This window comes from Streptomyces galbus, from assembly GCF_005280195.1.
Taxonomy (GTDB): domain Bacteria; phylum Actinomycetota; class Actinomycetes; order Streptomycetales; family Streptomycetaceae; genus Streptomyces; species Streptomyces galbus.
The window spans coordinates 624,050-739,204 of the sequence record NZ_SZPR01000008.1 but is presented as its reverse complement, the minus strand read 5'-3'; the positions used below and the strand labels follow the sequence as shown (position 1 = coordinate 739,204).

The following is a 115,155-nucleotide window of genomic DNA, read 5'->3' as shown; positions in this document are numbered from 1 at the left end:
TGCCGGTGCGCCGTTCGGCCACCGTGGGTGCCGACCCGCGTTTCGCCGCCGCGGTCCGGGACCTGGTCGTGGAGCGCTCGGCCGTCGAACGCGGCCAGGACGCCACCCCCTGCGCCCTGGGCGCTCTGGGGGCCAGCCACCAGGTCTGTCCCGTCGGCTGCTGCCCCGCCCGTGCCGCCCGGCCCGCCGCCGCGGGCGCCGACAGCCCCTACGCGTGAGGACCCCCGTGACCGACCCCCTGCACACCGAGCTGCTGGAGATCGCCCAGGAGGCCGCCCGCAGGGCCGGTGCCCTGCTGCGCGACGGCCGGCCCGCCGACCTCGCCGTCGCCGCGACCAAGTCCAGCCCCATCGACGTGGTCACCGAGATGGACATCGCCGCCGAGAAGCTGATCACCACACTGATCGCCGAGCGGCGCCCCGACGACGGCTTCCTCGGCGAGGAGGGCGCCTCCGGCGACGGCACCAGCGGAGTCCGCTGGGTGATCGACCCGCTCGACGGCACCGTGAACTACCTGTACGGCCTGCCCACCTGGGCCGTCTCCATCGCCGCCGAGCAGGACGGCGAGACCGTCGCCGGCGTCGTGGAGATCCCGATGCGCGGCGAGTCGTACCACGCGGTGCGCGGGGGCGGGGCGTGGGCCACCGGCGCCTGGGACGGCACCCGCGCGCTCGCTTGCCGGCCGGCTCCGCCGCTGGAGCAGGCCCTGGTGTCCACCGGCTTCAACTACGTCACCGAGGTCCGCACCCGCCAGGCCGAGGTCGCCGCCCGGCTCGTCCCGCTGCTGCGGGACATCCGGCGCGGCGGCTCCGCCGCGGTCGACCTGTGCGACGTGGCCGCCGGCCGCCTGGACGGCTACTACGAGCGCGGACTGCACCCCTGGGACGTCGCGGCGGGGGACCTCATCGCCCGGGAAGCGGGCGCCCTGACCGGTGGACGGCCCGGAGAGCGCCCCTCGCACGCCCTGACGATCGCGGCCGCCCCGGGCGTCTTCGAGCCCCTCCAGCGGCTCCTGGAGGACTTCGACGCCTGGCGCTAGCCGCCGGGAACGCCGACGGGCCCCCGGTGCTGGATTCACCGGAGGCCCGTCGGTCCACGAACTGGTCAGACGCTCGTGGCGCCGACCTCCACACCGTGCTCGGCCGCGAGGCGGCGCAGGTCGTCGAGCTCGCCCTGCTCCACCTCGACGAGGAAGTCGTCGCCTTCGTCCCTAGCCCGCGTCAGGTCGGACTCGGTCGTCTTTATGCGCTGCAGAAGTCCCGTAGTGAATGCGTCCATGCTGCGCCCCCTCGTCCTGGGTCGTGGGTCGATGGCACGGGGGTGTGCCGTTCGGAAGGGGCGATCACGTCTCCAACAGGGTGCCCAGCGCTGCCCTGCCGGGCGGCGACGGTGCCGGACACCCACGCCCGCTCTGCGGAGCAGCGGAGGAGATGCACCGCATGGTGCTGCGGTACGTGCAGAGCGTGATCGCGGGGTGTAAAGCGTCCTCCCCCCGCTCCCTTCCACGGAAACCTCAACCCACGGAGAAAATCCGGCATTCCCGGGGCCCGCACCCGGCGCCGGAGCGGCCCCCTCCCGCCTTACTGCCGACTTATGGCCGAAAAGGGCAGGATGGAGGTCACACCCCCGGCAGACGCTGCCCGCGAGCGCCCCACGCGCTACGCGGGTGGACACAGGAAGGACAAGCGACGTGCGCGTACTCGTCGTCGAGGACGAGCAGCTGCTCGCCGATGCGGTGGCCACCGGACTGCGCCGGGAGGCCATGGCCGTCGACGTCGTGTACGACGGTGCGGCCGCCCTGGAGCGCATCGGCGTCAACGACTACGACGTGGTCGTCCTCGACCGCGACCTCCCGCTCGTGCACGGCGACGACGTGTGCCGCAAGATCGTCGAGCTCGGCATGCCCACGCGCGTGCTGATGCTCACGGCCTCCGGCGACGTCAGCGACCGGGTCGAGGGACTGGAGATCGGCGCCGACGACTACCTCCCCAAGCCCTTCGCCTTCAGCGAGCTGATCGCCCGCGTGCGTGCCCTCGGCCGGCGCACCAGCGTGCCGCTGCCGCCCGTGCTCGAGCGCGCCGGCATCAAGCTCGACCCCAACCGCCGCGAGGTCTTCCGCGACGGCAAGGAGGTCCAGCTCGCGCCGAAGGAGTTCGCCGTCCTGGAGGTGCTGATGCGCTCGGAGGGCGCCGTCGTCTCCGCGGAGCAACTGCTGGAGAAGGCCTGGGACGAGAACACAGACCCCTTCACCAACGTCGTACGGGTCACCGTGATGACCCTGCGCCGCAAGCTCGGCGAGCCCCCGGTGATCGTCACCGTGCCCGGTTCCGGCTACCGGATCTGATCCCGTGGCCGCGACACCCGCGCCCCCGCAGGCGCCACCGAAGCCCACCTGGGACCCCCGGCGAGCGGAGCCCCCGTTCCCGTGGCTGCGCCCGACCATCCGCATACGGCTCACCCTGCTGTACGGCGGCATGTTCCTGATCGCCGGCATCCTGCTGCTGTCGATCATCTACCTGCTGGCCGCGCAGGCCCTGAACACGGGCAACGAACCCCTGTTCAAGATCGCGGGCGGCACGGACATCAAGGTCAGCAGCGACAACTGCCCCGCCGTCACCTCCGGCAACCTGACGCTGCCCGAGTTCAACTCCGCGATCAGCGCCTGCATCGACAGCCAGCGCCAGGTCGCCCTGGACCACCTGCTCAGCCGCTCGCTGCTGGCCCTGCTCGGCCTCGCGGTCATAGCGTTCGCGTTCGGCTACGCCATGGCCGGCCGGGTGCTCTCCCCGCTCGGGCGCATCACGCGCACGGCGCGCGCGGTGGCGGGCTCGGACCTGTCCCGGCGCATCGAGCTGGACGGCCCGGACGACGAGCTCAAGGAGCTGGCCGACACCTTCGACGAGATGCTGGAGCGCCTCCAGCGGGCCTTCACCGCCCAGCAGCGCTTCGTCGGCAACGCCTCGCACGAGCTGCGCACGCCCCTGGCGATCAACCGCACGCTGCTGGAGGTGCACCTGTCCGACCCGCACGCGCCCGTGGAGCTCCAGCAGCTCGGCAAGACGCTGCTGGCCACCAACGAGCGCAGCGAACAGCTCGTGGAGGGGCTGCTGCTGCTCGCCCGTAGCGACAACCAGATCGTCGAGCGCAAGCCCGTCGACCTCGCCGAGGTCGCGGGACAGGCCATCGACCAGGTGCACGGCGAGGCGGAGGCCAAGGGCGTCGACATCCGCGGCAAGCGGGAGACCGCCGTCGTCCAGGGCAACGGCGTCCTGCTGGAGCGCATCGCCCTGAACCTGGTGCAGAACGCGGTGCGCTACAACGTCCCCGAGGGCGGCTGGGTCGAGGTCACCACGGAGGTGCAGCACGGCCAGGCGGTGCTGGTCGTGTCCAACACGGGGCCGGTCGTGCCGGCGTACGAGATCGACAATCTGTTTGAGCCCTTCCGGCGTTTGCGCACGGAGCGGACGGGCAGCGACAAGGGAGTCGGACTCGGCCTGTCGATCGTCCGGTCCGTGGCACGCGCCCACGGCGGTCACATCGCGGCACAGCCGAGGGAAGGGGGAGGTCTTGTGATGCGGGTCACGCTGCCCCTCTGAAAAGCTCGCGTCGGCATCCACGGAACTGTTCGCTTCGAGCGGAATTCTCACGGCCTCCGCTCGAGCGCTCCGTGTGTGATCGATCACAAGCGCGAATTTCCGGCCATCTACTCTCCGTGATCATGTGGGCTGCCCGAAAGCCGGGAAAGTCCCTGTTTTCGGGGGTGCATATCACGGGAAGTACACGGTGAGACGCCTTTGAAGTGCGGCATGGGAACCGTGTACGGTCCGCTTCGCCATCCAAGCCGATCACTCTTGAGGAGTCCGGTTGGGTGTCGATTGAGTAACAGACCTTGATGTGAGGCAAAATCTCCGCCTCGGGTCGGGCACAAGTCCGGCCTCTCACGCGTTACGTGCGCTGGAGACACCGCAGACACCCAGAGGGGGAGAGCGACATGGCTACCGACTACGACACTCCACGCAAGACCGACGACGACGTCGACTCCGACAGCCTCGAAGAGCTGAAGGCCCGGCGGAACGACAAGTCGGCGTCCTCCGTCGACGTCGACGAGTTCGAGGCCGCCGAAGGCCTCGAGCTGCCCGGAGCCGACCTCTCGAACGAGGAGTTGGCCGTCCGAGTGCTGCCCAAGCAGCAGGACGAGTTCACGTGCATGAGCTGCTTCCTGGTGCACCACCGCAGCCAGCTGGCCAGGGAGAAGAACGGCCAGCCGATCTGCCGCGACTGCGACTGAGGGCGGGTCGGCCGTGACTGGCTCGACCCCTCCTCGGAAGCGCCGCTTCCACCTTCGGGGAGCGGACAAGGGGGCCGTGGAAGGCCCCCACGGCGTGCGTGACGACGAGCGAGGCCCCGCCGGCAAGGGAATCGTCCCTGCGGGAGCGGCCTCGCTCGAACCGGCGGACGACCGGGACGGCGTCCCGGCGCCGACGGCGAGCCCCGCGCCCGTCGCACGGCGACGGGCCGTGGCGATCCGGGAGAAGGCCCGGGACCTGGCCCGCGAAGGCGCCCGCAAGGGCGGCAACCGCGCCAGGGCGGCCCTGGGACACCTCGCCGACCGGATCATCGACATAGCCCCCCGGATCCCCGTACGGGACCTCCAGACGCTGCGCAAGCAGTTCCCGGGCCTGGGGCCCGAACAGCTCGCCGACAAGCTCGTGGCGGGCGCCGCGGCCGCCAGCGCCACCGTGGGAGCCGGCGTCGGGGCGGCGGCGATGCTTCCCGTGCCCCCGGCCATGCCCACCGAGCTGGCCGCGGAGATCACCGGCGTGGCCGCGATCGAGCTCAAGCTCATCGCCGAACTCCACGAGGTCTACGGCGTACGACCGCCGGGCGGTCTGAAGGACCGCAGCACCGCCTACCTGCGTTCCTGGTCGGGCGAGCGCGGCGTCGACGTGCTCAAGCCCGCCTCTTTCAATGCCGCGCTCGGCGGCCCCATGAAGCGCGAACTGCGCCAGCAGATCATGAAGCGCATGGTGCGTGACCTGCCCAACCTGATGCCGTTCATGGTGGGCGCCGCCGTCGGCGCCGTGATGAACCGGCGGGACACCAGGAAACTCGCCGCCAAGGTCCGCGCCGACCTGCGCCGGTTCCAGGTGCCCTGGGACGCCCTGCCAGCCCTGCCGCCGCTGGAGAAGCCGGCGGACCCGGTGACCCTGGACGAGGTCACCAGGGAACTCGGCGGCGGAAAGCCCGGAGGCGGAAAGTCTTCGTAAAGGCGCACACCGTACCCACGCGCGCGAGGGAACGACCTAGGCGGCGGCCTTGCGCGCCGCCTCCAGCGCCTGCGCCAGCCCCTGCGGGTCCCGGGTCGACAGGTACAGGTACGGCGTCGGGTCCTCGGGGTCGGTGACCTCGACCTTCAGTGCCGTGGGGATGTAGGAGCGCAGCAGCAGGAAGGCACGCGTGTCGGCCTTGTACGTGCGCCAGGCGCGCGCCTCCTCCGCGTCCAGCACCTGCGTCGCGCCCAGCGCCGTGACCGGGATCTTCGCCTCGCCGGCGATCAGTGAGTCCCCCACCACGCGGATGCGCAGCGAGCCGTAGGAGCTGGCCATGACGGCCGCCACGGCGGTGCCGCCGACCAGGCCGCCCAGCAGCGGCAGGGTCCCGAACGGCAGCAGGATCAGGGCCATCGCGAGGCCCACGAGGAACGAGATCAGCCACCACGAGCGCGGTGCGGTGAGACGTTCTTCGTACGGGGTGCCGGAGAGCTGCATGAAACCAAGCTTGGCACGGTGTCCGGGGAGGCCCGACGCGCGGGTAAGGTCTGCGCCTGTGAGTGGTACTTCCCCAGCTCTTCAGCCCCCGGCCGACGCCGTTGCCCCGGTACGGCACCCCGACGCCCCCGCGCCCGGGGAACTCCTCGGTGCCCACTACGAACACTGTTTCGGATGCGGTGGCAGTCAGCCGCACGGGCTGCACCTGGAGGCACGGGCCGGTGAGGGCGTGACCATCGCCGCCGAGTTCACCGTGCGGCCCGCCCACCAGGGGGCGCCCGGTCTCGCGCACGGCGGTGTGCTCGCCTCCGCGCTGGACGAGACGCTCGGCTCGCTGAACTGGCTGCTGCGCACGATCGCCGTGACCGGACGGCTGGAGACCGACTTCGTGCGCCCCGTGCCGGTCGGGACCACGCTCCACCTGCAGGCCGAGGTCACCGCGGTGGCCGGACGCAAGATCTACGCCACGGCGACCGGGCGGATCGGGGCCCCCGACGGACCGGTCGCCGTCCGGGCCGACGCCCTGTTCGTCGAGGTGAAGGTCGACCACTTCGTGCAGCACGGGCGCGACGAGGAGATCCAGGCCGCCATGAGCGACCCGGACCAGGTCAGGCGGGCCCGCGCCTTCGAGGTGAACCCGTGAGCCGCGCCCCCCTGGAGGTGCTGGTCCGGCGCGTCGACCCCGACGTACCGCTTCCGGCGTACGCGCACCCCGGGGACGCGGGGGCCGATCTGCGCACCACCGAGGCGTGTGAGCTGGCGCCGGGCGAGAGGGCCGTCCTGCCCACGGGGGTGTCGATCGCCCTGCCCGAGGGGTACGCGGCCTTCGTGCACCCGCGGTCCGGGCTCGCCGCCCGGTGCGGCGTCGCCCTCGTGAATGCCCCGGGGACGGTTGATGCCGGGTACCGTGGGGAGATCAAGGTGATCGTGGTGAATCTCGACCCGCGCGAGACCGTGCGGTTCGAGCGCTTCGACCGGATCGCCCAACTGGTCGTCCAGCAGGTCGAGAGGGTCCGCTTCCTCCAGGTCGCGGAGCTTCCCGATTCGGCGCGGGCCGAGGGGGGCTTCGGGTCCACCGGCGGTCATGCCGCCGTGGCCGGCACGAACAGCACAAGCGGTGACGCCGCCGAGGGCGGCACGACGGGTGGGTATCGATACGCTTCGGTCGTATCCGACCGGGAAGGACAGTGACGTGTTCGGACGTCGCAAGAAGAAGGGTGCCGCCGAGGACGCGGCCGGCGAGGCCGAGCAGGTCGTCGACAGTGTCGACACTGAGGCGGACGACGTGGAGGCCGAGCGCGAGCGCGTACGGCTCGAGCCCGAGCCGCGGCCGGACGGGCCCTGGGACAGCACCGAGGTGCGCGACCCCGCCGAGGGGCGCGTCGACCTGGGCGGACTGTTCGTGCCGGGTGTCGACGGCATGGAGCTGCGGGTCGAGGTGGCGGGCGACGCCATCGTCGCGGCGACCGTCGTCCTGCGCGACAGCGCCGTCCAGCTCCAGGCGTTCGCCGCGCCCAAGCGCGAGGGCATCTGGGGCGAGGTGCGCGAGGAGATCGCCGCCGGCATCACCCAGCAGGGCGGCATCGTCGACGAGGTCGAGGGGCCGCTGGGCTGGGAGCTGCGCGCCCAGGTGCCGGTGCAGCTGCCGGACGGCACGGGCGGCTTCCAGGTCGTGCGGTTCGTCGGCGTGGACGGCCCGCGCTGGTTCCTGCGCGGGGTGATCTCCGGCCAGGGCGCGGTCCAGCCGCAGGCGGCCGGGCTGCTCGAACAGATCTTCAGGGACACGGTCGTGGTCCGCGGCGAGGGCCCGATGGCGCCCCGCGACCCGATCGTGCTGAAGCTGCCCAACGACGCCCAGATGGTGCCGGAGGGCGTCCAGCAGCAGGACGAGGGCTCCCGCTTCGCCGGGGGCATGGGTCAGTTGCAGCGCGGACCGGAGATCACCGAGGTCCGCTGACCGCGAGCGACATGGAGGGCCGCACCCCCACGGGGTGCGGCCCTCCGGCGTGTCCCGCCGCTCCCGAAACTTGTCATGCGCGCATCCTTGACGGTGTTCTGGTCCGTACCTATGGTCTCCGCTCAACGCAGCGTTCATAAGAGCGAGCTGCGTTCACATATGAGAACGGAGTCGCCATGCGTCGGACCGCACTGCTCGTCGGCACCGTCAGCGCCCTGGCCCTCGGCCTCCTCGCCCAGCCCGTCACCGCGCCGCGCGCCGAGGCCGCCCCCACCACGTTCGCCCACCCCGGAGTCACCGTCTCCCGGGCCCAACTCGACTTCGCCCGCGGCAAGGTCGACGCCGGCGCCCAGCCCTGGAAGAGCGCCTTCGACCAGCTCCTGGCGAGCAAGTACGCCGACCTGAACCGCACGCCCAAACCCCGCGCGGTCGTGGAGTGCGGCTCGTACTCCAACCCCAACTACGGCTGCACCGACGAGCGGGAGGACGCGATCGCCGCGTACACCGACGCCCTCGCCTGGTACCTCACGCGCGACGACCGGTACGCCAAGAAGGCCATCCAGCTCATGGACGCCTGGTCCGCCGTGATCCAGGACCACACCAACAGCAACGCGCCCCTGCAGACCGGCTGGGCCGGCTCGACCTGGCCCCGGGCCGCCGAGATCATCAAGTACACGTACACCGGCGGCTGGGCCAACTCGGGCCGCTTCGCGACCATGCTGCGCACCGTCTACCTGCCCGAGGTGATCAACGGCTCGAACTCCAACGGCAACTGGGAGCTGTCCATGATGGAGGCCGCCGTCGGCATCTCCGTCTTCCTCGAGGACAAGGCGTCCTACGACAAGGCCATGGCGACGTTCCGCACGCGCACCGCCGCCTACGTCTACCTCGCCTCGGACGGCGACCTGCCGAAGACCGTGCCGAGCCAGAACCTCACCACCCGGGACAAGATCGTCGCCTACTGGCAGGGGCAGTCGACCTTCGTCACCGGCCTCACCCAGGAGACCTGCCGCGACTTCACGCACACCGGGTACGGCATCTCCGCCATCTCGCACATCGCCGAGACCAGCCGCATCCAGGGCCAGGACCTGTACGGCACGGACGTCGGCGAACGGCTCCGGCAGGCCCTCGGCTTCCAGGCCAAGTACGAACTCGGCGCGGCCGTCCCCAGCTGGCTGTGCGGCGGCTCCCTGAACCTCGGCCTGGGACCGGTCACCGAGGTCGGCTACAACGCCCTGCACAACCGGCTGGGCATCGCCATGACGAACACCCAGACACTCACCCAGCGCAACCGGCCCGCGGGCAGCAACAACCTGTTCGTGGCCTGGGAGACGCTGACCCACGGCGACAATCCGGCGTGACCTCCCCACAGGGTCCGGCGGTCCCGTGAACCGATCCGGGGTCCTCGTCCGATGAAGAGGTGAAGGCGGGCACGGCCGTCGAGGGCCGGGCGGACGTCGCGATACCGACGCCCGGCCCGCGGGGCCACGGGGGACCGACGGGGAGGACACATGAGCGGGACCGCCACCGGCACCATGGTGCGCATCGAGCACGTCCATAAGTCCGGAGGGGACGGCCTGCTCGCCCCGCGCCGCGACCGCGTCGGCTTCGTCTTCCAGTCCGTCGGGCTGGTTCCGATCCTGTCGGCTGCGGAGAACATGGGCGTGCCGCTGCGGATGCGCCGGCCGACCCGCGCGAGCGCGAGGAGCGCCGGGGCGTCAGAGTTGCGTCAAGGCCGCCCCGCGAGGACGGCCCGTGTCCCGTCCGCCGGGGTCCGTGGCCGTAAGGTCGACGCTGCGTGGGCGGGAAGCACGGGAAGACAATGGGGCCATGGCACGCGGCAAGCTTCGGATCTACCTCGGTGCGGCACCGGGCGTCGGCAAGACGTACGCCATGCTGTCGGAGGCGCACCGCCGGGTGGAGCGGGGCACGGACTGCGTGGTGGCCTTCGTCGAGCACCACGGCCGGCCGCGCACCGAGGTGATGCTGAGCGGTCTGGAGCAGGTGCCCCGCCGGGAGCTGGCGTACCGGGACACGGCCTTCACCGAGATGGACGTGGACGCGGTGCTGGCGCGCCGCCCCCGGGTGGCCCTGGTGGACGAACTGGCCCACACGAACGTCCCCGGCTCCCGCAACGCCAAGCGGTGGCAGGACGTCGAGGAGCTGCTGGCAGCGGGGATCGACGTGGTCTCCACCGTGAACATCCAGCACCTGGAGTCCCTGGGTGACGTCGTCGAGTCGATCACGGGCGTACGGCAGCAGGAGACCGTGCCCGACGAGGTGGTGCGCCGCGCCGACCAGATCGAGCTGGTCGACATGTCGCCCGAGGCCCTGCGGCGGCGGATGGCGCACGGGAACGTCTACCAGCCGGACAAGGTCGACGCCGCGCTGTCGAACTACTTCCGGCCCGGCAACCTCACCGCGCTGCGGGAGCTCGCGCTGCTGTGGGTGGCCGACCGGGTCGACGAGTACCTCCAGCGCTACCGCAGCGAGCACCGGGTCTCGAAGATCTGGGGGTCGCGCGAGCGGATCGTCGTCGGGCTGACCGGGGGCCCCGAGGGGCGCACGCTGATCCGGCGGGCGGTGCGGCTGGCGGAGAAGGGGGCCGGCGGCGAGGTCCTGGCCGTGTACGTCGCCAGCAGCGACGGCCTGACGTCCGCCTCGCCGAAGGAACTCGCCGTGCAGCGCACCCTGGTCGAGGACCTGGGCGGCAGCTTCCACCACGTGGTGGGCGACGACGTCCCGGCCGCGCTGCTGGACTTCGCCCGCGGGGTGAACGCCACGCAGATCGTGCTCGGCTCCTCGCGCCGCAAGACCTGGCAGTACGTCTTCGGGCCCGGCGTCGGCACCACGGTGGCGCGGGACTCGGGACCCGACCTGGACGTGCACATCGTCACCCACGACGAGGTGGCCAGGGGGCGCGGGCTGCCGGTGGCGCGCGGGGCGCGGCTCGGGCGGGCGCGCGTGGTGTGGGGCTGGCTGATCGGTCTGGGCGGGCCGGTGGCCCTGGCGTTCGGGCTGAACGCCGTGGACCTCGGGCTCGCCAACGACATGCTGCTGTTCCTGACGGTGACCGTGGCGGCGGCGCTGCTCGGCGGGCTGCTGCCCGCGCTGACCTCCGCGGCGCTCGGCTGTCTGCTGCTGAACTACTTCTACACACCCCCGCTGCACCGCTGGACGGTCGCCGACCCCAAGAACATCGTCGCCATAACGATCTTCGTCGGGGTGGGGGTGTCCGTGGCGTCCGTGGTGGACCTCGCGGCCCGGCGTACGCACCAGGCGGCGCGGCTGCGGGCCGAGTCGGAGATCCTGTCCTACCTCGCGGGCAACGTGCTGCGCGGTGAGACCAGCCTGGAGGCGTTGCTGGAGCGGGTGCGGGAGACGTTCGGGATGGAGTCGGCGGCGCTGCTGGAGCGCGCCGACGACCTGGCGCCGTGGACCTGCGCGGGGCGCGCGGGGGTCGGGGGCCCGGTCGAGCGGCCCGAGGACGCGGACGTCGACGTGCCGGTCGGGGACCACATGGCGCTGGCGCTGACCGGGCGGGTGCTGCCCGCGGAGGACCGCCGGGTGCTGGCCGCGTTCGCCGCGCAGGCCGCGGTCGTGCTGGACCGGCGGCGGCTGCGGGAGGAGGCCCACCGGGCGCGGGCGCTGGCCGAGGGCAACCGGATCCGCACGGCGCTGCTCGCGGCCGTCAGCCACGACCTGCGCACCCCGCTGGCGGGCATCAAGGCGGCCGTGTCGAGCCTGCGCTCGGACGACGTGGCCTGGTCCGAGGAGGACCAGGCGGAGCTGCTGGAGGGCATCGAGGCGGGCGCGGACCGGCTCGACCACCTCGTGGGCAACCTGCTGGACATGTCCCGGCTCCAGACCGGCACGGTCACCGCGCTGGTCCGGGAGATCGACCTGGACGAGGTGGTGCCGATGGCGCTCGGCGGGGTGGCCGAGGACAGCGTGGAACTGGACATCCCGGAGACGCTGCCCATGGTCGCGGTGGACGCCGGGCTGCTGGAGCGGTCGGTGGCCAACCTGGTGGAGAACGCCGTGAAGTACAGCCCGCCCGGCCGGCCCGTCCTGGTCGCCGCCAGTGCCCTCGCCGACCGGGTGGAGGTGCGGATCGTCGACCGGGGGCCCGGGGTGCCGGACGAGGCCAAGGAGCGGATATTCGAGCCGTTCCAGCGCTACGGCGACGCCCCGCGCGGGGCCGGGGTCGGGCTCGGCCTCGCGGTGGCCCGCGGCTTCGCCGAGGCGATGGGGGGCACGCTCAGGGCGGAGGACACGCCCGGCGGAGGACTCACCATGGTGCTGACCCTGCGCGCGGCGGGCGGGGCGGAGAGTGGTGCGGAGCCGGAGGTTCCCGCCGACCGGGCGGACGACCCGACCGGCCCCTTCGCCCCCGGCGGGCCCCACCCCCCCGGCGGGCCCCAGGGGTCGGGCGGCCCCCAGGGAGCGGGCGGGTCCCACGCACCCGACCGTGCCGGTCGCGCCGGTCCCTCCGACCGTCCGGAGCGGCGTCATGCGTCCGGGCGGACCCCGGCTCCTTCGGAAAGGCAGGCTTCATGACCCGGGTGCTCGTGATCGACGACGAGCCGCAGATCGTGCGCGCCCTCGTGATCAATCTCAAGGCCCGCAAGTACGAGGTCGACGCCGCCCACGACGGCGCCACCGCCCTGCGGCTCGCGGCCGCCCGTCACCCGGACGTGGTCGTCCTGGACCTGGGACTGCCCGACATGGACGGCGTGGAGGTGATCAAGGGACTGCGCGGCTGGACCCGGGTGCCGATCCTGGTGCTGTCCGCGCGGCACTCCTCCGACGAGAAGGTCGAGGCGCTGGACGCGGGCGCCGACGACTACGTCACCAAGCCCTTCGGGATGGACGAGCTGCTGGCCCGGCTGCGGGCCGCCGTGCGGCGTGCCGAGCCGGCCGGGGGCGAGGAGGAGGACGTGCTGGTGGAGACGGCCGAGTTCACCGTCGACCTGGCCGCCAAGAAGGTCAACCGGGGCGGGCGGGACGTCCGGCTCACACCGACCGAGTGGCACCTGCTGGAGGTGCTGGTGCGCAACACCGGCCGGCTGGTCGGCCAGCGGCAGCTCCTGCAGGAGGTGTGGGGACCGTCGTACGGGACGGAGACCAACTACCTGCGGGTCTACATGGCCCAGCTGCGCAGGAAGCTGGAGGCCGATCCGTCGCACCCGAAGCACTTCATCACCGAGCCGGGGATGGGGTACCGGTTCGAGCGGTAGCACCGGGGCTACGGGCGGGTCGGCCGCCCCCGGTACGCTTCAGATATGAGTGCTGTTCCTCGTTCCGAAAAGCCGGTGGGCCGGTTCCGGCGCATGCTAGACCGGCTCTCCTCGTCGCAGGAGGACCTGGAGTCCGAGGAGCTGCGGGAGGATGCCGCGACGGCCGGTTGCACCCGTATCGGGGACTGCCAGGACCGCCAGATAGTGACGGTTACTGGTACCTTGCGCACGGTCACCCTGCGGCCGCGCGCCGGAGTCCCGGCCCTGGAGGCCGAGCTGTTCGACGGCTCCGCCGCGTTGGACGTGGTGTGGCTGGGCAGGCGTTCGATAGTCGGCATAGAGCCGGGGCGCAAGCTGCTCGCATCGGGCCGGATCTCGATGAGCCGGGGCCGCCGGGTGCTGTTCAACCCGAAGTACGAACTGAGACCCCTCGGTAGGGAGTAGCCGGTGACGTCGCTCGACAAGCCGACCGACAACACATCCGCGGACGACGCCCGGGCGGTGACGGAGGCCGCGCTGTTCGAGGCGTTCGGCGGCGTGCGGGGCATGGTCGAGACGGTGCTGCCCGGCCTCCTCTTCGTCACCATCTTCACGATCAACAAGGACCTGCACTGGTCGGCGATCGCCGCCCTGGCCGTGTCGCTGGTGCTGGTGGTCGTGCGGCTCGCGATGAAGGACACCGTCAAGCACGCGTTCAGCGGGGTCTTCGGGGTCGTCTTCGGTGTGGTGTTCGCCATGTTCACCGGCAACGCGAAGGACTTCTACCTGCCGGGCATGCTCTACACGCTGGGGCTGGCGCTCGCGTACATCGTCACCACGCTGGCCGGGGTGCCGTTGATCGGGCTGATCCTCGGGCCGGTGTTCAAGGAGAACCTCTCCTGGCGCAAGCGCAACCCCGGGCGCAAGAAGGCGTACGCCAAGGCGAGCTGGGCCTGGGGACTGATCCTGCTGGCCAAGTGCGCGGTCCTCTTCCCGCTGTACTGGTGGGCGGACACCACGCAACTGGGCTGGGTGCTGGTGGCGCTGAAGATCCCGCCGTTCCTGCTGGCGGTGTGGCTGACGTGGGTGTTCCTGGCGAAGGCGCCCGCGCCGATCGACGTGTTCGCGGAGATGGAGGCGGCGGAGAACGCCGCGCGGGCCGAGGAGGGCGAGCAGGCGTCCCCCGCCGGTGGCCGGCACCGTCGGGACGGCTGAGCCTTGCCGGGGGCTCCGCCCCCAGCCCCCCGGCCTGTGCCCACCCACCACCCGACTCGGTGGGGCGTGAGGCCGAGCACGCAAAGGGCGCCCCGCGACTCGCGGGGCGCCCTTCTCGTCGTGTCATGCCTCCGGCGTGTCCTCCCGGCGCACCGACAGCAGGTCCTCCAGTTGTTCCTCGCGGGCCTGGGCCGCGACGAAGAGGAGTTCGTCGCCCGGCTCCAGGGAGTCCTCGCGGGACGGGGTCAGCACACGCGTGCCGCGGATGATGGTGACCAGGGACGTGTCCTCGGGCCACTCCACGTCACCAACCTGCGTGCCGGCCAGGGCCGACTCCTCGGGCAGGGTCAGCTCGACCAGGTTGGCGTCGCCGTGGCTGAAGCGGAGCAGGCGGACCAGGTCGCCGACGCTCACCGCCTCCTCGACCAGGGCGGACATCAGGCGGGGGGTCGACACGGCGACGTCCACGCCCCAGGACTCGTTGAAGAGCCACTCGTTCTTCGGGTTGTTCACGCGGGCGACGACGCGCGGGACGCCGTACTCCGTCTTGGCCAGGAGCGAGACGACGAGGTTGACCTTGTCGTCGCCCGTGGCGGCGATCACGACGTTGCAGCGCTGGAGCGCGGCCTCGTCGAGGGAGGTGATCTCGCAGGCGTCGGCGAGCAGCCACTCCGCCTGCGGGACGCGCTCGACCGAGATGGCCGTCGGCGCCTTGTCGACCAGCAGGACCTCGTGGCCGTTCTCCAGCAGCTCGCCCGCGATCGATCGGCCCACGGCGCCGGCTCCGGCGATGGCGACCCTCATCACTGACCGCCTTCCTCGGGACCCTTGGCGAACGCCGCCTCGACCTTCGCGACCTCGTCGGTCCGCATCATCACGTGCACCAGGTCCCCCTCCTGCAACACCGTCTGCGAGGTGGGCAGGATCGCTTCCCCGAGGCGGGTGAGGAACGCCACGCGCACGCCCGTCTCCTCCTGGAGCCTGCTGATCTTGTGGCCGACCCAGGCCGGCGAGGTGTGCACCTCGGCGAGCTGGACTCCGCCCGTCGGGTCCCTCCACAGCGGCTCGGCCCCGGACGGCAGCAGCCGGCGCAGCATCTGGTCGGCGGTCCAGCGGACCGTGGCCACTGTCGGGATGCCCAGGCGCTGGTAGACCTCGGCGCGCCGGGGGTCGTAGATGCGCGCGGCGACGTTCTCGATGCCGAACATCTCGCGGGCCACCCGGGCGGCGATGATGTTGGAGTTGTCGCCGCTGGACACGGCGGCGAAGGCCCCGGCCTCCTCGATGCCGGCCTCGCGCAGGGTGTCCTGGTCGAAGCCGACCCCGGTGACCCTGCGGCCGCCGAACGAGGAGCCGAGGCGCCGGAAGGCGGTGGGGTCCTGGTCGATCACGGCGACCGTGTGCCCCTGTTGCTCCAGGGTCTGGGCGAGAGCGGAACCCACTCTGCCGCAGCCCATGATGACGATGTGCACGACCGTCCTTCCGGTGTCAAAGGTTGTTGACGTGGCTTTGACCAGGGTCTCAGACCGGCGACAAAGCTACACACGTGCGGTGCGCGTGGGCACCCCCGTGGAGGGTTACCCGGGGTCCGGGACCGTCCGGGCGGTCCTCGCCCGCACGCGGGCGCAGGTTATGGGGGTGGCCGGTGGGCGGCCTCCAGTTCGAAGGCTTACGATCCTCTGTTGTGTCCAAACTGACCGACGTGCCCAAACGGATCCTGATCGGGCGCGCACTGCGCAGTGACCGGCTGGGTGAGACCCTCCTGCCGAAGCGCATCGCCCTCCCCGTCTTCGCTTCCGACCCGCTGTCCTCCGTGGCGTACGCGCCCGGGGAGGTGCTGCTGGTCCTGTCCATCGCGGGCGTGTCGGCGTACCACTTCAGCCCCTGGATCGCCGTCGCGGTGGTCGTGCTGATGTTCACCGTGGTCGCCTCCTACCGGCAGAACGTGCACGCCTACCCCAGCGGCGGCGGCGACTACGAGGTGGCGACGACCAACCTCGGTCCCCGGGCCGGCCTGACGGTGGCGAGCGCACTGCTCGTCGACTACGTCCTCACGGTCGCCGTCTCGATCGCCTCGGGCATCGAGAACCTCGGCTCGGCGATCCCGTTCGTCGTCGAGCACAAGACCGCGTGCGCCGTCGCCGTGATCGTGCTGCTGACGCTGATGAACCTGCGCGGCGTGCGGGAGTCCGGCAAGCTCTTCGCGATCCCGACGTACGTCTTCGTCTCGGGCGTCTTCATCATGATCGTGTGGGGCGCGTTCCGGGGGCTGGTGCTCGGGGACACCATGCGGGCGCCGACCGCGCAGTTCCACATCGAGGCCGAGCACCAGGGGCTGGCCGGGTTCGCGCTGGTGTTCCTGCTGCTGCGGGCCTTCTCCTCCGGCTGTGCCGCGCTCACCGGTGTGGAGGCCATCTCCAACGGCGTCCCGGCCTTCCGCAAGCCCAAGTCGAGGAACGCGGCGACCACGCTCGCCATGATGGGCCTGCTCGCCGTCACCATGTTCTGCGGCATCATCGTGCTCGCCCTGGTCACGGACGTGCGGATGGCCGAGAACCCGGCGACGGACCTGCTGCGGAACGGGACCCCGGTCGGGTCCGGCTACGTCCAGAACCCGGTGATCACGCAGGTCGCCGAGGCCGTCTTCGGCAAGGGCAGCTTCCTGTTCATCGTGCTCGCGGCGGCCACCGCGCTGGTGCTGTTCCTCGCCGCGAACACCGCGTACAACGGCTTCCCGGTGCTCGGCTCGATCCTCGCCCAGGACCGCTACCTGCCCCGCCAGCTCCACACCCGCGGCGACCGCCTCGCCTTCTCCAACGGCATCGTGCTGCTGGCCGGCGCCGCCACCTTCCTGGTGTGGATCTACGGCGCCGACTCCACCCGGCTGATCCAGCTCTACATCGTCGGCGTGTTCGTGTCCTTCACGCTCAGCCAGACCGGCATGGTCCGGCACTGGAACCGCCACCTGGCCACCGAGACCGACCCCGCCAAGCGCCGCCACATGATCCGCTCCCGCGCGATCAACGCCTTCGGCGCCTTCTTCACCGGCCTGGTCCTGGTCGTCGTCCTCGCGACCAAGTTCACGCACGGCGCCTGGGTCGCCCTGCTCGGCATGATGATCTTCTACGCCACGATGACCGCGATCCGCCGGCACTACGACCGGGTCGCGGCCGAGATCGCCGCGCCCGAGGGCCCCAGCGACGACAGCGTGCGTCCCTCCCGGGTCCACTCCGTACTGCTGATCTCCAAGATCCACCGGCCGACGCTGCGCGCGCTCGCCTACGCCAAGCTGATGCGCTCGGACACGCTGGAGGCGCTCACCGTCAACGTGGACCCGGCCGAGACGAAGGCGCTGCGCGAGGAGTGGGAGCGGCGCGGCATCGACGTACCGCTGAAGGTGCTGGACTCCCCGTACCGCGAGGTCACCCGGCCGGTGATCGAGTACGTCAAGAGCCTGCGCCGGGAGTCGCCGCGCGACGCGGTGTCGGTGATCATCCCGGAGTACGTGGTCGGCCACTGGTACGAGCACCTGCTGCACAACCAGAGCGCGCTGCGCCTGAAGGGCCGGCTGCTGTTCACGCCCGGCGTGATGGTGACGTCGGTGCCGTACCAGCTCCAGTCCTCGGAGGCCGCCAAGCAGCGGGCCCGCAAGCGGCAGGAGTGGAGCGCCCCGGGTTCGGTGCGGCGCGGCCCGGCGACGGAGCGCGCCAAGGAGCACAGCGGGCGGGAGTGAGGCGGCCCGGGCGGGGGGCACGGGGCAGGGGGCGCGGCCACGTAGACTGGTGGGCTGTTGTCGGCGGTCGTGGTCGACGGTCGGCGGCCCCCGCGCAGGGCGTGCCGCCTTCCCCGTCCCCCTCCGCCCCGAGCGACCCTCGTCCAGCCCCACCCGCCCCCTTTCGTCATCTGGAGTCACCCCACCATGCAGGCAGAACCGAAGACGTCGCTGGTGGGGGAGGAGTACGAGGTCGAGATCGGCCCCGTCGCCCACGGCGGCCACTGCATCGCCCGTACGTCCGAGGGGCAGGTGCTGTTCGTCCGGCACGCCCTGCCCGGTGAGCGGGTGGTGGCCCGGGTGACCGAGGGCGAGGAGGGCGCCCGGTTCCTGCGCGCGGACGCGGTGCGGGTGCTGGAGGCGTCCAAGGACCGGGTCGAGCCGCCCTGCCCCTTCGCCGGGCCCGGCCGCTGCGGCGGCTGCGACTGGCAGCACGCCAAGCCGGGCGCCCAGCGGCGGCTCAAGGGCGAGGTGATCGCCGAGCAGCTCCAGCGGCTCGCGGGGCTGACCCCCGAGGAGGCCGGCTGGGACGGCACGGTGATGCCCGCCGAGGGCGACAAGGTGCCCGTCGGGCAGGTCCCGCAGTGGCGCACGCGCGTGCAGTACGCCGTCGACGCCTCCGGCCACGCCGGGCTGCGCCGGCACCGCTCGCACGAGGTGGAGCCGATCGACCGCTGCCTGATCGCGGCCGAGGGCGTCAGCGAACTGGGCGTCGAGCAGCGCGACTGGTCCGGCATGGAGTCGGTCGAGGCGATCGCGGCGACCGGTTCCCAGGACCGTCAGGTCATCCTCACCCCGAAGCCGGGCGCCCGCCTGCCGATCGTCGAACTGGACCGGCCGGTGTCGGTCATGCGGGTCGGCGAGAAGGACGGCGGCGTGCACCGGGTCCACGGGCGCCCCTTCGTCCGCGAACGGGCGGACGGGCGGACCTACCGGGTCGGCAGCGGCGGTTTCTGGCAGGTGCACACGAAGGCCGCGGACACCCTGGTGACCGCCGTCATGCAGGGCCTGCTGCCCCGCAAGGGCGAGACGGCCCTCGACCTGTACTGCGGCGCCGGCCTCTTCGCGGGCGCCCTCGCCGACCGGCTGGGCGAACAGGGCGCGGTCCTCGGCATCGAGTCCGGCAAGCGGGCCGTCGAGGACGCCCGGCACAACCTCGCCGACTTCCCCCGGGTGCGCATCGAGCAGGGCAAGGTCGAGTCGGTCCTGCCGCGCACCGGTATCACCGAGGTCGACCTCGTCGTCCTCGACCCGCCCCGCGCGGGCGCGGGCCGCAAGACCGTGGAGCACCTGTCCTCCCTCGGCGCCCGCCGCATCGCGTACGTCGCCTGCGACCCGGCCGCGCTGGCCCGGGACCTGGCGTACTTCCGCGCGGGCGGGTACCGGGTGCGGACGCTGCGGGCGTTCGACTTGTTCCCGATGACGCATCACGTCGAGTGCGTCGCGATCCTGGAACCGGCCGCGAAGGGCTCCTGACCCACGGCTCCTCGTGCGTGCCCGCGTGCAGGCCGCGGGCACGCACGCGCCCGTCACTTGTGCCGGGCGGCCTCCATGACGCTGCGGGCGACGGGTGGCCTGGTCGGTCACGGAGCCGCCAAGACGGGCCGGTCCCAGCCGGGTCACTCGCCCGTGGTCCTGACCAGCGACAGCAACCCGCCAAACACGGCGAACAGGCCCAGCAGCAGGGCCGTGGCCGCGGTGCCGTGGGCGTCCTCGACCGCCCGGCCGCCGAGGAACCACCACGCCGCCAGGCCTCCCGGCACGAGCAGGTGGACGCCCCGTTCGCCCAGCACCCGCATGCCCGCCCACAACAGCAGCGGCATCGACAGCAGGCCGACCAGTCCCGCCACCGCGCTCTCGAGCCAGCCGGCGCCCATGGCCCCCTGCCCGGCCCCGGAGGCGTTCTCCGCCCAGCCGCGCAGGGCCTTCCACAGCCCGTAGCAGGCGCACGCCGCCACCGCCGCGACGATCGTCCCCTTCACCCCACGGGCGACGCTGCTTGTCGTCATGCCCTCACTGTCCCCCGGACCGACGGCGGGGACCTGAGTACGGCTGCTCAGGTTTCCGCCCTCACGGCGTGCCGGACCGGCCGGAGCCGGATGCCGCGGCCGGTACGTCAGGTGCCCGCGAGCGTGTGCTCAGGGAGCGGGTGTACGGCCTCGCACCCGCGAGGACGGGCGCGACTGCGCGGACACGACCTGCGACGTCTCCACCGCCAGCGGTGCCGCGTACCGGCACGCCGGGGCCTGCATGAACGTGAACAGGTCCATGGCCGCCGTGCGGTGGGCGGAGGCCGCGGCGGGGTCACCCAGGGCCTCCGCCGCGGTGGCCATGCCGGCCAGGGCGCGGGCCTGTTCCGCGCGGTAGCGGATCGACGTGGCGAGTCCGTGGGCGTGGGTGTGCAGGGCCAGGGCCTGGTCGTACTCGCCGCGGCGCAGGTGGAGGCGGCCGATGAGGTTCTCGACCTGGGCCTGGCGGGTGGGGCTGTCGCCGGCGTGGGCGAGGCGGAGGGCGGGGCCCGCGCAGGTCTCCGCCTCGGCGAGGTGCCCCAGACACTGGGCGACCTCGGCGGAGAGCGCCAGGACCAGGGCGAAGTCACCGGGCGGGCTGAAGTCGTCGCAGCGCTCCCGGGCGCGCTCCAGACAGTCGCGGGCGTCCTCGTACTGGCCGAGGCCGACGTGCGCGAAGGCCAGGTCGGTGAGGGCCATGACCTCGTTGTTGCGGTCCTCGACGTCACGGTGGATCGCCAGTGCCTGGCGGGCGGCGGCCGCCGCCTCCTCGTAGCGGCCCTGCTGCTCGTGCAGGGTGCTGAGGATGGTCAGCGTCTCGGCCTCGGCCCGGCGGATGCCCAGTTCGCGGTCGAGGGCGATCGCGCGCTGCAGGTGGGGCAGGGCCTCGGTGTACTGGCCGAGCACGGTCAGCAGCAGGCCGATGGTGGACTCGCTGTGCGCCTCGGTCTGCTTGTCGCCGAGCCGCCGGGCGATGTCGCGGCCCTCGGTGACGACCTCGATGCCCTCGTCGAAGTGGCCGAGCTTCCAGCAGGCGATACCGAGGTTGGAGAGACTGACGCCGAGCAGCGCGAGATCCTCGATGCGGCGGGCGGCGACCACCGCGACCTGGCTGAGGTCGCGGAAGTCCTCGAACCGTCCACGCGCGTTGAGCTGGAACACGATGTTCCGGGTGAGCCCCACGGTGTGCCGGTCGAAGCCGTGCCGGTCGGCCAGGGTGACCGCGAACAGCAGGCTGCTGTGCTCCCGCTCGAACCACTGGGCGGCGCACTCCTGGTCCCGCAGCGGCGGCAGTTCACCGGAGAACTCGGGGATGCCGGTGACACTGCGCTTGCGGCCGGGGAAGAGGAGCCGGCAGGCCTCCTCGGAGGCGGAGAGGTAGTAGTCCAGGAGGCGTTCGACGGCCTGGGTGTCGTCCCGCTCGGTGGCCGGGCCACGCTGGCTCTGCGCGAAGTTCCGCACCAGATCGTGGAACCGGTAGAGCCCCATGTCCGGCTGCTGCAGGAGGTGGACGTCCAGGAGGCGTTCCAGGATCGCCTCGGAGCCGTGCGGGTCCAGGCCGAACAGCGCGGCGGCGGAGTGGGCGTCGAGGTCGGAGCCGGGATGCAGGCTCAACATCCGGAACGCGGTGCGGTGTTCGTCGTCCATGGCCTGGTACGACAGGCGCAGGGACGCGGCGACACTGCGCTCGCCGACGCTGAGCTCCTCCAGACGGCGGGTCTCGTCGTGCAGCCGGTCGGCGAGGTAACGGACCGTCCAGCGGGGCCGGTTGCGCAGCCGGGCGGCGACGATGCGCAGGGCGAGCGGGAGCCGGCCGCACAGCTCGACGAGTTCGGCCGTCGCCTCCGGCTCGGCCGCGACCCGGGCCGGGCCGAGCATCTCGGTCAGGAGCTGCTCGCCGTCCTCGTGGGACATGGGGCCGATGGAGATCCACTCGGCGCCGTCCAGGTCGAACAGCCGGGACCGGCTGGTGACCAGGACCAGGCAACCGTGCGCGGGCGGGAGGAGCGGGAGGATCTGCGCGGCGTCGTGCGCGTTGTCCAGGAGCAGCAGGACGCGGCGGTCGGCGAGCGCGGACCGCCAGAGCGCGGCGCGCCCCTCGGCGTCGTCGGGGATGCGTTCGGCGGGCGTGCCGACCGCGCGCAGCAGGGTGTCGAGGGCGGCGGCCGGGGTCACCGAGCGCCCGCCGGGGGTGAAGCCCTGCAGGTCGATGTGGAGCTGGCCGTCGGGGAAGAGGTGCGCGACCTGGCGGGCGGCGCGCACGGCGAGGGAGGTCTTGCCGCTGCCGCCCATGCCGTCGATGGCGACCATCGTGGTCGACGTGTTTGCAGGATCGTTCTTGCGGTGGATGCAGGCAAGAAGTGCGGCGAGGTCCTCCCGGCGGCCCGTGAAGTCGGACAGGTCGTACGGGAGGGTGCAGGGGGCCGGGGCGGTGGTGGCCGCCGTGGGCCCGCCGCCCGGCGCCCCGGGTGCCGAGGGGGCCGTGACGGGAGCAGCCGGCGGGGAAACCCCCGCCGCGGCCGTCGTCGGTGCGGCGCCGGGAACCGGGCCGTCCGCGGGTACGGCGGCTTCCGGGGCCCCGCTGCCCGGGGGCGGCACCGGGGCGAGGGCGTGGGCCGGCGCGGGCCCGGGCTGCCGGGGCGGCCCGGAGTGCCGGGCGGGGGGCGCGGGGCGTTCGGGGGCGGCGAGTTCCGGGGCCTCGCGCAGGATGCCCTCGTAGAGGCGGGTCAGCGGGCGGCCGGGGTCGATGCCCAGCTCCTCGGCGAGGAGTGCGCGGACCTTGCCGTACTCCTCCAGCGCCTCGGCCTGGCGGCCGCTGCGGTAGAGAGCCAGCATCAGATGTCCGCGCAGCGTCTCGCGCAGCGGGTGCTCGCAGACCAACCGGCGCAGGTCGGCGACGAGTTCGGCGGCCTCCCCGAGGCCGAGGCGGAGCTCAACGAGCTGCTCGGCGGCGGCGAGGTGGCGCTCGTTGAGGGTGGTCGCGGCGGCCTCGATCACCGGGCCGTCCATGCCGGAGAGCACCGGTCCGCGCCACAGCGCCAGGGCGCGCCGCAGTTCGGCGACGGCGTCGGCGGGGCGGCCCTCGGCGACGGCGCGGCCCGCGGCGGCCGTACCGGCGGTGAACTCGAGCAGGTCGAGCTGGGTGCCCTCGACCGACACCCGGTACCCGGGGCCGTCGGTGAGGATCAGTCCGTTGCCGTCGGGAACCCGCCGGCGCAGGTGCGCGACGGCCTTGCGGACCTGGTGCGAGGCGGTCGTCGGGGGCGTCTCGCTCCAGACGGCCTCGACCAGGCGGCTGACCGGCACCAGTCTGTCCGGTTCCAGCAGCAAGGTGGCCAGAACGCGCTCCTGGACCGCGCCGCCCAGATGGAGCCGGGATCTGCCGGACCAACCCTCCAGGGGGCCGAGGACGTTGAACCGGACCGGTTGTCGCAGCAGCTTGCCTTCCTCGTTCTCCACATGTCCCCCCTGGCCGGCGGCCGCGGTGGATCACACCGCTTCACCGGTTCACGCCTTCCCCTGTCGCTACCCCTGCCGTTCGCGAGATCATAGGCGGTCGTCCTGTGGGGCGACACCCTGTGTCACCGGGTGGGCGCGGAGGGCGCCAGGAACGGCGCGAACCCTGCGTTCCCGCTGCGGAGGGAACGGCGGTATCGGGGGCGGGAACGGGAGGGGACCGGTTCGGGAAGGGGCCCTTCGAGTATCGGTGCAGCCGAGCGAGAACACACCGACTCAACGGGGAGCACACCATGCGGAACACGCCGAGCGGCTTCAAGGCGATCACCGGTTTCGTCGCGGCCCTGGCCCTGTCCCTGGGGCTGGCGGCGGGCGTTGCGGGGGAGACGACGGCGGCCGCGGGCGGGAGCACCCCCCACACCGTCACCCTCGCGGACAACAAGGGGCCGACGAACGTCACCCCGTGAGGCTGCGGCCGGACCGTACGCGGACGAGTCACTCTCGCCGGTCACCCTCCACCGAACCAGCCTGGGAGTCACCCTTGGACATCCGTCAGTTGACGACCTTCCACAAGGTCGCCACACTCCTCAGCTTCACCCGTGCCGCCACCGAGCTCAAATACGCCCAGTCCAGCGTGACGGCGCAGATCAAGAGCCTGGAGACCTCACTGGGGGTCGAGCTCTTCGAGCGGCTCTCGGGCAAGATCCAGCTCACCCCGGCCGGCCGGCGGCTGCTGCCCTACGCCGAGCAGATGCTGTCGCTCGCCGGCGAGGCCCGCGGGGTCGCGCTCGGTGAGGGGGAGCCCTCCGGTGTCCTCACCATCGGCACGATGGAGAGCGTCACCTCCTACCGCATGCCGCCGGTGCTGGAGTTCTTCCTGCACCGCTACCCGCTGGTCCACCTGGTCCTGCGGCCCAGCCTGTGCGCCGAGACCCTGCACTCGCTGCGCCAGGGCACCTTCGACATGGGCTTCCTCATGGAGGCCGAGACCCGCCACTCGGGCGTGGAGAGCGAGGTGCTGGGCCGGGAACCGCTGGTCCTGGTGGCCTCGCCCGGCCATCCGCTGGCCGGGGAGGAGAAGGTCACCCTGGAGCAGTTGCGCGAGGTGCAGGTGCTCGCCCCGGAGGCCGGCTGCGCCTACCGGGAACTGTTCGAGGCCGAACTCAACGACGGTACGGGCGAACCGGTGCCGTTCCTGGAGTTCGGCAACATCGAGTCCATCAAGCGCGGCCTGTCGGTAGGACTGGGCGTGAGCCTGCTGCCCCGGATGACCGTGGCCGACGACCTCGCCTCGGGCTCGCTCAGCGAGCTGGCCTGGGACGCGCCCTTCGAGGTCTACACCCAGCTCGCCTGGCGGCGCGGCCGGCACCTCACTCGGGAGATGCGGCTGTTCATCGACCGGACGATGGAGTGCATGGCCGGGGAGTACGCCACCGTGGCCGAGAGCTGAGAACGCGCTGTCGGATCGGACCGGGTGATCCCCCGCATCGCGTATTCCGGGGGATCTTCCCTGGACGCCCTCACTCACGCCCGGACAGGATCTTCGGTGTCCGCTGGTCATGCTTCGGAGGGGGAAATTCGTGCCGAGCAATATCGTGCGCAAAGGTCGGAAGTTCGTGGTGTCGAGCGTATCCTCCGACGCGCACATGTGGAACCTGGTGTTTCTCCAGCTCCTGCTGGAGGAGCGCGGCGGAGTAGTGCGGAATCTGGGCGCCTGCGTACCCGACGAGCTCATCATCGAGGAATGCCGGAACGAGCGGCCGGACGTCCTGGTCATCAGTACGGTCAACGGACACGGGCACCTCGACGGCATCCGGCTCATCCGGAAGATCCGCCAGGACGCCGAACTCGCGGACCTGCGTGTGGTCATCGGCGGGAAACTCGGCGTCCGGGGGGCGGAGAACGTCGCATTCGTCGAGGAACTCGTGACGGGCGGATTCGACGCGGTGTTCGAGTCCGAGGCCGGGCTGCAGGATTTCCAGGAATTCCTCTTCGGGGTGGAGTCCTCCGACCGGCCGGCGCTCTCCACCGTGGGCGCCGGGGACGGAGCCGACGGCACCGGCACCGAAGTGCCCGCGCTCTCCGGGCTGAGGGCCGCCGCATGAGCGCCGCCACCACGCCGGAGCGCCGCGACCGCACGGCCGCCGAGGGGCGTACGACCGCTCCCGGGCCGAGCCGCAGCCGCTTCTCCGCATTCGTCCGCGGCGCCGCCGAGGCAGGCCGGCTCGTCGTGCAGCCGCGCATGGGCTTCGCCGAACTCCCCGTCATGCGGGAGGGGTTGAGCGGGGTGCGGGGCGCGAGGGCTACCGCCGTCGGCACCATCACCCTGGACAGCTACACCCGCGTCAACGACCACGACTCCGCACGTCAGGCGCTGCGGACCGGCGCCGAGCTCAACGGGTTCCCGCTGGTCGCGCACGGCCCGCGGGCCACCCGGCGGATGCTGGAGGGGCTGGCCGGAGCGGACTTCCCGGTCCAGGTCAGGCACGGCTCGGCGCTGCCCTACCCGCTGTTCGAGGCGATGGTGGAGGCCGGGATCGACGCCACCGAGGGCGGCCCGGTCTCGTACTGCCTGCCCTACAGCCGGGTGCCGCTGGCCGAGGCCACCGACGCGTGGGCGCGCTGCTGCGAGCTGCTCGCCGCGCAGGACGAGCAGATGCACCTGGAGAGCTTCGGCGGCTGCATGCTCGGGCAGTTGTGCCCGCCCAGCCTGCTGGTGGCGCTCAGTGTGCTGGAGGCCCTGTTCTTCCGGGAGCACGGACTCGCCAGCATCTCCCTGAGCTACGCCCAGCAGACCAACCAGGCGCAGGACCTGGAGGCGCTGGCCGCGCTGCGCCGGCTGGCGGGGGAGCGGCTGGGGGCCACCGACTGGCACGTCGTCCTCTACACGTACATGGGCGTCTACCCGCGCACCCCGATGGGCTCCTACCGGATCCTGGAGGACAGCGCGCGGCTGGCGATGCTGAGCGGCACCGAGCGGCTGATCGTGAAGACCCCGGCGGAGGCGTTCCGCATCCCGACGGTCGCCGAGAACGTCGACGCGCTGGAGTTCGCGGCGGCCGTCGCCGCGGAGCACACCGAACCGGTGGCGGCGACCGACACGGGCCTGTACGAGGAGGCCCGGATGCTGGTCGACAGCACCCTCGACCTGGCCCCGACCGTGGGCGGCGCGCTGGTGCGGGCCTTCGCCCGCGGCCACCTCGACGTGCCGTTCTGCCTGCACCAGGACAACGCCAACCTCTCCCGCGCCTACGTCGACCCGCACGGCCTGCTGCGCTGGGCGCGGCCCGGCTCCATGCCCCTGGCACCCGGGGACACCGAGTCCGCCCGGCCGCTGTCCGCCCAGAGCCTGATCGACATGCTCGCCTACAACGAGCGCCGTTTCGACCGTGAACAACTCGTCCGCGTCCGCCAGTGGAGCCTGACATGAGTACGGCGACCCGAACCGCCACCACGGCCCGCAGCAGAACCGATTCGCCGGTGGCCGCGGCCACCGAGACCGCCCCCGCCCGCTTCCCGACCCTCGACGAGGTCCGCGGCCGCAACGCCCTGCGGGCCGTGGTCAGCCGCGGCATCGTCGGACTGTCGCTGTGCGGGCCGGACGGGCGGTGGACGGGCCTCGACGCCGACGTGGCGCGGGCCGTGGCGGCCGCGGTGCTCGGGGACGCGGAGGCCGTCGAGTGGGTGGCCTCCGACCCGGCCGAGCGGCTGGAGCGGCTGGTGGCGCGCGAGGCGGAGCTGACCGTGTGCAACCTGACCTGGACACTGGGGCGCGAGGCCGGGTGGCCGGTTCTGTTCGCCGGGGTCACCTGCTACGACGGCGAGGGCTTCCTGGTCCGCGGGGACAGCCAGATCGCCGATCCGGCGCAGCTCGCCGGGGCCCGGCTGGCCGTGCAGGCCGGCACCACCAGCGCCGCCAACCTGGCCTCCTGGTACGGCCGCAGGGGCCTCGCCCCCGTCGAGGCCGTCGCCTTCGCCACGCCCGCCCGGACCCTGGCCGCGTACGCGAGCGGCGAGTGCGCCGCCTACGTGCTGGACCGCACCGCACTGGCCGGGGAGCGGGCCGCGCTGCCGGACCCGTGGAACCACCGCGTGCTGGACACCTCGATCTCCCGGGAGCCGATGGGCGCCGCCGTCCGTGACGACGACCCGCACTGGTACCGGCTGTGCCGCTGGGTGCTGCAACTGCTCACGGCCGCCGAGCACCAGGTCGACGAGGCCGGCTCCGGACACCGCGCCGAGGCGCTCGCCGAGGCCGCCCGGCTCGCCGGACCGCACGGCCCCGCGGTGGGCCTGGACGAGCAGTGGGCGGCCCGCGTCCTGGCCGCGGTCGGCACCTACGCCGACTGCTACGAACGCAATCTGGGCGGCGCCTCCGGGCTCGGCGTGCCGCGCGGACTCAACGAGCTGTGGACCCGGGGCGGCCTGCACTACGCCGTTCCCCTGCACTGACCGGCGGTCGGCCGGCCGCCCGCCGGCCCGCCCCGCGACCACCCCCGAAGTCTCCGAGGAGGGACCGTCCATGAGTACGGACCAACGTTCGAACGGCACCGAACTGAAAGGAACAGTGGAACTGACGATCGCGATGGTGCTCTCGGGCACCATCGGCATCTTCGTCGTCGAGTCCGGGGCATCCCCGTTCAACGTCGTCTTCTTCCGCTGTGTCTTCGGGGCGGTCGCACTGGGCCTCTACTGCCTGGTGCGCGGCTTCTTCACCGACCACAACTTCACCCCGCGCAAGCTGGGCCTGGCTGCGCTCGGCGGCGTCTTCATCGTCTTCAACTGGGTCCTGCTGTTCTCGTCGTACAAGAACACCTCGATCTCGGTGGCCACCGTCGTCTACCACACCCAGCCGTTCTACGTGGCCCTGCTCGGCGTGCTGCTGTTCCGGGACAGGCTGACCCCCGCCAAGTTCGGCTGGCTGGTCGTCGCCTTCGGCGGACTGGTCCTCACCGCCGGGGTCTCGCTCTCCGACTTCCGCAGCGGCGGCCACTCGGCCTACCTGGTCGGGCTCGGCCAGGCGCTGCTCGCGGCCCTCTTCTACGCGCTGTCCACCGTCATCACCAAGCGCGTCACCGGCGTCAGGCCGCACCTGGTCGCGCTGGTCCAGGTGACGCTCGGCATCCCGCTGCTGCTGCCCTTCGCCTCCTTCGGCGCGATGAAGGACACGGGCACCGACTGGGGCTGGCTGGTGGGCCTCGGACTGATCCACACCTGCCTCATGTACGTCCTCATGTACTCCGCGTACCAGAAGCTGCCCACCCCGAAGATCGCCGTCCTCGCCTTCGTCTACCCGGCGGTCGCGATGATCTGCGACTGGGCGGTCTACGGCCACCGCGTCAGCCTCGTCCAGGCGCTCGGCATCCCGCTGATCGTCGCCGCCAGCCTCGGCGTGAACCTGGGCTGGAGCTTCCCGCGCCGCCCGGCCAGGTCCGAGGACACCTCCGGGGCCGAGGCGGTCTCCGCCGCCCCGCGGACCGTCCCCGCGCCCGCCGGCCTCCCCGGGTCCGCGCCGGCCGACGCCCCCCGCGCCGAGAAGCTCACGATCGGAGAGTCCCGATGACCACCGCAAGGGCCACTGCCGCCTCCGCCCGCGCCGACGGGCCCGGTCCGTCCCCCGCGCCCCGGGTGGCGATCGTCGGTGCCACCGGCGCCGTGGGCACCACCCTGATCGAGCTGATCGAGCAGCGCGGACTGCCCTACCGCGAGCTGCACCTGGTCGCCTCCTCCCGGTCCGCGGGCCGCACGCTCACCGTCGGCGGCGAGGAGTACGAGGTCCAGGCCATCGAGGAGTTCGACTTCGCGCAGGCCGATGTGGCCTTCTTCTCCGCCGGCACCTCGGTGAGCGAGAAGTGGGTGCCGGTCGCCACCGCGGCGGGCGCCGTCGTGATCGACAACACCATCGCCTTCCGCATGGACCCGGACTCGCCGCTCGTCGTACCCCAGGTCAACGCGCACGAACTGGACCGGCTCCCGAAGAGCGGCGTGATCGCCAACCCCAACTGCTCCACCATCCCCCTGGTCCGGCTGCTGCGCGGTATCGAGGACCGCTGGGGCGTGCGGCACGCGGTGGTCAGCACCTACCAGGCCGCCTCCGGGCTCGGCTACTCCGGCATGGACGAGCTGCACGAGTCCAGCCGGGCCGCCCTGCAGGGTGCGGGCGCCGAGTTCGAACCGCGCAACTTCCGGCCCTCGCTGGCCTTCAACGTGATCCCGAAGATCGACCGCTTCCTGGACTCCGGGTTCACCCTGGAGGAGCAGAAGATGCTCCAGGAGTCCCGGAAGATACTCGGCCTGCCGCACCTGGACGTCACCACGACCTGCGTGCGCGTCCCGGTCGCCAACTGCCACTCCGAGGCCGTCTACGTCGAGTGCCACGAGCCGGTGGACCGGGCCGAGCTGATCGAGGTCCTCGGGTCCCTGCCCGAGGTCGTGGTCGACGACGCCCACGACCCGGCCGCGTTCCCGACGCCGGCCGTCGTGGGCAGCTCGGACCTCGTGCACGTCGGGCGGGTCCGCATCACCCAGAGCAACCCGCGCGCGTTCTGGCTCTGGCTGGTCGCCGACAACCTCCGCATCGGCGCCGCCCTCAACGCCGTGCAGATCGCCGAGGAGCTGGTGGAACGGGGCACGTTGTGACTGTCCCCTCCGTACTGAAGTTCGGCGGCTCCAGCTTCCGCACCCTGGCCGCGTACGGCACGCTGGCCGAGGCGCTGGGCCGCCGGGTCGACGAGGACGGCCGCAAGCTGGTCGTGGTGGTCAGCGGGCAGCCGGGCGAGACCGAGCAGTTCCGGGACCGGCTCAGCCGGGTCAACCCGCACCCGGAGGACGAGACGGTGGCCGGCCTGCTCACCCTCGCGGACACCGTCGGCGCCCAACTGCTGGCCACCGCCCTGCACCGGGCGGGCCGCAGCGCCACCGTGCTCGCCGGGCACCAGCTCGGACTGGTCACCGACTCGGCGTTCATGTGGGCGCGCCTGGAGCACTCCGACCCGGAGCCGATCCGGACCGCGCTGCGCGAGCACGACGTCGTGGTCGTGCCGGGAGGCCAGGCCGCGGACGCCCAGGGCCGGCCGACCTGGCTCGGCAAGAACAGCTCGGACCTGTCCGCGGTGGCGCTGGCCGCCGCGCTCGGCGCCCCGCAGTGCGAGATCCACTCGGACGTGGACGGCATCTACAGCACCGACCCGCACCTGGTCAGCGGCACCCGGCTGCTGAAGGAGGTGTCGTACGACATCGCCGCGATGATGTCGCTGTACGGGGCGAAGGTGCTGCACCGCCGGTCCGTGCGGCTGGCGCAGAAGAGCAAGGTGGAGATCGTCTGCCGGCTCAACCGGGCGCCGTTCCGGGTGGGTTCGGTGATCGGCAGGCGGGGCGCCTCGGCCGCCGCGGTCGTCCTCAACCAGCGCTCCACGGCCCTGCGCTACGCCTCCGACCAGGACGCCGACCGGGCCTACGCCGCCTTCCACAGCGCCAACATCGACACCGTCCGGCTCACCACCGGGCCCCTCGTCGCGGTGATCGGCGGCTTCGTCGACCTGGACGAGTTCCAGCGCCGCAAGGGCCTGACCCCGGGCGCCGTGGCGGGGGTCCCGGTGACCGCGCTGCGCGGCAGCAAGGCGGCCACCCATGTCGCCGCGGGCGAGGACGAGGCGCTGCACCTCGCGCAGCGCCTGCACGACGTACTGCAGGACGCCGACGCGGAGTTCCCCGAGGCGTCCCCCGAATCCGAACGCCAACTGCTGGGAGTGTGAGAAGAGATGAGCATCCTCGCCGACCACGCGGAGGCGGCGCCGGCCGCCGTGCCGCGGACCTTCGCCCGGATCACGCTGCCGGACCGGGCGCGGGACCGCCTCGGCGCCCAGCTCGCCGAGGCGGGCGAACCCGGCCCCGACATCGACCGGTCGATGACCCGCTACCTGCAGATCTTCGCGGGCCTGCCGACCGACACCCTCCAGCAGATCCTCGACTTCGGCCGGCACGTCGACACGGCGGGCGTCGCACTGGTCGAGAACCTGCCGGTGGACGAGCACCTGCCCGACACACCCGCGGACGGCGGCCCCAGCCGTGACAAGCGGTCCTTCGTCGCCGAGGGCGTGCTCCTCGGGCTGAGCGGACTGATCGGCGAGCCGATGGGCGTGCGCACCGAGAAGGCCGGGCAGCTCGTCCACGACGTGATCCCCGTCCAGGGCGGCGCGCGGACCCAGACCAACGAGGGTTCGGAAGTCTTCCTCAACTTCCACAGCGACATCATGCACGACGAGATCGGCCGCTACGACATCGCCAACCCCGACTTCCTGGTGCTCAGTTGCCTGCGCGCGGACCACGAGGGCGTGGCCGCGACGCACTACGCCGACGCCCGGGACATCTCGGCCGCCCTCGCCCCCGAGACCCTGCAGACCCTGCGCTCGCCGCTGTTCCGGCTCAACGCGCCCGGCAGCTACACCCGCCGGGTGACGGGCGGCCAGGACGCGCTCTCCGAGCCGGTGCCGCTGATCAGCGGCAGCGACGACTACCCGGAGATCGCCGTCTCGGCCAACGGCGTCCGCCCGCTGACCAGCGGCGCCCAGGCCGCCCTCGAACAGCTCCAGGAGGTCTGCGGGGCGGTGGCGCACGGGGTGCGGCTGCGCCCGGGACAGGCGCTGCTCATCAACAACCGCAAGGGGGTCCACGCCCGCACCTCCTTCACCGCCCGCTACGACGGACGCGACCGCTGGCTGCAGCGCACCTACGTGCGGCGCAGCCTGTGGAGCATCCGCTACCGGGTGACGCCGGAGAACCGCCGGGTGCACTACTGACGCACGGCCGGCGCGGAGGGGACCCGCCGGGCCGCTACGGAACAACCGCACGGGGGAGAGGTGAGTCGTGTCAGGCAGTCAGGTGCGAGAGGCAGCACGGGCACGGAGGACGAGGGAGGTACGGGAGCACGGACCGGGCCCCGGCCACGCGCCCCTGGCGGCCCTGCTCGGCCAGGACGAGACCTGCGTGGACGTGTACCGGCTGGTGATCGCGGAGCCCGGCTGGCCGGCGGACCGGATCGCCGGGCGGCTCGGCCTCACGGAGGGGGAGGTGCGCTCCGCGCTCGACCGGCTCGCCGGACTCTCCATGCTCTACCGGGCGGGGTCCCGCGACATCGCCGCCGTCAGCCCGGAGGTGGGCCTCGCCGCCCACATCCGGCGGCGCGAGTCCGAGATCCTGGCCCAGCAACGGGAGTTGGCGGCCGTGGAGGCGTGCGCCGCCGAACTCACCGCGGTCTACGCCGCCCAGCGGGCCCGCCACGGCAACCAGGGCATGGAACTCCTGGAGGGCGTGGGTGAGGTCCGGGCGTACCTGTCCGAGGTGGCCCGCAACGTCGACGGCGAACTCAGGGCGTTCCTGCCCGGCGGCCCGCAGAGCCCCGAGGACCTGGCCGCGAGCCGCCCGCTGGACGAGTGGATGCTGCGCGCCGGGGTCCGGCTGCGCACCGTCTACCTGGACAGTGTCCGCAACGACCGCAGCAGCACCGAGTACGCCCAGTGGCTCGCCCGGCTCGGCGGTGAGATACGGACGATCCCCTCGCTGCCGCTGCGCATGCTGATCGCCGACCGGTCCACCGCCCTGCTGCCGCTCGACCCGGAGGACAGCGGGGCCGGCGCGGTGGTCCTGCGCGCGCCCGGGGTGATCGACGCGCTGCTCGCGCTCTTCGACTTCGTCTGGGAACAGGCCGTGCCGTTCGAGACGGGCCGCCCGCCGGCCACCGAAGGGCCCTCACAACAGGAACTGGAGCTGCTGCGATTGCTCGAACGCGGCCTCACCGACGAGGTGGCCGGCCGCAAACTGGGCCTCTCGCTGCGCACCACGCGCCGCATGATGTCCGGCATTTGCTCCCGCCTGGGCGCCCGCAGCCGTTTCGAGGTGGGAGTTCTCGCGGAACGGGCGGGATGGCTGTGAACGGAATTCCCGAACCGCTCCGCGGAAATGGACACTTGGCGCCATTGCAGCTTCGTGCCAAACGGTTTCCCTTGAAAGGGTCCGGACGCCCCTGAGACCGTTCCACAAGGTTTCCGGGGAGGTCGGGCGAAACCACCTTCCGCACTTTCGTACCCGTGTTGTGCACCATGACCGGAAAGGGCCCATGTCCGTGAATCCTGGCGCGATCTCCAGCGAATCCCAGAATCGGCAGGCACCGCTCGACGAATCGCTCACCCTGCACGCGAACTTCGAGCGCGTCGCCCGGGCGCATCCGGAATCGGTCGCCGTCACCGACGCCCGCGGCGACCTCACCTACCGGGAGCTCGACGCCCGGGCCGACCGGCTCGCCGCCGTCCTGCGCGCGGCCGGTGCCGGCCGGGACCAGCGGGTCGGCCTGTGCGTGGAGCGGGGCCGCGACCTGATCGTGGGCCTGCTCGGCATCCTCAAGGCCGGTGCGGGCTACGTCCCCGTCGACCCGGCCTACCCGGCCGAGCGCCGGGACTTCGTCTTCGCCCGGTGCGACTCCGGCCTCGTGGTGACCGGCACGGACACCGCGGACCTGGTCACCGGCGCGCGGGCCGTCCCGGTCGACGCCGAACCGGGCGAGGACGTCGCGCCGCCGGCCCCGGACACCCGTCCCGAGGACCTCGCGTACGTGATCTTCACCTCCGGTTCCTCCGGCACCCCCAAGGGCGTGCAGATCGAACACCGCAACGTGGTCCGGCTGTTCACCGCCACCGCGGAGGTCTTCGGCTTCGACGGGAACGACGTGTGGGCCGGGTTCCACTCGGCCGCCTTCGACTTCTCCGTGTGGGAGATCTGGGGCGCCCTGCTGCACGGCGGCCGGCTCGTCGTCGTCTCCCGGGACACCGCCCGCGACCCGCGCGCCTTCCACGAGCTGCTGCGCCGCGAGCGGGTCACCGTCCTCAACCAGACGCCGTCCGCCTTCCGCAACTTCTCCCACGCCGACGCCGAGGCCGGTCCCGCCGCAGCCGGACTCGCCCTGCGCCACGTCGTGTTCGGCGGCGAGAAGCTGGACCACCGGATGCTCGCGCCCTGGGCCGAGCGGCACGGACTGGACAGCCCGGCCCTGATCAACATGTACGGCATCACCGAGACCACCGTCCATGTCACCTGGCGCCGTGTCCAGGAGGCCGACCTCACCGCCGAGGGCCCCAGCCCGATCGGCGCGCCCCTCTCCGACCTGCGCATCGACGTCGTCGGCCCGGACGGGCGGTCCCTGCCGCCCGGCGAGGAGGGCGTCCTGCACGTCGCCGGCGCCGGACTCGCCCGCGGCTACCTCGACCACCCCGACCTCACCGCCGAGCGCTTCTTCGAGCGCACCGCCGCCGACGGCACCACCGAGCGCTGGTACGACTCCGGCGACCTGGGTGTGCAGACCGGCCCCGGGGAGTACGCCTACGTCGGCCGCGCCGACCGCCAGCTGAAGATCCGCGGCTACCGCATCGAACCCGGCGAGATCGAGGCCCGCCTCAGGCAGCACCCGGCGGTCCGCGACGCGGTCGTCACCGCGGCCGACTTCGGCAGCGGCGACCCCCGCCTGGTCGCCTACCCGGTCACCGACGCCGAACCGGATGCCCTGGTCGCCGAGTTGCGCGCCGAGGTGGCCCGCTCGCTGCCGTTCTACATGGCCCCGTCGGCGTACCTGTGCATCGAGGAGGTCCCGGTCACCGTCAACGGCAAGCTCGACCAGGCCGTCCTCGCCAAGCTGCTGGACGCCCGGCTCGCCGAGACCCGCGACGCCACCGGCGAGCACGCGGCCGGTGCCGCGGACCCGGCGACGCGGACGCTGCGGGCGATCTGGTCCGAGGTCCTCGGCGTGGAGGCGGTGCGGGACACCGACGAGTTCTTCGACCTCGGCGGCACCTCCTTCTCGCTCATCCACATGCTGCAGCTCGTCAACAAGGAGTTCGGGCTCTCGCTGAACATCTCGACCCTCAGCAAGGGCGCCAACATCGGCGTCCTCAGCGCCGCAGTCAACCGCCAGCTCACCACCGCTTCCCGCTAGGAGCCCGAGGATGACCTCCACCCTGCCCGAGACAGGCCAGCAGTTCGCGCTCTCCGAGGAGGAGCTCCGCCGCTTCCACCGGCAGGGCTTCATCGGCCCGTTCACCCTCTACGAGCCCGACGAGATGCGGGAGATCTGGCGCCGTACCCGCCTGGAGCTGCTCGACCGCTCGGACGCCGTCTACCCCACCGAGGACGCCGTCTCCGGCGCCACCAACATCGCCAACTACGACCGCCACCTGGACCACGACTTCCTCGCCTCGCACATCGGCCGGCGCGAGATCGTCGACCGGGTGGCGAGCATCCTCGGCCCGGACGTCATCTGCTGGCGCACCGAGTTCTTCCCCAAGCACCCCGGCGACGAGGGCACCGACTGGCACCAGGCCGACACCTTCGCCAACGCCTCCGGCAAGCCGCAGATCCTGTGGCCCGAGGACTCCGACTTCGGCGGCACCATCACCGTCTGGTCCGCGTTCACCGAGGCCACCACGGAGAACGGCTGCCTGCAGTTCATCCCCGGCACCCACCGGACGATGTTCTACGACGAGACGAAGAAGATGCACTACGACCCCGAGAAGATCAACTCGGTGGACAAGGACGGCGTCCGGCGCGGCTTCTTCGGCTACGACTACCGGGAACTGCAGAAGGACCCGGACTGGACGCCCGACGAGGACGCGGCCGTCGCGCAGATCATGGAGCCGGGCCAGTTCATCATCTTCTGGTCGACCCTGATGCACGCCTCCTACCCGCACCTGGGCCGGACCAACGACATGCGGATGGGCTTCGCCACCCGCTACGTCCCCTCCACCGTGCACGTCTACCCGGACAGCGACCACATCGAGGAGTACGGCGGCCGGATCAGCCTGGAGAAGTACGGCTCCGTCCTGGTCAGCGGCGACAACCACCGCCCCGACAACCGCATGGTCACCGAGACCACGCGCGGGAAGACCTTCTGACGTGGCCGGCGCCGAGCACACGGGCGGCGGCCCCGGGCCACAGGCACTGGCCGGGCTGCTGACCGTCCTCGACCTGGCCCAGCCGCTGCTGCGCGCGGCGGGCACCGTGCTGCGGGTCTTCCCCGCCGACGAGGCGGAGGCCGCCGCCTACGACGCCGGCGCGGTGGCCCGCTGCAACGAGGCGCTGGCCCACCTCGGCGCCGCCCACGGGCTCACCGTGCCCCGTTTCACGGCGCCGGTCCCGGACGGCCCGTCCAGCCTGGAGGTCGCCCTCAGCAACCTCTGCGAGCTGGAGTTCGGCTCCTGGCGGCCGCTGGCGGAGAGCGCCGGGCCGTGGCCGGACGAGCCGGCCGGACACCCTCGCTCCGGCAGCGCGGCCCTGCCGGCCGCCCGCCGGGTGACGGCCGAGGGGCTGCCCCCGTTCGACGCCTTCGCGGCCGGCGAGCCCGGCGCGGAGACCGTCGTCCTGGTGCCGCCCTGCGGGGTGCCGGCCGGCCTGTTCGCGCCGTGGCTGGACCGCCTCTGCGCCCGCCACCGGGTCATCACCTACGAGAATCCGTACCTGTTCGGCGACTGGGCCGCCCGGCCCGCCCCGAGCGGCGACTTCCGTGAGGAGACCGCCCAGGCCACCGCCGTGGCGCAGGCGTACGGGGCGGAGCGGGTGCACCTGATCGGGGTCTGCGGCGGAGCCCCCGTCGCCCTGGCGGCGGCGGCCCGGCTCGGTGCCCGCACCGCCTCGCTGACGATGCTCCACCCCGACCTCAACTTCGGCCCCGGCGTGACCCGCACCCCCTTCCAGACCCAGTTCCAGGGCCTGCTCGCGGGCGCGGGGAGGAGCCAGGACCGGGCCGACGAGGTGCTCTCCCTGTTCCTCGACCCCAACATGCTCTTCGGCGTACCGCCCCGCCTGGCCCCCTTCGTGCTCTACCCCTACGGCGACCGCGAACTGTTCCACCGCTACGCCAGGCTGAACGACGCGCTCATGGCCCACGACGCCCGGCAGGCCGCGTCGGCCGCCCCGGCCCGCACGCTGATCGTCACCAGCCGCACCGACCGCATGACCCACCCGGACACCGCTCGCCACCTGCACGAGCTGGTGCCGGGCAGCACCCTGGTGGAGCGGCCCACGGGCAGCCACCACGACATCCTCGTCCCGGACGAGGAGATGTTCGCCAGGATCCAGGGCTTCCTCGACTCGGCGACCGGCCTGCCCGGCACCGCGGCCCGCGAGCCGGTGGCCGCCGGGAGCAGGCCGTGAGCCCCCCGACGGCCGACCCGCCGCCCGCCGAACGCGTCGTCGTGGTCACCCACGCCACCCTCTACGCCGGCCCCGGCGCGGTCCCCGCGCTGGGCGCCGCCGGGTTCACCGTGGTCTGTCACGACGAGAGCTTCACCGACGACGAGGCACGGGCCAAGTTCGAGGCCGGCCACGGACCCGCGGTGGTGGCCTGCCCGGCCAGGACCCCCTCCGGCGCGGTGACCTGGGCGATCCGCCGCCACGGCCGGCTGGACGCGGTGATCAGCAACGACGTCTACCCCGGCAAGTACCTGCCGGTGGAGCAGGCGGACGTGACCGAGCTGCGGGCCGCCGCCGAGGCGCTCCTGGTCGCCCCGGTCGCCGTGGTCGCCAAGGCGGCCGCCCAGATGAAACGGCAGGGCCACGGCCGTATCGTCCTGGTCACCTCGGCCGCCCCGGTCCGCCCCGAGCACGGCTTCTCCTACTACAGCTCGCTGCGCGCCGCGGCCTCCGCCTTCGCGCGCGCCGCGGCCCGTGAACTCGCCGCCGAGCACGTCACGGTGAACGCCGTCGCGCCCAACTTCCTGGAGAGCGAGACCTACTACCCCGAAGAGGCCTGGGGCACCGAGGACGGACAGGAGCGGCTGCGCGGCCTGCTGCCCATCGGCCGCCTCGGCACCGCACGCGAGATCGGCAACCTGATCGTCTTCCTCACCTCCGGCCGCGCCGACTTCGTCACCGGCGAGGTCGTCGGGTTCACCGGCGGCTGGGCCTGACCGCGCCGCACCCCCGTATCCGTACCGCTCCTGTCGCCGAGCTCATCGGCGCCCGACCAGACACGAAAGGAAGTCGCGCTGTGAGTACGCGGCAGACGCCCCTCCTGGAGCCGGTGACCACCTCGGAGCCCAGCCTGGTGCAGCAGATCCTGCTGGACATCTGGCGCACCACGCTGGACCGAGACGTCACCGTCGCCGACGACTTCTTCGAGACCGGCGGCGACTCGCTGCTCGCCCTGGTCACCATCGAGCAGATCAACCAGCGGCTGGGCTGGACCCTCAACATGGGCGACCTGCTGCGCTTCCGCAGCATCGAGGGGCTGACCTCCCACAAGGCGCAGCCCCAGGCGGCCAACGGCGAACGCGCCGTCATCCGGATGAGCAACCAGGGCTCGCGCACCCCCCTCGTCTTCCTGCACGCCGGCATCGGCACGGTGGACGGCTACGCGCGCCTGGTCCGCCTGCTGGGCGCCGACCGAGGCTGCTACGGCCTGCAGTCGCCGCTGCTGCTGTCCTCCGGCAACCGTGCCGTGCCCGACACCATGGAGGGCGTCGCCGAGCTGTACGCCGACCTGCTGGAGGACGAGTTCGGCGAGGACGAGTTCCACCTGGTCGGCGCCTGCGCCGGCGGGGCGATCGCCCTCGAACTGACCCGGCTGGCCGAGGAGCGCGGGCTCGGACTGCGCCGCACCGTCGCCATCGACGGCTACCTCGACGTGCACTCCACCGGCGAACCCGACGCGCGCGAACTCCTCTTCCAGTTCCGCGACGACATCATCCGCCTCTCGGGGACCTCCGGCGCCTTCCCCGACATCGCCCCCGCCGACCTCGACGAGGACACCGCGATCCGCGACGCCTCGGCGGCGATCTTCGGCGCGGCCCGGGCCGACGACCCGGCCGCCAACGCCTTCGCCCGCCGCATCTACGCGGCGCACTGCCTGTACGCCCGTGCCCTGTCCGCGTACCGCCCCGAACCCGTCGACACCGACCTGCTGCTCCTGCTGGCCAAGGACAACTTCACGGTGGACGACTGGCGTGCCGCGGTGCGCGGTGAACTGACCGCCGAGGTCATGGAGTCCGACTCCTACGGCCTCAGGCTGTGCCAGACCGACGCCGAGACCCTCGCGGCGCGGATCGAAGACTTCGTGGGCGAGGAGTGACGTCATGAGCCGCAGCAGCACCCATCCGTTCGAGGACGAGTCGGCCCGGTACCGCGTCCTGCTCAACGCCCGCGGCCAGTACTCGCTGTGGCCCGCCCGCCTCGCCGTGCCCGCCGGCTGGGACTGCGTGCACGGCCCCGACGCGCGGGCCGCCTGCGTGGCCCACATCGACGCGCACTGGACCGACCTGGCGCCGACGGGCCCGGCCCGAACGGCACCGGAGGGGGAAACCGTCTCATGACCGTCCAGCTCGAACACACCGGCCACGACCCGGGCGACGAGGCCGAGCCGGCGGTGCCCTGGCCGGGCGGCCTCGTCGCCCGGTTCGAGGAGCAGGCCGCCACCACCCCCGACGCCCCCGCGCTGGCGGCGGGCGAGGCCACGCTCAGCTACCGGGAGGTCAACGAGCGGGCCAACCGGATCGCGCACCGGCTCATCGACCTGGGCATCGGCCCCGGCGACACCGTCGCCGTCGCCCTGCCCTCCTCGCCCGCGCTGGTGTGCGGGCTGCTCGGCACGCTCAAGTCCGGTGCCGCCTACCTGCCGTTGGACCCCGGCTACCCGGCCGACCGGCTCGCCTACATGGTCGCCGACGCGGGCCCCCGCGCCCTGGTCGCCACCGCGGAGACCGACGCGGGGCTGGAGGGCGTCGACGCCTCCCTGACCCGGCTCCACGTGTCGGACGCGGGAGCCGTCGCACCGTACGGCCAGGACCCGTCGGTGCCGTCCGTGCCGTCCGAGGGGCCCGCGCCCGCCGACCCGGTGGGCCGTCTCACCGGACTCGACCAGGCCGCGTACACGATCTACACCTCCGGCTCCACCGGCCGCCCCAAGGGCGTGGTCGTCACCCACCGCTCGCTCGCGAACTTCCTCGCCTTCATGGCCTCGCTGTGCGAAGTCGGGCCCGGTGACGTGGTGCTGTCCACCACCCCGGTCTCCTTCGACATCGCGGGCCTCGAGCTGCACCTGCCGCTGGCGGGCGGGGCCCTGCTGCACCTGGTGGAGCGGGACGTCACCCTGGACGGCGTCGCGCTGCGCGCCCGGCTCGCGGCCGCCCGGCCCACTCTGGTCCAAGGGACCCCCGCCCTGTGGCAGTTGCTGCGCGAGGCCGGCTGGGACCCGCGGGAGGCGCCGGCCGGGACCCGGCTGCTGTGCGGCGGCGAGGCGCTGCCGCAGGACCTCGCCGACTTCCTGGCCGTCGACGGACACGCCGAGGTGTGGAACCTCTACGGCCCCACCGAGACCACCATCTGGTCGCTGCTCTCCCCGGTGCGCCCCGGCGAACCCGTCTCCATCGGAACCCCCCTGTGGAACACGGGCGTCCACGTCCTCGACGAGCTGCTCGCGCCCGCCGCCCCGGGCGAGACCGGGGAGCTGTACCTGTCCGGCGCCGGCCTGGCCCGCGGCTACCACCGCCGGCCCGCCCTCACCGCCGAGCGGTTCGTCGCCTGCCCGTTCGGCGCCCCGGGCGACCGCATGTACCGCACCGGCGACCTCGTCCGCCAACGGGTCGACGGCGCACTGGAGTTCGTCGGGCGGGCCGACGAACAGGTCAAGATCCGCGGCCACCGCGTCGAACTCGGCGAGATCGAGGAGGCGCTGCGCCGGCTCCCCGAGGTCGCGCAGGCCCGCGTGGTGGCCAGGGAGGAGACCCCCGGGGTGGCGTACCTCGCGGGATACGTCGTACCCGCCGCCGGCCACACGCCCGAACCGGCCGCGCTGCGCGACGCGCTGGGGGAGTGGCTGCCCGCGTACATGCTCCCCGCCGGGGTCATGGTGCTCGACCGCTTCCCGCTCACCCCCGCCGGCAAGGTCGACCGCAGGGCCCTGCCGCCCCTCGACTTCTCCCGCCCCCCGTCCTCGGGGCGCGCCCCGCGGACCGAACGGGAACGGGTCGTGGCCGGGCTCTTCCGCGAGGTGCTCGGCCTCGACGGCGTGGACGTCGACAGCAGCTTCTTCGACCTCGGCGGCAACTCCCTGCTCGCCACCCGCCTGGTGGCCCGCATCCGCGCCGAACTCGCCGCCGAACTCCCCATCCGCACCGTCTTCGAGGACCGCACGGTCGCCGCCCTCGCCCGCCGCCTCGACGGCGCCGGCACGGCCCGGCCCGCCCCGCGCCGCATGGCCCGGCCCGAGCACGTCCCGCTCTCCTACGCCCAGCAGCGCCTGTGGTTCCTGCACCGCCTGGAGGGCCCCAGCGCCACCTACAACCTGCCCATAGCCGTCCGCCTCACCGGCGAACCCGACCTTCCCGCGCTGCGCGCGGCCGTGCGGCACCTGGTCGCCCGGCACGAGAGCCTGCGCACGTACTTCGCCGACGGGCCGCACGGTGCCGAGCAGGTCGTGGTGCCCGCCGGGCAGGCGCCCGTCGACCTCACCGTCCACGAGGTGAGCCCCGAGGACCTGCCCGCCGCCCTGGACCGTGCCGCGGGCCACCTCTTCGACCTGGCCGCCGAGATCCCGGCCCGCTTCACGCTGTTCCGCACCGGAGAGGACACCCACGTCCTGCTCCTGTGCATCCACCACATCGCCAGCGACGGCTGGTCCCTGGCCCCCCTGGTCCGGGACCTGTGCGCCTCCTACACCGCCCACCTCGCGGGCGAGGAGCCCGACCGCCCCGCTCCGGACGTGGGCTACGTCGACTACACGCTCTGGCAGCGCGACGTGCTCGGCTCGCCGGACGACCCGGGCAGTGCCATGGCACGGCAGCTCGCCTACTGGCGGGAGCGGCTCGCGGGTGCGCCCGAGCTGCTCGACCTGCCCGTCGACCGGCCCCGGCCGGCCGAGGCCGGGTACCGGGGCGACGTCGTGCCCTTCGAGGTGCCGGCCGAGCTGACCGACCGGCTGCTCGACCTCGCCCGACGGGAGCGGGTCAGCCTCTTCATGGTCCTGCAGGCCGCCCTCGCCACCCTGCTGACCAAGCTCGGCGCGGGCACCGACATCCCGCTCGGCAGCCCGCTGGCCGGCCGCGCCGACAGTGCCCTCGACGACCTCGTCGGCTTCTTCGTCAACACCCTCGTGCTGCGCACCGACACCTCGGGCAACCCTTCCTTCACCGGCCTCCTGGACCGCGTCAAGGCAGGCAACCTCGCCGCCTACGACCACCAGGACCTGCCCTTCGAGTACCTGGTGGAGGTCCTCAACCCGGCCCGCACGACCAGCCACCACCCGCTCTTCCAGGTGATGCTGGTGCTGCAGAACAACGTGGCCCCCGACTGGCGTCTGCCCGGCCTCACCGCCGAGCACGAGACGGTGCCCACGCACACCTCCAAGTTCGACCTGACCTTCGAACTCACCGAGCGGTTCGACGCGTCGGGCCGGCCCGACGGCCTGCGCGGCGAGGTCGAGTACGCCACCGACCTGTTCGACCCGGCCACCGCCGCCCTGTTCGCCGAACGGCTGCTGCGCGTCCTGGAGGCCGTCGCCGACGACCCGCGCCGGACCCTGGACTCCGTGGACGTGCTCGGCGAGCACGAGCGCGCCGTGATCCTCGGCGACTGGAACGACACCGCCGTCGACCTCCCCGACGCCACCTACCCCGACCTGCTCGCCGCGCAGGTCGCCCGCACCCCCGACGCCGTGGCCCTGGTCCACGAGGACACCGAGCTCACCTTCGCCGAACTCGACCGCCGCTCCAGCCGCATCGCCCACTGGCTGATCGCCCGGGGCGTGGGCCGGGACGACGTCGTCGGGCTCTCGCTGCGCCGCTCCCCGGAGCTGCTCTGCGCCCTCCTCGGCATCCTCAAGGCCGGCGGCGTCTACCTCCCGCTCGACCCGGACTACCCGCCCGAGCGGCTCGGCTTCATGATCGCGGACACCCGCCCCGTCCTCCTGATCACCACGGCCGAGGTCGCCGCCCGGCTGCCCGAGGACGCCCGCACGGTCCCCCGTCTGGAGTGCGACGACCCGGCCGCCCGCGCCGCCCTCGCCCGGATGCCCGCCACCGCCCCCACGGACGCCGACCGCCGCGCCCCGCTCCGCCTGGACGACCTGGCCTACGTCATCTACACCTCCGGCTCGACCGGCCGCCCCAAGGGCGTCGCCGTCACCCACCGGGGCATCCCCAACCTTGCCCGCGGTTACCTGGACCGCTTCCGCCTCGACGGCTCCTCGCGCTTCCTGCAGTTCTCCTCGATCAACTTCGACCCCACGTTCTGCGAGATGTGCTGCACCCTGCTCGCCGGCGCGACGGTGATCCTCACCTCGCCCGACGAACTGCTCTCCGCGGACCGGCAGCGCGCGCTCGTCGCCCGTCACCGGCCCACCCACATCACCTTCTCGCCGACCATCCTCGGCGGCATGGCCGAGGACGCCCTCGCCTCCGTGGGCCACCTGATGGTCGCCGGCGAGGCCTGCCCGCCCGCGCTCGCCGCCAAGTGGTCCCGCGGCCGCCGCATGATCAACGCGTACGGGCCCACCGAGGCCACCGTCGACGCCCTGTACTGGGAGTGCGGCAGCGCCGGCGCCGGCTACGAGGACGACTCCGTCCCGGTCGGCCGTCCGCTGCCCAACACCCGCGTGCACATCCTGGACGCGGACCTCGGCCCGGTCGCCCCCGGCGTCGTGGGCGAGCTGTACCTCAGCGGTGCCGGACTCGCGCGCGGTTACCTCAACCGGCCCGCACTGACCGCGGAACGCTTCGTGGCCTGCCCGTTCGGCCCCGAGGGCGCCCGGATGTACCGCACCGGCGACCTCGCCCGCTGGCGGCCCGGCGGAGTCGTCGACTTCGTGGGCCGCGCCGACGACCAGGTCAAGATCCGCGGGATGCGCGTCGAGCCCGGCGAGATCGAGTCGGTCCTCGACGCCCACGCGGGCGTCGCGCAGGCCGTGGTCGTCGTCCGCGAGGACACCCCCGGACACCAGCAGCTCGTCGGCTACGTCGTGCCCGACACCACCGCCGGCGGCCCCGACGGCGCCGACGACATCGAGCACGTCGACAAGTGGCAGGAGATCCACGAACAGGGCTACAGCGAACAGGAGGACCTGGGCGGGGAGGGCGACTTCACCGGCTGGAACAGCAGCTACGACAACCAGCCCATCCCCCTGGACCACATGCGGGAGTGGCAGGCCGCCACGGTCGACCGCATCCTGGAACTGGCCCCGCGCCGGGTCCTGGAGATCGGCGTCGGCTCCGGGCTGATCCTCTACCAGGTCGCCCCGCACGTGGACGCCTACACCGGGATCGACTTCTCGCCCTCGCTGATCCAGACCCTCGGCGCGGGCGTCGACCGCACCGACCTGCGCGACCGGGTGACCCTGCACAGCCTCGCCGCCCACGAGGTCGGCGAACTCGCGGGGACCTCGTACGACACCGTCGTCGTCAACTCGGTGGCGCAGTACTTCCCCAGCGTCCGCTACCTCGTCGACGTCCTGCGCGCGGCCATGGAGCTGCTGGAGCCCGGCGGCCGGATCTTCCTCGGCGACGTCCGCAACCTGCGGCTGCTGCGCACCTTCCTCACCGCGATCACCCTGCACGGCGGCGCGCACGCCGGCGAGACCCTCGCCGCGGTCCGGGACATGGTGTCCCACCAGGGCGAGCTGGAGAGCGAACTCCTGCTCGACCCGGCCTTCTTCGCCCGGGTCGGCGAGGCCGTCCCCGGCGTGGCGGGCGTCGACATCCGTCTCAAGTGCGGTCTGCTGAGCAACGAACTGACCGACTACCGCTACGAGGTGGTGTTGCACAAGCAGGGGGCCCGGCCGCTGTCGCTGGCCGGGGCGCGCAGGACCGCGTGGTCCGAGACCGCGGGCCTCGATGCCGTGCGCGCCGAACTCGCGGGCGCGCGCCCAGGGTCGCTGCGCGTCACCGGCATCCCCAACCGCCGGGTGGCCGCCGAGGTCGCCGCCGCCCGGCGCGTGGCCGCCGGCGGGGCGACGCCCGTACGGGACGCCGACGCCCACCCCCGCACCCGTCCCGGCGTCGGCCCCGAGGAACTCGCCGCGTTCGGCGCGGAGCTGGGCTACACGGTGCACGCCACGTGGAGCGGCGCACCGGGGGAGTCCGAGGACCGCTTCGACGCGGTGTTCCTGGCCCCCGAGGAGGCGGCGCGGGCGGCCCGGTCGGGCCTCGCGGACGTCTACCTGGCCGCGGAAGCCGCCGGTGTCCCGCTCCACCAGCTCGGCAACGACCCCCAGGCCGTCGACCACGCCCGCCGGCTGGGGCAGGAGCTGCGGCGGCACGCGGCCCAGCGCCTGCCCGACCACATGGTCCCCGCGGCCGTCGTCGTCCTCGACCGCCTGCCGCTCACCCCCAACGGCAAGCTCGACACCCGCAGCCTGCCGGCGCCGGACTTCACCTCCCGCGCGCTGCGCCCGCCCCGGACCCCTCAGGAGGTCACCCTGGCGCGGCTGTTCGCGGAGGTGCTCGGCCTGGAGGCGGTCGGTGTGGACGACCGCTTCTTCGACCTCGGCGGCGACAGCATCCGCTCCATCCAGCTGGTCAGCCGCGCCCGCGCGGAGGGCTTCCTGATCACCCCCCGCGACGTCTTCCGCGACCAGACGGTCGAGGCGCTCGTCGCCCGCGCCGCCGAGGCCGCCGAGGCCCACGACCCGACGGCGGTGGCCGCCGGCGAACTGGACGACTGGCTCAGGATCCTGGAGACCCCGGACCCCGCGTACCCGCTGCTCACGGACGCCACCGGCCCGGACACCGAGGTCCCGCACGCCGGGGGCCGGGGCCTGCTGGAGCGTGCGGTCACCGGCGTCCTCGCCGAGGCCCTGACCGGCGCCCTCCCGGCGATGTTCCGCTGCGGGCCCGAGCACATCGCGCTCGCCGCGCTCGCGCCCGCGCTCATCGAGTGGCGCCTCACCCGCGTCGCCGACGTCCGCTCGGCGCTGCGCATCGACATCGCCACCGGCGCGAGCGGGGCCGTGCACCCGGTGCGGCTCACCCCGGGCCTCGCGGACCTCGGCAAGGCCCTGGCCGACCCCAGGTCGCTGGCCCGGGCGGTCAAACGGGTCAAGGAGCAGATCCGCTCGGTACCGTCCGGCGGCGCCCACTACCCGGCCCTGCGCGCCGGTGCGGAGACCGGCCCGCACCTCGCCCGGTACGACGACGCGCAGGCCCTGTTCCGTTACCTGCCGGAACCGTCCGCCGACGAGGACGCGGACCCGGCCGGCGGTCACGTCCTCGCCGTGGAGGTCCGCCCCGCCGCCGACGGCACCTCCGTCACCGTCCGTTGGCACTGGGACCGCACCCGGTTCGACACGGCGGCCGTCGGTGCGCTCGCCGACCGCTGGACCGCGCTGCTGTCCGCCCTCGGCGGCCTCACCGCCCACCCGGAACTCGGCGGCCTGACCCCCTCCGACGTCGGCCTGGTCGCCCTCAAGCAGTCCGCGCTCAACGCCCTCGGCTCCGCCCACCCGGGCCTGACGGACGTCCTGCCGGTCACCCCGCTCCAGCAGGGCCTCGTCCTGCACGCCGACGGCCTGCCCGAGGGGCCGGACCCGTACCAGGGCCAGAGCCTGTTCGACCTGGACGGGCCGCTGGACGCCGCACGCCTGCGGGAGGCCGTACACGCCCTGCTGATGCGGCACGACAACCTCCGCGCCGGCTTCGTCCACCGCGGCCTGGAGTCACCCGTGCAGGTGATCGCGGACCGGGTGGAGGTGCCGTGGCGCGAGCACGACCTGTCCGGGCTGACGCCCGCCCGGCAGCAGGAGCGGGAGGCGGCCGTCCTCGCCGAGGACAAGGCGCTCCGCTTCGACCTCACCGCCCCGCCGCTGCTGCGCTTCAGCCTGCTGCGGTACTCCGCCACCCGGCACCGGCTGCTCGTCGCCGATCACCACATCCTCCTCGACGGCTGGTCCACCCCCCTGATGTGGGACGAGCTGTTCGCCCTCTACCGGGGCGAGGACCCCGGGCCGGTCACCCCCTTCCGGGACTACCTGGCCTGGCTGGCGCGGCAGGACCGGACGGCGGCCGCCGAGGCCTGGCGCTCCTACCTCGCCGGGGCGCCGGTCCCGACCCGGGCCGCCGACGCCGAACCCGAGCCCGGTGTGCTGCCGCACACCACGGACCTGCTGCTCTCCGGCGACCTGAGCGCCCTGCTGGTGCGCGCCGCGGCCCGCGCCTCGGTCACCCTCAACACCGTGCTGCAGACCGCCTGGGGCCTGCTGCTGGGCCGCCTCACCGGCCGCGACGACGTGCTGTTCGGCACGACCGTCTCGGAGCGCCCGGCGGAGATCGCCGGCATCGAGAACATGGTCGGCCTGCTGATCAACACCGTGCCCGCGCGGGTGCGCCGCGTGCCCGGCGAGCCGGCCGCGGCGACCGTGGCACGGGTGCAGGAGGAGCAGCTGGAGATGTACCCGCACCGGCACCTGGGCCTGAGCGAGGTGCAGCGCACCACCGGCTCCGGCGAACTCTTCGACACGTACTACGTGTTCCAGAACTACCCTGACCCGCCGGACCGGGACGGCGGGGCCGCAGGGCCGGACGCGCTGCGCGTCACCGAGCGCACGCAGAGCGCCAGGGGCGTCTCGCACTACCCGCTGGGCATCACCGTGATGCCGGGCGAGCGGATCGAGATCGTCTTCGGCCACCACCCCGAACTCTTCGACGAGGCCCGGATCGAGGAGATCAAGAAGTCCTTCGTGGACGTCCTGGAGACACTCGCGGCGGACCGCTCCGACGGCACCACCGACACCCCCCCACGGGAAGGCCTCTCATGAAAGACCTGCTGACGATGGTGCGAGGCCTGCCGCCCGCCGTTCGCATCCTCCTGCTGTGCGCCACGGCCCGCTCACTGAGCTTCTTCGCCGTCCTGGCCTACATGCCGATCTTCCTGCACGACCCGGTCGGCATGAACGGCGCGGCCATCGGCTACGTCCTGGGCGCCTGCCTGCTGGTGGGGACCGTCGCCAGCGTCTACGGCGGCTACCTCGCCGACCGGTTCACCAAGGTCGACCTGATGATCGCCCTGGACGGCGTGCTCGTCCTCGTCTACCTCGCGCTGCCGGCGGTCCACCAGCCGCTCGTGGTGCTCGCCGTGCTCCTGGTGGCGAACACCGCCTCCTCCTCCATGGGCGTCACCGCCAACGCGCTGCTGGCCGAACTGGTGCCCTCGGAGCACCGGGCGAAGGTGTTCTCGCTGCGGTACTCGCTGCAGAACATCGGCGCCGCCGTGGGCCCGTTCCTGGGCGTCGCGTCCGTCGCCGCGAGCAGCGGCGGGCCGTTCCTGCTGGCGGCGGCCATCATCGTCGCCGCGCTGCTGCCGCTGATCGTCTTCCGCCGCCACTTCACGGTCCCCGCGGCGGACGGTGCCGCGGAGCCGGCGGCTTCCGCGGACACCCCGGCCGCGTCGGACCCGGAGAAGTCCGCGGAGTCCTTCCGCGCGGTGCTGAAGGTGATGCGGGGCGACCGCGCGCTGACCTGGTTCACCCTGGGCGGCATCTTCAGCATCGTGGTCTACGGCCCGCTGCTGACCTTCATGTCCCAGTACCTGGTCCTGGTGGAGGACCGCGACACCGCCTACCGCCTCGTCGCCTACATCTCGGCGGCCAACGCGATCGTGGTGATCTCCACCCAGTACCTGGTGGGCAGCCGGCTCAAGGACAACACCCTGATGCGCTGGCTCACCTGGGGCACCGGCGCCTTCGTGGTCGGCCTGGTCGCCATGTCGCTGTCGACCCAGGCCGCGCTGCTGGTCGCCGCCGTCGCCCTGTTCACCCTCGGCGAGGTGATCGTGGTGCCCGCCGAGTACATGTTCATCGACTCCATCGCACCGGACGGGCTGCGCGGCAGCTACTTCGGCGCCCAGAACCTCGTCCACATCGGGGTGGCGGTCGGCCCGGTCGTCTGCGGTTTCCTGCTCCAGCACTTCGCCCCGGCGGTCATGTTCTACGCGCTCGTCGCCATCGTGATCGCCGGCTGGTGGTTCTACGTCATCGGCTGCCGCGCGGCGGCCGCCTCGGCCGTGCCCGCCCCCGCGGAGGCCGGAAAGGCAGTGAGTGGAGTATGAGTTTCGCAGAGATCGCCGAGCGCACCTACTGCCCGTTCGCCCGGGCCTCGAAAATGGGGCCGCCCGTCACGATCAGGACCGGGGAATTCGAGAAGGAACTGCACGCGCACCGGGACGTCATCGCGGAATTCTTCCGCACCGCCCGGGAGAACGCGTACGACGGCATGGTCGTCACCTTCGAGGACCCCTCGGCCGGAAACACCCTGGACGCCCTGGTCGACCTCACCCGCCGTCTCTACACGACCCTCGACGAGCTCTACCCGGGCGTCTACCTCCAGGACGACCCGCACCCCGACGAGACGTGGTACGCGATGATCGAGGGGGAGCAGTTCTTCGTGGTCTCCTTCGCGCCCTGCTACCCGGAGCACTCGCCCCGCCACACCCACGGCGACCCGCGCACCTACGTCCTGCTCCAGCCCGCCAGCACCTTCGAACGGAACGCGGCCGCCATCGACCGGCGCCGGGAACGCATCCACCACGCCTTCGCCGCGGTCGGCAAGCCGTACGACGCCGGGCTGGCGAACGTGCGCAACGACATGTTCAAGGCGGTCATGCCCATCGACCCCATCGACCGGCACATCCCCTGGTGGGACGAGTCCTGGCGGGACGCGCGGCAGCCGGGCGAGGGCGCCGGGACGGCCGTAAAGGACGCGCGGGAAGGCCCCGACAGGGCGCAGGATGGAGGGGCCGGGGCCGGAGCGACCCGTCCGGCCGCCTGAGGCAGCCCGCAGAACCGCCCTAGGGAGCAACGCAGTTGACCAGTGACACCCCGGCGCCGGACCGCACCCCGCGGCCGGCCCCCGATCCGCTCACGGCCTACGGCTGGGACGCGGAGTGGGCCGCCGTGTTCGCCCCGTACGCCGCCGACGGGCTGGCGCCGGGACGGGTCGCGCGCGTGGACCGCGGCCGGTGCGAGGTGGTGCTGGCGGCCGGCCCGGCCGACGCCGGCCCGGACGGCACGGTCACCGTGCACGCCGACACCCGGCCCGCCCGCACCGGCGGGGACCCGGAGGCCGTCGTGTGCACCGGCGACTGGGCGGCGGTGGAACCGGACACCCCCACCGGGCCCGTGCTGCGGGCGCTGCTGCCGCGCCGCACCCGGTTCCTGCGCTCCACCTCCTCGGCGCGGTCCGAGGGGCAGGTGCTCGCGGCCAACACCGACCACGCCGTCGTGGTCGTGTCGCTCGCCGTCGAACTCGACCTCGGCCGCCTGGAGCGGTTCCTGTCGCTCGCCTGGGCCAGCGGCTCCCGGCCGCTGGTCGCGCTCACCAAGACCGACCTGGTGCCCGACAGCACCTACCTGGTGGCCGACGTCGAAGCGGCCGCGCCCGGCGCCCCGGTGCTGCCCGTCAGTGCCGTCACCGGCGAGGGGGTGGCGGCGCTCGCCGCCGAACTCGCCGGGGGCACCGCCGTGTTGCTCGGCCAGTCCGGTGTCGGCAAGTCGACGCTGGTCAACGCGCTGCTCGGCGCCGAGGTGCGAACCAGCGGCGCGGTGCGCGGCAACGACGGCAAGGGCCGGCACACCACCACCGCGCGCGAACTGCTGCCGCTGCCCGGCGGCGGACTCGTCGTCGACACCCCCGGCCTGCGCGGCGTCGGCCTGTGGGAGGCGGACGAGGGCCTGTCCCAGGTGTTCGCCGAGATCGAGGAGCTGGCGGCCCACTGCCGCTTCCACGACTGCGAGCACCACGCCGAACCCGGCTGCGCGGTCCTCGCCGCGGTGGACGACGGCACCCTCTCGCACCGCCGCTTCGAGAGCTACCGCAAGCTGCTGCGGGAGAGCGCCTGGATCGCCTCCCGCACCGACGCCCGGCTGCGCGCCGAGCGGGCCCGGGAATGGCGGCGCCGCGAGGCGGCCGGCCGGGAGATGTACGAGCGAAAGCGCGGCAAAGGCCACCGCAAGGCTTTTTGAATTGGCCACTTGACGCCACGGCACTTTGCTGCCGGACACAACGTCTTGAGACGGGTTCCGGGCCCTGGCACATTGTTCGGGTGTTCGCTTGCGTTTCCCTTCTGCGGAGAGGCGTCTTTCGTGTCCGAATACCCTGGCGTGCTGACGTACGACCTGTCCTTCGAAGAGACGGTTCGCCTGGAGATGGTGATCGTCAAAATGCAGGAGGCCGGCTGTGATCCTGGGGAATCCGAGTTCCACGACCGGGCCTGGGAATTCATCCCGCGCGTCCCGATCGGGCTGAGGCGTTTCCTCGAGGACTTCCGGCGCGAGGACCCGGCTGCCGCCTTCCTGATCCGCGGCTTCCCCGTCGACGACGAGGCGGTGGGCCCGACCCCCGGCACCTGGGCCGCCGCCGCGGCCTCCGGCCGCTCGCACCGGGAGCAGCTCTTCCTCGCGCTGATCGCCAAGTGCCTGGGGGAGGTGTTCAGCTGGCCCACCCTGCAGGCCGGCCGGATGATCCACCACGTGCTGCCGATCGCCGGCGACGAGAACGAGCAGAGCGGCCACGGCAGCGACGTCCTGCTGGAGTGGCACACCGAGGACGGCTTCCACCCCGCCCGCTGCGACTACCTGGCCCTGTTCGGGGTCCGCAACCACGACCGGGTGCCGACGACGCTCTCCTCCGTGCGGGACGTACGGATATCGGAGGAGAACCGCAGGACGCTGTTCGAGCCGCGCTTCCACATCCTCCCCGACGACGAGCACCTGCGGCAGCTCGCCGCCCAGGAGCCCGACCACCCCGGCCTCGCCCGGATGCGCGCCATGCGCGAGACGCCCGAGCCGGTCGCCGTGCTCTTCGGCGCCGCCGACTCGCCCTATCTGCGCATCGACCCGTACTTCATGCGCTGCGTCGAGGGCGACAACGGCGCCGAACAGGCCCTGAAGGAACTGGTCGTGGAGCTGGAGCGGGTCCAGCAGGACGTCGTCGTCGACGCGGGCACCCTGCTCGTCGTCGACAACTACCTCGCCGTCCACGGCCGCAGGGCGTTCACCGCCCGCTACGACGGCACCGACCGCTGGCTGCAGAAGGCCATCGTCACGCGTGACCTGCGCAAGTCGCGCGCCACCCGTGACTCGGCCGCCGCCCGCGTCGTGATCTGAGGAGCCCGATGTCCGCGCACAACGCCCTGCCGCCGGAGGCGGTCGTCCTCGCCGACCTGGCGATCATCCTGACGGTGGGTGCCACCCTCGTCACCCTCGTACGACGACTGCGGCAGCCCCCCGTGGTGGTGGAGATCGCCGCCGGGCTGATGCTCGGCCCCAGCCTGCTCGGCCTGCTGCCGGGGAACCTGCCCGCCCGCCTCTTCCCCGCCGAGGCCCGGCCGGCCCTCTCCGTCCTGGCCCAGCTCGGGCTCGCCCTCTTCATGTTCCTGGCGGGCTGGGAACTCGACCCGCGCAGACTGCGCGGGCGGGGCCGGGCGGTGGGCACCATCGCCGTCCTCGCCATGGCGGTGCCGTTCGTCCTCGGCGGCGGGGCGGCCGCGCTCCTGCACGACTCCCAGGCTCCCGAGGGCGTCGGTACCGGCATGTTCGCGCTCTTCATGGGCACCGCGTTCTCGATCACGGCGTTCCCGGTCCTCGCCCGCATCATCCGGGACCGCGGCCTCACCCGGACCCACGTCGGAGTGCTGGCCATGGCCTGCGCGGCGGCCGGCGACGTGGTCGCCTGGTGCGTGCTGGTCCTGGTGGTGGCCCTCGCGGGCGCCCGCGGCCCCGACGGGTTCGCCGCCGTCATCGCCTGCACCGTGGCCTACGGCGCCGTGATGGTCCTGGTCGTACGGCCCCTCCTGCGCCGGCTGCTGCGCAACTGTGCCGCCTGGCGGAGCGGGAGCACGCCCCTCGCCCTGATCGTCTCCGGCGTCCTCCTGTCCTCCTACGCGACGTCCTGGATCGGCGTGCACGCCATCTTCGGGGCGTTCGCCTTCGGCCTGGTCATGCCGCGCGGCGAGAGCGTGCTGGAGGAGCGGATCGCACAGCCGCTGGAGCGGGCGTCCGCCCTGCTGCTGCCCGCGTTCTTCACCCTCACCGGCCTGTCCACGGACATCGGCGGCCTCGGCCGTTCCGGCTTCGAGGTCCTCGGCCTCGTCCTCGTCGTGGCCGTGGCCGGCAAGTTCGCGGGGGCGGCCGTACCGGCCCGGCTGACCGGGAGCGGCTGGCGGGAGGCCGCGGTGTTCGGCACCTTGATGAACACCCGGGGCCTCACGGAGATCGTCATCCTCGGCATAGGTCTCCAACTCGGACTGATCGGCCCCGAGCTGTTCACCGTCATGGTCCTGATGGCGCTGGTCACCACCGCCATGGCGGGCCCCCTGCTCACCTGGTTCGGCCGCGGCACCGAAGCGGCGCACGTACCGTCCCGCGCACCCGCGGTCCCCGCACTCACCCCGTCGAAAGGACAGTGACGATGGCTCGCATCCCCAGTTTCGGCTACCACGAGCGCCGCGACGGCTCCGTGATGATCACCCGCGGCTGCAGCCCGGTACGCATAGTCCCCGGCCCGGACGCCCCGGCCCTCCTCGCCGAACTCGCCGAGGACGACCCCCAGGAGACCCTGGCCCGCTGGGCGACGATCCCCTCCCGCGCGGCTGCCTGACGTCGCCTCCTCCGACAGTGGCCGGCGCGGCAATATCTGTACCCGCTAGCTGAGGTTTGAGCGAAACAGGCGGACAGATTCTTTGCCGCCATAAACAGCGCGGAATGCGTCGGCGAACTTCGGCCGCTGAGGCGTGCTACTGTCTGTCTCAGTTGCAGTTGTGGTTCCTGAATATCGGGCTTTTCTCCGATGGGTGATCATCGCGGCAACCCGGCGTCCGTACAGTGCGGGCGTCGATGCACTGCCCCGAAGGAGAAATGACATGGCTGCTGGCACCGTGAAGTGGTTCAACGCGGAAAAGGGCTTCGGCTTCATCGAGCAGGACGGTGGCGGCGCCGACGTGTTCGCCCACTACTCGAACATCTCCGCCCAGGGCTTCCGTGAGCTGCTCGAGGGCCAGAAGGTGACCTTCGACATCGCGCAGGGCCAGAAGGGCCCGACGGCCGAGAACATCGTTCTCGCCTGACGCTCACGCGTATTCCGTAGCTGGGGCCCGCATCCTTCGGGGTGCGGGCCCCAGCTGCTTGCGTTTTCGCCCGAGTATCGCGTCCCCATGACGCTGCTCAGTTCCAGCACGTCCGCGCCTGCACGGATTCCACCGTCGGCCGGATTCGCTTTCGCATGTCATCGGCCTGTTCTTGCGATTCTCCGCGCTGCTCGATGCTGCGGGAATTCCTTGATATGCGCCGTCTCGAGGAAGGCTCCCGCATGAACCGCACACGCACGAACGACCGCTCCGCCCGCTCCCGCACCGGCTGTACCGAGTTCGCCCCGTCTGGAACGAGCACTCCCGCACTTCCCGCCGTGGAAGGCTTCGCCGACCTCGAGATGCCCGGAGCACTGCTGGCCGCACTCGGGGCGCACGGCGTGACCGTCCCCTTCCCGATCCAGGCCGCGACGCTGCCGAACGGCCTCGCCGGCCGGGACGTCCTCGGCCGCGGCCGCACCGGCTCCGGCAAAACCCTCGCTTTCGGTCTTGCGCTGCTGGCCCGCACGGCCGGGCAGCGCGCCGAGCCCAGGCAGCCGCTGGGACTGGTCCTCGTACCCACCCGTGAGCTGGCGCAGCAGGTCACCGACGCGCTGGCCCCGTACGCCCGCTCCGTGAAGCTGCGGCTGGCCACGGTGGTGGGCGGGATGCCGATCGGCCGGCAGGCGAGCGCGCTGCGCGGTGGCGCGGAGGTCGTCGTCGCCACGCCGGGGCGCCTCAAGGACCTCGTCGAGCGCGGCGACTGCCAGCTGGACCAGGTGTCCGTGACCGTCCTCGACGAGGCCGACCAGATGGCCGACATGGGTTTCATGCCGCAGGTCACCGCGTTGCTCGACCAAGTACGGCCCGAGGGCCAGCGCATGCTGTTCTCGGCCACTCTCGACCGCAACGTCGACCTGCTCGTGCGCCGCTACCTCACCGACCCCGTCGTACACTCCGTCGACCCCTCGGCCGGCGCGGTCACGACGATGGACCACCACGTGCTGCACGTCCACGGCGCCGACAAGCACGAGGCCACCACCCAGATCGCCGCCCGCGACGGCCGCGTGATCATGTTCCTCGACACCAAGCACGCCGTCGACCGCCTGACCGAGCACCTCCTGAACAGCGGGGTCCGGGCCGCCGCCCTGCACGGAGGCAAGTCGCAGCCGCAGCGCACCCGCACGCTGGCACAGTTCAAGAGCGGGCACGTCAACGTGCTGGTGGCCACCAACGTCGCGGCACGCGGCATCCATGTCGACAACCTCGGCCTCGTCGTCAACGTCGACCCGCCGACCGACCACAAGGACTACCTCCACCGCGGCGGCCGTACGGCCCGCGCGGGGGAGTCCGGCAGCGTCGTCACCCTGGTCACCCCGAGCCAGCGCCGTGGCATGACGCGGCTCATGGCGGCGGCCGGCATCGTCCCGCAGACCACCCAGGTCCGCACCGGCGACGAAGCCCTGCGCCGCATCACCGGCGCCCAGGCCCCCTCCGGCATCCCGGTCGTCATCACCGCACCGGTGGCCGAACGCCCCAAGAAGCGCGGCACCCCCGCACGCGGTCGGCGCACCCACGTCCCGGCGGCCCGCCGCGCACCCCTGCGCGGACAGTCCGCCGATACGGCGGCCTGGCTGCTGCCTGCCTGACATGGGTGTCACCGTTCGATGCGGGAGCCCGGCAAGCCCAGGGAGCGGCGGGCAGCCGCACAGGACAGGGCACAGTGCGCCCGGCGGGTGACAGGACCCCAGAGGCAATGGATCATCCTGTCCCGCTCTCCGGGTACCGTCACGGTATGAGTCATCCGCACCCCGAGCTGAAATCCGCCCCGCCCCTTCCCGAGGGAGGGCTGCGAGTCGTCGCCCTCGGCGGCCTCGGTGAGATCGGCCGCAACATGACCGTCTTCGAGCACGCGGGCAAGCTGCTCATCGTCGACTGCGGCGTGCTGTTCCCCGAGGAGACCCAGCCCGGCGTCGACGTGATCCTGCCCGACTTCACCTCGATCCGGGACCGGCTGGACGACATCGTGGCGGTGGTGCTCACCCATGGTCACGAGGACCACATCGGCGGTGTGCCCTACCTGCTGCGCGAGCGGTCCGACATTCCCGTCGTCGGCTCCAAGCTGACGCTGGCGTTCCTGGAGGCGAAGCTCAAGGAACACGGGATCCGGCCGCGCACCGTGCGGGTGCGGGAGGGCGACCGGCGTGGCTTCGGGCCCTTCGACTGTGAGTTCGTGGCGGTCAACCATTCCATCCCGGACAGCCTCGCGGTCGCGATCCGCACCCGGGCCGGGATGGTGCTGCACACCGGGGACTTCAAGATGGACCAGTTCCCCCTCGACGACCGCATCACCGATCTGCGCGCCTTCGCCCGCCTCGGCGAGGAGGGCGTGGACCTGTTCCTCACCGACTCCACCAACGCCGAAGTGCCCGGCTTCACCACCTCCGAGCGTGAGTTGAACCCGGCGATCGAGCAGGTGATGCGGACCGCCCCGCGCCGGGTCATCGTCTCCAGCTTCGCCAGCCACGTGCACCGCATCCAGCAGATCCTGGACGCCGCCCACCAGCACGGCCGCAAGGTCGCCTTCGTCGGCCGGTCGATGGTCCGCAACATGGGCATCGCCCGTGACCTGGGCTACCTCAAGGTTCCCTCCGGCCTGGTCGTGAGCACGAAGGAGCTGGAGAAGCTCCCGGACCACAGGATCACACTGGTGTGCACGGGTTCCCAGGGCGAACCCATGGCCGCGCTGTCACGGATGGCCAACCGCGACCACGTGATCCGCATCGGCAAGGGCGACACCGTCCTGCTCGCCAGCTCGCTCATCCCCGGCAACGAGAACGCCATCTACCGGGTGATCAACGGACTCACCCGGTGGGGCGCCCACGTGGTCCACAAGGGCAACGCCAAGGTGCACGTCTCCGGGCACGCCAGCGCCGGCGAACTCGTCTACTGCTACAACATCGTCAAGCCGCGCAACGTCATGCCCGTCCATGGCGAATGGCGCCACCTGCGGGCCAACGCCGACCTCGCCATCCGTACCGGCGTCGACCCCGAACGGGTCGTCATCGCCGAGGACGGCGTCGTCGTCGACCTCGTCGACGGACGGGCGTCCATCACCGGCAAGGTTCCCGCCGGCAACGTCTACGTGGACGGGATGGAAGTCGGCGGCGCCACCGAGGCGTCCCTCAAGGACCGCCTCACCCTCGCCGAGGAGGGCGTCGTCACCGTGGTGGCCATCGTGGACGCCGACACCGGCGCGCTGGCCGAGCCGCCGGACTTCCTGGCCCGGGGCTTCGTGCACGACGACACGACGTTCGAACCGGTCGTCCCCGTCATCGAGAAGGCCCTGGCCGGAGCGGCCGAGGAAGGCGTCGGGGACGCGCGTCAGCTCGAACAACTCATCGCCCGCGCCGTGGCGAACTGGGCGTTCCGCACCCACCGCCGCAAACCCCTCATCATCCCCGTCATCATCGACGCCTGATCGAGGCACGGGTGTCGAAACTTTCGAAGCGAGCGGGCGTACTTGCGTTGCGCCCCTCGCTCACCGTGAGTCGGAAGGCGGCGAGAGCCATGCGAGAAGGCGCCTGACCTGCACAAATGCCGTCACCCGTGCCCCGTCTTTCCCTGAATCAGTTTCCGAAAGGTTGTCGAAAGTGTTGACGGGGGCATGGCGCTCTACGAAAACTGTGGCACCGAGCGACAGCCACTCATCGGGAGGACGCATGCGTCAGGACGGCACGCCGCAGGACCAGAACCAGCAGAACCCCGCTCCCTTCAGCAGCCTGAGCCGGCGAGGCTTCCTCGGGGGTGCCGGCACCGTCGCGCTCGCCACCGCGTCGGGGCTGCTGCTGCCCGGCACCGCTCACGCCGCCACCACCATCACCACCAGCCAGACCGGCTACGACGGCCTGTACTACTCGTTCTGGACCGACGGCGGCGGCTCCGTCTCCATGACGCTGAACGGCGGCGGCAGTTACAGCACCCGGTGGACCAACTGCGGCAACTTCGTCGCGGGCAAGGGCTGGAACACCGGCGGGCGCCGGACGGTCCGCTACACCGGCTACTTCAACCCGTCGGGCAACGGCTACGGCGCCCTCTACGGCTGGACGTCCAACCCGCTGGTCGAGTACTACATCGTCGACAACTGGGGCAGCTTCCGGCCCACCGGCGAGTACCACGGCACCGTCTCCAGCGACGGTGGCACCTACGACATCTACCGGACGACGCGGTACAACGCCCCCTCCGTCGAGGGCACCCGCACCTTCAACCAGTACTGGAGCGTCCGGCAGACGAAGGTGACCAGCGGCTCGGGCACCATCACCACCGGCAACCACTTCGACGCCTGGGCACGCGCGGGCATGAACCTGGGCCAGTTCAAGTACTACATGATCCTCGCCACCGAGGGCTACCAGAGCAGCGGCAGCTCGACCATCACGGTCAGCGGCTGACCTCCCGCGGCCGGCCCGCCCGCGGGCCGGTGGACGACCCCCGTGCCCCCGGCCCCCACCGGGGGCACACCCGTGTCAGGCGGACAGCGCGGCCGTCAGCATCCGTCGGACGGCGGACGTCAGTTCGCTCATGTCCGGCGCCGGGCGCGTCGCCGCCGTCGCGCCCGCCAGGCGGTCGTACAGCAGGCCGTCGGTCCAGGCGACCAGCAGGTCCGCCGCCTGCGCCGGGCGGGGCGCGCCGAGCCTCTCCAGCAGGGCCGCCGCCCTCGCGCGTGCCGTGAGGCCGGCGGTGTGCAGGTCGGCGCGGAGTTCGGGGCGGCGGGTCGCCTCCAGGCTGAGCTCGAAGCGGGCCAGTTGGCGGTTGCGGTCCGCCGTCAGCCAGTGGTGCAGGAGCCCGGCCAGCGCCTGTGCGGCGGAGTCCGGGTCCGGGCTCCCGTGCCGCGCCTCCCAGCGGTCCACGTCGGCGACCGACAGCTCGGCCAGGCGGAGGTAGCAGGCGCCGATCAGGGCGCCGCGCGTGCGGAAGTAGTACGACGTGCTGCCGGCCGGCAACCCCGCCGCGGCGTCGACCGCGCGATGGGTCAGACCCCGCAGTCCGGCGGTGGCCACGGTGTCGATGGCCGTGTCGGCGATCAGCTCTCGGCGCTCGGGGAGGGGCACATCCCGAACCCTACAGGTGTAGAGTCCTGGTCATCGCTCTACATCTGTAGAGGGTCGGGGTGGTGCGGGGAGGCGGTCGGCATGGGGGCTCGGCATGTTGTCGTGGCCGGAGGCGGCATCGGGGGGCTGACGGCGGCGGTGGCCCTGAGCCGTCATGGGTGGCGCGTGACCGTGTGCGAGCGGGCCCCCGCGCTCACCGGGGCCGGCGCCGGCATCGTGCTCGCCCCCAACGCCCTGCGCGCCCTGGACTCGATCGGCGTGCGCACCGGGGCGTGGGCGGGGGGCGCTCCGCTCGGTCCGGCCGGGCTGCGCACGCCCGACGGTGCCTGGCTGAGCCGGGCCGACGGCGCTGCCCTGCAGGCGCGTTACGGGCGTTCCTCGTGCGCCGTGCACCGCGCCGTCCTGATCGACGCCCTCGCCGCCGCCCTGCCGCCGGGCACCGTACGCCTCGGCGTCCCGGTGACCGGTGTCGACGACGCCGGGGGGCCGGTGGCCGTGCGGACGACGGCGGGCGACCTGCGCGCCGACCTCCTGGTGGCGGCCGACGGCCTGCGCAGCGTGCTGCGGGCGCAGCTCTTCCCCCGGCACCCGGGGCTGCGGCACGCCGGGGAGGCCGGGTGGCGGGCGGTGCTGCCCGGTGCCGGCACGGCACCCCAGGAGGCGGCCGAGACCTGGGGCCGGGGCGAGCGGTTCGGCATCGTCCCCCTCGTCGACGGCCGGATCTACGTCTACGCCACCGCCGTCACCGGCCCCGCCGCGCGGCCGGCCGACCACCACGCCGAACTGACCCGGCGCTTCGGCGCGTGGCACGAGCCGATCCCCGCGCTGCTGGACCGGCTCGACCCGCGCCACCCCGAACCGGCCGGCATCCTCCACCACGACTTCCACGAACTGGCCGCGCCCCTGCCCCGGTTCCACGCCGGGCGGGTGGCCCTGCTCGGGGACGCCGCCCACGCGATGACGCCCAACCTCGGGCAGGGAGGCTGCCAGGCCGTCGAGGACGCGGTGGTCCTGGCCCACCTCCTCGCGCGCCACCCCGACGTACCGGACGCGCTCGCCGCCTACACCCGGGCCAGGCACCGGCGCACCGTCCGCGTCGGCCGCCGCTCCCGGCGGATCGGTGAACTGGCCCGCCTGTCCCACCCGTTGGCCGTGTCCCTCCGGAACTTCGCCGTGCGGGCCACACCGCGGGCGGCCACGGCCAGGGCCCTCGACGAGGTCCTCGGCTGGCAGCCCCCTCCCGGCCCGCCTCGGTGACGGATGCACGCCGAGGGCCGCCGCCATGACGGCGACGGCCCTCACCACCCCCCGGCGGGGTCCCTCAGGCGCGGCTCCAGCGCTGGTTGCTGCCACCCGAGCAGGTGTAGAGCTGGATCAGGGTGCCGTTCGCGGTGCCGGCTCCCACCGCGTCCAGGCAGAGGCCCGACTGGACGCCGACGATGGAACCGTCGGAGTTCAGGCGCCACTTCTGGTTGTCGCCGCCCCAGCAGCTGTAGATCTGCACCCGGGTGCCGTTGCCCGTGCCGCCGGCGTCCAGGCACTTGTTGCCGTAGACCTTGAGCTCACCGGCGTCGCTGAGCGTCCACTGCTGGTTGGTGGCGCCGTTGCAGTCGTAGAGCTGGACCTGCGTGCCGTCGGCGGTGGCGGCGTTGGGCACGTCCACGCAGCGGCCCGAGCCGACGCCCTTGATCTGCGTTCCGCCCCCGGTGGGAGGAGGCGTGGTGGTGCCGCCGCCGTTGAGCGCGTTGAGCACCGAGGTGTAGGCGGGCTTCTTGCTGCCGTCGCCGTTGAACAGCAGCGGCGTGTCACCCGAGCGCCAGGAGTCGCTGTCGCGCACGCCCCAGACGGTGATGCCGAGGCAGCGCGAGACGGCCAGGCAGTCGTTCGTCACGGCGGCGTACGTCGAGGACGACGCGCCCTGGATGTCGAGCTCGGTGATGGCCACGTCGACACCGAGGGCGGCGAAGCTCTGCAGCGTGGTGCGGAAGTTGCTGTTGTACGGGCTACCGCTGTTGAAGTGCGACTGGAAGCCGACGCAGTCGATCGGCACGCCGCGCTGCTTGAAGTCGCGGACCATGTTGTACACGCCCTGGGTCTTCGCCCAGGTCCAGTTCTCGATGTTGTAGTCGTTGTAGCAGAGCTTGGCCGACGGGTCGGCGGCACGCGCGGTGCGGAAGGCGACCTCGATCCAGTCGTTGCCGGTGCGCTGCAGGTTGGAGTCCCGGCGCCCGCCCGAACCGTCGTCCGCGTACGCCTCGTTCACGACGTCCCACTGGGCGATCTTGCCCTTGTAGTGGGCCATCACGCCGTTGATGTGGTCGATCATCGCCTGGCGCAGTGAGCTGCCGCTGAGGCTCTGCATCCAGCCGGGCTGCTGGGAGTGCCAGGCCAGCGTGTGGCCGCGCACCTTCTTGCCGTTCTGCACGGCCCAGTTGTAGACGCGGTCGCCGGCCGTGAAGTTGAACTGGCCCCGCTGCGGCTCGGTGGCGTCGATCTTCATCTCGTTCTCGGGCGTCACCATGTTGAACTCGCGGTTCGCGATGGTCGTGTAGGCCGAGTCGCCCAGCCTGCCCGAGGCGATGGCGGTGCCGAAGTAGCGGCCGCTCTGCGCCGCCGCGGCACCGAGCGTGCTCTCGGCGGCGTGTGCCGTCGGGGGAGTGACCAGCGGCGTCACGACACCGAGGACGCCGACGACCGCTGCTAGCAGCAGGCCGCGGAACTTCCGCCGGACCGCGGGTCCGGGAAGGGCGTACGAGCCCATGACTGTGCCTCCAAGGAAGGTAGGGATCGGGGAATGACGATCGAAGGTTGACGAGGCATCGTCAAGGCTCTGCGCAGAAAAAGTTTCCGTTAGATGTTCGAAAGTTTCGAAATCGGCGGTGCCAGGGCTGGCGTGCCAACGTTGTCGGCACCGTCGGGGCGGGGTGGAGGGTTTTCCTCCTCGGGCTGCGGGTTTCCTCGCGAATGTTTCGCATACGGCCGCGATCCCTGCGAGAGGTATTGACGCCGCCGGTCCGCTTCTCAATCATCGGGTTGCTCGACCGCTCGACTCTTGTTCGACATTCCGAACGTCCACTCGAGGTTGAGGAAGTCCCCATGCACAGAGGAAGTTTCAGCCGCAGGCACCCGTCCGCGGTGCTCGCCGCCGCGGTCGCGGTCCTGGCCGCGCTGGCGGCGATGCTGGTCGCCACCCCGGCCCAGGCGGCTTCCACCGGCGCCCTGCGCGGCGCCGGTTCGAACCGGTGTCTCGACGTCGTGGGCGGCGGCCAGACCGACGGCACGCTCGCCCAGCTCTACGACTGCTGGAACGGGACCAACCAGCAGTGGACGCTGACCGACGCCAACCAGCTCACCGTGTACGGCAGCAAGTGCCTGGACGTCCCCGGCCACGCCACCACGGCCGGGACCCGGGTGCAGATCTGGACCTGTTCCGGCGGTGCCAACCAGCAGTGGCGGGTCGGCTCCGACGGCACGGTGGTCGGCGTGGAGTCCGGGCTGTGCCTGGAGGCCGCCGGCGCCGGTACGGCCAACGGCACGGCGATCCAGATCGGGACGTGCAACGGCGGCAGCAACCAGAAGTGGTCGGGCCTGTCCGGGACCCCGCCGACCGACGGCTCGTGCTCCCTGCCGTCCACGTACCGCTGGACCTCGACCGGCGCGCTCGCCCAGCCGGCCAACGGGTGGGCCGCCGTCAAGGACTTCACCAACGTGACCTACAACGGCAAGCACCTGGTCTACGCGTCGAACGTGTCCGGGTCGTCGTACGGGTCGATGATGTTCAGCCCGTTCACCAACTGGTCGGACATGGCGTCGGCCGGGCAGACCGGGATGAGCCAGTCCGCGGTGGCGCCCACGCTGTTCTACTTCGCGCCCAAGAACATCTGGGTGCTGGCCTACCAGTGGGGCGCGTGGCCGTTCATCTACCGCACGTCGAGCGACCCCACCAACCCCAACGGCTGGTCCGCCCCGCAGCCGCTGTTCACCGGGAGCATCTCCGGCTCGGGCACCGGTCCGATCGACCAGACCCTGATCGCCGACGGCCAGAACATGTACCTGTTCTTCGCCGGTGACAACGGCAAGATCTACCGCGCGAGCATGCCCATCGGGAACTTCCCGGGCAGCTTCGGCTCGTCGTACACGACCGTCATGAGCGACACCCAGGCCAACCTGTTCGAGGCCGTGCAGGTGTACAAGGTGCAGGGCAAGAGCCAGTACCTCATGATCGTCGAGGCGATGGGCGCCAACGGGCGCTACTTCCGCTCCTTCACGGCCTCCAGCCTGAGCGGCTCGTGGACCCCGCAGGCCGCCAGCGAGAGCAACCCCTTCGCGGGCAAGGCCAACAGCGGCGCCTCCTGGACCAACGACATCAGCCACGGCGACCTGGTCCGCAACAACCCCGACCAGACCATGACCATCGACCCCTGCAACCTGCAGTTCCTCTACCAGGGCAAGTCCCCGAGCGCGAGCGGCCCTTACGACCAGCTCCCCTGGCGGCCGGGCGTCCTCACCCTGCAGCGCTGACCCTCCCCCTCCCCGCACCGGGGAACCCCGGCCGTGCGGCGGCCGGGGTTCCTCCCGTGCCCGGGGGGCGGCACCCTCAGCTCACCAGGCCCAGCCGGGCGGCGGTCACCCCCGCCTCGAACCGGCTGGAGGCGCCCAGCTTCTCCATGATCTGGTTCAGCAGGCGGCGCAGTGTGCGGTCGGAGCACGCCAGCCGGCGGGCGATCGTCTCGTCCTTGGCCCCGGTGGCCAGCAGCACCAGCACCTCCCGTTCCTGCGCGGACAGCCCGCAGGCGGCGCGCCCGCGCCCGGACTGGCGCTCGGTGTGCGGCTGTGCGGGGTCCCAGGCGTGCAGGAACACCTTGACGAAGCCCTGGGCGACGTGCGCGCTGTGCAGGATGACGTCGCCGCCTTCGCCCTGCGGTCCCGGCCCCGCGCCCATGACCACCGTCGTCCGGTCCAGGATGTTCATGTGCAGCGGCACCGTGGGCGCCACCCGCACCTCGACCCCCGCCTCGGCGAGGGCGTGCAGGTAGCGCGCCGACGCCTGCGACCGCACGGCCTGCTGGGAGGTGAGCATCCGCATCCTGACCCCGCGCGCCAGCATGTCCAGGTCCGCGCTGAGGCTGGACTCCAGGACCCGCGGGTCGGGGAAGCCGTTGCGCATCGCCAGGAACTCGTCCGTGCCGACCGAGTCCAGTGCCTCCAGCCGCCGCCGGGTGAGCGAGCGGTCGGTGAAGTACTCGATCTCCACGGCCTCCCGGGAGGCGTGCCGCGGGGCCGTCAGCAGGGACAGCAGGTCCTGCAGCGCCTCGGTCTCACGGCCGAGTTCCTCGGCCGTCTCGCGCAGCCGCCGCCCGTGTTCCAGCAGGACGGTGCGCATGGCCCGTTCGGGAGGGTTGAGCCGCTCACCGCCCGGGTCCACCAGCCGCCGCTCCCTCAGCCACCGCCCCAACTCGGCCGAGGTGTCACCCAGTTCGTCCCTCTCCGCCGTGCCGTTGCGTGCTCCCGAGGCCGTGATCCGCTCGAGCAGGGCCAGGTAGGCCTCCCTCGGATCCGAGGCGGTGGGCTGCCGACTGCCCTGAGGGTTCTCTGCCGCGCGCATGCGGGCACGATACGGGCGCCCCGTGGCGGGAGACCAGAGAGGCGGTCCGGCCGGATATGCCCGGCAATGGCACTGGCCGGTAGCGGACGCGCCGAATTCGGACAGGACCGGCGGGGCCGGCCTGTCGCTAGTCTCGTCGCCGCCCGTCCGACTCCTCGCGTTCCGGTACGCACTCCCCGTCCGCGCAGTACCGGGGGCCGCCGAGGGGCCCGGGGGCAGACCGACGGGCCGGCCCGGCACCTCGACTCCCTGATTGACATGCGCATGATCTATCGAGGGCCGGGCCGCCCACCTGGAACACCACCCCACAAGGAGCCTCGGTGCCCAGAAGACACACCCTCGTCGGCGTCGCGCTGGCGATGACCCTCGGCGCGGCGGTCATACCCGCCACCGCCTTCGCGGCGGGCACACCCGCAGCCGCAGCCGCAGCCGCCGGCGCCGACCCGGCGCCCAGCCCGCGCAGCCTGGCCGTGTCCGCCGCCGACAAGGCGGCCACCAGCGGGTTCGACGCCCTGGCCAAGGGCCCCTCCGAGCGGTACGACCGCAAGCAGGTCACCCCCTGGGTCGACGGCCTCTACTCGGTCGCCTACGAACGCACCTACCGCGGCCTGCCGGTCGTCGGCGGCGACGCCGTGGTGCTGGCCGACGGCAAGGGCCGCGTCCGCGCCGCCTCCTCGGCCACCAGGGCGAAGATCGCGGTCGCGACCACGGCCCGCGTCAGCGCGGCGGCGGCCGCACGGACCAGCCGTGCGCAGCTCCCGACCGTCCAGGAGGCGCAGGCACCCCGCCTCGTCGTCCGCGTGGCCGGCGAGCGGGCGCGCCTCGCCTGGGAGACCGTGCTGACCGGCGCCACCCGGACCGCCCCGAGCCACCTGCACGTCTGGGTGGACGCCCTCACCGGCAAGGTCCTGGGCACCCAGGACGACGTACGGGCCGGCAGCGGCACCAGCAAGTGGAACGGCCCCAACCCGCTGTCCATCGACACCACCGCCTCCGGCGGCTCGTACTCCCTGCGCGACCCCAACCGCCCGGGTCTGACCTGCTCCGACTACAGCACGGGTGCGGTCTTCACCAAGTCCACGGACTCCTGGGGCACCGGCAACCCCACGAGCAGGGAGACCGGCTGCGTCGACGCGATGTGGGGGGCGCAGAAGGAATGGAACATGCTCCGGGACTGGCTCGGGCGCAACGGCCATGACGGCAACGGCCGGAGTTGGCCGGTCAAGGTCGGGCTGAACGACGTCAACGCCTACTGGGACGGCTCCAGCATCTCGATCGGCCACAACAACGCGAACGAGTGGATCGCCGCGATGGACGTCACGGCCCACGAGTTCGGCCACGGCATCGACCAGTACACGCCCGGCGGCGCCAACAACGAGGCCGGCCTGGGCGAAGGCACCGGTGACATCTTCGGCGCGCTGACCGAGGCCTACGCCAACGAGCCCGCCCCGTACGACACCCCGGGCGACTACCTCGTCGGCGAGATGATCAACCTGGTCGGCCAGGGCCCGATCCGCAACATGTACGACCCCTCCAAGCTCGGCGACCCCAACTGCTGGTCCTCCGCCATCCCGAGCACCGAGGTGCACGCCGCCGCGGGCCCGCTGAACCACTGGTTCTACCTGCTGGCCGAGGGCTCCAACCCCGGGGGCGGCAAGCCCGCCAGCCCGACCTGCAACAGCTCCACGGTCACCGGCATCGGCATCCAGAACGCCGGCAAGGTCTTCTACGGCGGCATGCTGCTGAAGACCAGCGGCATGACGTACAAGAAGTACCGCACCGCGACGCTGACCGCCGCGAAGAACCTGGACGCCACCTGCGGCCTGTTCACCAGGACCAAGGCCGCCTGGGACGCGGTGAGCGTCCCCGCGCAGACCGGGGACCCCACCTGCAGCGGCACGCCCGGCCAGGACTTCTCGATGACGGTCACCCCCGCCACGGGCAGCGTCGACCCGGGCGCCTCCACGACCGCCACGGTCGGCACCACGACCACCAGCGGCAGCGCGCAGACCGTCGCCCTGACCGCCACCGGCGCCCCCGCGGGCGTCACGGTCTCCTTCAGCCCGGCTTCCGTCACCTCGGGCAGCAGCGCGACGATGACGGTCGCCACGACCTCGTCGGCCGTCCCCGGCACCTACACGATCACCGTCCAGGGTGACGGCGTGGCCCACCACACCGCGCAGTACACGCTGACCGTCAAGGGCGCGGGCGGCTGCACCGCCACCCAGGTCATCTCCAACGGCGGCTTCGAGAGCGGCACGTCGCCCTGGACCGGTGACACCGGCGCCATCGGCACCTTCAGCGGCCAGAGCGCGCACTCCGGCACCCGGTACGCCTGGCTCGGCGGCTACGGCTACGCCGCCACCGACACCATCAACCAGACGGTGACCGTCCCGGCCGGCTGCAACCGGGCCACGCTGAAGTACTGGCTGCACATCGACACCGCCGAGTCCGGCTCCACGGCCTACGACACCTTCCAGGTCAAGGTCAACGGCACGGCCAAGCAGTCGTACTCCAACGCGGGCGCGGCCACCGGCTACACCGAGCGCACCCTCGACCTCAGCCCGTACCTCGGCCAGCAGGTCACCCTCACCTTCACCGCCACCGAGGACGCGAGCCTGCAGACCAGCTTCGTCGTCGACGACGCCACCCTCACCACGAGCTGACACCCGCAGCGGGCGGGAGGCGGGGCACCACCCATGCCCCGCCTCCCGCCCTCCGCCACCTCACGCCCTCCGCCCCCTCACGAAGGACACACGGTGTTCCGAAGGAATCTCCCCGCCCGCCTGGCCCTGACCGGCCTCGCCCTGGCCGCGACCACCCTGGGCCTCGCCGCGCTGCCCGCGAGCGCCGCGCCCGCCCCCGCCGGCCACCGCGCCGCCGCGCCGCCGGCCGCACCCGCGCTCGCCGCGGCCGCCCCCGACATCGACGTCACCAAGGTCCAGGCGCACCTGACCGAACTGAACGCGATAGCCGGCCGCAACGGCGGCACCCGCAGATCGACCGGCCAGGGCTACCGCGACTCGGTCGCCTACGTGAAGGGCAAGCTCCAGGCGGCCGGTTACACCGTCTCCGAGCAGCCCTGCACCTCCGGCTGCACCAGCGGCGCCGGCCCCAACCTGATCGCCGAGTGGCCCAAGGGCGACGCGTCGAAGGTCTACATGTTCGGCTCCCACCTGGACAGCGTCGCCGCCGGACCCGGCATCAACGACAACGGCTCCGGCAGCGCCACCCTCCTCGAAGTCGCCCTGAAACTCGCCGAGACCAACCCGACGATGGCGGCCCGCGTCCGCTTCGGCTGGTGGACGGACGAGGAGCAGGGCCTCAACGGCTCCGACTTCTACGCCCGTTCGCTGACCTCCGCGCAGCGCTCGGCGATCAAGGCGTACTACAACTTCGACATGGTCGCCTCACGCAACGGCGGCTACTTCATCAACCACATCACCTCGGCGGCCGCCGCGCCGATGAAGGCGTACTGGGACTCGCTGAACCTCCAGCCGGAGGAGAACGTCGAGGGCGCGGGCCGCTCCGACGACTACTCCTTCGAGAACTACGGCATCCCCACCTCCGGTTACGCGATGGGGGCGAGTGCCCGCAAGACCTCCGCGCAGGCGGCCAAGTGGGGCGGCACGGCGGGCGCGGCCTACGACAGCTGCTACCACTCCTCCTGCGACACCACCGCCAACATCAACGCCACCGGCCTGGACCGCAGCGCCGACGGCGTCGCCTACACGCTGTGGACGCAGGCGGTCTCGGCGACCGTCCCCGCCGACGACTTCTCCCTCGCGGTGAACCCCGCCTCCGGCAGCACCGCCGCGGGCACCTCCCTGACCACCACGGTGTCCACGGCCACCACCAACGGCTCCGCGCAGACGGTCACCCTGTCGGCGTCGGGCGCCCCGTCGGGTGTCACGGTCTCCTTCAGCCCCGCCTCGGTGACCTCCGGCGCCTCCTCGACGGCGACGGTCTCCGTCGGCTCCTCGGTCCCGCCCGGCACGTACACCCTCACGGTCACCGGCACCGGGACCACCACCCACACCGCGCCGTACACCCTCACGGTCACCGGTACGGGCGGCTGCACGGCCTCCCAGGTGATCTCCAACGGCGGCTTCGAGAGCGGGACATCGCCCTGGACCGGTGACACCGGCGCAATCGGCACCTTCAGCGGCCAGAGCGCGCACTCCGGCACCCGGTACGCGTGGCTGGCGGGCTACGGCTACGCGGCCACCGACGCGATCACCCAGACGGTGACGATCCCGGCCGGCTGCACCACGGCCACGCTGAAGTACTGGCTGCACGTCGACACCGCCGAGTCGGGCTCCACGGCCTACGACACCTTCCAGGTCAAGGTCGACGGAACGGCGAAGCAGTCGTACTCCAACGCGAACGCGGCCGCGGGCTACACGCAGCGGAGCCTGGACCTCACCCCGTACATCGGCCGGCAGGTCACCCTGACCTTCACGGCCACCGAGGACGCGAGCCTGCAGACCAGCTTCGTCGTCGACGACGCCACCCTGACCACCGGCTGAGCGACCGGGCTGCCACCGGTCCGCCCGTTGGCTAGGGTGGCCGGTGGCTCCCGTCCGGGGCCGGGGGTGAGCAGGGGAGGGCTCCGTGGGGGGAGCGACCACCAGGCCGGTACCGCAGGCGCGCGAGCGGGCCGCGGACGCGGTGCTGCCGCCCCCGCTGCGCCGGGTCCTCGGGACCGTCGCCGTACCGGCCGCGCTGGTGGTCGCCGTGGTCGGGGTGATGTACGCCGGGCACGGCGCACCCGGGCGGGTGGACCGCCGGCTCGTCGACCCGACCGCGGACAGCGTGCGGCCGCCCTGGCGGTACCCCGCCCGGGTCCTGGACTTCCTGGGGGAGCCCGCCGGGTCCGTGCTGCTGGTCGGGGCGCTCGTCGCGGCGTGCCTGCTGCTGCGGCGGCCCCGGGGGGCCGTGCTCGTCGTCGCCGCCGCGAGCGCGGCCGTGGGGACGGCCACCCTGCTCAAGCACCTGGTGGGGCGCACCATCCACGGGCCCGGCAACCTGTCGTACCCGAGCGGGCACACCGCCTTCGCCACCGCGCTGGCCCTCGCGGTGGCCCTGGTCGTGGCCGGCCGGCTCCGCCCCGGCCGGGCGGCCGGCACGGCCCTCGTGCTCGGCGCGTCGCTGGTGGCCGGCGCCGCCATGGGCTGGGCCCAGGTCGCCCTGGGCGCCCACTACCCGACGGACGCCCTCGGCGGCTGGTGCACCGCGCTGGCGGTGACACCACCCGCCGCCCGCCTCGTCGACCTGCTGGCCGACCGCCTGACCGGCCGGCGGCGGAGCTGACGGCGCCTCACACCCGCCGGCGGAACACCGGCTTCACCGGGCGGCCTCCCAGCCAGGGCGTCGGGTCGCCGGCGTCGAGCGCCTTGCGGTACACCGCGCACGCCTGGGCCACCGCGTCCACCGTGTGCTCGATGTCCGCGTCGTCGAGCGCGCTGCTCACCACGAACGACGGCCCCAGCACCCCGCCCGCGAGGAGGCCGCGCAGGAACAGCGTGCGGTACTCCTGCGAGGGGCGGCCCCGTTCGTCGAGGGTGGCGAAGACCAGGTTGCTGGCCCGGCCCCGCACGACGACGTGGTCGCCGACGCCCATGGCGGCCGCGGCCTCGCGGACCCCGGCGGCCAGCCGCTCGCCGAGGGCGTGCAGACGGGCCGTGACGCCTTCCTCGACGTACGTCTGCAGCACGGCCGTCGCCGCCGCCAGGGAGTGGGTCTCCGCGCCGTGCGTGGTGGACAGCAGGAACACCCGGTCCTCGGAGTGCCGCAGCCCGCCCCGCTCCATCAGCTCGCGCCGCCCGGCCAGCGCGGAGACGGCGAAGCCGTTGCCGAGCGCCTTGCCGAACGTCGACAGGTCGGGCACGACGCCGTACAGGCCCTGGGCGCCCGCCTCCGACCAGCGCAGGCCGGTGATCATCTCGTCGAAGACCAGCACGCAGCCGTGCCGGTCGGCCAGGGCGCGCAGGCCCTCCAGGTACCCGGCGGGCGGCTCGGTCTGGGTGGCGGGTTCCAGGATCAGGCAGGCGACCTCGCCCTCGTACCGGGTGAGCAGTTCCTCCGTGGCGGCCAGGTCCCCGTAGGGGAACGTCACCGTCAGTTCGTTCGTCGAGCCGGGGATGCCGGCGGACATCGGGGTGGTGCCGATGAACCAGTCGTCGACGGAGAAGAACGGGTGGTCGGCGCACAGGGCGACCCGTGGGCGCCCGGTGACGGCACGTGCGAGGCGCACCGCGGCGGTGGTGGCGTCGGAGCCGTTCTTCGTGAACTTCACCATCTCGGCGGTCGGCACCGTGGCCAGGAAGCGTTCGGCCGCCTCCAGTTCCACGACCGACGGCCGCACGAAGTTGGTACCGCGCTCGATCTCCCTCCGCACCGCCTCCGTCACGCGCGGGTGCGCGTGGCCGAGGCTGACCGAGCGCAGGCCGGAGCCGTACTCGACGTACCGGTTGCCGTCGACGTCCCACACGTGGGCACCGCGGCCGTGGCTGATGACCGGGGCGAGGTGCTCGGGGTACTGGTCGTCGCCCTTGGCGTAGGTGTGGGCGCCCCCGGGGATCAGGCTGTGCAGTCGTTCGTTCGCCGCCCGCGAGCGGGGCAGGTGGAACTGGTCAGTGTCCAAGCCGACTTCATCCTTCCTGGCGGTGCTTCAGGACCTCGGCGAGGCGTGGTGCCCCGCGGTCCCGCTGGGACATCGACGTGACCGGCAGCGGCCAGGGGATGGCGAGCTCCGGGTCGTCGAAGGCGATCGTCACGTCCTCGGCCGGATCGTGCGGGCGGTCGATGCGGTACGAGGTGTCGGCGGTGTCGGTGAGCGCCTGGAAGCCGTGCGCGCAGCCCGCCGGGATGTACAGCGTCACCTGGGTGTCGCCGGACAGCTCGAAGAAGGCCCGCCCCAGGTAGGTGGGCGAGTCGGGCCGCAGGTCCACGACCACGTCGAAGACCGCGCCGGACGAGCAGCGCACCAGCTTGGCCTCGCCCGCGCCGGAGCGCAGGTGCAGTCCGCGCACCACGCCCCGCACCGAGCGGGACAGGCTGTCCTGCACGAAGGCGCCCGGGTCGATGCCCACCGAGCGGACCACGTCGGCGTCGAAGGTGCGGCAGAAGAAGCCGCGTTCGTCGGTGTACGGCGTCGGCTCGAACAGGTACGCGCCGTCGATCTCCGGGACCTCGATGGCCTTCATGCGCTCTCCCGCGGGGTGGGGGTGCGGCCGGCGGCCCCGAACAGGGCCGCGGACAGGGCGGTGAACTGGTGCTCCAGCCGCCGTGCGGCGGCGGTGTTGCGCTCGGTGAGGGTGCGGCGCAGTTCGGGGGCGTGCTTCTCCAGCGCCCGGAACTGCTCGAGCAGCCGCTCGGGGTCGAGGGCGCGCGCCGGGTGGCAGTACGCGCCCAGACCCATGCCGGCCATGAGCGCCTCGCTCTTGGCCGCGTAGGTGACGGCCAGCGTGGGTGTCGCGGTCTTCAGCGCGCAGATCAGGTTGTGGTAGCGGATCGCCACCACCGCGTCGGCCTGCGCGGTCTCGGCCATCAGGTCGGCCAGGGACGCCGCCTCGGCGGCGGTGACCAGCGGCGAGCCGACCGCGTCGAGGATCGCCGCGACCACCGTCGCGTCGCACCGGTCGCCGGTCAGCAGCCGCACCGGCCGGCCCTCCTCGACCAGCGCGCGCACGAACCGGATCGTGCCGTCCAGGTAGCGCGCGTGGATCTCGTCGGCGTCGGCGCGGTCGTCGTCGCCGCCGTGGAAGTCCATGACGCCCACGCACACCCGGCCCGCGGCGGAGGCTGCCGGGTCGGCCGGCGGGACCGGCAGGGAGAACGCGAGGTCGGGGTGGACCTCGTCGCGCGAGGTGTCCACGCCCATCTCCCGCATCGCGTCCCGGGACGGGGCGTCGCGGTAGGAGCGGTACGCGGCCAGCCGCGCCGACCAGCGCACCAGGGCCCGCGTGGACCGGTTGCCGATCCGGGCGGCGCCCACGCCGGCCAGCGCGATCCGGGTGCCGAACAGCCGGCCGCTCGCGCAGAGGAGGAACAGCGCGTACGGGAAGCCCCACGGCCGCAGGGGCAGCGTGGCCTCCAGGACGCCCATGCCCGGCACGATCACCACGTCGTGCCGGCGCACCCAGGCGGCCGTGCGGACCACGTCCACCAGCTTGCCCAGGCCCTTGCCGACGACCGCGCCGGCCCGTGAGGCGGTGCGGTACTCGCCGCGGTACCAGTGCAGCCGGGTCGCCGGGATGCCGAACCGGGCCGTGACGGCCTCCGGCCCGCCGCACAGCGCGTCCACGGACGCGCCGGGGTGCGCGGCGCGCAGGTACCCGAGCACCGCCTCCAGCGAACCGTCGTTGCCGAGGTTGCCCGAGCCGAGCAGACCGAACACCCCGACCCGGGGGGCACGGCTCATGTCCGCCGCCCCTCGCGGCCGGCGACCAGCGCGTCGACGGAGACGGTCACCCGGTCCGGGTCGACCGGCGCGCGGTCCTCGACGCGTTCACCGGCGCCCGGCCGGGCCCGGCTGGTCATCCACGCGGCGAGGTGGCGGTGGCACTCCCGCCGGTCGGCCGGGGACAGCGGCGCCCGCCGCACGGCCGAGAAGAAGCCCCAGACGTACTCGGCGAGCAGCCGCGGCGTCGGGTGCAGCCGCCCGGCCCGGCGCGGGTCCAGGTTGACGCACCGCGAGCGCTTGGACGGGTTCGCCCGCTCGGCGCGGGTGGGGTGGTCGCGCCGGAAGTACAGCAGCTCCGGCACCTGGTGGAAGCGCCCGTGCAGGGTCAGTTCGGCGACATAGGTGCGGTCGGCGTGGTGGTAGCTGTCCATCGGCTTCACCCGGCGCAGCACGTCGGTGCGGATCACCCCGTAGAAGTCGTCGCCGCCCGGCTCGAACAGCAGGCTGCGGAAGCGCTCCGGGGCGTGCGGTGAGCCGGTGGCGAGGGTGTACTCGTAGGGGACCGTCACCCGGCCGTCGCCGTCGATGACCGCCTGGTCGGTGTGCGCGAGGACGACGTCCGGGTGCTCGTCCAGCGCCCGCACACAGCGCTCCAGCAGGTCCCGGCCGTAGAGGTCGTCGTGCGAGGCCCACTTGAACAGCTCGCCGCGGGCCTCGGCGAGCACGTGGTTGTGGTTCGGGGTGGCGCCGATGTTGCGCGGCAGCCGCAGGTAGCGGATGCGGGGGTCCTTCGCGGCGTACGCGCGGCAGATCTCCTCGGTCCCGTCGGTCGAGGCGTTGTCGGAGACGACCAGCTCGAAGTCCTCGTACGTCTGGCCCAGCAGGGCGTCGAACGACTCGGCCAGGTACTCCTCGCCGTTGTAGACGGGCAGGCCGATGCTCAGCCTGGGGTGCGCAGTCATGGGGTCCTCACTTCGGGAACGGAAAGGACGGGGCGCTCGCGGAGGGCCGACCGCAGCTGCAGCCACCACAGGGCCGAGCCGCCGACGGTCGCGGCGGCGACGCCCCAGGCCGAGCCGACCGTGCCGGCCGCGGCCGCCCCGCCGAGGCCGCCGCCGACGTAGGCGGCGGACGCGAAGAGCTGGCAGCGCAGGCTGCGCCGGGCCGCGCCGAGCGCGCGCAGTCCGGCCGCCGCGCCGGTGCCCAGGCCGGCGCCCGCGACACCGAGGGTGATCGGCACGATGAGCCGCGAGGCGGACGACCAGACGTCGCCGAGCACCAGCTCGCCGAGCCGGCCCGGCAGCAGCAGCAGCGCCCCGCCCCACAGCAGGGCGGCGCCGGCCTGGCCGCCGCCCAGCAGCAGGCAGAACGAGCGGAGCCGGTGCGGGGCCCGGCGCAGCACCCGGGCCGCCTCCGGGACGGTGACCAGCGACAGGCCCATCAGCACGGCGAGGAACGGGCCCATCAGGAGCTCGGCCCCGCGCACCGCGCCCACCGCGCCGACCCCGACGATCGCGCCGAGCCCGTACGCCCGGAGCTGGCTCGCGCCGCTGAGGCTGACGTTCTCGACCAGGTACCGGTAGCCGAGGTCGCGCTGCTCGCGCAGCCACCCGCGGGCCCGGGCCGGGCCGGGCCGCACGCCGGACTGGACGCAGCCGTACCCGGCGGCCACCCAGGCGGAGGCGCCCCAGGCCAGCACGAACGCGGGCACGGTGCCCACGTGGGCCGCCACCACCAGGGCCGGGACGAGCGCCACGCACCACACGAGGTCGTTGACGAACGCCTTGCGCCCGGCGCCCGCCGCGAAGAACGAGAACCGCCAGGCGTCCTGGAGCAGCAGCCCCGGCAGCGTGAGGCCCAGGCACAGGAACGCGGGCCCCACCCGGCCTCCGGCCACCGGGCCGGCCACCGCGCAGACCGCGCCGATGGCCGTGCCCACGCCCAGCGCGGTCCCCGTCGAGCGGACCACCGCCGCCCGCCAGGAGTCCTCCGGCACGCCGCTGAAGCGCACCACGAGCGGGTCGGTGGCCAGCCCGCGCGAGACGTTGAGCACCACGCCGTACGTCACCCAGGCCAGGCTGAACACGCCGAACGCGGTCACCCCCAGCGAGCGGGCCACGTAGATGCCCACCACGAAGTTGCTGATGCTGGAGGCCGCCTGGTCGGCCAGGCCCCACGACAGCCGCCCGGCGAGGGCCCGCCGGGCGCCGCGCCCGGCCGGCGCGGTCTCCCGCGTCGGCGGCGCCGTCTTCTCCCCCTCGGTGGTCATCGGTCTCACGCCTTGATCAGTCCGGCACCGTGCAGCGCGTCGGCCGCCGCGGCGACGGTCGCGAACGGCAGCCCGGACCGCTCGGCGACGTCCAGCAGACCGTGCTCGCCGTCGGAGAGGCTGAGCACCCAGAGCATGGCCATCTGGGCCTCCTTCGCGTCGCTGCGGCCGCCGAGCGCGTCGTACAGCCCGCGCCGGCCGAGCTGGGGTTCGCCGTAGGGGCTGAGGTTGACGTACGCCCGGTCGCGGTCCAGCACGGCGAACGCCTCGCGGCACACGGCGAGCGTGTCCGCCATCGCCTCGGGCGAGACGAAGCCCAGGTCGTCCGCCGAGGTGTGGTACTCGGGGTAACCGGCGTACGGGGTCCGGCTGAGCGAGCCCACCCCGAGGTCGAACCCGGGGGAGCAGAACTGCCGCTCGTCGTAGCCGTAGGGGGTGAACTCGGTGACGCGGTGGGGGCGTCCGGAGGCGCCGAGCACGTGCTGCATCACCCGGTCGATCCCCGCGTCCCCGCGCCGGCTGCGCTTGTACGTCAACTGCCCCGAGTCCCCCGCGCAGGCCAGCACCAGCCCGTGCCGGACCCGCTCCACCCGCTCCGCGTTGCGGGCCAGCCAGGTGATCGCGCCGATGGTGCCGGGCGCGAAGAGGAACCGGTACGTGTAGTACGGCGTGCCCTCCGCCAGCGCCCGGGCCAGGTACGTCGCCACCGCGATGCCGGCCAGGTTGTCGTTGGCCAGCGACGGGTGGCAGACGTGACTGGAGACGATCACCTCGTCGGACACCTGCCCGGGCACCACGTGCTCGGCGTAGGAGAGGTGCCCGTCGGCGAGGGTCGAGTCGATGCGCACCTCGTAGTCGCCGTCGGGCAGCGCGTCCAGGGTCTCCTGCGCCAGGCAGAACCCCCAGTCGGGCCGGTAGTAACTCGTGCGGTACGGGACCCACGTGGGGTGCTCGGGCAGGGTGTGCAGGTGTGCGCGCAGCTCGGACAGCGGCATGGTCCGCTGCACCGGCACGCTGTAGCCGAGCACGTGCAGGCTGGACGCGGCGAAGTCGACGACCCGGCGGCCGGTGGCGTCGGCGACGTACGCGTCACGGATGTTCCATTCCTGGGGCACCGTCCAGTCGAGCACCTGGGTGCCCGTCGGGACCTCGTGCCGCTGGAGCGGGATGTACTCGCCGACGATGTCCAGGGTGGCGCGCACCCCGTCGCCGGTGATGCTCCGGCACAGCGGGTACATCCGCTCCACCAGCGCGTACATCTCCTCGCCGGGTGTGCTCACGCGCGCCACCGCAGGGTGTCGTCGACGGTGCCCGCCCCGGACGCCGCGCGCAGCACGGCCAGCCGGGTGAAGCGCCGCTCGAACGCCTCGCGGGTCAGCCCGTGCGCGCGGTAGGCGTCGGCGAGTTCGAGCGCGCCCCGCTTGACCGTCCACTCGCAGTCGAAGCCCGGGACGGCCGCGCGGAACCGGGAGAAGTCCACCCGGTAGGACCGCGGGTCGGCGCCGTTCTCACCGGTGATGACCACCTCGGAGCCCGGCACCGCCTCCGCGACCTGCGCGGCGATCTCGGCGACCGTCACGTTGTTGGTCTCGCTGCCGATGTTGAACGCCCGGTCGTGCACCGCCTCGCGTGGCGCGCTCAGCGCGGCCGTGAACGCCCGCGCGATGTCGGCCGCGTGCACCAGGGGGCGCCACGGGGTCCCGTCGGACAGCACCAGCACCTCGCCGGACAGCAGCGCGTGGCCCACCAGGTTGTTCAGCACGATGTCCGCGCGCAGCCGCGGCGAGAAGCCGAACGCGGTGGCGTTGCGCAGGTACACCGGGCTGAAGTCGCCGTCGGCCAGCTCGTGCAGGTCGTCCTCGACCCGCACCTTCGACTCCGCGTACGGCGTCACCGGGCGCAACGGGGCGTCCTCGGCGACCAGTTCGTCACCGCCGGCGGCGCCGTACACCGAGCAGGTCGACGCGTACAGGAAGCGGCCCACCCCGGCCTCGCGGGCCAGCCGGGCCAGCCGCACGGACGCGTGGTGGTTGATGTCGTAGGTGAGGTCGGGCGCCAGCGCGCCCAGCGGGTCGTTGGACAGCGCCGCCAGGTGGATCACCGCGTCCACCCCCGCCACGTGCTCGGCGGTGACGTCGCGCAGGTCCACCCGGTGCCCGGGCGGGTCGGCGGGCCGCGGGCCCAGCACGCAGTCGGCGAACAGGCCGGCGTCCAGGCCGACGACCTCGTGCCCGGCGGCCGCGAGGACCGGGGCCATCACGGTGCCCAGGTAGCCCTGGTGTCCGGTCAGGAGTACGCGCATGGTTCAACCCCCCAGGTTGAGCGTGAGTTTGGTGACGGCGAACGCCTCGGCGTAGCGCGCGTGGCATTCGATGCCGCGGATCCGTGCCAGCCCCAGGAAGGCCTCCCGGTCGTACCAGGGGCGGCCGCGCTGCGAGGGGTAGTGCTCCTGGAGCAGGCGCACCTTGTCCTCCGCCGTCTCGGGCGTCAGCGGCTGGTAGGCCGCCGGACGGCCGAGGTCGCCGTCCCACTTGACGATCTCGTAGCCGAGGACCAGGTGGTCGCGGAACGCGGTGGGCACCAGCTGGGCCAGGTGGCGGTGGTCCTGGTGGGCGTCGTCGGTGCGCGGGGCCAGGATCAGGTCCGGGTCGCCCTGCCCGCGCAGCTCCTCGACGGCGGCCTTGGCCTCGTCCCAGTGCACCGGGACCCGCCCGTCGGGCAGCTTCAGCACGGTCAGCCGCAGGTCGGCGCCCGGGCAGAAGGCGGCCAGCGCGGCCCGCTCCTCCTCCTCGCGCTCCCCGCCGCCGCCGGTCAGCACCAACGCGTCCACCCGCAGCCCCGGCCGGGCCCGACAGAGCGTCAGCAGGGTGCCGCCGGCGCCGATGGCGATGTCGTCGCAGTGCGCGCCCACCGCGACGACCCGGTCGACGCGCCCCGCGCCGAGCCGGATCACGCGGTCCTCACCGCGGCGCGCCGGACCGCGTCGTCCTGCTCCCACACGGCCCACGGGCGCTCGCCGCGGGTGTACGCCTCGTCGAGCGCGGCGCGCTCCTTGACCGTGTCGGTCGGCTTCCAGAAGCCGCGGTGCTGGTGGGCCACCAGCCGCCCCCGCTTGGCGAGTTGCGCGCAGCCGTCGGCGACCAGGTCCCCGCCCTCGGGGATGTGGTCGAAGACCTCCTGGCGCAGCACGAAGTAGCCGCCGTTCTCCCACAGCGGCAGCTCGCTCACCGGGGTGATCCCGCCGACCAGGCCGTCCTCGCCCAGCTCCACGCAGTGGAACGACGACTGCGGCGGCACCACCATCATCGACGCGCCGGCGTCGCGCCGGGAGAACCGGTCGATCATCTCCGGCAGCGGGGCGTCGGTGAGCACGTCGGCGTAGTTGGCGAGGAACATCTCGTCGCCGTCGAGGTAGGGCCGCACCCGGCGCAGCCGCTCGCCGATCGGCGACTCGATGCCGGTCTGCACGAACGTGATCGTCCAGGAGGCGATGTCGGTGGACAGCAGCTCCGTGCGACCGCCGCGCAGCACGAAGTCGTTGGACGTCGTCTCCTCGTAGTTGAGGAAGAAGTCCTTGATGTGGTGGGCGCCGTAGCCGAGGCACAGGATGAACTCGGTGTGCCCGAAGTGCGCGTAGTAGCGCATCACGTGCCAGATCAGCGGGCGCGGGCCGACCATCGCCATCGGCTTGGGCACGTCGTCCGCGGACCCGTTGCGCATCCGCATCCCGTAACCGCCGCAGAACAGCACGACCTTCATGACGTCACCTCGACAATGCTCAGTTCCGGGATGGGGAAGACGAGCCGGCCGCCCCACTCGTGCACGTACGACAACTGCTCGACCAGCTCGGCCCGCAGGTTCCACGGCAGCACCAGCACGTAGTCCGGCCGGTCGACGGCGATCTGCTCGGGCGGCAGGACCGGGATGCGGGTGCCGGGGGTGTACCGGCCGTGCTTGTAGGGGTTGCGGTCGACCGTGTAGGCCAGCAGGTCGGGCCGGATGCCGCAGTGGTTGAGCAGGGTGTTGCCCTTGCCGGGGGCGCCGTAGCCGACGACCGTCTCACCGCGCTCGGCCGCCTCGATGAGGAACTTCAGCAGGTCCCGGCGGACCTTGGCGACCCGGGCGGAGAACTCGGTGTACCCCGACAGCTCCTGCAGCCCGGCGGCCTTCTCCCGGGCCAGCACGTCGGCCACCCGGTCGGTAGGCTCGCCGGCCACCTCCTCGGGGCGCGCCCACAGCCGGATCGAGCCGCCGTGCGTGGGCAGCAACTCGACGTCCACGAGGGCCAGTCCGCCGCTCGCCAGGGCCCGGATCGCGGCCGCGACCGTGTAGTACTGGAAGTGCTCGTGGTAGATCGTGTCGTACTGGTTGTCCTCGATCAGCGTCAGCAGGTGCTGCACCTCGATCGAGACCCAGCCGTCGTCGGCGACCAGGGCGCGCAGGCCCCGGGTGAAGCCGATGACGTCGGGGATGTGCGCGTACACGTTGTTGGCGACGACCAGGTCCGCCGGGCCGTGCTCGGCGCGCACCCGGGCGCCCGTGTCCGGGTCGAGGAACGCGGTGAGCGTGGGCACGCCCGCCTCCCGCGCCGCGGCGCCGACGTTCACCGACGGCTCGACGCCCAGGCAGCGGATCCCCCGGTCCACCACGTGCCGGAGCAGGTACCCGTCGTTGCTCGCGACCTCCACGACGAACGCGTCGGGGCCGAGGCCCAGCCGCCCGACCGCGCCGTCGACGAAGGCCCCCGCGTGCTCCACCCAGGACGTCGAGTACGAGGAGAAGTACGCGTACTCCTGGAACGTCTCCTCCGGTGTGATCAGCGGCGGGATCTGCGCCAGCCAGCAGTCGGTGCACACCCGCAGGTGCAGCGGGTACGCCGGCTCCGGCCGGTCGAGCTGGTCCGCGGCGAGAAAACTCTCACACGGTGGTGTGGCGCCGAGGTCGACGACGCTCGCCATCGCCTCCGAGCCGCACAGTCGGCATCGTGTCATCTGCTGTCCCCATCCCCCCTGCCCGCGCGGGAGTCCCCGCCGCGAGCCAGTGCCGACCGCCCCGCGATCGCGGTGCGGTACTCCGCCAGCAGGCGCTCCAGCCCGACGGCCGGGCTGAAGTCCTGTTCGTACCGGCGCCGGGCCGCCCGCCCCATCTCCCGGCCCCCGTCCGGCGCCGCCGTGATCCGGCGCAGGCAGGACGCGAGCGACGCGGCGTCGCCCGGGCGGTGCAGCAGCCCGGTCACCCCGTCCTCGACGAGTTCGACGAAGGCGCCGTGCCCGGCGGCGACGGTCGGCACGCCGGCCGCCATCGCCTCCACGACCACCAGCCCGAACGCCTCCAGCCAGGTCGACGGCGCGACCACGGCCACCGACCGGGCGACGGCCTCCCGGCACTGCGCGGTGTCGTACAGGCCGACGGAGCGCACGTCGTCCCGGCCGGCCGCCCAGGCCGTCACCTCCGGCTCCAGCGGGCCCGTCCCGGCGATGACCAGCGGCACGCCCACCCCGCCGTCGGCGGCGAGCGCGTCCCACGCGGCCATCAGCAGCCGTACGCCCTTGGCCTCCGCGAGCCGCCCCAGGTACAGCAGGTGCTCGCCGGGCCCGGTGCGCACGGTGCCCGGGTCGGGCACGAAGTTGTGCTTCACCGCGAGCCGTTCGGCGGGCATCCCGGCGCGGACCAGCACGTCGCGCTGGGCGGCCGAGATGCACAGGAACCGCTCCACGCCGGACCACCAGCGCCGACGGTTCACCGACAGGCTGACCGCGAGCGGCACGGTCGCCAGCCGGGAGCCGCGGTAGCAGCCGTGCCGCACGGCGGGCAGCGGCGTGCCCCCGACGCACTCGGCGCACGGCCGCCCCGCCCGTTGCAGGGTGCCGGGCGGGCAGACCTGGGTGTAGTTGTGCAGCGTCGCCACGGCGGGCACGCCCGCGTCGGCGCAGGCGGCCAGCACCGCGGGCGACAGCAGCGGGAAGACGTTGTGGACGTGCACCACGTCCGGCCGCTCGGCGCGCAGCCGGGCGGCCAGCTCCGTGCGCACCCCCGGGTTCCACGGCACCAGCAGCGGCACCGCGACCTTGCCCGGCAGGGACCGGCCGGCGATGTCGTCGCTGCGCCGCTCGAACACCCCGACGCGGTGGCCGCCCTCCCGCAGCAGGGCCACCTCCTGGTCGACGACCTTGTTCTCGCCGCTCGGCTGCGCCGAGCCGTAGCGGTTGTGCACCACGAGGACGTGCATGGTCAGGACACTTCCGTTCTCCGGGCCCACCCCGGGACGCGTCGTCGGGGGACCTGGGGTGCTGGGAGCGGCCCCGCCGGGACGGGCGTCGCCAGCAGCGAGGCGGCCACCGTGAGGTGCAGCAGGTACGGGGAGGCGTCGCCCAGCCCGGCCTCCGTGTACGACGCGATGGCGCAGTAGCTGATCAGGAAGATCGCGCAGGCCCGCGCCAGCGACGGCGGCCGCAGCAGCGCCACGCCGCCCAGCACCAGCACGATCGCCGCGACCAGGCCGACGCCGAGGGCGCCCTGCTCGTGGTAGACGGCCAGCCAGCTGTTGTCGATGGGCAGGCCGCCGAACGACTTGTCGCCCAGGCCCACCCCGAACAGGTACTCCGTGGTGCTGCGGGGCGCCGACAGCAGCGCGTCCCAGACCTTGGCACGGCCGGTGAGGCTGGTGAAGTTCTCCTTGCTCTGCCCGCGCAGGAACCACGCCTGCAGCGCGGAGCCGAGCACCACCGCGGTCACCGTGCCGCCCACCACCGCCCAGGCGAAGAACCGCCGGGCGGCGGCGCTGGTCAGCACCAGCGAGCCGATGGCCAGCGCCAGCCCGATCAGCAGGCCGAGCGTGGCGGTGCGGGTGTGGGTCAGCGCGAGCAGGACCAGGGACGGCACGATGACCACGGCCGCGCTGGTCCGGTCCGTGCGGCGGCCCATCAGCAGCAGCACGGTCAGGCCGATGATCACCGCGGCGTACTGGCCGATCTGCGGCGGGGTGAGCGGCCACAGCGCGCCGACCAGCCGCCCGCCGTACAGGTCGGGCAGGGCGGCGCCGGGGGACAGGACCAGGCCGGCGGCGACCGACCCGAGCACCGCGAAGTACATCCGGATGTGGTGCCGCACGAACGTCATGTCGCCGTCCCACCAGCGGCTGACCAGCCACAGCGTGCCGACGAACACGGCCAGCCGGAAGCAGCGGAACAGCGCGCCGAACCCCGACTCCAGGTGCACGCTGGAGACCACGCTCAGCGCGAGCAGCAGGGTGAGCAGCAGCAGGAAGGCGCTGGCCCGCACGCGCAGCCGCAGGTTGACCGCGAGCGCCAGCGTGAACGCGGCGACCAGCGCGCCCATCGTGACCATCTGGATGAGCGAGCGGGGCAGCGGCACGATGGTCTTCGCCCCGGCGGAGCCGAGCGTGTTGAGGACCAGCAGCCCCCACACGACGGCCACCGGCCCCGGCGTGGGCTCCGTACGGATCTCCTCGGCCGTTCCCGTGCGCATCTCAACCACCGTCCCCGGCGCGGAAGGTGCTGCCCGCGTCCTGCTGGTAGGGAGCGCCCTGCCACTGCGCGAAGTCCAGGACCCGGCTCGGGTCGAGCGCGACGAACGTCCAGGGCCCGACATAGGTGTTGTCGTGCCAGCGGTTGTGCTGCTGGAGCGTGACGGCCCGGGCCACCCCCTCGCCCTTGTACGGCGACCAGTCCGGGTAGGTGCCGTAGTTGGCCAGCACCGCCATGCGGTCGCACTTGACCGTGCAGTCGACGACCGACTTGTCCAGCACGAAGCGGTTGTCGTGGATGTCCACCCGCTGGGTCTTCCACCGGCAGTCCGCGTACAGCGGCGCCGACGCGATCGCCGGCCGGGCACAGCGGGACGTCTTCTTCACCAGCAGCGTGCAGTCCCCGGAGGAGGTGTTGGCCGGGCTGTTGCAGAACCGGTCGGCGTTCTCCCACAGGGTGATGCCGGACCAGTTGTTCTCCAGCGTGTTCCGGTAGACGTCGATCCTGTCGGTGCGGGCCTTGACCCGCGGTTCGCCGCCCGACTCGGACAAGTAGACCGTCGCGAAGGGGAAGGTGTCGCCGCGGTCGGCGTAGTGGCGGCCCTCGACCCAGTTGTTGCGCCGGAAGACGTTGTCGCGGATCACCGCGTTGTAGCTGGTCTCGTAGATCAGCGCGGCCCCGTCGTTGGACTCCAGCACGTTGCGCTCGATGCGGAAGTCGTTGTTGTTGGTGTCGGCCCACAGTCCGGCCCCGCGGTTGTCGTGCACCCAGTTGCCGCGCACGTCGGCGCCGTCGACGGCCCAGAACTTCACGCCGCCGGTGCAGCCGCAGCCCGGCCGCTTCTTCTCCCAGTCGCCGGTGTTGTTGCCCGTGATCTCGTTGCCCTCGACCAGCAGCCCGGTGATGCGGCCGCCGGACTTGTAGGCGTTCATGCCGTACTGGCCGTTGCCGCGCAGGCAGTTGGCGCGGACCCGCTGGCGGGCGCCGGCCATCAGCCCCGCGCCGGAGTTGTCGCGGATCACCGAGTGCTCGATCACCCACCCGTCGGCCGAGTCGTGGTTGACCACGCCCTCGTCGTGCGGCGCGACGAACCCCCGCACGGTCAGGTACCGCAGGGTGACGTCGCGCGCGGTGCCGCCGAACGCGTACTGGTTGGTCTTCCGGCCGTCGAGCACCGCGCCCGGCGCGCCCAGGTAGGTGTCGCCCTCCTTGGGGATCACCTGGGCGTAGCGGTCGGCCTCCAGCCGGTGCGTGCCGGGGCGCAGCCAGAAGGTGGTGTGCGGCGGGCTCTTGGCGGTCTTCGCCGCCAGGTCGCCCGGCACCGCGGGGTCGACGGTCACCGCGCCCGCGGGCGCCGTCGCCGGCCCGTCCCCCGGGTGTGCGCACACCCGGGCCACGGACGCGGAGGTCGGCGCGGCAGCGGTCGGCTCGGGCCGCTGCGTGCTCGCCGTGCTGGTGTCACAGCCGGCCACCGCCAGCAGGACCAGCGCCGACGCCACCGCGGGCCACCCCCGGGCCCGCCCCTTGATTCCCACGTGCCCCCCTAGCCGCGGAACGTCAGTACGGTCGTGAACCCGCGCGTGCCGTCGGCGGAGCCGGTGCCGAGCAGCGTCGTGGCGGGTTCCCTGCGGCCGAAGCCGGCCGAGTACCAGCCCAGCGGCGGGTCGCTCTCGCCCCGGTGCGCCTCCCAGGTCAACTGGCCGGGCAGGTCGAGCACCGCGGAGCGGTCCTCGCCGTCGCACGTCCAGGTGAGCCGGGCCCGGCTGCCCGTCAGCTCCGCGGCGACCGCGGGGCCGAGGTGGAACGCCAGGCGCACGGCCCGGCGGTCGCCGCTCAGCTCGTCGACGATCCTCAGCTCCCGCCGCTCCGCCGCCAGTTCGACCCGGCGGCGGTGCACGGACGGCCGGTAGCCGTCGTGCTCGGCGCTCCAGCGGTCCGCGTCCGCGGCCAGCACCCGGCTGCGTGCGTGCCGGGTCCACAGGAACGGCCCCCCGGAGACCGACTGGTCGGTGCCGTCGACCTCCAGGGTGTTGTGGCCGAGGGTCGAGCGGAAGTACCGCCGCCACTCGGGCTGCCCGTGGTAGCAGTACGTCCCCGGGTCGGCGAGCACGTCCACCCCGTCGTGCCGGACCTCCACCGACAGCGCGTCGGCGTGCGCGGCGATGGACAGGAACCCGTGCGGGCCGCCGTCGCAGCGGCACCAGATCTCGCCCCCGTCCCGCTCCGGGCTGCGCAGGATCGTCAGGCCCGCGTCGGCGAAGTGGACCGGGCGCCGGTCCGGGCGGGCCACCGCACTGCCCCGGCCCGGGTAGGGCCGGATCAGCGCGGCCAGCAGCGGGGTGCGCACGTCGGTGCCGGTCACCGCGGGCCACCAGGGCAGCCGGCCGAACACGGCGTCCCCGGTGGACAGCAGCGAGCCCCAGCGGTCGGTGCCCGCGCCGTCCACGACCAGGCCGTACCCGTCGTCCGCGTCGCCCTGCCGGGGCGGCCGCAGCCGGCGGTCCACGACGGCGGCGAGCGCGTCGGTCATCCGCAGCAGCACCCTGCGGACCGACGCGGGCACCGGCACGCCCGCGGCGTCGGCCTCGGCCACCGCGGCCAGGCCCAGCTCCAGCACCAGACCGTGGTACTCGGTGGCCAGTTCCCGGTTGAGCCCGGAGGCGAAGGTGTTGGCGCGCAGCTGCCGCTCCAGCGACCGCAGCGCGTCGGCGCGCCAGCGCGGCGAGGACGGGAACCAGGCGAACGCGCAGGCCGCGGCGAACTGCCCGGCGGCCTCCGCGACGACGTGGTTGTTCGCCGAGGACCCCCGGCTGGGGAAGGCCGCCAGCCAGCGCTGGTGGTGCCAGATCTGGTGCAGCGCCACCGGGTTGTCCTCGAACAGCGCGGCCGCGCCGGGCCAGCCGTCGAGGAGCCGGCGGACCCACACCCACGACAGCAGCCGGATGCCCAGCTCGATCCCGCTGACCCAGTGCACCCCGCGCAGCGGCGGGTTGGCCGTCCACCACGACCGCAGGTGCGCCGCGACCCGCTCGGCGTACCGCTCGTCGCCCGTGACGGCGTAGGCGGCGGCGAGCACGGTCAGGTACTGGTGCCGGGAGGGCTCCCAGATCTGCTTGACGTCCCCGATCGCCTCCTCGTCCCGGTACGGCACGTCGAAGGCGTAGCCGCCCGGGGCCCGGCGCCCCGTCTTCGGGTCGTACGACCAGTCCGGGTCGGCCAGGTCGTCGCGGTCCACGCCGAAGAACACGGCGTGCCCGGCCATCAGCCGGTCGGCCTCGGCGAGGAGCCGCTTCACGGCGTCCGGCGGCACCTCGGCGAGCGTCCCCGCGGGCAGCACGGAGGTGAACCGCACACCGGTCACCCGCGGTCCGTCCGGCGGCGGCGCCGCGCGCCAGCGCCGCCTGCGCAGCGTGTCGCCCACCCGGCCGCCGACCTCCGCCGGACCCATCCGGGACAGCCGCCGCAGGTACCAGCCCGCGCTCATCGACGCCCGGGTCATCGCGCCCCCGCCAGCGTCACCGGCGCGCCGCCGACCAGGCTGGCCCGCACGGCGAGGGTGGCCGCCGTGGTGGCGACCAGCGACTCCAGCGGCACCGGCATCGGCCCGCCGGTGCGCACCGCCCTGACGAACGCGGCCAGTTCGGCGTTCTGGCCCTTGTCCCGGGCCTTGGGCAGCCGGGAGCTGACCCACCGCTTGCGCCCGTAGACGGAGGCCCGCACGAAGTCGTCCAGGCGCAGCGCGCGGCCGTCGGCGATCAGGTCCAGCGTCTCCTTGGGGAAGCCGGACGGGCCCGAGGTGACGTAGCTGATGGTGGCGGTGGAGCCGTCCGGGTAGCGCAGCACCACCTGGAGGTCGTCGTTGCCGGACGGCGCGGTCGCCCACACCGACACCGGGTCGGCGTCCAGCAGCCAGCTCGCCGTGTCGATGAAGTGCCCGCCCTCGCCGACGAACCGGGTGCCCTCGGAGCCCTCCTGGAGGTACCAGCTGCCGTGGTCGAGGCGGCCCGCGTTGACCAGGTAGCGCAGGGCGGCCGGGCCGGTCCGGGTGCCGAACCGCCGCCGGGCGTCGTGCAGCAGGGGCGCGAACCGGCGGTTGAAGCCCACCTGGAGCCGGTCGTTGCCGGACTCCTCCACCGCCGCGACCACGTCGGCCAGTTCGTCCTCGGTGAGGGCGAGGGGCTTCTCCACGAACACGGCCTTGCCGGCCAGCAGCGCCTTGCGGGTCAGCCCGGCGTGCGAGCTGTGCCGGGTGACGACGAACACCGCGTCGACGGACGGGTCGCCGAGCACCGCGTCGAGGTCGGTGGTCGCGTCGGCGAAACCGAACTTGCGCTGCGCGTTGGCCGCGGACAGCGCCGTCGTGGTGACGACCGTGGACAGCTCCACTCCCTCGCGCCCCGCCAGGTGCGGCAGCAGCATCGACGACGCGTAGTTGCCTGCGCCGACGAACGCCAGCCGCACCGGCGCCCCGGCAGCCCGGGCGGGCGCGGACGCCGTGCCGCCGGTCCGCCGCACCGCGGGCACGGCCACCGACGGGGCCTGCGCCGTCTCGGCGTCCGCCTCCTGCGGCTGCCCGGGGTAGCGGAACAGCACCGCCACGGCCTTCAGTTCGCCGTCCTTCAGCCGCTGGTACGTCGGCACCGCGTCGTCGAAGTCGGCGACGTGGGACACCAGCGGCTCCACGTCGACGCTGCCACGGGCCACCAGGTCGAGGAAGCACGCCAGGTTGCGGCGCTCGGTCCAGCGCACGTAGCCGATCGGGTAGTCGCGCCCCTGGAGTTCGTACTCCGGGTCGTAGCGGCCGGGGCCGTAGCTGCGGGAGAAGCGGACGTCGAGTTCCTTCTCGTAGTACGCGTTCCACGGCAGGTCCAGGCGGCACTTGCCGATGTCGACGACCCGGCCGCGGTCCCGGCACAGCCGGGCGGCCAGCTCCACCGGCTGGTTGCTGCCGCCGCCGGCGGCCAGGTACACCTGGTCCACGCCGTGCCCGCCGGTGAGTTCGGCGACGGCGACCTCCACGGCCGCCGAACCGGGGTCGCCGCAGGCCGCCGCGCCCAGCCGCTCGGCCAGCGCGCAGCGCGCCGGGTCGGGGTCGGCCCCCACCACCCGCACCCCCGAGGCGGCCAGGAGCTGCACCACGAGCTGCCCGATCAGCCCGAGGCCGATGACCAGCGCCACCTCGCCCAGGTGCGACTCGCCCTGGCGTACGCCCTGCAGCGCGATCGACCCGACGGTGCCGAACGCCGCGTGCCGCGGCGCGAGGCCGTCCGGCACCGGCGTGTAGAGGTTCTTCGGCACCCAGTTCAGCTCGGCGTGCAGCGCGTGCTCGTTGCCGGCGCAGGCCACCAGGTCGCCGGCCTTCACGTCGTCGATCCCGGCGCCGACCTGCTCCACCACCCCGCACAGCGAGTAGCCCAGCGGCGTGTACGAGTCGAGCTTGCCCATCACCTTGCGGTAGGTGGCCGGCAGCCCGTTGGTGGCGACGCTCTGCGCGACCTTGGCCACCTGGTCCGGCCGCGAGCGGGCCTTGCCCAGCATCGACATCCCGGCCTCGGAGACCTTCATCAGCTCGGTCCCGGTGGAGATCAGCGAGTAGGAGGTCCGCACCAGCACCCCGCCCGGCTTGCAGCCCGGCACCGGCACGTCCAGGAGCGCCAGCTCGCCGCTCTTGTAGTTCTGTACTACCTGTTTCACCGAAGTCCTCTTGTCTCTACGCCGTCGAGGGGGAGTGCTGGCCGGACCCGGAGGTCGCGCCGCGGTACCAGTACTCGAGGGTCAGCACGTGCCACAGATGCTTGGAGAAGTCCCGCTGCCCGGCGGCGTCCTCGGCGACCATCCGCCGCAGCGCGTCCCGGCGCAGGAACCCGGAGCGCACGAGCAGGCCGTCCTCGACCACCTCGCGCACCAGCGGCGACAGGTCCCGGCTCATCCAGGCCCGCAGCGGGGCGCTGAACAGTCCCTTGGGCCGGTAGACGATCTCCCGGGGCAGGACCGAGGTGGCCGCCTCCTTCAGGACCGCCTTGCCCTGCCGCCCGGCGATCTTGCGCGCCCCGGGCACCGCGAACGCGGCCCTGACCACCTCGACGTCCACGTACGGCACCCGCACCTCGGTCGACGCGGCCATGCTGGAGCGGTCCGTGTACGCGAGGTTCAGGCCCGGCAGGAACATCCGGGAGTCGGCCAGGCACATGCGGTTGACGAAGTCGTCGAGGTCGTTGTCCTCGTAGACGTCCGCGTGCTCGGTCAGCACGTCGTCGACCGTCCCGGCCAGGTCGGGGTCGATCAGGCCGAGCAGGTCGCCCCGGTCGTACATGGTGTAGCTGCGCCGGAACGCGGTCTCCTCCGGCAGGTCCGCGAAGGACAGGAACCGCTTGGCGAACCGCACCGAGCGGTACCCGCGGCGGCTGGTCGCCACCGGCAATCGGTCCACCACCGCGGACGCCCCGCGCCGCAGGGGCCCCGGGACGCGCTGGTAGCGCAGCGCGATCAGGTTCGCCAGGTGCTTGCGGTACCCGGCGAACAGCTCGTCGGCGCCCATCCCCGACAGCATCACCTTGACCCCGGCCTCGCGGGCGGCCGAGCAGATCAGGAACGTGTTGATCGCGGCCGGGTCGCCGATCGGCTCGTCCAGGTGGTACGTCATCCGCGGCAGCAGGTCGAGCACGTCCGGGGCGATCTCGATCTCGTGCAGGTCCACGCCGTACCGCCCGGCCACCTGCCGGGCGTAGCGCAGGTCGTCCGGCATCGCCTCGAACCGGGCGTCCGCGGCGCGGAAGCCGATCGTGTACGCGGAGATCCCGGGCCGCTCGCGGGCCGCCAGCGCGGTCAGGTAGCTGGAGTCCAGCCCGCCGGACAGGAACGTCGCCACGGGCACGTCGGACAGCAGGTGGCGGCGGGTCGACTCCTCGACGACGGCCGCCAGGTCCGGCAGGTCCCCGTCCAGGGCCCGCTGCCGGCCCTCGGCGGCGACGTCCCTGAGGTTCCAGAACCGGCCGCGCTCGACCCGCCCGTCGGGCCGGCACCGCAGCCAGCTCCCCGGCGGCAGCTTCTCCGCCTCGCGGAACGCGCACCGCGAGTCCGGCACCCAGTAGTACAGCAGCGACGCCACCAGCGCCGCGTGGTCCACCTCCAGCGCCCCGCCGGTCACCGCCGCGAGCGCCTTCAGCTCGGAGGCGAACACCAGGCCCTCGCCGCGCCGCAGCACGAACAGCGGCTTGATGCCGAGCTGGTCGCGGGCGAGGACCAGCTCACCGGTGCGCTCGTCGAACACGCCGAGCGCGAACATGCCGCGCAGCCGGGGCAGGCAGTCCGTGCCCCAGCGCCGCCACGCCTCCAGCAGCACCTCGGTGTCCGAGGTCCCGCGGAAGCGCACGCCGGCGCCCTCCAGCTCGGCCCGCAGTTCCGGCGCGTTGTACAGCTCGCCGTTGTACGTCAGGACGAGGCCGTCCCTGGCCATCGGCTGGGCGCCGGTGTCGGACAGGTCGATGATGGCCAGCCGCCGGTGCCCGAGGTGCACCTCGCCGTCCCCGGCCGGGTGGCTGTACCGGCCGGCCCCGTCCGGGCCGCGGTGGGCCAGGACGTCGGTGAGCCGGTCGGTCACGGCCTTCCCGTCCGGCCACCGGTACGCGCCTGCGATGCCACACATGTCTACCGAGCCTCCTGGTCGCTGTCCGGGACCCCCGCGGCCCACATCGGCTGGCGCTCCGCCCGCCGCCGGCCTTCCCCCACCGCCGGGACGGCGTGCGGGGCACCCGCGCCGTTCGGCCGGGCCGGCCGCTCGCTCCGGCCGCGCAGCGCGGTGTCCAGCCCGTCCCACAGGGTGCCGTCGGTGCGGTCCCGCGGGTCGGGGTCGACCAGCACCACGCCGATCACCGGGATGCGCTGGTCGGCGAGTTGCCGGGCCACGGTGTGCAGCCAGGCGGCGCTGCCGTGGCCGGCCCGCACGACCAGCACGGTCTGCGTGCCGAGGTACCCGAGGTCCGTCCACGCCGTGCCCGGCGCCACCGAGCCGACGCCGATCCTGCGCTCGTGCGGCGCCAGGGCAGGCACGCGCTCGCCACCGACCACGGCCGGGTCGCCCGGCTTGGTACGCCGGTCGCGCAACTGGGTGCCCGGCAGCCCGTCGACGACGGTCACCGGACCGTCCGCCGCGATCTCCCGGGCCAGGTCCACGGCGATCGCGCTCGCGGGGCGCGCACAGCCCAGCTCCAGCAGCGACACCGGTTCCGCGGAGCCGCGCACCGTGCGGGCCAGGGACGCGCTGAGCCGGGCCCGGGCCGTCCGCACCCGCCGCCGCTGCCACGGCCACGTCGACCGCAGCGGCAGTTCCGCGACGACCGAGGCGCCGAGGTGCGCGGCGATCTCCCGGCGCAGTACGGGACGGTCCGCGACCACCGTGGAGACCGCGGCCACCGCGAGCCCCAGCACGAGGCCGAGGACGAGACCGATCACGCCGTTCGTGGCGGCCGACTTGGGCAGGGAGTGCCGTACCGCGCGCGGGTCGTCCACGATCTGGGTGCGCGCCACCAACTGCGGCGTGCCCACCCGGGCCTCCGCGGCGCGCTGGGCGAAGTCGGCGATGCGCGAGGTGAGTTCGGCCCGGCGTGCGAAGAGCGTCTCCAGGTTGGCGGCCGCCTTCGGGCCGGTCTCCTCGGAGCCGTCCCCGATCGCCTTGTTGACCTGGGCGAGTTCGCCCTGGAGCCGGTCGCGCTGGTCGAGCAGGCTCTTGGCCTCGGCGTCGGCGGCCTGCTGCATCCGGCGCACGTGGTCGGCGACGAACGCGTCGGCCAGCGCCTTGGCGCGTGCCTCCGCGTCGGCGTCGCTGTCCCCGGTCACCGTGATCTGCAGCAGGTTGTTGGTCAGGCCCAGGCCGCTGTAGTTGCGCAGGAAGTCCTCCGGCGCCTCGGAGGACTTCAGCGTCCGCAGCGCCTCCTCGGCGATGCGCGTGGTCTGCAGCAGCGCCGCGTCGGTGCGGATCAGGGTGCCGGGGTCGTTCGGCTGGTCCTCCTGGTGGGCGACCAGCACCTTGGTCACCGCGGTGGGCGCGGGCGGCATCAGGACCGCGACCGCCACACCCAGCAGCAGCCCCAGCAGGGCCGCGCAGGACCACAGGCGGCGGCGCCTGCGCACCGCCACCACCAAGGACTGCAGGTCCAGCAGCGGGGTGGGGGCCGGCGACTGCGGGGTCGTACTCGTTCTCACCGTGCAACTCCTGTCGCGTCGTCGGCACCCGCGAGCACCGGCGTGACCGCGTCCCGGGGACGGTCGGCCGACCGCGCCGGACGGGCCGGGGACGTGCCGACGAGGACCACGCCGACGACCTCGTGCCGGGCGTCGGCACACGCCCCGGCGACACCGGCGAGCTCCGCCGCGGTCCAGTGGCCCGGGCTGAGCACGACCAGCGCACCCGACTCGGTGTCCCGGTCCGGCACCAGCGGCCGGTCCGGCGCGACCTCGACCACCCGCAGCCGCGGGTCGCCCCCGCCGGCGGCGACCAGCTCCCCGGCGGCCCGCAGGGCGCTCGCGTCGCCCGCCGGGACGACGGCCAGCAGCCGGCGCGGCCCCGCCGCCCGCTCGCGGACGCGGGCGCACACCCGCCGGTAGCGGACCTGCCGGCTCGCCTCGTCGCCGGACGGCGGCGGGGCGGGCACGTCCCACCGGACGTCCAGGCCCAGCAGCCGGCGCGCCCGGGCCCGCACGCCGCGGGCCTCGGGCCGGTGCGCGGACCGCTCGGCGGGGACGTCGACGGTGCCCAGCGACGTCGAGCCCAGCGCCTCGGCGATCTCCGGCTCGGTGCGCGGCCGGCGGCTCATCCGCGCGGCGGCGAGGTGCCCGATCAGCGCGACCAGGAAGAACAGCAGCGCCCCGCCGGCGATCAACTGCCACCGGGTGGGCGGGGCCTCGCCGGTCGGACGCGGCGCGGGCCCCATGACGACCAGGCCGGACTTCGCGGCGGACGGGTCGGCCTCCTCCAGCTTGTTCATGGCCTCCTGGAGCGTGGTGCGCAGCTTCTCCAGGTCGGTGCGGGCCTGCACGCTCTCCACGGTCTTGCCCGGGTCGGCCGCGTCGGCCAGCTCGGTGATCCGGCTGCTGGTCTGCGCCACCATCTGCCGCAGCGCCGTCAGTTGGGCCGCCGCCTCCGGGTCGCCGCTGTCGCCGACGACCTGGGCGGCGTAGCCGACGAACTGCTGCGCCACCTGGTCGGCGAGCTGCTGGGCGCGCTCCGGCGTCTCGGCCGTGCCCGAGATCTCGACGATGTTGCCGTCGGCGGCCTGCGCGCTCACCCGGTCGCGCAGGTCGCGGCCGTCGACGCCGTCCCAGTGGAGGGTGGCGGCGGCCCGGTCGACCACCACCGAACTGGTCGCGATCTCCGTCTGCGTCAGCAGCGCGCGTTCCTCCCACGCACCCGGCAGCAGCACCGACGCCGACGTCGTGTACCGGGGCGGGAACAGCAGCGAGGTGCCGTAGCCGACGAGCGCGCCCACCAGGGTGAGCACGGTGAGGAGCCGCCAGCGGCGGCGGAGGATCCGCCCGATCGTGACCAGACGTATGGTGTCATCGCTCAACGGCGTGACCTCCTTGCTGCCGTGCTGCCGTGCTGGTTCCCGCCGCCCTTGGAGCAGGCGGCGGCGTAGGCGGCGAGCAGCGCCGCCTGCGAGTTGCGCCAGGACAGCGGGCCGCCGACCCGCTCCCGGCCGATCTCCCCCCGCCGGGCCCGCTGTTCCGGGTCGTCCAGCAGCACCGCCACCAGCTTGGCGAACTCCGCCTCGTCGTTGGCGGGCGCGTACAGGGCCGCCTCCCCGGCGGACACACGCGCCTCCTTCAGCTCGAACGACACCATCGGCCGGCCCATGACCATGTACTCCAGGACCTTGTTCATGGTCGACACGTCGTTGAGCGGGTTGTGCGGGTCGGGGGAGAGGCACACGTCCGCGGTGGACAGGTAGCGCACCAGGTCCTCGTCGGGGATGCGCCCGGTGAACTGCACCTGGTCCGCCAGCCCGAGCCGCCGCGACAGCTCCACCATCTCGTCGAAGGTGTCACCGGCGCCCACGAACACCGCGTGCCAGTCGGTCCGCACCGCGCGCAGCTCCGCCAGCGCCCGCAGCGCGTAGTCGACGCCGTCCTGCGGGCCCATCACGCCCAGGTAGCACAGCAGATGGGGCTTGCCGCGCTTGAGCTCCGGCTCGGGCGGCACCGGACGGAACCGGTCGGTGTCGGGCGCGCTGCGCACCACGAACACGTCCTCGGGTGCCTTGCCGCCCCGGCGCACCGCGACGTCCCGGTAGCTCTCGTTGGTCGCGATCACCACGTCCGCCGCCCGGTACGTCCGCCGCTCCAGCGCGCACACCGCGCGGTAGAGCAGGTCCTCGCCGCGCCGGAACCGGGACAGGTACAGCTCCGGCACCAGGTCGTGCTGGTCGAAGACGAACCGCGCGCCGCGCCGCTTCAGCCACAGCGCGGGCAGGAACAGCAGGTCGGGCGGGTTGCAGGCGTGCACCACGTCGACCGGGCCGACCTTGCGGGCCAGCCGGAGCGTGTGCCACAGCGCCGCCCCGTACTCCCGTACGTAGCCGGCCGGGCCCCCGGTGGCCGCGCGCAGCGGGTAGCGGTGGATGCGCACCCCGTCGACGACCGCCTCCGCCTCGGTGTCCCGCTTGGTCCCGCGGGGGCAGATGACGTCCACCGTCCAGCCGGCGTCGCGCAGCGTCGTGCACTCCTGCCACACCCGCCGGTCGAACGGCACCGACAGGTTCTCCACCAGGACCAGCGCGCGCCGGCCCGGCCGTGCACCGTCACCCGACGGTCTGTCACCCAACGAGTCGCCGAACGACGTGTCACCAAGCAAGGCCCATGTACCCCGGTTCGGCCCGGCGCGCGTCGGCGTCGGGGAGGCGGACGAGATCGACGATCACCGGGCCGTCACCGTGGGGCAGCGCCGACACGACGGCCGGGTCCCGGGTGCCGACCAGGCACACCTCGGCGTGGTCGAGGACCTCCTCGACGGAGTCGGCGAGGAGTTGCGCCAGGTGCGGCAGCCGGGTCTCGATGTACTCGCGGTTGGCGCCGAGCAGCCGGGACAGGCTGACGTTGGCGTCGTAGATCTTCAGGTCGTACCCCTTGCCGAACAGGCGCTCCGCCAGTTCGACGAGCGGGCTCTCGCGCAGGTCGTCGGTGCCGGGCTTGAAGGACAGCCCGAACAGGCCCGCCCGGCGCTTGCCGGTGCGCTCGACCATCTCCACCGCCCGCTGCAGGTGGTCGGAGTTGGAGGGCAGCACGTGGGACAGGATCGGCACCGACACATCGGCCCGCTGCGCCGCGTGGACCAGGCTGCGCAGGTCCTTGGGCAGGCAGGAGCCGCCGAAGGCGAAGCCGGGCCGCAGGTAGGCGGGGCTGATGTTGAGCTTGCGGTCGGCGAGGAACACGTCCATCACCTGGTGCGAGTCCACGCCGAGCGCCTGGCACACCGCGCCGAACTCGTTCGCGAACCCGATCTTCAGGCCGTGGAAGGCGTTGTCCGCGTACTTGATCGCCTCGGCCGTCGGGACCGGCACCCGGAACACCTCGCCGGGCAGGCCCTCGTAGAGCGCCAGCACCACGTCGCCGCTGGCCGCGTCGAGTTCGCCGACGACCGTCTTCGGCGGGTCGAAGAAGTCCCGCACGCTCGTGCCCTCGCGCAGGAACTCCGGGTTGACCGCGACCCCGACGTCCACCCCGGCGGTGCCGCCGACGTACTTCTCCAGGATCGGCACCAGCAGGTTCAGGCAGGTGCCCGGGAGCATGGTGCTGCGGAAGACCACGGTGTGCCGCGTCGCCCTCTTCGCCTCGCCCCCCTCGGCCAGGGCCGCGCCGATCTGCTCGGTGACCCGCTCCAAGTAGGTGGTGCACAGGCTGCCGTTGGCCTCCGAGGGCGTGCCCACGCAGACCAGCGACACGTCGCTGTTCAGGACGGCCTCGCGGACGTCGCGGGTGGCGCGCAGCGCGCCGCTGCCCACGACGTCGGCGATCAGCTCGCCGATCCGCTCCTCGACCACCGGTGCCTTGCCGTCGTTGACCAGGTCGACCTTCACCTGGTTGACGTCGACGCCGATCACCTCGTGGCCCATGCCGGCCAGGCACGCGGCCGACACGCAGCCCACGTAGCCGAGCCCGAAAACGCTGACTCTCATGACCCGTTCCTCCCCCCAGGCAGGCCTTGTGGCCTGCGGTTCACGCGTCCCGCCGTTCGGCGGCCCCCGCGCATCAGTACGCGCCCTGCCCGTAGAGCACCGCGCGCAGCGTCTTCCACAAGATCACCGTGTCCAGGGCGAGCGACCAGTCCTCGACGTACCGCAGGTCCAGCCGGACCGCTTCCTCCCACGACAGGTCGCTGCGGCCGCTGATCTGCCACAGCCCGGTCAGCCCCGGTTTGACCAGCAGCCGCCGGCGGATGTCCGGGTCGTACGCGGCGCACTCCTCCGGCAGCGGCGGTCGCGGCCCGACGAGCGACATGGACCCGGTGAGCACGTTGAACAGCTGCGGCAGCTCGTCGAGCGAGTACCGGCGCAGCACGCTCCCCACCCGGGTGACCCGCGGGTCGCGGCGCATCTTGAACAGCGGCCCCGCGCCCTCGTTGAGGGCAGCCAGCCGGGCCCGGGCCTGGTCGGCGCCGACGACCATGGTGCGGAACTTCAGCATGGTGAACTCGTGGCCGTCCTTGCCGACCCGGCGCTGCCGGTAGAACGCCCCGCCCCGGCTGTCCACCAGCACGAGAGTCGCGACGAGCAGCATCAGCGGCCCGAACAGCACCAGCAGCACCGCCGCGCCCAGCCGGTCGACGACGCCCTTCACGGCCCGGCGCCCCCCGGTGAACGTGGGCATGCTCACCCGCAGCAGCGGGATGCCCAGCACCGCGTCGACGTGCAGCCGCGGTCCGGCCACCTCCATCAGCACGGGCGCCACGACCATCTCGGCGTCGCTGCCCTCGAGGTTCCACGCGAGCCGCTGCAGCCGGTCCGGAGACCAGTGCGGGTCCGGGGTGACCGCGACGACCCGGTAGCCGTCGCGGTGGACGTGCTGGGCGACGTCCGTGAGCCGGCCGACCACCGGCACGCCGTCCAGCAGGTCGCCGTCGAGCGTGATCCCGTCGGTCGTGCACACCGCGTCCACCCGCCAGCCGAGGTGCGGGAACTTGCGGGTCCGGGTGATCAGGTCCCGCACGGTGGCCGCGCTCCCGGCGGCGAGCACCGGGCGCAGACACCTGCCTTCCTTGCGCTGCTTGTGCAGCCACAGCCGCAGCACGTAGCGCATGGTCATGGTGACGAGCGCGATCGCCGGTATGGCGACGAAGATCCAGAGCTTGATGTTGCGCGAGGTCAGCGCGATCCCGCCGAGCGCCAGGACGACGGTCGCCGTGAACAGCGAGCGCCCCAGCCGGCGGAACTCCTCCGCGCCCTGACCGAGCACGGCCGGTGCCCAGGCCCGGCTGACCGCGAGCGACGCCAGCACCAGTAATTCGGTGCCGAAGGCGAGAATCCCCCATTTCTCATGCCAGTTGGCCGCGTCGCGGGCCCCGAAGAAGTTTCCTATCCCGGCCACCACGCACGCGGTGGCCAGCGTGTCACTGGTGATCACGGTACGTCTGTACCGCTGCTCCCAGTCGATCGCGGGCCGGCCGATCGCTCCGTCCGCCAGGCGCCCGCGCGCTGACGGAATCGGGCTGACAAGTCCCCCTTGCCGCACAGAACCCCCCAGGTTCCCAGTGATTCGACGTGTTCGCCCAACACTGTTGGCTCCCCATCGGGAGGCCCCCGCCTCCCGCGCCGCGCTGTTCCTCCCCCCGGGAGGCCCCCGCCCCCCGTACGTGACATGCCGGCTACTGCAGAGCTGTGTGATCAACCCACTCTGGCGACAACGGACTTCCCAGGGTCCCGCCAGACGTACGAGATGCACCGGAGCCCGTCGAACCCCGGGTGCTCCCCGCACCCGGCGCCCCCCTCGGGCCCCTGAACCGATCACCCCCACGCCCGGCACGGGTAGCGACTGCTTCTCCGCAGCGCCGGGCCTAAAGATCATTACTGGTCGCCTCGGGCTCGAACGCCCGAAGCACGGTCAATCTAGACCATGCGGACCGGTATGAAGAGAGGATGTGTGAGATTTGTGTTCAAGCTTTGGGGTTCCGCTTGTGGGGCCACCGGGGCCCGGCGAGGCCCCGCGGCCCCCGTGACGGGAGAGGCGGTGGCTCTGGCGGGGCGGACGTGAGGCATCGGCCGACCTCCTACAGGTGTTCGAGATGTCACCCCGCGCGGGCGCTGTGACACACACGCCGGAGCCGGCGCGGGCGCACAACTGCGCCGCCTCCGCTTCCGAGTTGGCCGGATCCCGTACGGTGCGCGCCCGCCCGGCGCGCGGTGTTGGACCGGGCGGCCGGCGGCGGTGCGGGCCGCCGGACCGGCGGCCCGCACCGGTGGGCCACGGGCGCCGCCCGGCGCGTGCGCCGTGTTTGACTCGCCCCTGAGGGCTACGCGGCGCAACGGGACCGTGAACCTGCAGCTCGGAGGTGTCCCATGACCCGCTGATCCGTGACGTGATGTCGACCGACGCGGTGTCCGGGGAGCCGATGACCACGGTGGAGCGGGCCGCGAGCCTGATGCGGAACCGCGACGTCGGCGACGTGCTGGTGGCCTACGACTCCGACCTGTTCGGCGTGCTGACCGACCGGGACGTCGTCGTGCGGGTGCCGGGCAGTGTCTTTCTGATCATCTGATCGTTGGGTTGGCCGTGAGGGGTGGGGAGCCAACTGAGGTGGGATGCAACCGGGAGCCCGGGGGCACGCTCAACTCCATGGCGACCGGGGCAAGTCGTACTCCTACCTCACCGACGCGATCGGCTCGGTGATCGGCCTGGTGGACGTCGACGGCAACAAGGTCGACACCTACACCTACAGCCCCCGCGGGGTCGGACACCAAGGCGCTGTGGGGAGACGTGGCTGGGCTGGCAGCCGGCGTAGCCGTTGGCTTCGCATGCGAAGCGGTAGCTGCGATCGGAGCGGCACCCAGCTTGGGAGCGTCCGAAGCGGCCGGACAACCCCTCTGCTACGCGGCTGCGTGGGGAGCAAGCACGGCGGTCTCGAATCTGATCGGTGGCTAGTCCACGCATGGATGGGCGGGCAGCTGTTCCGCTGCCCGCCCATCCTCGAAGGAAGGGATGAGCTCGTGACAGGTCCTGGCCCATCGATGGAGCAGCGGGCACGGAGCCGGATGTACTTCATCATGGCGTCTATCGCTTTTTCGGTCCTCGCAATAAGCGGGATAGCGATCGCAGTCATGGGGAACGGCGCGGGATGGCTTCTCGTCGCCATCGCTGTGGTGCTGTGGGCTGGGCTCTACCTCACACTCACCTACACACAGAAGTCACAACCGTAAACTGCCGTCCGCATGATGCGCGCCGTGGGGCGTATGGCGCTGTTCTGCCAGACCGCCGACCAGACGCGCGCGAGACGGTGATCGGAAAGACACACCCCTCGGCCGACGGCCGACCCGCACACCACCCCGCGCCGACTCGGTGTGCAGCCGCCCGCGCGTCGTGACACTTCGGCCCGGACGACGCTACCGAGCGTGCCGCCGAGCTGATGCGCAGGCACCACGTCCGACGCATCCCCGTCGTCGAGCACGACGGCTGCCCGTCGGCGTGGTCCTGCGCGGCGACCTGGCCGCCGAGGAGGGCCCGCACTCGGGCCTGGCCGACATCAACCCGGGCCGCGCCCGGCCACTGAGCCCCCGCGCCGCACGGTACGGCCGCCCCGGGGTATCCGGGGGGTGGGCGGGGCGCGCGTGGCCGGTGGGCCGGGTGCTCCCGGTCCGGTCGCGCACCGTGTCGCTGTTGGGCCGTACGGGTGACGTGGCGTAAGAATTGGCTGGTGCAGGCAACGAACGCGAGTCAGGTCAGGGGGATCCGGTGAACCGGTACGACGTCACCGACGAACAGTGGGAGGGGCTCGCCCAGGTCGTGCCGCTGCGGGGCCGGGACGCCTGGCCGTCCGCGGTGGACCACCGCTCCCTGCCCGACGCCGAGACCGAGACCCGGCGCCGCTTCGTCGTGCTGCGCGTCAACGTGTTCGCCGACGCCCGCGAGGTCGCCGAGACCCTGATGTCCGGCATCCCGGTCCTGCTCGACCTCACCGGGGCGGAGGGGGACGTCGCCAAGCGCGTCCTGGACTTCTCCACCGGGGTCGTCTTCGGCCTGTCGAGCGGGATGCACCGGGTCGACCGCAACGTCTTCCTGCTGACCCCGCCGGGGACCGAGGTGAGCGGGCTGATGGAGGGTGCGGGGGTCTGAGAGGGGCGGGCGGCCGGGCAGCCGGGCGCGTGGGAGCACGCGGGCGCCCGCCGCGGACCGTCCCGCGCCGCCCCACTCCTTCGGCCGTTCCGTGCGTCGCCCGATCGTGGGAACGGCCCCCGGGCGGAACGGTTCCGCGTGGACGACCGGCCCTAACGTCCCGGCATGACCGTTCCGCGCGGGTCCTCCGCCTCCCTGCCGGGTGCCCTCCCCGACGAGCCCGCCGGTGCGACCGCGCACGACGCCGCCGCCGGAGCCGGGGACGTCACCGCCACCACGACCCCGGACGGCACCGCCGCCGCGGACGACGCCGCCCGGGTACCCGCGCAGGCCGGGCACCCCGACCTGGCCCGCGCCCGGGCCGACGGGGCGGGGCCGCACCCGGTGCGGCCCCGGATCACCGAGCTGCGGCTGTCCGCCTTCGCCGGGCACCGGCGCACCGCGCTGCCGCTGGGCGCGGTCACCGTGCTGGCCGGCCGCAGCGGCAGCGGGAAGACCAGCGCCCTGCGGGCCTGCGCGGCGCTCGCCCGGCTCGCGGGCGGCGCGGTCCTCGCCGAGGTGTTCCCGGACGCCGCCGCCTGCGTGCCCGACGGGGCCCGCCCCGACGCGCAGCGCCGGCGCGGCTTCCGCATCGGCTGTACGGCCGACGGCCCCGAGGGCCCCGTACGGCTCGACCTCGCCGTCCAGGCCGAGCCCGAACTGCGTGTCGTCGGCGAGCGGCTGACCGCGGGCGACCGGGTCCTGCTGGAGACGGCGCTGCGCGACCCCGGCCGGCCCACCGTCCAGGCCGCCTGGCACACCGCAGGCTCCGCCCCCGTCACCCGTGCCCCGCTCCCCGACGACCGGCTCGGCACCGCCCTGCTCCCGCTGCGCGTCGCCGGCAAGACCGACGGCCAGCGCCGGGTGCTCGCGGCCGCCGAGCAGATGGTCGTCGCCCTGCGCTCCGTCTACGCCTGCGACCCGCGCCCCGACGCGATGCGCGCCCCCGTCCCCACCGGCACCGGGCACCTGCTGACCGGCTGCGACAATCTCGCCGACGTCCTGTGGCGCACCCGCGTGGAGTGCGGGCGCCGGCACGCGCTGCTCGTGGACGCCGTGCGGGCCGGCTGTGCCGGGCCGGTGACCGACCTGCGCGCCGAACCCCTCGGGGACGGCACCGTGCGCGCCGTCCTGGGCCGCGGGGCGGGGCCGGCCACGGAGCTGGCCCGCCTCGGCGACGGCGAGCTGCGCTACCTCGCCCTCGCCCTGGTGCTGCTCACCGGCCCCGGCGTGCTGGACGTCGACACCCCCGGGGAGGTGCCCGACGCCATGCGCACCCTCACGGTCCTCGCCGACGGCTTCGACCGCTCCCTCGACCCCGCCCAGCGCTCCGCCCTGCTCGGCCTCGCCGGGCGCATGGGCGAGCGCGGGCACATCCGCTGCGTCGCGGCCGTGAGCGACGGCTCCTGGGCGGCCGGGGTGCCCGGGGTGACGGTGGTACACCTGGAGCCGTGACAGAGAACAGCCCGCCCGACCTGCCCGCGCTCCAGCGCCGGCTCGCCGAGTTCGCCGCCGCCCGCTCCTGGCAGCCGTACCACACGCCCAAGAACCTCGTCTCCGCGCTCAGCGTCGAGGCGGCCGAACTGGTCGAGATCTTCCAGTGGTTGACCCCCGAGCAGTCCGAGCGGGTCATGGACGACCCGGACAGCGCGCACCGGGTCACCGACGAGGTCGCCGACGTCCTCGCCTATCTGCTGCAACTGTGCGAGGTGCTGGGCATCGACCCGCGCGCGGCGCTCGCCGCGAAGATCGAACGCAACGAAGCGCGGTTCCCGGTGGGCGGGACCGACAACTGATCGAGATTACGTAGAGTAGTCAATTGGCGCTTCGAGACCGATTTGTTGTCCAGTATTTTCCGTCTTTCTCTGGTATCAGGTCTCAAGGTGTCTCACTCTGGGTAGTGGACACGTGAGTTCGGTCGGACGCGCGAGGGGCGCGCGCCGGGGACGGACGGGGGCGGCGCATGGAAGCGGTGCGGCTCATCCGGGCGAGCAGGCGCGCGCTCGCGGGCAGTGTCGGCGAGGCGGAGATCCTGACGGAGGTGTGGCAGGCGCACACCCTGGCCCAGGCGATCGGCAGCCGCCTGGCCGTCTCCGGCCCGCCCGAACTGCGCGGCGAGGCCCTGGGGTTGACCGAGCTGGCCGGCCGGGGCTGCGGGGTGCTGGACACCCCCGACCTCGACGAGGGCGACTTACGGGCGGCCCGCCTCACCGAGCTGGACGACGCCCGGGAGACGCTGCTGTCCCTCGGCGGACTGCTCGGCGAGATCGGCATCGTCCTGGTGGGTCTGGCCGGCAGCGTCGACGAGGGCACGTACTGGCAGTGCATCGAGTCCATCGACGCCGCCGACGAGTCCCGCGACCGCGTCCTGGAGATGCTCCGCAAACTGGCGGCCCGCGAGGAGGCCCTGCCGGAGCGGTGAGCCGCAGGTCGCCGAGGATCCGCGACACGGGGGACCGGTGGGGCCGGGCGCCGGCCCGGGAGGCAGGATGGGAGGCATGGATCTTCGCATCTTCACCGAGCCCCAGCAGGGCGCCACCTACGACACCCTGCTCACCGTGGCGAAGGCCACCGAGGACCTCGGCTTCGACGCCTTCTTCCGCTCCGACCACTACCTGAAGATGGGCGACGTGGACGGCCGGCCCGGCCCCACCGACGCCTGGATCACCCTCGCCGGACTGGCCCGCGAGACCCGGCGCATCCGCCTCGGCACCCTGATGACCGCCGCCACCTTCCGCCTGCCCGGCGTGCTCGCCATCCAGGTCGCCCAGGTCGACCAGATGTCCGGTGGCCGCGTCGAACTCGGCCTCGGCGCCGGCTGGTTCGAGGAGGAGCACACGGCGTACGGCATCCCCTTCCCGAAGGAGAAGTTCGGCCGCCTGGAGGAGCAGCTCGAGATCGTCACCGGCCTGTGGGGCACCCCGCCCGGCCAGACCTACGACTTCCACGGCGAGCACTACGACCTCACCGGCTCGCCCGCGCTGCCCAAGCCCGCCCAGGAGAAGATCCCGGTGCTGATCGGCGGCCACGGCGCGCAGCGCACCCCGCGGCTCGCCGCCCGCTACGCCGACGAGTTCAACATGCCGTTCTCCTCGGTCGAGGACAGCGAGCGGCAGTTCGGCCGGGTCCGGGAGGCCGCGCGCGCGGCCGGCCGCGACGCCGACGAGCTGGTCCTGTCCAACGCGCTGGTGGTCTGCGTGGGCAAGGACGACCAGGAGGTCGCCCGCCGCGCCGCCGCCATCGGCCGCGAGGTCGACGAGCTGAAGGCCAACGGACTGGCCGGCTCCCCGGCGGAGGTCGTCGACAAGATCGGCCGCTACGCCGAGGTGGGCTCCCGCCGGTTCTACCTCCAGGTCCTGGACCTCGCCGACCTGGACCACCTGGAGCTGATCGCCTCCCAGGTGCAGTCCCAGCTGTGACAGTGCTGTGACCGGAGCTGTGGCTTCCGTCACCTCCTCGGGGCCGGTGCCCTGATGAGGTGACGGGATGCCCCGCCCCGCACCCCTCCTGCTCCCGGCCCTCGCCGCCGCGGCCCTGCTGCTGACGGCCTGCGGCACCGCCCACCCCGGTGGCCCCGCAGCCGGCGCGGCCGCGCGCGGCACGGTCACCGACCCGCCCGTGGACGGTGTCCGCGTCACCTCCGTCACCCTCCCGAGCCTCACCCCGGGCCCGTCCCCGACGCGCGGCGGCCACGGCGTCCACGCCGACCCGCTGCCCACCGGCACCCCGGGCGCCCCGCGCGTCTCGGCCGCCTACGAGGTGACCAACAGCGCGACCGTGGCGATGACCTACACCATCGTCTTCACCTTCGCCACGGACGCCGGTGAGGCGATGGACAACCGGACGCGGACCGTCCCGGGCGTCGGCCCCGGCCGTACCGTGCGCGGCACGGTCGCCCTGGAGGAGCTGCCGCCGGGCGCGTCCCCCGTGACCCGGGTGAAGGTCCTGCGGGTGACCAAGGTGCCCGCGAACGAGGCGCCCGCCCCGCCCGGCGTCTGCCCGCCCACCGGGATCCGCGTCACCGCGGACGACGGCGACGCCGCGATGGGCCTGCGCGTGGTCGGCCTGCGCCTGGACAACTGCGGCACCCGCGCGGTCCTCCTCGACGGCTACCCGGACCTGACCCTCCTGGACGCGGACCGCGAGCCGGTCCACGGCGTCCGCGTCCTGCACGGCAGCGGCGGCATCGCCACCGTCACCGGCTTCGACGACCCGCCCCGCCCCCTCACGCTCGCACCGGGCCGCAGCGCGAGCGCCGGACTGATGTGGCGCAACACCACCGGCTCCGGCGACGCCGTGGACGTCCCCTACGTGCGGGTGCGCGCCCGGCCCGGCGCCGACCCGGTGACCGTGACGCCCCACCTCGACCTCGGCACCACGGGCGAGCTGGGCGTCAGTGCCTGGAAAGCGGCTCCCTAGGGGCCCGGGCCGCCGCGAAATATTCAGCAGTGCGTACGACAACCCGACGGTACGTTGGGGGCACGCTCGACCCCGCTGCGGCGAACGCCGCAGCTCATCCCATACGTTGAGGCCAGGCCACCGTGTTCCTGACGATCAGTACCACCGGTACCCCGGAACGCCCCGCCACCGACCTCGGGTTCCTGCTGCACAAGCACCCCGACCGGGCGCAGGCGTTCTCCACCTCCTACGGCAGGGCGCACGTCCTGTACCCCGAGGCGGACCCTCAGCGCTGCACCGCGGCGCTGCTGCTGGAGGTGGACCCGGTGGCCCTGGTCCGGCGCGGCCGGGGCAAGAACCGCGGCGGGGCCCCCGACGCGGCACTCGCCCAGTACGTCAACGACCGCCCCTACGCGGCCTCCTCGCTGCTCGCGGTCGCGCTGAGCGCCGTCTTCTCCAGCGCCCTGCGCGGCGTGTGCACCGCACGCCCCGAGCGGGCCGCCGAGCCGCTGCCGCTGCGCGTCGAGGTGCCCGCGCTGCCCGCCCGCGGCGGCCCCGGCCTCGTCCGGCGCCTGTTCGAGCCGCTGGGCTGGACGGTGACCGCCGAACCGGTCCCGCTGGACACCGAGTTCCCCGAGTGGGGCGACTCGCGCTACGTGCGCCTCGCCCTGGAGTCGGCGGAGCTGACCCTGTCGGCGGCCCTGCGGCACCTGTACGTGCTGCTGCCGGTCCTCGACGACGCCAAGCACTACTGGGTCGCGCCCGACGAGGTCGACAAGCTGCTGCGGGCCGGCGAGGGCTGGCTGCCCGGCCACCCGGAGCAGAAGCTGATCACCAGCCGCTACCTGTCCCGCCGCTGGTCGCTGACCCGGCAGGCCAACGAGCGGCTGGAGCTGGTGCGGCTGGCCGAGACCGACGACAGCGAGGTCGAGGAGATCGACAACGCGGTCGGCGAGGACACCGAGACGGAGGAGAAGCCGACCCCGCTGGCCGTGCTGCGCCGCGAGGCGATCCTCACCGCCCTGACGGAGTCCGGCGCCGCCCGGGTGCTCGACCTGGGCTGCGGGCAGGGCCAGTTGGTGCAGGAACTGCTCCGGGACGTCCGGTTCACCGAGGTCGTCGGCATGGACGTGTCCGTGCGGGCGCTCGCCATCGCCGCGCGGCGCCTGAAGCTGGACCGCCTGGGCGAGCGGCAGGCGGCCCGGGTCCGGCTGCTGCAGGGCTCGCTCGCCTACACCGACAACCGGCTCAAGGGCTACGACGCGGCCGTGCTCAGCGAGGTCGTCGAACACCTCGACCTGCCCCGGCTGCCCGCGCTGGAGTACGCCGTGTTCGGGCACGCCCGCCCGCGCACCGTGGTCGTGACCACCCCGAACGTCGAGTACAACGTCCGCTGGGAGTCCCTCCCGGCCGGGCACGTGCGGCACGGCGACCACCGCTTCGAGTGGACCCGCGCCGAGTTCCGCGCCTGGGCCGGCGCGGTGGCCGAACGGCACGGCTACGACGTGGAGTTCCGGCCCGTCGGACCGGACGACCCCGAGGTGGGGCCGCCCACCCAGCTCGCCCTGTTCGTCGCCAGGACCGTGAAGGAGGCGAAGGCCGCATGACCACCGGGACCACCCGGGGACGGGTCCTGCCCGTCACCGACCTCTCCCTCGTCGTGCTCGTCGGCGCCTCCGGCTCCGGCAAGTCGACGTTCGCCCGCCGCCACTTCAAGCCGACCGAGGTCATCTCCTCCGACTTCTGCCGCGGCCTGGTCAGCGACGACGAGAACGACCAGAGCGCCACCCGGGACGCCTTCGACGTCCTGCACTACATCGCGGGCAAGCGCCTCGCGGCCGGCCGGCGCACCGTCGTCGACGCCACCAGCGTGCAGAAGGAGGCCCGCCGGCAACTGATCGACCTGGCCCGGCAGTACGACGTGCTGCCCGTCGCGATCGTCCTCGACGTGCCCGAGGAGGTGTGCGCCGAGCGCAACGCCGCCCGCCCCGACCGCGCCGACCTGCCCCGCCGGGTCGTGCGCCGCCACACCCGCGAACTGCGGTCCTCCCTGCGCCACCTGGAGCGCGAGGGCTTCCGCAAGGTGCACGTGCTGCGCGGCGTGGAGGAGGTCGAGCACGCCACCGTCGTCACCGAGAAGCGCTTCAACGACCTGACCCACCTGAGCGGGCCCTTCGACATCATCGGCGACGTCCACGGCTGCGCGTCCGAACTGGAGGCGCTGCTCGGCAAACTGGGCTACGTCGACGGCGTGCACCCCGGCGGCCGCACCGCGGTCTTCGTCGGCGACCTCGTCGACCGCGGCCCGGACAGCCCGGGCGTGCTGCGCCGGGTGATGGCGATGGTGAAGTCGGGCAACGCCCTGTGCGTGCCCGGCAACCACGAGAACAAGTACGGCCGCCACCTCAAGGGCCGCAAGGTCCAGCACACCCACGGACTCGCCGAGACCGTCGCGCAGATGGCGGGCGAGAGCGAGGAGTTCGTCGCCGAGGTACGGGAGTTCATCGACTCGCTGGTCAGCCACTACGTCCTGGACGGCGGCCGGCTGGTGGTCTGCCACGCGGGCCTGCCCGAGAAGTACCACGGCCGCACCTCCGGCCGGGTCCGCTCGCACGCCCTGTACGGCGAGACGACCGGGGAGACCGACGAGTTCGGGCTGCCGGTGCGCTACCCGTGGGCCGAGGACTACCGCGGCCGGGCCGCCGTGGTCTACGGCCACACCCCCGTCCCCGAGGCGACCTGGCTGAACAACACCATCTGCCTGGACACCGGCGCCGTCTTCGGCGGCAAGCTGACCGCGCTGCGCTGGCCGGAGCGCGAGCTGGTCGACGTACCGGCGGAGCGGGTCTGGTACGAGCCGGCGAAGCCGCTGCGCTCCGAGGCGCCCGGCGGTCAGGACGGACGGCCGCTGGACCTGGCGGACGTGCAGGGGCGGCGGGTCGTCGAGACGCGCCACCAGCCGCGCATCACGCTGCGCGAGGAGAACGCGGCGGCCGCCCTGGAGGTGATGAGCCGCTTCGCGGTCGACCCGCGGCTGCTGCCGTACCTGCCGCCGACCATGGCGCCGACGGCCACCTCGAAGGTGGAGGGCTACCTGGAGCACCCGCTGGAGGCGTTCGCGCAGTACGCCGCCGACGGGGTCGAGCGGGTCGTGTGCGAGGAGAAGCACATGGGCTCGCGGGCCGTGGCGCTGGTGTGCCGCGACGCGGAGGCGGCCCGCAGGCGGTTCGGCGTCGACGGCCCGACGGGCTCGCTGTACACCCGTACCGGCCGCCCCTTCTTCGACGACCCGGCGACCACGGAGGCGGTCCTGGACCGGCTCCGGGCCGCGGTCGGCGCGGCCGGCCTGTGGACGGAGCTGGACACCGACTGGCTGCTGCTGGACGCCGAGTTGATGCCCTGGTCGCTGAAGGCGTCCGGGCTGCTGCGCGCGCAGTACGCCGCGGTCGGCGCCGCGTCCGGCGCGGTGTTCCCGGACGCGCTGGCGGCGCTGCGGGGCGCGGCGGCGCGCGGGGTGGACGTCGGCGGCCTGCTGTCCCGGCAGCAGGAACGGGCCGCCGACGCGGCCGCGTTCACCGCCGCCTACCGCCACTACTGCTGGCCCACCGACGGCCTGGACGGCGTGCGGCTCGCGCCGTTCCAGGTCCTCGCGGTCCAGGGGCGCAGCCTCGCGGGCCTGCCGCACGACGAGCAGCTCGCCCTGCTGGACCGGCTGGTGGAGCACGACGGCAGCGGCCTGCTGCACACCACCCGGCGCCTGTACGTCGACACCGGTGCCCCGGAGTCGGTCCGGGCGGGCGTCGACTGGTGGCTGGAGATGACCGGCCGCGGCGGCGAGGGCATGGTCGTCAAGCCGGTCGGCGCGCTGGTCCGCGACGGCGAGGGCCGCCTGGTGCAGCCGGGCGTGAAGTGCCGGGGCCGGGAGTACCTGCGGATCATCTACGGCCCGGAGTACACCCGCCCCGACCACCTCGCCCGGCTGCGGGGCCGCTTCCTGCAGCACAAGCGGTCCCTGGCGCTGCGCGAGTACGCCCTGGGACTGGAGGCCCTGGACCGGCTGGCCGGGGGCGAGCCGCTGTGGCGGGTGCACGAGGCGGTGTTCGGGGTGCTGGCGCTGGAGTCGGAGCCGGTCGACCCGCGGCTGTGACCGGCCGCGGGCCCGCCGCCCGCGTCCGGTCGACCGGGTCCCGGTCCACCGGGTGCGGGCGGCGGGCCTCAGTCCACCAGGCGCAGGCGCCGGGCGCACACCCCCACCTCGACCGTCTGGCCCCAGGTGAGGTCGAGGGCGTCGCTCTCCATGCCGTCGCCGAAGACGACCAGCCGCTCCGACTCGACCGTCAGGCGCAGCCGGGCGGCGGCCGTCAGCTCCCCGGCGACCAGCGCGGTGCCGGTCGCGGGGGAGGGCCACGCCTCGCGCACGAACCACAGCAGGCGGTCCTCCGTCGGCGCGGGCAGCCGCAGCGAGGCGTGCCGCTCCTGCCACACCGAGCGGATCCAGCCGGTCGCGCCGGTGCCGGTGCCGACCAGCACCCCCGAGGAGGCCTGGGCCTCGACGACACCCCCGTCGCCCTCGAGGCCCAGGCGGTAGCGGGCGGTCCGGTGACCGGCGGCGCCGAGGTACACCTCGTTGAGGGCCACGAGGCGCTGGGTGTCGTCGGCCACCGCCTCGACCATGGTCAGCCCGGCCGTCGGCGCGCGGCCCTGCAGCGCCCCCGGGATCAGCGCCGCCGCGTCGGCCGGGGCGTGCCGGACCAGCACGCCGGGATTGCGCCCCGGGTCGGTGTCGATGCCGATCACCGGCTGGTCCGACAGGTACTTGGCGACGTTCGCCACCAGCCCGTCCTGCCCGACGACGACCACCACGTCCTCCGGCGCGAACAGGAACCGGTCCAGGTCGGCGCGCTCCACCAGGGACTGGCGCCAGCGCAGCGGGACCGCCGCCGTCACCTCCGCCAGCGCCCGGCGGGTGCGGTGGTGGCGCTCGGCGACCTCCTCGATGTCCCGGCCCCGCGAGGCGAGGAAGAAGGCCGCCTGGCCGTGCGTGCCGTGCCGGGCCACCAGCTCCTCGTACTCCGTGGTGCGGTGGACCAGCACGGCCCGCGGGGCCAGGCTCACCCGCGGCCCCCGGGGGGTGTCCCGTCGGCCACGCCGGGCCCGCCCCGCCCGGTCGACGCTCCGCCCGCGAGCCGGCTGATCAGCCCGGTGAGCACGTCGGGGGAGACGGTGACGCTGTCGATGTGCGGCAGGTTCTCCGCCAGCCGGGTGCCGGTGAGCGCGTGCAGCACCGCCACGTCCACGTCGGCGTGGACCCGCAGCCAGGCCGCCTGGGCCTGGGCCCGGGCCTCGCCCACCGCGCGGGCCGCCTCGGCCTCCGCGCGGGCGAGCCGGGCCGTGCGGGTCGCCTCCGCCTCCGCCAGCCGCTCCGTGCGCTGTGCCTCGGCGTCGGCCAGCGCCACCTGCCGGGCCGCCTCGGCCTCGGCGAGCCGTACCGCGCGGGACGCCTCCGCCTCGGCGCGCACCTTGTCGGCGGCCGCGCCCTCCTCGGCCTCGCGGCGGGTGTTGGTGCCGCGCTGCTCGACGAGGCGCTCCTCGCGCCGCGCCAGTTCGATCTTGCTGGCCAGTTCGTTCTCGGCGATGGCGCGCTCGCGCTCGACCGCCACCGCGCGCCGCTCGTAGGTGGCCCGGTCGGCCTCCTGCTGGATCTGCTCGCGGGCCGGGGTGCGCAGCGCCCGCTCTACCTCCGGCTCGGGGCGCAGCGCCACGACCCGGACGGCGACGACCTCGATGCCGGTGGCCGGCAGCCTCGGCTCGGCGGCCAGGCCCGCCGCGATCCGGTCGCGCACCGCGCCGACCCCGTCGACCAGCGCCGACGCCAGCGGTGTCCGGGCGAGGACCGCCAGCGCGTGCTGCTGGGCCGTCTCGGTCAGCAGCGTGCCGAGCTGTTCCAGGGGCGCGCCGCGCCAGATCCCGGTGTCCGGGTCGATGGAGAAGTCCAGGCGCGCGGCGGCGAGGGCCGGGTCGCCGATCCGGTAGGTCACGGTGGCCTGCACCGCCACGTCCTGGAAGTCGGCCGTCCGGGCGCGGAAGGTCATCGCCAGCTCGCGGTCGTCGACCGGGACCTCGGACAGCGCGGCGGTCAGGGAGCGGTACCAGAAGCTCAGTCCCGGACCGTCGTGCACCAGCCGGCCCGAGCGGTGGTGCCGGACGTGCGCCGTCGGCGCGCCGCGCAGGTGGCGCCAGCCCAGGCGCCGGGTGATGTCGGCCATGCGACCCCCTCGCTTGTTCTCGTCATCCAGACGATAATCACCCCGTCCGCTTGTCGTCAAGGGGACGAAAAGAGGGGGTGGCGCAACGAGTCGTACCGGAACCGGGGTGAACCCCCGCCTCGGCGGTCAGGATGAAGGCATGGGATTCCACGTCGACTCCGAAGCCGGGCGGCTGCGCCGCGTCATCCTGCACCGGCCGGATCTCGAGCTCAAAAGGCTCACCCCCAGCAACAAGGACGCGCTGCTCTTCGACGACGTGCTCTGGGTGCGCCGGGCGCGCGCCGAGCACGACGGGTTCGCGGACGTCCTGCGCGACCGCGGCGTCGCCGTCCACCTCTTCGGCGACCTGCTCACCGAGACCCTGCACGTCCCCGAGGCGAGGGAACTCGTCCTGGACCGCGTCTTCGACGAGAAGGAGTACGGCCCGCTCGCCACCGACCCGCTGCGCGCCGCCTTCGATGCGCTGCCCGCGGAGGAGCTGGCCGAGGCGTTGATCGGCGGGATGACGAAGCGGGAGTTCCTGGACGGGCACGAGGAGCCGGTCTCGGTGCGCTTCCACGCGATGGAACTCGACGACTTCCTGCTGCGGCCGCTGCCCAACCACCTCTTCACCCGCGACACCTCCGCCTGGATCTACGACGGCGTCTCCATCAACGCCATGCGCTGGCCGGCCCGCCAGCGCGAGACCGTCCACTTCGAGGCGATCTACCGCCACCACCCGCTCTTCCGCGACGAGGACTTCCACCTCTGGTCCGAAGGGCAGGCCGACTACCCGTCGACCATCGAGGGCGGGGACGTGCTGGTGATCGGCAGCGGCGCGGTCCTCATCGGCATGAGCGAGCGCACCACCCCGCAGGCCGTCGAGATGCTGGCCCACAAGCTGTTCGCGGCCGGGTCCGCGCAGACCATCGTGGCCCTCGACCTGCCCAAGCGGCGCGCCCTGATGCACCTGGACACCGTGATGACGATGGTCGACGGCGACACCTTCACCCAGTACGCGGGCCTCGGCATGCTCCGCTCCTACACCATCGAGCCGGGCGTCGGCGAGAAGGAGCTGAAGGTCACCGACCATCCGCCGGAGCACATGCACCGCGCGATCGCCGCCGCCCTGGGCCTGAGCGAGATCCGGGTGCTCACCGCCACCCAGGACGTGCACGCCGCCGAGCGCGAGCAGTGGGACGACGGCTGCAACGTGCTGTGCGTCGAGCCGGGCGTCGTGGTCGCCTACGAGCGCAACTCCACCACCAACACCCACCTGCGCAAGCAGGGCATCGAGGTCATAGAGATCCCGGGCAGCGAGCTGGGCCGGGGCCGCGGCGGACCGCGCTGCATGAGCTGCCCGGTGGAGCGGGACGCCGTGTGAGGACGGGGGCGGGGCGGGGAGCGGCCGTATAGAAATTCTGCCAGTCGTATACACTTCCACCGTCATCCTGCCCCGCCCGCCCTCGCCCCCCTGGAGCGCCCCCATGGCGACTGTCCCGACCGCCCTCGCCGGCCGCCCCTTCCTCAAGGAACTGGACTTCACCGGGGAGGAGCTGCGCGCCCTGGTCGAGCTGGCCGCCGAGCTGAAGGCCGCCAAGAAGGCGGGGACCGAGACGCGCCGGCTCCAGGGCAAGAACATCGCCCTGATCTTCGAGAAGACCTCGACGCGCACCCGCTGCGCGTTCGAGGTCGCCGCCGCCGACCAGGGCGCCGCCACGACGTACCTCGACCCCTCCGGCTCGCAGATCGGGCACAAGGAGTCCGTGAAGGACACCGCCCGGGTCCTCGGGCGGATGTACGACGCCATCGAGTACCGCGGGGACAGCCAGGCCAAGGTGGAGGAGCTGGCCGCGTACGCGGGCGTGCCCGTCTACAACGGCCTCACCGACGACTGGCACCCCACCCAGATGCTCGCCGACGTGCTCACCATGACCGAGCACACCGCCAAGCCCCTCACCGAGATCGCCTTCGCCTACCTCGGCGACGCCCGCTTCAACATGGGCAACTCCTACCTGGTCACCGGCGCCCTGCTCGGCATGGACGTCCGGATCGTCGCCCCCAAGTCCTACTGGCCCGCCCAGGACATCGTCGAGCGCGCCCGGGAGCTGGCCGGGGCCAGCGGGGCCCGCGTCACCCTCACCGAGGCCGTCGAGGAGGGCGTCGCGGGCGCCGACTTCGTCGCCACCGACGTGTGGGTGTCGATGGGCGAGCCCAAGGCGGTCTGGGACGAGCGCATCGCCGCCCTCGCCCCGTACGCGGTGACCATGGACGTGCTGCGTGCCACCGGCAACCCGGACGTGAAGTTCCTGCACTGCCTGCCGGCCTTCCACGACCTGGGCACCCAGGTCGGCCGCGAGATCCACGAGCGGCACGGGCTGGACTCCCTCGAGGTCACCGACGAGGTGTTCGAGTCGGCCCACTCGGTCGTCTTCGACGAGGCCGAGAACCGGCTGCACACCATCAAGGCGGTCCTGGTGGCCACCCTCGCCTAGCTCCCAGGTCAGGACGTCTGCGGCCGCCACTGCGGCGGGACCGTCGCCAGCCGGAACCACACCGCCTTGCCGTTGTCGGTCGGGCGGTGCCCGCAGGACGAGCTGAGGGTGCGGATCAGCAGCAGCCCGCGCCCGTGCTCCTGCCAGGGATCGGGCTCCCGGCCGGACGGACGGGTCAGATCGCCCGGCGGCGCCGGGTCGCGATCGTGCACCTCGACCTGGCAGCCGGTCGGCAGCAGCTCCACCACCAGCTCTATCGGGCCGTCCCCGGCGGTGTGCTCCACGGCGTTGGCCACCAGCTCCGCGGTGAGCAGCTCGGCGGTGTCGCTGTCCGCCCCGTGCTCCAGCTCCGTCAGCGCCGTGCGGACCAGCGCGCGGGCCACGGGCACGGCCGCGGCGGAGTGCGGCAGCGCGATCCGCCAGGAGGCGGGCGAGGCGGGGGGTTCGTGCAAGGCGAGTCCGTTCATGGCGCAGGTGCCTGCGAGCGTCGTCATCACGCGGTCCTGCTTTCGACCTCAGGAATGGTACGGCTGCCCCCGGCAGGGGCGCACGACGGGCGCCGCACGGGACCGGCGGTCCCGCTACCGGGCGGCTTACCCGGACGAACGCCCCGGCTCGTCGCGGCGGTCGCGTTGTTACGTCCTTGTGGACGAGCGGTGACACCGTCCCGCGCCCGTCCCGCGTCCGTCCCGCACCCGTCTTGTGTCGCCCTCGTGACGACGGTCACGGACGGGTGATAGCGTCGAAGGGTGAGTCCCTTCCTCGGATCCGCCGCCCGCACCACCGACTGGGAACACCTGCGCGTCGAGCACGCCGACGGCGTGGCCACCGTGACCCTGGCCCGCCCCGACAAGCTCAACGCCCTGACCTTCGGCGCCTACGCCGACCTGCGCGACCTGCTCGCCGAGCTGTCCCGGGAGCGGTCCGTGCGGGCCCTGGTCCTCGCCGGCGAGGGCCGCGGCTTCTGCTCCGGGGGCGACGTCGAGGAGATCATCGGCGCCACCCTGGCCCTCGACACCGCCGGGCTCCTCGACTTCAACCGGATGACCGGCCAGGTCGTACGGGCGGTCCGCGAGTGCCCGTTCCCGGTGATCGCGGCCGTGCACGGCGTGGCCGCGGGCGCGGGCGCCGTCCTGGCCCTCGCCGCCGACTTCCGGGTCGCCGACCCCACGGCCCGCTTCGCCTTCCTGTTCACCCGCGTCGGCCTGTCCGGCGGTGACATGGGCGCGGCCTACCTGCTGCCCCGGGTGGTCGGCCTCGGCCACGCCACCCGGCTGCTCATGCTGGGCGAGCCGGTGCGCGCCCCCGAG

General features: G+C 73.2%; 91 protein-coding genes and 4 pseudogenes (1 of these 95 running past the window's edge). 62 read left to right on the top strand and 33 right to left on the bottom strand.

Translation table 11 applies throughout. The features are described 5' to 3' along the window. Positions 1-218 (top strand): annotated as a pseudogene (locus E4U92_RS07675) (ferrochelatase); the annotation flags it as partial. Positions 219-226: 8 nt separating this feature from the next. Then, positions 227-1,039: an inositol monophosphatase family protein gene (locus tag E4U92_RS07670; protein WP_137299474.1), complete on the top strand. Its 813-nt coding sequence runs from the start codon at positions 227-229 to the stop codon at positions 1,037-1,039. Positions 1,040-1,104: 65 nt separating this feature from the next. Here the strand turns inward: E4U92_RS07670 and E4U92_RS35825 are convergent, their stop codons facing one another. Further along, the gene (locus E4U92_RS35825) at positions 1,105-1,278 is read right to left on the bottom strand and encodes a hypothetical protein (RefSeq protein WP_168372807.1); all 174 of its coding nucleotides are present in this window, start codon (positions 1,276-1,278) and stop codon (positions 1,105-1,107) included. 412 nt (positions 1,279-1,690) lie between these two features. Here E4U92_RS35825 and E4U92_RS07665 point away from each other — a divergent pair, with 412 nt between their 5' ends. From E4U92_RS07665 to E4U92_RS07650, 4 genes are all read left to right on the top strand, one after another. Further along, on the top strand, positions 1,691-2,344 hold the full coding sequence (locus E4U92_RS07665; protein ID WP_003993508.1) for a response regulator transcription factor: 654 nt from the start codon (positions 1,691-1,693) through the stop codon (positions 2,342-2,344). Positions 2,345-2,348: 4 nt separating this feature from the next. Continuing rightward, positions 2,349-3,596, top strand: coding sequence for a sensor histidine kinase (locus E4U92_RS07660; RefSeq protein WP_137299473.1), 1,248 nt, complete (start codon positions 2,349-2,351; stop codon positions 3,594-3,596). Positions 3,597-3,991: 395 nt separating this feature from the next. Beyond that, positions 3,992-4,288 carry a DUF4193 domain-containing protein gene (locus E4U92_RS07655; RefSeq protein WP_043504706.1) on the top strand — a complete coding sequence of 99 codons (297 nt, stop codon included), beginning with the start codon at positions 3,992-3,994 and terminating at the stop codon, positions 4,286-4,288. 13 nt (positions 4,289-4,301) lie between these two features. Beyond that, positions 4,302-5,267, top strand: a complete 966-nt coding sequence (locus E4U92_RS07650; RefSeq protein WP_137299472.1) for a hypothetical protein — start codon at positions 4,302-4,304, stop codon at positions 5,265-5,267. A 36-nt stretch (positions 5,268-5,303) separates the two neighbouring features. Here the strand turns inward: E4U92_RS07650 and E4U92_RS07645 are convergent, their stop codons facing one another. Beyond that, complete coding sequence (locus E4U92_RS07645; protein ID WP_137299471.1) at positions 5,304-5,768, bottom strand: DUF3093 domain-containing protein; 465 nt, start codon at positions 5,766-5,768, stop codon at positions 5,304-5,306. A gap of 58 nt (positions 5,769-5,826) precedes the next feature. Between E4U92_RS07645 and E4U92_RS07640 the strand changes: the two genes are divergently transcribed. The 9 genes and pseudogenes from E4U92_RS07640 (at position 5,827) to E4U92_RS07600 (ending at position 14,159) form a co-directional block, all read left to right on the top strand. Further along, on the top strand, positions 5,827-6,411 hold the full coding sequence (locus E4U92_RS07640) for a PaaI family thioesterase (RefSeq protein ID WP_137299470.1): 585 nt from the start codon (positions 5,827-5,829) through the stop codon (positions 6,409-6,411). Further along, positions 6,408-6,959 carry a dUTP diphosphatase gene (gene dut, locus E4U92_RS07635; protein ID WP_137299469.1) on the top strand — a complete coding sequence of 184 codons (552 nt, stop codon included), beginning with the start codon at positions 6,408-6,410 and terminating at the stop codon, positions 6,957-6,959. The genes E4U92_RS07640 and dut overlap by 4 nt, the downstream gene beginning before the upstream one ends. A gap of 1 nt (position 6,960) precedes the next feature. After that, entirely contained in the window at positions 6,961-7,725 is a 765-nt protein-coding gene (locus E4U92_RS07630) for a DUF3710 domain-containing protein (protein ID WP_137299468.1), read from the top strand. 176 nt (positions 7,726-7,901) lie between these two features. After that, positions 7,902-9,086 (top strand): alginate lyase family protein, encoded by a 1,185-nt coding sequence (locus tag E4U92_RS07625; RefSeq protein ID WP_137299467.1) that lies wholly within the window; start codon positions 7,902-7,904, stop codon positions 9,084-9,086. Positions 9,087-9,296: 210 nt separating this feature from the next. After that, a pseudogene (locus tag E4U92_RS36540) lies at positions 9,297-9,436 on the top strand (ABC transporter ATP-binding protein); the annotation flags it as partial. 119 nt (positions 9,437-9,555) lie between these two features. Next, entirely contained in the window at positions 9,556-12,285 is a 2,730-nt protein-coding gene (locus tag E4U92_RS07615; RefSeq protein ID WP_168725056.1) for a sensor histidine kinase, read from the top strand. Then, positions 12,282-12,965, top strand: a complete 684-nt coding sequence (locus E4U92_RS07610; protein ID WP_137299466.1) for a response regulator — start codon at positions 12,282-12,284, stop codon at positions 12,963-12,965. Before E4U92_RS07615 ends, E4U92_RS07610 begins: the two co-directional genes overlap by 4 nt. Positions 12,966-13,010: 45 nt before the next feature. Beyond that, the gene (locus E4U92_RS07605) at positions 13,011-13,409 is read left to right on the top strand and encodes an OB-fold nucleic acid binding domain-containing protein (RefSeq protein ID WP_137299465.1); all 399 of its coding nucleotides are present in this window, start codon (positions 13,011-13,013) and stop codon (positions 13,407-13,409) included. A 3-nt stretch (positions 13,410-13,412) separates the two neighbouring features. Beyond that, on the top strand, positions 13,413-14,159 hold the full coding sequence (locus E4U92_RS07600; protein ID WP_137299464.1) for a DUF3159 domain-containing protein: 747 nt from the start codon (positions 13,413-13,415) through the stop codon (positions 14,157-14,159). A gap of 123 nt (positions 14,160-14,282) precedes the next feature. Here E4U92_RS07600 and E4U92_RS07595 read toward each other — a convergent pair whose 3' ends face one another. Then, a complete protein-coding gene (locus E4U92_RS07595; RefSeq protein ID WP_137299463.1) occupies positions 14,283-14,963 on the bottom strand; it encodes a potassium channel family protein in 681 nt (226 codons plus the stop codon). Then, positions 14,963-15,631, bottom strand: coding sequence for a potassium channel family protein (locus E4U92_RS07590; RefSeq protein ID WP_137299462.1), 669 nt, complete (start codon positions 15,629-15,631; stop codon positions 14,963-14,965). The genes E4U92_RS07595 and E4U92_RS07590 overlap by 1 nt, the downstream gene beginning before the upstream one ends. Before the next feature lie 212 nt (positions 15,632-15,843). On the opposite strand from E4U92_RS07590, the gene E4U92_RS07585 reads away from it, so the two are divergent. Both E4U92_RS07585 and E4U92_RS07580 read left to right on the top strand, forming a co-directional pair. Next, positions 15,844-17,892 carry an APC family permease gene (locus E4U92_RS07585; RefSeq protein ID WP_137299461.1) on the top strand — a complete coding sequence of 683 codons (2,049 nt, stop codon included), beginning with the start codon at positions 15,844-15,846 and terminating at the stop codon, positions 17,890-17,892. A gap of 186 nt (positions 17,893-18,078) precedes the next feature. After that, positions 18,079-19,407 (top strand): class I SAM-dependent RNA methyltransferase, encoded by a 1,329-nt coding sequence (locus E4U92_RS07580; RefSeq protein WP_137299460.1) that lies wholly within the window; start codon positions 18,079-18,081, stop codon positions 19,405-19,407. A 143-nt stretch (positions 19,408-19,550) separates the two neighbouring features. Here E4U92_RS07580 and E4U92_RS07575 read toward each other — a convergent pair whose 3' ends face one another. Both E4U92_RS07575 and E4U92_RS36285 read right to left on the bottom strand, forming a co-directional pair. After that, positions 19,551-19,940, bottom strand: coding sequence for a hypothetical protein (locus tag E4U92_RS07575; protein ID WP_137299459.1), 390 nt, complete (start codon positions 19,938-19,940; stop codon positions 19,551-19,553). Between the two features lie 129 nt (positions 19,941-20,069). After that, entirely contained in the window at positions 20,070-23,399 is a 3,330-nt protein-coding gene (locus E4U92_RS36285; protein WP_179956562.1) for an AfsR/SARP family transcriptional regulator, read from the bottom strand. A 290-nt stretch (positions 23,400-23,689) separates the two neighbouring features. Here E4U92_RS36285 and E4U92_RS35815 point away from each other — a divergent pair, with 290 nt between their 5' ends. The 27 genes from E4U92_RS35815 (at position 23,690) to E4U92_RS07440 (ending at position 58,924) form a co-directional block, all read left to right on the top strand. After that, a complete protein-coding gene (locus E4U92_RS35815; RefSeq protein ID WP_168376072.1) occupies positions 23,690-23,863 on the top strand; it encodes a hypothetical protein in 174 nt (57 codons plus the stop codon). 74 nt (positions 23,864-23,937) lie between these two features. Then, positions 23,938-24,846 (top strand): LysR family transcriptional regulator, encoded by a 909-nt coding sequence (locus E4U92_RS07565; protein WP_137299458.1) that lies wholly within the window; start codon positions 23,938-23,940, stop codon positions 24,844-24,846. Positions 24,847-25,012: 166 nt separating this feature from the next. Then, positions 25,013-25,501, top strand: a complete 489-nt coding sequence (locus tag E4U92_RS07560) for a cobalamin B12-binding domain-containing protein (RefSeq protein ID WP_241681773.1) — start codon at positions 25,013-25,015, stop codon at positions 25,499-25,501. Further along, a complete protein-coding gene (locus E4U92_RS07555) occupies positions 25,498-26,826 on the top strand; it encodes a methylaspartate mutase (protein ID WP_137299456.1) in 1,329 nt (442 codons plus the stop codon). Before E4U92_RS07560 ends, E4U92_RS07555 begins: the two co-directional genes overlap by 4 nt. Then, positions 26,823-27,848: a transporter substrate-binding domain-containing protein gene (locus E4U92_RS07550; RefSeq protein WP_137299455.1), complete on the top strand. Its 1,026-nt coding sequence runs from the start codon at positions 26,823-26,825 to the stop codon at positions 27,846-27,848. The genes E4U92_RS07555 and E4U92_RS07550 overlap by 4 nt, the downstream gene beginning before the upstream one ends. 70 nt (positions 27,849-27,918) lie before the next feature. After that, positions 27,919-28,959, top strand: coding sequence for a DMT family transporter (locus E4U92_RS07545; protein ID WP_137299454.1), 1,041 nt, complete (start codon positions 27,919-27,921; stop codon positions 28,957-28,959). Continuing rightward, positions 28,956-30,035 (top strand): aspartate-semialdehyde dehydrogenase, encoded by a 1,080-nt coding sequence (locus E4U92_RS07540; RefSeq protein WP_137299453.1) that lies wholly within the window; start codon positions 28,956-28,958, stop codon positions 30,033-30,035. Before E4U92_RS07545 ends, E4U92_RS07540 begins: the two co-directional genes overlap by 4 nt. Next, positions 30,032-31,150, top strand: a complete 1,119-nt coding sequence (locus tag E4U92_RS07535; RefSeq protein WP_229861942.1) for an amino acid kinase family protein — start codon at positions 30,032-30,034, stop codon at positions 31,148-31,150. The genes E4U92_RS07540 and E4U92_RS07535 overlap by 4 nt, the downstream gene beginning before the upstream one ends. A 6-nt stretch (positions 31,151-31,156) precedes the next feature. After that, the gene (locus E4U92_RS07530) at positions 31,157-32,194 is read left to right on the top strand and encodes a TauD/TfdA family dioxygenase (protein WP_137299452.1); all 1,038 of its coding nucleotides are present in this window, start codon (positions 31,157-31,159) and stop codon (positions 32,192-32,194) included. A 67-nt stretch (positions 32,195-32,261) separates the two neighbouring features. Next, positions 32,262-33,326: a TrmB family transcriptional regulator gene (locus tag E4U92_RS07525; RefSeq protein WP_137299451.1), complete on the top strand. Its 1,065-nt coding sequence runs from the start codon at positions 32,262-32,264 to the stop codon at positions 33,324-33,326. Between the two features lie 184 nt (positions 33,327-33,510). Beyond that, a complete protein-coding gene (locus E4U92_RS07520; RefSeq protein ID WP_137299450.1) occupies positions 33,511-35,376 on the top strand; it encodes an amino acid adenylation domain-containing protein in 1,866 nt (621 codons plus the stop codon). Positions 35,377-35,386: 10 nt separating this feature from the next. Beyond that, positions 35,387-36,331 carry a chlorinating enzyme gene (locus E4U92_RS07515; RefSeq protein WP_137299449.1) on the top strand — a complete coding sequence of 315 codons (945 nt, stop codon included), beginning with the start codon at positions 35,387-35,389 and terminating at the stop codon, positions 36,329-36,331. A gap of 1 nt (position 36,332) precedes the next feature. Beyond that, a complete protein-coding gene (locus tag E4U92_RS35810) occupies positions 36,333-37,589 on the top strand; it encodes an alpha/beta fold hydrolase (RefSeq protein ID WP_168725055.1) in 1,257 nt (418 codons plus the stop codon). Next, positions 37,586-38,344: an SDR family oxidoreductase gene (locus E4U92_RS07505; protein ID WP_137299448.1), complete on the top strand. Its 759-nt coding sequence runs from the start codon at positions 37,586-37,588 to the stop codon at positions 38,342-38,344. Before E4U92_RS35810 ends, E4U92_RS07505 begins: the two co-directional genes overlap by 4 nt. An 80-nt stretch (positions 38,345-38,424) precedes the next feature. Further along, positions 38,425-39,504, top strand: a complete 1,080-nt coding sequence (locus E4U92_RS07500; protein WP_137299447.1) for a thioesterase domain-containing protein — start codon at positions 38,425-38,427, stop codon at positions 39,502-39,504. A gap of 4 nt (positions 39,505-39,508) precedes the next feature. Further along, positions 39,509-39,745, top strand: coding sequence for an MbtH family protein (locus E4U92_RS07495; RefSeq protein WP_137299446.1), 237 nt, complete (start codon positions 39,509-39,511; stop codon positions 39,743-39,745). Further along, positions 39,742-48,174: a non-ribosomal peptide synthetase gene (locus E4U92_RS07490; RefSeq protein ID WP_137299445.1), complete on the top strand. Its 8,433-nt coding sequence runs from the start codon at positions 39,742-39,744 to the stop codon at positions 48,172-48,174. The genes E4U92_RS07495 and E4U92_RS07490 overlap by 4 nt, the downstream gene beginning before the upstream one ends. Continuing rightward, positions 48,171-49,463, top strand: coding sequence for an MFS transporter (locus E4U92_RS07485; RefSeq protein ID WP_137299444.1), 1,293 nt, complete (start codon positions 48,171-48,173; stop codon positions 49,461-49,463). The genes E4U92_RS07490 and E4U92_RS07485 overlap by 4 nt, the downstream gene beginning before the upstream one ends. After that, positions 49,460-50,182 carry a YqcI/YcgG family protein gene (locus tag E4U92_RS07480; RefSeq protein WP_137299443.1) on the top strand — a complete coding sequence of 241 codons (723 nt, stop codon included), beginning with the start codon at positions 49,460-49,462 and terminating at the stop codon, positions 50,180-50,182. Before E4U92_RS07485 ends, E4U92_RS07480 begins: the two co-directional genes overlap by 4 nt. Positions 50,183-50,217: 35 nt before the next feature. Then, a complete protein-coding gene (gene rsgA / locus E4U92_RS07475; RefSeq protein ID WP_137299442.1) occupies positions 50,218-51,375 on the top strand; it encodes a ribosome small subunit-dependent GTPase A in 1,158 nt (385 codons plus the stop codon). Between the two features lie 120 nt (positions 51,376-51,495). Beyond that, positions 51,496-52,518 (top strand): guanitoxin biosynthesis L-enduracididine beta-hydroxylase GntD, encoded by a 1,023-nt coding sequence (gene gntD / locus E4U92_RS07470; protein ID WP_229861945.1) that lies wholly within the window; start codon positions 51,496-51,498, stop codon positions 52,516-52,518. Positions 52,519-52,526: 8 nt separating this feature from the next. Further along, positions 52,527-53,819 (top strand): cation:proton antiporter, encoded by a 1,293-nt coding sequence (locus E4U92_RS07465; RefSeq protein WP_229861948.1) that lies wholly within the window; start codon positions 52,527-52,529, stop codon positions 53,817-53,819. Positions 53,820-53,821: 2 nt separating this feature from the next. Beyond that, positions 53,822-54,010 carry a hypothetical protein gene (locus tag E4U92_RS07460; RefSeq protein WP_137299441.1) on the top strand — a complete coding sequence of 63 codons (189 nt, stop codon included), beginning with the start codon at positions 53,822-53,824 and terminating at the stop codon, positions 54,008-54,010. A gap of 262 nt (positions 54,011-54,272) precedes the next feature. Further along, the gene (locus E4U92_RS07455; protein ID WP_031136836.1) at positions 54,273-54,476 is read left to right on the top strand and encodes a cold-shock protein; all 204 of its coding nucleotides are present in this window, start codon (positions 54,273-54,275) and stop codon (positions 54,474-54,476) included. A 242-nt stretch (positions 54,477-54,718) separates the two neighbouring features. Continuing rightward, on the top strand, positions 54,719-56,125 hold the full coding sequence (locus E4U92_RS07450; protein ID WP_137299440.1) for a DEAD/DEAH box helicase: 1,407 nt from the start codon (positions 54,719-54,721) through the stop codon (positions 56,123-56,125). A gap of 146 nt (positions 56,126-56,271) precedes the next feature. Then, on the top strand, positions 56,272-57,957 hold the full coding sequence (locus E4U92_RS07445; RefSeq protein ID WP_137299439.1) for a ribonuclease J: 1,686 nt from the start codon (positions 56,272-56,274) through the stop codon (positions 57,955-57,957). A gap of 241 nt (positions 57,958-58,198) precedes the next feature. After that, positions 58,199-58,924 (top strand): glycoside hydrolase family 11 protein, encoded by a 726-nt coding sequence (locus E4U92_RS07440; RefSeq protein WP_137299438.1) that lies wholly within the window; start codon positions 58,199-58,201, stop codon positions 58,922-58,924. A 75-nt stretch (positions 58,925-58,999) separates the two neighbouring features. Here the strand turns inward: E4U92_RS07440 and E4U92_RS07435 are convergent, their stop codons facing one another. Further along, on the bottom strand, positions 59,000-59,584 hold the full coding sequence (locus E4U92_RS07435; RefSeq protein ID WP_137299437.1) for a TetR/AcrR family transcriptional regulator: 585 nt from the start codon (positions 59,582-59,584) through the stop codon (positions 59,000-59,002). Between the two features lie 81 nt (positions 59,585-59,665). Between E4U92_RS07435 and E4U92_RS07430 the strand changes: the two genes are divergently transcribed. Further along, positions 59,666-60,841 (top strand): FAD-dependent monooxygenase, encoded by a 1,176-nt coding sequence (locus tag E4U92_RS07430; protein WP_137299436.1) that lies wholly within the window; start codon positions 59,666-59,668, stop codon positions 60,839-60,841. Between the two features lie 64 nt (positions 60,842-60,905). On the opposite strand, the gene E4U92_RS07425 is transcribed toward E4U92_RS07430, so the two are convergent. Continuing rightward, on the bottom strand, positions 60,906-62,345 hold the full coding sequence (locus E4U92_RS07425; protein WP_137299435.1) for an endo-1,4-beta-xylanase: 1,440 nt from the start codon (positions 62,343-62,345) through the stop codon (positions 60,906-60,908). A gap of 335 nt (positions 62,346-62,680) precedes the next feature. On the opposite strand from E4U92_RS07425, the gene E4U92_RS07420 reads away from it, so the two are divergent. Then, on the top strand, positions 62,681-64,105 hold the full coding sequence (locus E4U92_RS07420) for a non-reducing end alpha-L-arabinofuranosidase family hydrolase (RefSeq protein ID WP_137299434.1): 1,425 nt from the start codon (positions 62,681-62,683) through the stop codon (positions 64,103-64,105). A 76-nt stretch (positions 64,106-64,181) separates the two neighbouring features. On the opposite strand, the gene E4U92_RS07415 is transcribed toward E4U92_RS07420, so the two are convergent. Beyond that, positions 64,182-65,189 carry a helix-turn-helix transcriptional regulator gene (locus E4U92_RS07415; protein WP_137299433.1) on the bottom strand — a complete coding sequence of 336 codons (1,008 nt, stop codon included), beginning with the start codon at positions 65,187-65,189 and terminating at the stop codon, positions 64,182-64,184. A gap of 359 nt (positions 65,190-65,548) precedes the next feature. Here E4U92_RS07415 and E4U92_RS07410 point away from each other — a divergent pair. The 3 genes and pseudogenes from E4U92_RS07410 to E4U92_RS07400 form a co-directional block, all read left to right on the top strand. Then, a pseudogene (locus tag E4U92_RS07410) lies at positions 65,549-67,393 on the top strand (M4 family metallopeptidase); the annotation flags it as partial. A 555-nt stretch (positions 67,394-67,948) separates the two neighbouring features. Further along, complete coding sequence (locus tag E4U92_RS07405; protein WP_229861949.1) at positions 67,949-69,718, top strand: M28 family peptidase; 1,770 nt, start codon at positions 67,949-67,951, stop codon at positions 69,716-69,718. Positions 69,719-69,803: 85 nt separating this feature from the next. After that, complete coding sequence (locus E4U92_RS07400; RefSeq protein ID WP_137299432.1) at positions 69,804-70,502, top strand: phosphatase PAP2 family protein; 699 nt, start codon at positions 69,804-69,806, stop codon at positions 70,500-70,502. 7 nt (positions 70,503-70,509) lie between these two features. On the opposite strand, the gene E4U92_RS07395 is transcribed toward E4U92_RS07400, so the two are convergent. The 21 genes from E4U92_RS07395 to E4U92_RS07295 all read right to left on the bottom strand — a co-directional run bounded on the left by E4U92_RS07395 (position 70,510) and on the right by E4U92_RS07295 (position 98,073). Continuing rightward, complete coding sequence (locus E4U92_RS07395) at positions 70,510-71,835, bottom strand: glutamate-1-semialdehyde 2,1-aminomutase (RefSeq protein WP_137299431.1); 1,326 nt, start codon at positions 71,833-71,835, stop codon at positions 70,510-70,512. A 7-nt stretch (positions 71,836-71,842) separates the two neighbouring features. Next, on the bottom strand, positions 71,843-72,397 hold the full coding sequence (locus E4U92_RS07390; protein ID WP_137299430.1) for a dTDP-4-dehydrorhamnose 3,5-epimerase family protein: 555 nt from the start codon (positions 72,395-72,397) through the stop codon (positions 71,843-71,845). Further along, positions 72,394-73,614, bottom strand: a complete 1,221-nt coding sequence (locus E4U92_RS07385; RefSeq protein WP_137299429.1) for a polysaccharide pyruvyl transferase family protein — start codon at positions 73,612-73,614, stop codon at positions 72,394-72,396. The genes E4U92_RS07390 and E4U92_RS07385 overlap by 4 nt, the downstream gene beginning before the upstream one ends. Beyond that, positions 73,611-74,558 carry a glycosyltransferase family 2 protein gene (locus E4U92_RS07380; protein WP_137299428.1) on the bottom strand — a complete coding sequence of 316 codons (948 nt, stop codon included), beginning with the start codon at positions 74,556-74,558 and terminating at the stop codon, positions 73,611-73,613. Before E4U92_RS07380 ends, E4U92_RS07385 begins: the two co-directional genes overlap by 4 nt. Then, positions 74,555-75,865 (bottom strand): MATE family efflux transporter, encoded by a 1,311-nt coding sequence (locus tag E4U92_RS07375; RefSeq protein ID WP_137299427.1) that lies wholly within the window; start codon positions 75,863-75,865, stop codon positions 74,555-74,557. Before E4U92_RS07375 ends, E4U92_RS07380 begins: the two co-directional genes overlap by 4 nt. A gap of 5 nt (positions 75,866-75,870) precedes the next feature. After that, positions 75,871-77,124, bottom strand: coding sequence for a DUF4910 domain-containing protein (locus E4U92_RS07370; RefSeq protein ID WP_373311460.1), 1,254 nt, complete (start codon positions 77,122-77,124; stop codon positions 75,871-75,873). A 17-nt stretch (positions 77,125-77,141) separates the two neighbouring features. Next, the gene (locus E4U92_RS07365) at positions 77,142-78,167 is read right to left on the bottom strand and encodes an NAD-dependent epimerase/dehydratase family protein (protein WP_137299425.1); all 1,026 of its coding nucleotides are present in this window, start codon (positions 78,165-78,167) and stop codon (positions 77,142-77,144) included. A 3-nt stretch (positions 78,168-78,170) separates the two neighbouring features. After that, positions 78,171-78,818, bottom strand: coding sequence for a PIG-L deacetylase family protein (locus E4U92_RS07360; RefSeq protein ID WP_137299424.1), 648 nt, complete (start codon positions 78,816-78,818; stop codon positions 78,171-78,173). After that, positions 78,815-79,624, bottom strand: a complete 810-nt coding sequence (locus E4U92_RS07355) for a glycosyltransferase family protein (protein ID WP_137299423.1) — start codon at positions 79,622-79,624, stop codon at positions 78,815-78,817. The genes E4U92_RS07360 and E4U92_RS07355 overlap by 4 nt, the downstream gene beginning before the upstream one ends. Continuing rightward, the gene (locus E4U92_RS07350; protein WP_137299422.1) at positions 79,621-80,856 is read right to left on the bottom strand and encodes a class I SAM-dependent methyltransferase; all 1,236 of its coding nucleotides are present in this window, start codon (positions 80,854-80,856) and stop codon (positions 79,621-79,623) included. Before E4U92_RS07350 ends, E4U92_RS07355 begins: the two co-directional genes overlap by 4 nt. Then, positions 80,853-82,094: a glycosyltransferase gene (locus E4U92_RS07345; protein ID WP_137299421.1), complete on the bottom strand. Its 1,242-nt coding sequence runs from the start codon at positions 82,092-82,094 to the stop codon at positions 80,853-80,855. Before E4U92_RS07345 ends, E4U92_RS07350 begins: the two co-directional genes overlap by 4 nt. 2 nt (positions 82,095-82,096) lie before the next feature. Then, entirely contained in the window at positions 82,097-83,353 is a 1,257-nt protein-coding gene (locus E4U92_RS07340; protein ID WP_137299420.1) for an O-antigen ligase domain-containing protein, read from the bottom strand. 1 nt (position 83,354) lies between these two features. After that, positions 83,355-84,887 (bottom strand): right-handed parallel beta-helix repeat-containing protein, encoded by a 1,533-nt coding sequence (locus tag E4U92_RS07335; protein WP_137299419.1) that lies wholly within the window; start codon positions 84,885-84,887, stop codon positions 83,355-83,357. Between the two features lie 8 nt (positions 84,888-84,895). After that, entirely contained in the window at positions 84,896-86,851 is a 1,956-nt protein-coding gene (locus E4U92_RS07330; RefSeq protein ID WP_168725053.1) for an alginate lyase family protein, read from the bottom strand. Further along, entirely contained in the window at positions 86,848-89,046 is a 2,199-nt protein-coding gene (locus tag E4U92_RS07325; protein WP_137299418.1) for a bi-domain-containing oxidoreductase, read from the bottom strand. Before E4U92_RS07325 ends, E4U92_RS07330 begins: the two co-directional genes overlap by 4 nt. Before the next feature lie 16 nt (positions 89,047-89,062). After that, a complete protein-coding gene (gene asnB, locus E4U92_RS07320) occupies positions 89,063-90,997 on the bottom strand; it encodes an asparagine synthase (glutamine-hydrolyzing) (RefSeq protein WP_137299417.1) in 1,935 nt (644 codons plus the stop codon). 2 nt (positions 90,998-90,999) lie between these two features. Beyond that, positions 91,000-92,553, bottom strand: a complete 1,554-nt coding sequence (locus E4U92_RS07315) for a Wzz/FepE/Etk N-terminal domain-containing protein (protein WP_137299416.1) — start codon at positions 92,551-92,553, stop codon at positions 91,000-91,002. Beyond that, the gene (locus tag E4U92_RS07310; protein ID WP_137299415.1) at positions 92,550-93,917 is read right to left on the bottom strand and encodes a Wzz/FepE/Etk N-terminal domain-containing protein; all 1,368 of its coding nucleotides are present in this window, start codon (positions 93,915-93,917) and stop codon (positions 92,550-92,552) included. The genes E4U92_RS07315 and E4U92_RS07310 overlap by 4 nt, the downstream gene beginning before the upstream one ends. After that, complete coding sequence (locus tag E4U92_RS07305; RefSeq protein ID WP_137299414.1) at positions 93,914-95,200, bottom strand: glycosyltransferase family 4 protein; 1,287 nt, start codon at positions 95,198-95,200, stop codon at positions 93,914-93,916. Before E4U92_RS07305 ends, E4U92_RS07310 begins: the two co-directional genes overlap by 4 nt. Then, positions 95,190-96,521, bottom strand: coding sequence for a nucleotide sugar dehydrogenase (locus E4U92_RS07300; protein WP_137299413.1), 1,332 nt, complete (start codon positions 96,519-96,521; stop codon positions 95,190-95,192). The genes E4U92_RS07305 and E4U92_RS07300 overlap by 11 nt, the downstream gene beginning before the upstream one ends. 73 nt (positions 96,522-96,594) lie before the next feature. Further along, a complete protein-coding gene (locus E4U92_RS07295) occupies positions 96,595-98,073 on the bottom strand; it encodes a sugar transferase (protein ID WP_137299412.1) in 1,479 nt (492 codons plus the stop codon). A gap of 877 nt (positions 98,074-98,950) precedes the next feature. Here E4U92_RS07295 and E4U92_RS07290 point away from each other — a divergent pair. The 10 genes and pseudogenes from E4U92_RS07290 to E4U92_RS07240 all read left to right on the top strand — a co-directional run. Continuing rightward, a pseudogene (locus E4U92_RS07290) lies at positions 98,951-99,067 on the top strand (CBS domain-containing protein); the annotation flags it as partial. An 894-nt stretch (positions 99,068-99,961) separates the two neighbouring features. After that, the gene (locus E4U92_RS36535) at positions 99,962-100,105 is read left to right on the top strand and encodes a hypothetical protein (protein WP_338326443.1); all 144 of its coding nucleotides are present in this window, start codon (positions 99,962-99,964) and stop codon (positions 100,103-100,105) included. A gap of 182 nt (positions 100,106-100,287) precedes the next feature. After that, a complete protein-coding gene (locus E4U92_RS07275) occupies positions 100,288-100,668 on the top strand; it encodes a cell division protein SepF (RefSeq protein WP_067229217.1) in 381 nt (126 codons plus the stop codon). Between the two features lie 165 nt (positions 100,669-100,833). Next, the gene (locus E4U92_RS07270; protein WP_229861950.1) at positions 100,834-102,162 is read left to right on the top strand and encodes an AAA family ATPase; all 1,329 of its coding nucleotides are present in this window, start codon (positions 100,834-100,836) and stop codon (positions 102,160-102,162) included. Beyond that, positions 102,159-102,503: a nucleotide pyrophosphohydrolase gene (locus E4U92_RS07265; protein WP_137299410.1), complete on the top strand. Its 345-nt coding sequence runs from the start codon at positions 102,159-102,161 to the stop codon at positions 102,501-102,503. Before E4U92_RS07270 ends, E4U92_RS07265 begins: the two co-directional genes overlap by 4 nt. A 167-nt stretch (positions 102,504-102,670) precedes the next feature. Then, positions 102,671-103,129, top strand: a complete 459-nt coding sequence (locus tag E4U92_RS07260; RefSeq protein WP_137299409.1) for a DUF6099 family protein — start codon at positions 102,671-102,673, stop codon at positions 103,127-103,129. 76 nt (positions 103,130-103,205) lie between these two features. Then, positions 103,206-104,126 (top strand): LLM class F420-dependent oxidoreductase, encoded by a 921-nt coding sequence (locus tag E4U92_RS07255; protein ID WP_137299408.1) that lies wholly within the window; start codon positions 103,206-103,208, stop codon positions 104,124-104,126. A 67-nt stretch (positions 104,127-104,193) separates the two neighbouring features. Then, positions 104,194-105,126 carry a DUF4232 domain-containing protein gene (locus tag E4U92_RS07250; RefSeq protein ID WP_137299407.1) on the top strand — a complete coding sequence of 311 codons (933 nt, stop codon included), beginning with the start codon at positions 104,194-104,196 and terminating at the stop codon, positions 105,124-105,126. A gap of 122 nt (positions 105,127-105,248) precedes the next feature. Further along, on the top strand, positions 105,249-106,712 hold the full coding sequence (locus tag E4U92_RS07245) for a 3' terminal RNA ribose 2'-O-methyltransferase Hen1 (RefSeq protein ID WP_137299406.1): 1,464 nt from the start codon (positions 105,249-105,251) through the stop codon (positions 106,710-106,712). Then, on the top strand, positions 106,709-109,252 hold the full coding sequence (locus tag E4U92_RS07240; protein ID WP_137299405.1) for a polynucleotide kinase-phosphatase: 2,544 nt from the start codon (positions 106,709-106,711) through the stop codon (positions 109,250-109,252). Before E4U92_RS07245 ends, E4U92_RS07240 begins: the two co-directional genes overlap by 4 nt. A 68-nt stretch (positions 109,253-109,320) precedes the next feature. Here the strand turns inward: E4U92_RS07240 and E4U92_RS07235 are convergent, their stop codons facing one another. After that, entirely contained in the window at positions 109,321-110,220 is a 900-nt protein-coding gene (locus E4U92_RS07235; RefSeq protein ID WP_137299404.1) for an NAD(+)/NADH kinase, read from the bottom strand. Then, positions 110,217-111,371, bottom strand: a complete 1,155-nt coding sequence (locus E4U92_RS07230) for an SPFH domain-containing protein (RefSeq protein WP_137299403.1) — start codon at positions 111,369-111,371, stop codon at positions 110,217-110,219. The genes E4U92_RS07235 and E4U92_RS07230 overlap by 4 nt, the downstream gene beginning before the upstream one ends. A 139-nt stretch (positions 111,372-111,510) precedes the next feature. On the opposite strand from E4U92_RS07230, the gene E4U92_RS07225 reads away from it, so the two are divergent. Next, on the top strand, positions 111,511-112,734 hold the full coding sequence (locus E4U92_RS07225; RefSeq protein WP_168725052.1) for an arginine deiminase: 1,224 nt from the start codon (positions 111,511-111,513) through the stop codon (positions 112,732-112,734). Positions 112,735-112,837: 103 nt separating this feature from the next. After that, complete coding sequence (gene argF / locus E4U92_RS07220) at positions 112,838-113,845, top strand: ornithine carbamoyltransferase (RefSeq protein WP_137299401.1); 1,008 nt, start codon at positions 112,838-112,840, stop codon at positions 113,843-113,845. An 8-nt stretch (positions 113,846-113,853) separates the two neighbouring features. Here argF and E4U92_RS07215 read toward each other — a convergent pair whose 3' ends face one another. After that, positions 113,854-114,312, bottom strand: coding sequence for an ATP-binding protein (locus E4U92_RS07215; RefSeq protein ID WP_137299529.1), 459 nt, complete (start codon positions 114,310-114,312; stop codon positions 113,854-113,856). A gap of 282 nt (positions 114,313-114,594) precedes the next feature. On the opposite strand from E4U92_RS07215, the gene E4U92_RS07210 reads away from it, so the two are divergent. Beyond that, positions 114,595-115,155: the 5' portion of an enoyl-CoA hydratase family protein gene (locus E4U92_RS07210; protein WP_137299400.1), read on the top strand. Its footprint extends 267 nt past the window's final position; the window shows 561 of its 828 coding nt (coding positions 1-561); it begins with the start codon at positions 114,595-114,597; the stop codon falls past the right edge of the window.

Coding starts and splice junctions, on each gene's coding strand:
- E4U92_RS35825 (WP_168372807.1), bottom strand. CDS start 1,278: ATGGACGCATTCACTACGGGACTTCTGCAGCGCATAAAGACGACCGAG.
- E4U92_RS07655 (WP_043504706.1), top strand. CDS start 3,992: ATGGCTACCGACTACGACACTCCACGCAAGACCGACGACGACGTCGAC.
- E4U92_RS07645 (WP_137299471.1), bottom strand. CDS start 5,768: ATGCAGCTCTCCGGCACCCCGTACGAAGAACGTCTCACCGCACCGCGC.
- E4U92_RS07625 (WP_137299467.1), top strand. CDS start 7,902: ATGCGTCGGACCGCACTGCTCGTCGGCACCGTCAGCGCCCTGGCCCTC.
- E4U92_RS07615 (WP_168725056.1), top strand. CDS start 9,556: ATGGCACGCGGCAAGCTTCGGATCTACCTCGGTGCGGCACCGGGCGTC.
- E4U92_RS07610 (WP_137299466.1), top strand. CDS start 12,282: ATGACCCGGGTGCTCGTGATCGACGACGAGCCGCAGATCGTGCGCGCC.
- E4U92_RS07605 (WP_137299465.1), top strand. CDS start 13,011: ATGAGTGCTGTTCCTCGTTCCGAAAAGCCGGTGGGCCGGTTCCGGCGC.
- E4U92_RS07595 (WP_137299463.1), bottom strand. CDS start 14,963: ATGAGGGTCGCCATCGCCGGAGCCGGCGCCGTGGGCCGATCGATCGCG.
- E4U92_RS07580 (WP_137299460.1), top strand. CDS start 18,079: ATGCAGGCAGAACCGAAGACGTCGCTGGTGGGGGAGGAGTACGAGGTC.
- E4U92_RS07575 (WP_137299459.1), bottom strand. CDS start 19,940: ATGACGACAAGCAGCGTCGCCCGTGGGGTGAAGGGGACGATCGTCGCG.
- E4U92_RS35815 (WP_168376072.1), top strand. CDS start 23,690: ATGCGGAACACGCCGAGCGGCTTCAAGGCGATCACCGGTTTCGTCGCG.
- E4U92_RS07555 (WP_137299456.1), top strand. CDS start 25,498: ATGAGCGCCGCCACCACGCCGGAGCGCCGCGACCGCACGGCCGCCGAG.
- E4U92_RS07550 (WP_137299455.1), top strand. CDS start 26,823: ATGAGTACGGCGACCCGAACCGCCACCACGGCCCGCAGCAGAACCGAT.
- E4U92_RS07545 (WP_137299454.1), top strand. CDS start 27,919: ATGAGTACGGACCAACGTTCGAACGGCACCGAACTGAAAGGAACAGTG.
- E4U92_RS07540 (WP_137299453.1), top strand. CDS start 28,956: ATGACCACCGCAAGGGCCACTGCCGCCTCCGCCCGCGCCGACGGGCCC.
- E4U92_RS07530 (WP_137299452.1), top strand. CDS start 31,157: ATGAGCATCCTCGCCGACCACGCGGAGGCGGCGCCGGCCGCCGTGCCG.
- E4U92_RS07520 (WP_137299450.1), top strand. CDS start 33,511: ATGTCCGTGAATCCTGGCGCGATCTCCAGCGAATCCCAGAATCGGCAG.
- E4U92_RS07515 (WP_137299449.1), top strand. CDS start 35,387: ATGACCTCCACCCTGCCCGAGACAGGCCAGCAGTTCGCGCTCTCCGAG.
- E4U92_RS07495 (WP_137299446.1), top strand. CDS start 39,509: ATGAGCCGCAGCAGCACCCATCCGTTCGAGGACGAGTCGGCCCGGTAC.
- E4U92_RS07490 (WP_137299445.1), top strand. CDS start 39,742: ATGACCGTCCAGCTCGAACACACCGGCCACGACCCGGGCGACGAGGCC.
- E4U92_RS07485 (WP_137299444.1), top strand. CDS start 48,171: ATGAAAGACCTGCTGACGATGGTGCGAGGCCTGCCGCCCGCCGTTCGC.
- E4U92_RS07480 (WP_137299443.1), top strand. CDS start 49,460: ATGAGTTTCGCAGAGATCGCCGAGCGCACCTACTGCCCGTTCGCCCGG.
- E4U92_RS07465 (WP_229861948.1), top strand. CDS start 52,527: ATGTCCGCGCACAACGCCCTGCCGCCGGAGGCGGTCGTCCTCGCCGAC.
- E4U92_RS07460 (WP_137299441.1), top strand. CDS start 53,822: ATGGCTCGCATCCCCAGTTTCGGCTACCACGAGCGCCGCGACGGCTCC.
- E4U92_RS07455 (WP_031136836.1), top strand. CDS start 54,273: ATGGCTGCTGGCACCGTGAAGTGGTTCAACGCGGAAAAGGGCTTCGGC.
- E4U92_RS07450 (WP_137299440.1), top strand. CDS start 54,719: ATGAACCGCACACGCACGAACGACCGCTCCGCCCGCTCCCGCACCGGC.
- E4U92_RS07445 (WP_137299439.1), top strand. CDS start 56,272: ATGAGTCATCCGCACCCCGAGCTGAAATCCGCCCCGCCCCTTCCCGAG.
- E4U92_RS07440 (WP_137299438.1), top strand. CDS start 58,199: ATGCGTCAGGACGGCACGCCGCAGGACCAGAACCAGCAGAACCCCGCT.
- E4U92_RS07430 (WP_137299436.1), top strand. CDS start 59,666: ATGGGGGCTCGGCATGTTGTCGTGGCCGGAGGCGGCATCGGGGGGCTG.
- E4U92_RS07425 (WP_137299435.1), bottom strand. CDS start 62,345: ATGGGCTCGTACGCCCTTCCCGGACCCGCGGTCCGGCGGAAGTTCCGC.
- E4U92_RS07420 (WP_137299434.1), top strand. CDS start 62,681: ATGCACAGAGGAAGTTTCAGCCGCAGGCACCCGTCCGCGGTGCTCGCC.
- E4U92_RS07415 (WP_137299433.1), bottom strand. CDS start 65,189: ATGCGCGCGGCAGAGAACCCTCAGGGCAGTCGGCAGCCCACCGCCTCG.
- E4U92_RS07390 (WP_137299430.1), bottom strand. CDS start 72,397: ATGAAGGCCATCGAGGTCCCGGAGATCGACGGCGCGTACCTGTTCGAG.
- E4U92_RS07385 (WP_137299429.1), bottom strand. CDS start 73,614: ATGAGCCGTGCCCCCCGGGTCGGGGTGTTCGGTCTGCTCGGCTCGGGC.
- E4U92_RS07380 (WP_137299428.1), bottom strand. CDS start 74,558: ATGACTGCGCACCCCAGGCTGAGCATCGGCCTGCCCGTCTACAACGGC.
- E4U92_RS07375 (WP_137299427.1), bottom strand. CDS start 75,865: ATGACCACCGAGGGGGAGAAGACGGCGCCGCCGACGCGGGAGACCGCG.
- E4U92_RS07370 (WP_373311460.1), bottom strand. CDS start 77,124: ATGTACGCGCTGGTGGAGCGGATGTACCCGCTGTGCCGGAGCATCACC.
- E4U92_RS07365 (WP_137299425.1), bottom strand. CDS start 78,167: ATGCGCGTACTCCTGACCGGACACCAGGGCTACCTGGGCACCGTGATG.
- E4U92_RS07355 (WP_137299423.1), bottom strand. CDS start 79,624: ATGAAGGTCGTGCTGTTCTGCGGCGGTTACGGGATGCGGATGCGCAAC.
- E4U92_RS07350 (WP_137299422.1), bottom strand. CDS start 80,856: ATGACACGATGCCGACTGTGCGGCTCGGAGGCGATGGCGAGCGTCGTC.
- E4U92_RS07345 (WP_137299421.1), bottom strand. CDS start 82,094: ATGCACGTCCTCGTGGTGCACAACCGCTACGGCTCGGCGCAGCCGAGC.
- E4U92_RS07340 (WP_137299420.1), bottom strand. CDS start 83,353: ATGCGCACGGGAACGGCCGAGGAGATCCGTACGGAGCCCACGCCGGGG.
- E4U92_RS07330 (WP_168725053.1), bottom strand. CDS start 86,851: ATGACCCGGGCGTCGATGAGCGCGGGCTGGTACCTGCGGCGGCTGTCC.
- asnB (WP_137299417.1), bottom strand. CDS start 90,997: ATGTGTGGCATCGCAGGCGCGTACCGGTGGCCGGACGGGAAGGCCGTG.
- E4U92_RS07300 (WP_137299413.1), bottom strand. CDS start 96,521: ATGAGAGTCAGCGTTTTCGGGCTCGGCTACGTGGGCTGCGTGTCGGCC.
- E4U92_RS36535 (WP_338326443.1), top strand. CDS start 99,962: ATGCGCAGGCACCACGTCCGACGCATCCCCGTCGTCGAGCACGACGGC.
- E4U92_RS07270 (WP_229861950.1), top strand. CDS start 100,834: ATGACCGTTCCGCGCGGGTCCTCCGCCTCCCTGCCGGGTGCCCTCCCC.
- E4U92_RS07260 (WP_137299409.1), top strand. CDS start 102,671: ATGGAAGCGGTGCGGCTCATCCGGGCGAGCAGGCGCGCGCTCGCGGGC.
- E4U92_RS07255 (WP_137299408.1), top strand. CDS start 103,206: ATGGATCTTCGCATCTTCACCGAGCCCCAGCAGGGCGCCACCTACGAC.
- E4U92_RS07250 (WP_137299407.1), top strand. CDS start 104,194: ATGCCCCGCCCCGCACCCCTCCTGCTCCCGGCCCTCGCCGCCGCGGCC.
- E4U92_RS07240 (WP_137299405.1), top strand. CDS start 106,709: ATGACCACCGGGACCACCCGGGGACGGGTCCTGCCCGTCACCGACCTC.
- E4U92_RS07230 (WP_137299403.1), bottom strand. CDS start 111,371: ATGGCCGACATCACCCGGCGCCTGGGCTGGCGCCACCTGCGCGGCGCG.
- E4U92_RS07225 (WP_168725052.1), top strand. CDS start 111,511: ATGGGATTCCACGTCGACTCCGAAGCCGGGCGGCTGCGCCGCGTCATC.
- argF (WP_137299401.1), top strand. CDS start 112,838: ATGGCGACTGTCCCGACCGCCCTCGCCGGCCGCCCCTTCCTCAAGGAA.
- E4U92_RS07215 (WP_137299529.1), bottom strand. CDS start 114,312: ATGAACGGACTCGCCTTGCACGAACCCCCCGCCTCGCCCGCCTCCTGG.